The 115,343-nt window shown below is 26.1% G+C and carries 129 protein-coding genes, 1 riboswitch and 1 other annotated feature (2 of these 131 running past the window's edge); of the genes, 43 read left to right on the top strand and 86 right to left on the bottom strand.

Translation table 11 applies throughout. The features are described from left to right. Nucleotides 1–64, top strand: partial view of a hypothetical protein gene (locus tag I2H23_RS02375; protein ID WP_195580972.1) — the 3' end only. The gene continues 416 nt to the left of window position 1, outside the view; the window shows 64 of its 480 coding nt (coding positions 417–480); the start codon falls outside the window, past its left edge; its stop codon occupies nucleotides 62–64. 235 nt (nucleotides 65–299) lie between these two features. Here I2H23_RS02375 and I2H23_RS02370 read toward each other — a convergent pair whose 3' ends face one another. The 3 genes from I2H23_RS02370 to I2H23_RS02360 form a co-directional block, all read right to left on the bottom strand. After that, complete coding sequence (locus I2H23_RS02370; protein WP_195580971.1) at nucleotides 300–803, bottom strand: GNAT family N-acetyltransferase; 504 nt, start codon at nucleotides 801–803, stop codon at nucleotides 300–302. Then, nucleotides 793–1,467 carry a YczE/YyaS/YitT family protein gene (locus I2H23_RS02365; protein WP_092926496.1) on the bottom strand — a complete coding sequence of 225 codons (675 nt, stop codon included), beginning with the start codon at nucleotides 1,465–1,467 and terminating at the stop codon, nucleotides 793–795. Before I2H23_RS02365 ends, I2H23_RS02370 begins: the two co-directional genes overlap by 11 nt. A gap of 214 nt (nucleotides 1,468–1,681) precedes the next feature. Beyond that, nucleotides 1,682–1,900 (bottom strand): hypothetical protein, encoded by a 219-nt coding sequence (locus tag I2H23_RS02360; protein WP_195580970.1) that lies wholly within the window; start codon nucleotides 1,898–1,900, stop codon nucleotides 1,682–1,684. Nucleotides 1,901–2,552: 652 nt separating this feature from the next. On the opposite strand from I2H23_RS02360, the gene I2H23_RS02355 reads away from it, so the two are divergent. Together I2H23_RS02355 and I2H23_RS02350 are read left to right on the top strand one after the other, a co-directional pair. Then, the gene (locus I2H23_RS02355; RefSeq protein ID WP_195580969.1) at nucleotides 2,553–3,401 is read left to right on the top strand and encodes a CPBP family intramembrane glutamic endopeptidase; all 849 of its coding nucleotides are present in this window, start codon (nucleotides 2,553–2,555) and stop codon (nucleotides 3,399–3,401) included. Nucleotides 3,402–3,431: 30 nt separating this feature from the next. Then, nucleotides 3,432–3,710, top strand: a complete 279-nt coding sequence (locus I2H23_RS02350) for a hypothetical protein (protein ID WP_195580968.1) — start codon at nucleotides 3,432–3,434, stop codon at nucleotides 3,708–3,710. A gap of 175 nt (nucleotides 3,711–3,885) precedes the next feature. On the opposite strand, the gene I2H23_RS02345 is transcribed toward I2H23_RS02350, so the two are convergent. The 9 genes from I2H23_RS02345 to I2H23_RS02305 form a co-directional block, all read right to left on the bottom strand. Further along, nucleotides 3,886–4,098 carry a hypothetical protein gene (locus tag I2H23_RS02345; protein ID WP_092926504.1) on the bottom strand — a complete coding sequence of 71 codons (213 nt, stop codon included), beginning with the start codon at nucleotides 4,096–4,098 and terminating at the stop codon, nucleotides 3,886–3,888. A gap of 165 nt (nucleotides 4,099–4,263) precedes the next feature. Beyond that, on the bottom strand, nucleotides 4,264–4,794 hold the full coding sequence (locus tag I2H23_RS02340) for a GNAT family N-acetyltransferase (protein WP_195580967.1): 531 nt from the start codon (nucleotides 4,792–4,794) through the stop codon (nucleotides 4,264–4,266). Nucleotides 4,795–5,136: 342 nt separating this feature from the next. Then, nucleotides 5,137–5,607: a CPBP family intramembrane glutamic endopeptidase gene (locus I2H23_RS02335; protein ID WP_330615393.1), complete on the bottom strand. Its 471-nt coding sequence runs from the start codon at nucleotides 5,605–5,607 to the stop codon at nucleotides 5,137–5,139. 539 nt (nucleotides 5,608–6,146) lie between these two features. Further along, a complete protein-coding gene (locus I2H23_RS02330; protein WP_195580966.1) occupies nucleotides 6,147–6,761 on the bottom strand; it encodes a hypothetical protein in 615 nt (204 codons plus the stop codon). A 97-nt stretch (nucleotides 6,762–6,858) separates the two neighbouring features. Next, complete coding sequence (locus I2H23_RS02325; RefSeq protein WP_166505134.1) at nucleotides 6,859–7,170, bottom strand: hypothetical protein; 312 nt, start codon at nucleotides 7,168–7,170, stop codon at nucleotides 6,859–6,861. Nucleotides 7,171–7,267: 97 nt separating this feature from the next. Further along, nucleotides 7,268–7,372 carry a cold-shock protein gene (locus I2H23_RS15300; protein WP_271932777.1) on the bottom strand — a complete coding sequence of 35 codons (105 nt, stop codon included), beginning with the start codon at nucleotides 7,370–7,372 and terminating at the stop codon, nucleotides 7,268–7,270. A 33-nt stretch (nucleotides 7,373–7,405) separates the two neighbouring features. After that, nucleotides 7,406–7,609: a helix-turn-helix transcriptional regulator gene (locus I2H23_RS02315; protein ID WP_166505131.1), complete on the bottom strand. Its 204-nt coding sequence runs from the start codon at nucleotides 7,607–7,609 to the stop codon at nucleotides 7,406–7,408. 5 nt (nucleotides 7,610–7,614) lie between these two features. Further along, nucleotides 7,615–7,977, bottom strand: a complete 363-nt coding sequence (locus tag I2H23_RS02310; RefSeq protein ID WP_166505130.1) for a DUF3796 domain-containing protein — start codon at nucleotides 7,975–7,977, stop codon at nucleotides 7,615–7,617. Between the two features lie 641 nt (nucleotides 7,978–8,618). Next, nucleotides 8,619–8,900 (bottom strand): Mor transcription activator family protein, encoded by a 282-nt coding sequence (locus tag I2H23_RS02305; RefSeq protein WP_166505128.1) that lies wholly within the window; start codon nucleotides 8,898–8,900, stop codon nucleotides 8,619–8,621. A gap of 120 nt (nucleotides 8,901–9,020) precedes the next feature. Between I2H23_RS02305 and I2H23_RS02300 the strand changes: the two genes are divergently transcribed. The 3 genes from I2H23_RS02300 to I2H23_RS15680 are packed head-to-tail and all read left to right on the top strand — an operon-like array spanning nucleotide 9,021 to nucleotide 9,668. Then, entirely contained in the window at nucleotides 9,021–9,245 is a 225-nt protein-coding gene (locus tag I2H23_RS02300; protein WP_195580965.1) for a DUF1659 domain-containing protein, read from the top strand. Nucleotides 9,246–9,274: 29 nt separating this feature from the next. Continuing rightward, the gene (locus I2H23_RS02295) at nucleotides 9,275–9,502 is read left to right on the top strand and encodes a DUF2922 domain-containing protein (protein WP_092926518.1); all 228 of its coding nucleotides are present in this window, start codon (nucleotides 9,275–9,277) and stop codon (nucleotides 9,500–9,502) included. Between the two features lie 13 nt (nucleotides 9,503–9,515). Next, nucleotides 9,516–9,668, top strand: coding sequence for a YvrJ family protein (locus I2H23_RS15680; protein ID WP_092926520.1), 153 nt, complete (start codon nucleotides 9,516–9,518; stop codon nucleotides 9,666–9,668). Nucleotides 9,669–9,686: 18 nt separating this feature from the next. On the opposite strand, the gene I2H23_RS02285 is transcribed toward I2H23_RS15680, so the two are convergent. Beyond that, complete coding sequence (locus I2H23_RS02285; protein ID WP_195580964.1) at nucleotides 9,687–10,655, bottom strand: hypothetical protein; 969 nt, start codon at nucleotides 10,653–10,655, stop codon at nucleotides 9,687–9,689. 257 nt (nucleotides 10,656–10,912) lie between these two features. Here I2H23_RS02285 and I2H23_RS02280 point away from each other — a divergent pair, with 257 nt between their 5' ends. Further along, nucleotides 10,913–11,347 carry a type II toxin-antitoxin system HicB family antitoxin gene (locus tag I2H23_RS02280; RefSeq protein ID WP_195580963.1) on the top strand — a complete coding sequence of 145 codons (435 nt, stop codon included), beginning with the start codon at nucleotides 10,913–10,915 and terminating at the stop codon, nucleotides 11,345–11,347. Between the two features lie 234 nt (nucleotides 11,348–11,581). Here the strand turns inward: I2H23_RS02280 and I2H23_RS02275 are convergent, their stop codons facing one another. Both I2H23_RS02275 and I2H23_RS02270 read right to left on the bottom strand, forming a co-directional pair. Continuing rightward, on the bottom strand, nucleotides 11,582–11,737 hold the full coding sequence (locus I2H23_RS02275; protein WP_195580962.1) for a hypothetical protein: 156 nt from the start codon (nucleotides 11,735–11,737) through the stop codon (nucleotides 11,582–11,584). Between the two features lie 189 nt (nucleotides 11,738–11,926). Continuing rightward, nucleotides 11,927–12,121 carry a hypothetical protein gene (locus I2H23_RS02270; RefSeq protein ID WP_195580961.1) on the bottom strand — a complete coding sequence of 65 codons (195 nt, stop codon included), beginning with the start codon at nucleotides 12,119–12,121 and terminating at the stop codon, nucleotides 11,927–11,929. Between the two features lie 610 nt (nucleotides 12,122–12,731). On the opposite strand from I2H23_RS02270, the gene I2H23_RS02265 reads away from it, so the two are divergent. Continuing rightward, nucleotides 12,732–13,694 (top strand): arsenic resistance protein, encoded by a 963-nt coding sequence (locus tag I2H23_RS02265; protein WP_166505124.1) that lies wholly within the window; start codon nucleotides 12,732–12,734, stop codon nucleotides 13,692–13,694. A 177-nt stretch (nucleotides 13,695–13,871) separates the two neighbouring features. On the opposite strand, the gene I2H23_RS02260 is transcribed toward I2H23_RS02265, so the two are convergent. Together I2H23_RS02260 and I2H23_RS02255 are read right to left on the bottom strand one after the other, a co-directional pair. Further along, nucleotides 13,872–15,965: an FtsX-like permease family protein gene (locus I2H23_RS02260; RefSeq protein WP_243248203.1), complete on the bottom strand. Its 2,094-nt coding sequence runs from the start codon at nucleotides 15,963–15,965 to the stop codon at nucleotides 13,872–13,874. After that, nucleotides 15,958–16,713, bottom strand: coding sequence for an ABC transporter ATP-binding protein (locus I2H23_RS02255; RefSeq protein ID WP_195236967.1), 756 nt, complete (start codon nucleotides 16,711–16,713; stop codon nucleotides 15,958–15,960). The genes I2H23_RS02260 and I2H23_RS02255 overlap by 8 nt, the downstream gene beginning before the upstream one ends. 136 nt (nucleotides 16,714–16,849) lie before the next feature. Here I2H23_RS02255 and I2H23_RS02250 point away from each other — a divergent pair, with 136 nt between their 5' ends. The 3 genes from I2H23_RS02250 to I2H23_RS02240 all read left to right on the top strand — a co-directional run bounded on the left by I2H23_RS02250 (nucleotide 16,850) and on the right by I2H23_RS02240 (nucleotide 19,402). Further along, nucleotides 16,850–17,551, top strand: a complete 702-nt coding sequence (locus I2H23_RS02250; RefSeq protein ID WP_166505121.1) for a LytR/AlgR family response regulator transcription factor — start codon at nucleotides 16,850–16,852, stop codon at nucleotides 17,549–17,551. An 8-nt stretch (nucleotides 17,552–17,559) separates the two neighbouring features. Beyond that, nucleotides 17,560–18,831 (top strand): sensor histidine kinase, encoded by a 1,272-nt coding sequence (locus I2H23_RS02245; RefSeq protein WP_195580959.1) that lies wholly within the window; start codon nucleotides 17,560–17,562, stop codon nucleotides 18,829–18,831. A 139-nt stretch (nucleotides 18,832–18,970) separates the two neighbouring features. Next, nucleotides 18,971–19,402 (top strand): hypothetical protein, encoded by a 432-nt coding sequence (locus tag I2H23_RS02240; RefSeq protein WP_195580958.1) that lies wholly within the window; start codon nucleotides 18,971–18,973, stop codon nucleotides 19,400–19,402. A 22-nt stretch (nucleotides 19,403–19,424) separates the two neighbouring features. Here I2H23_RS02240 and I2H23_RS02235 read toward each other — a convergent pair whose 3' ends face one another. From I2H23_RS02235 to I2H23_RS02220, 4 genes are all read right to left on the bottom strand, one after another. Beyond that, on the bottom strand, nucleotides 19,425–19,958 hold the full coding sequence (locus I2H23_RS02235; protein ID WP_195580957.1) for a permease: 534 nt from the start codon (nucleotides 19,956–19,958) through the stop codon (nucleotides 19,425–19,427). Continuing rightward, a complete protein-coding gene (locus tag I2H23_RS02230) occupies nucleotides 19,955–20,434 on the bottom strand; it encodes a permease (protein WP_166505117.1) in 480 nt (159 codons plus the stop codon). Before I2H23_RS02230 ends, I2H23_RS02235 begins: the two co-directional genes overlap by 4 nt. Nucleotides 20,435–20,528: 94 nt before the next feature. Then, a complete protein-coding gene (locus I2H23_RS02225; protein WP_166505116.1) occupies nucleotides 20,529–21,239 on the bottom strand; it encodes a tRNA threonylcarbamoyladenosine dehydratase in 711 nt (236 codons plus the stop codon). 88 nt (nucleotides 21,240–21,327) lie between these two features. Beyond that, nucleotides 21,328–22,563: a NupC/NupG family nucleoside CNT transporter gene (locus tag I2H23_RS02220; protein ID WP_092926548.1), complete on the bottom strand. Its 1,236-nt coding sequence runs from the start codon at nucleotides 22,561–22,563 to the stop codon at nucleotides 21,328–21,330. A 412-nt stretch (nucleotides 22,564–22,975) separates the two neighbouring features. On the opposite strand from I2H23_RS02220, the gene I2H23_RS02215 reads away from it, so the two are divergent. The 5 genes from I2H23_RS02215 (at nucleotide 22,976) to I2H23_RS02195 (ending at nucleotide 26,219) form a co-directional block, all read left to right on the top strand. Continuing rightward, nucleotides 22,976–23,188 carry a hypothetical protein gene (locus I2H23_RS02215; protein WP_092926550.1) on the top strand — a complete coding sequence of 71 codons (213 nt, stop codon included), beginning with the start codon at nucleotides 22,976–22,978 and terminating at the stop codon, nucleotides 23,186–23,188. A gap of 100 nt (nucleotides 23,189–23,288) precedes the next feature. Next, nucleotides 23,289–24,038 carry a DUF6873 family GME fold protein gene (locus I2H23_RS02210; RefSeq protein WP_166505115.1) on the top strand — a complete coding sequence of 250 codons (750 nt, stop codon included), beginning with the start codon at nucleotides 23,289–23,291 and terminating at the stop codon, nucleotides 24,036–24,038. A 21-nt stretch (nucleotides 24,039–24,059) separates the two neighbouring features. Further along, nucleotides 24,060–24,272 carry a hypothetical protein gene (locus tag I2H23_RS02205; RefSeq protein ID WP_092926554.1) on the top strand — a complete coding sequence of 71 codons (213 nt, stop codon included), beginning with the start codon at nucleotides 24,060–24,062 and terminating at the stop codon, nucleotides 24,270–24,272. Between the two features lie 118 nt (nucleotides 24,273–24,390). Then, complete coding sequence (locus tag I2H23_RS02200) at nucleotides 24,391–25,110, top strand: ABC transporter ATP-binding protein (protein ID WP_092926556.1); 720 nt, start codon at nucleotides 24,391–24,393, stop codon at nucleotides 25,108–25,110. Next, nucleotides 25,107–26,219, top strand: a complete 1,113-nt coding sequence (locus I2H23_RS02195) for an ABC transporter permease (RefSeq protein ID WP_195580956.1) — start codon at nucleotides 25,107–25,109, stop codon at nucleotides 26,217–26,219. The genes I2H23_RS02200 and I2H23_RS02195 overlap by 4 nt, the downstream gene beginning before the upstream one ends. A 58-nt stretch (nucleotides 26,220–26,277) precedes the next feature. On the opposite strand, the gene I2H23_RS02190 is transcribed toward I2H23_RS02195, so the two are convergent. Both I2H23_RS02190 and I2H23_RS02185 read right to left on the bottom strand, forming a co-directional pair. Then, nucleotides 26,278–27,075 carry a hypothetical protein gene (locus I2H23_RS02190; protein WP_195580955.1) on the bottom strand — a complete coding sequence of 266 codons (798 nt, stop codon included), beginning with the start codon at nucleotides 27,073–27,075 and terminating at the stop codon, nucleotides 26,278–26,280. A gap of 136 nt (nucleotides 27,076–27,211) precedes the next feature. After that, nucleotides 27,212–28,021, bottom strand: coding sequence for a transporter associated domain-containing protein (locus I2H23_RS02185; RefSeq protein ID WP_166505108.1), 810 nt, complete (start codon nucleotides 28,019–28,021; stop codon nucleotides 27,212–27,214). 437 nt (nucleotides 28,022–28,458) lie between these two features. Here I2H23_RS02185 and I2H23_RS02180 point away from each other — a divergent pair, with 437 nt between their 5' ends. Next, nucleotides 28,459–29,601 carry an AraC family transcriptional regulator gene (locus I2H23_RS02180; protein WP_092926564.1) on the top strand — a complete coding sequence of 381 codons (1,143 nt, stop codon included), beginning with the start codon at nucleotides 28,459–28,461 and terminating at the stop codon, nucleotides 29,599–29,601. 90 nt (nucleotides 29,602–29,691) lie between these two features. Here I2H23_RS02180 and I2H23_RS02175 read toward each other — a convergent pair whose 3' ends face one another. The 9 genes from I2H23_RS02175 to I2H23_RS02135 all read right to left on the bottom strand — a co-directional run bounded on the left by I2H23_RS02175 (nucleotide 29,692) and on the right by I2H23_RS02135 (nucleotide 36,085). Then, nucleotides 29,692–29,907, bottom strand: coding sequence for a DUF3955 domain-containing protein (locus I2H23_RS02175; protein WP_195580954.1), 216 nt, complete (start codon nucleotides 29,905–29,907; stop codon nucleotides 29,692–29,694). A gap of 231 nt (nucleotides 29,908–30,138) precedes the next feature. Continuing rightward, nucleotides 30,139–31,236 (bottom strand): DUF4179 domain-containing protein, encoded by a 1,098-nt coding sequence (locus I2H23_RS02170; RefSeq protein WP_195580953.1) that lies wholly within the window; start codon nucleotides 31,234–31,236, stop codon nucleotides 30,139–30,141. 1 nt (nucleotide 31,237) lies between these two features. Next, nucleotides 31,238–31,771 carry a sigma-70 family RNA polymerase sigma factor gene (locus I2H23_RS02165; RefSeq protein WP_195580952.1) on the bottom strand — a complete coding sequence of 178 codons (534 nt, stop codon included), beginning with the start codon at nucleotides 31,769–31,771 and terminating at the stop codon, nucleotides 31,238–31,240. A gap of 491 nt (nucleotides 31,772–32,262) precedes the next feature. Then, nucleotides 32,263–32,829, bottom strand: coding sequence for a maltose acetyltransferase domain-containing protein (locus I2H23_RS02160; protein WP_195580951.1), 567 nt, complete (start codon nucleotides 32,827–32,829; stop codon nucleotides 32,263–32,265). 27 nt (nucleotides 32,830–32,856) lie between these two features. Continuing rightward, nucleotides 32,857–33,384 (bottom strand): GNAT family N-acetyltransferase, encoded by a 528-nt coding sequence (locus tag I2H23_RS02155; protein WP_195580950.1) that lies wholly within the window; start codon nucleotides 33,382–33,384, stop codon nucleotides 32,857–32,859. Nucleotides 33,385–33,440: 56 nt separating this feature from the next. Then, complete coding sequence (locus tag I2H23_RS02150) at nucleotides 33,441–34,277, bottom strand: GNAT family N-acetyltransferase (RefSeq protein ID WP_195580949.1); 837 nt, start codon at nucleotides 34,275–34,277, stop codon at nucleotides 33,441–33,443. Between the two features lie 284 nt (nucleotides 34,278–34,561). Then, a complete protein-coding gene (locus tag I2H23_RS02145) occupies nucleotides 34,562–34,834 on the bottom strand; it encodes a hypothetical protein (protein WP_195580948.1) in 273 nt (90 codons plus the stop codon). A 191-nt stretch (nucleotides 34,835–35,025) separates the two neighbouring features. Beyond that, nucleotides 35,026–35,961, bottom strand: coding sequence for a 1-phosphofructokinase (gene pfkB / locus I2H23_RS02140; protein ID WP_195580947.1), 936 nt, complete (start codon nucleotides 35,959–35,961; stop codon nucleotides 35,026–35,028). Continuing rightward, nucleotides 35,939–36,085 (bottom strand): hypothetical protein, encoded by a 147-nt coding sequence (locus I2H23_RS02135; RefSeq protein ID WP_195580946.1) that lies wholly within the window; start codon nucleotides 36,083–36,085, stop codon nucleotides 35,939–35,941. Before I2H23_RS02135 ends, pfkB begins: the two co-directional genes overlap by 23 nt. A 288-nt stretch (nucleotides 36,086–36,373) precedes the next feature. On the opposite strand from I2H23_RS02135, the gene I2H23_RS02130 reads away from it, so the two are divergent. Both I2H23_RS02130 and I2H23_RS02125 read left to right on the top strand, forming a co-directional pair. Then, nucleotides 36,374–36,763, top strand: a complete 390-nt coding sequence (locus I2H23_RS02130; RefSeq protein ID WP_195580945.1) for a 4Fe-4S binding protein — start codon at nucleotides 36,374–36,376, stop codon at nucleotides 36,761–36,763. A gap of 144 nt (nucleotides 36,764–36,907) precedes the next feature. After that, a complete protein-coding gene (locus I2H23_RS02125) occupies nucleotides 36,908–38,038 on the top strand; it encodes an anaerobic sulfatase maturase (RefSeq protein WP_195580944.1) in 1,131 nt (376 codons plus the stop codon). 157 nt (nucleotides 38,039–38,195) lie between these two features. On the opposite strand, the gene I2H23_RS02120 is transcribed toward I2H23_RS02125, so the two are convergent. Then, the gene (locus tag I2H23_RS02120; RefSeq protein WP_141664391.1) at nucleotides 38,196–38,360 is read right to left on the bottom strand and encodes a DUF4177 domain-containing protein; all 165 of its coding nucleotides are present in this window, start codon (nucleotides 38,358–38,360) and stop codon (nucleotides 38,196–38,198) included. Between the two features lie 227 nt (nucleotides 38,361–38,587). Continuing rightward, nucleotides 38,588–38,863 carry an ATP-binding cassette domain-containing protein gene (locus I2H23_RS02115; protein ID WP_195580943.1) on the bottom strand — a complete coding sequence of 92 codons (276 nt, stop codon included), beginning with the start codon at nucleotides 38,861–38,863 and terminating at the stop codon, nucleotides 38,588–38,590. Nucleotides 38,864–39,484: 621 nt separating this feature from the next. Between I2H23_RS02115 and I2H23_RS02110 the strand changes: the two genes are divergently transcribed. Next, nucleotides 39,485–40,810 (top strand): MFS transporter, encoded by a 1,326-nt coding sequence (locus tag I2H23_RS02110; RefSeq protein ID WP_195580942.1) that lies wholly within the window; start codon nucleotides 39,485–39,487, stop codon nucleotides 40,808–40,810. Nucleotides 40,811–40,970: 160 nt separating this feature from the next. Continuing rightward, nucleotides 40,971–41,564 (top strand): rubrerythrin, encoded by a 594-nt coding sequence (rbr, locus tag I2H23_RS02105; protein ID WP_195580941.1) that lies wholly within the window; start codon nucleotides 40,971–40,973, stop codon nucleotides 41,562–41,564. A gap of 31 nt (nucleotides 41,565–41,595) precedes the next feature. Here rbr and I2H23_RS02100 read toward each other — a convergent pair whose 3' ends face one another. After that, nucleotides 41,596–42,129, bottom strand: coding sequence for a hypothetical protein (locus I2H23_RS02100; RefSeq protein ID WP_195580940.1), 534 nt, complete (start codon nucleotides 42,127–42,129; stop codon nucleotides 41,596–41,598). Nucleotides 42,130–42,327: 198 nt separating this feature from the next. Between I2H23_RS02100 and I2H23_RS02095 the strand changes: the two genes are divergently transcribed. Next, the gene (locus tag I2H23_RS02095) at nucleotides 42,328–42,744 is read left to right on the top strand and encodes a hypothetical protein (RefSeq protein ID WP_195580939.1); all 417 of its coding nucleotides are present in this window, start codon (nucleotides 42,328–42,330) and stop codon (nucleotides 42,742–42,744) included. An 80-nt stretch (nucleotides 42,745–42,824) separates the two neighbouring features. Here the strand turns inward: I2H23_RS02095 and I2H23_RS02090 are convergent, their stop codons facing one another. Then, nucleotides 42,825–44,228, bottom strand: coding sequence for a YfcC family protein (locus I2H23_RS02090; RefSeq protein WP_092926600.1), 1,404 nt, complete (start codon nucleotides 44,226–44,228; stop codon nucleotides 42,825–42,827). Nucleotides 44,229–44,407: 179 nt separating this feature from the next. On the opposite strand from I2H23_RS02090, the gene I2H23_RS02085 reads away from it, so the two are divergent. The 4 genes from I2H23_RS02085 to I2H23_RS02070 all read left to right on the top strand — a co-directional run bounded on the left by I2H23_RS02085 (nucleotide 44,408) and on the right by I2H23_RS02070 (nucleotide 47,285). Next, entirely contained in the window at nucleotides 44,408–44,755 is a 348-nt protein-coding gene (locus I2H23_RS02085; RefSeq protein ID WP_195580938.1) for a DUF1622 domain-containing protein, read from the top strand. An 85-nt stretch (nucleotides 44,756–44,840) separates the two neighbouring features. Beyond that, nucleotides 44,841–45,100: a binding site (T-box leader), on the top strand. Between the two features lie 94 nt (nucleotides 45,101–45,194). Further along, nucleotides 45,195–45,986 (top strand): amino acid ABC transporter substrate-binding protein, encoded by a 792-nt coding sequence (locus I2H23_RS02080; protein WP_195580937.1) that lies wholly within the window; start codon nucleotides 45,195–45,197, stop codon nucleotides 45,984–45,986. A gap of 17 nt (nucleotides 45,987–46,003) precedes the next feature. Beyond that, nucleotides 46,004–46,615 carry an amino acid ABC transporter permease gene (locus I2H23_RS02075; RefSeq protein ID WP_195580936.1) on the top strand — a complete coding sequence of 204 codons (612 nt, stop codon included), beginning with the start codon at nucleotides 46,004–46,006 and terminating at the stop codon, nucleotides 46,613–46,615. 10 nt (nucleotides 46,616–46,625) lie between these two features. Continuing rightward, on the top strand, nucleotides 46,626–47,285 hold the full coding sequence (locus tag I2H23_RS02070) for an amino acid ABC transporter ATP-binding protein (protein WP_195580935.1): 660 nt from the start codon (nucleotides 46,626–46,628) through the stop codon (nucleotides 47,283–47,285). 130 nt (nucleotides 47,286–47,415) lie between these two features. Here the strand turns inward: I2H23_RS02070 and I2H23_RS02065 are convergent, their stop codons facing one another. Together I2H23_RS02065 and I2H23_RS02060 are read right to left on the bottom strand one after the other, a co-directional pair. Further along, nucleotides 47,416–47,826, bottom strand: coding sequence for an FxLYD domain-containing protein (locus I2H23_RS02065; RefSeq protein ID WP_092926610.1), 411 nt, complete (start codon nucleotides 47,824–47,826; stop codon nucleotides 47,416–47,418). A gap of 78 nt (nucleotides 47,827–47,904) precedes the next feature. After that, nucleotides 47,905–49,062 carry a serine/threonine-protein kinase gene (locus tag I2H23_RS02060; RefSeq protein ID WP_207645321.1) on the bottom strand — a complete coding sequence of 386 codons (1,158 nt, stop codon included), beginning with the start codon at nucleotides 49,060–49,062 and terminating at the stop codon, nucleotides 47,905–47,907. 112 nt (nucleotides 49,063–49,174) lie between these two features. Between I2H23_RS02060 and I2H23_RS02055 the strand changes: the two genes are divergently transcribed. Together I2H23_RS02055 and I2H23_RS02050 are read left to right on the top strand one after the other, a co-directional pair. Further along, nucleotides 49,175–50,470, top strand: coding sequence for an HdeD family acid-resistance protein (locus tag I2H23_RS02055; RefSeq protein WP_092926614.1), 1,296 nt, complete (start codon nucleotides 49,175–49,177; stop codon nucleotides 50,468–50,470). Between the two features lie 15 nt (nucleotides 50,471–50,485). Next, a complete protein-coding gene (locus tag I2H23_RS02050; RefSeq protein WP_092926616.1) occupies nucleotides 50,486–50,920 on the top strand; it encodes a hypothetical protein in 435 nt (144 codons plus the stop codon). Between the two features lie 78 nt (nucleotides 50,921–50,998). On the opposite strand, the gene tlp is transcribed toward I2H23_RS02050, so the two are convergent. Then, nucleotides 50,999–51,226: a small acid-soluble spore protein Tlp gene (gene tlp / locus I2H23_RS02045; protein WP_092926618.1), complete on the bottom strand. Its 228-nt coding sequence runs from the start codon at nucleotides 51,224–51,226 to the stop codon at nucleotides 50,999–51,001. A 304-nt stretch (nucleotides 51,227–51,530) separates the two neighbouring features. Continuing rightward, a riboswitch (glycine riboswitch) is annotated at nucleotides 51,531–51,618 on the top strand. 225 nt (nucleotides 51,619–51,843) lie between these two features. On the opposite strand from tlp, the gene I2H23_RS02040 reads away from it, so the two are divergent. Further along, nucleotides 51,844–53,214: an alanine/glycine:cation symporter family protein gene (locus I2H23_RS02040; protein ID WP_195580934.1), complete on the top strand. Its 1,371-nt coding sequence runs from the start codon at nucleotides 51,844–51,846 to the stop codon at nucleotides 53,212–53,214. Between the two features lie 98 nt (nucleotides 53,215–53,312). Here I2H23_RS02040 and I2H23_RS02035 read toward each other — a convergent pair whose 3' ends face one another. The 23 genes from I2H23_RS02035 to I2H23_RS01925 form a co-directional block, all read right to left on the bottom strand. Then, a complete protein-coding gene (locus tag I2H23_RS02035) occupies nucleotides 53,313–54,296 on the bottom strand; it encodes a lipoate--protein ligase (protein ID WP_195580933.1) in 984 nt (327 codons plus the stop codon). Nucleotides 54,297–54,314: 18 nt separating this feature from the next. Continuing rightward, nucleotides 54,315–55,172 (bottom strand): lipoyl synthase, encoded by an 858-nt coding sequence (lipA, locus tag I2H23_RS02030; RefSeq protein WP_092926624.1) that lies wholly within the window; start codon nucleotides 55,170–55,172, stop codon nucleotides 54,315–54,317. 179 nt (nucleotides 55,173–55,351) lie between these two features. After that, complete coding sequence (locus I2H23_RS02025) at nucleotides 55,352–57,337, bottom strand: tetratricopeptide repeat-containing diguanylate cyclase (protein ID WP_195580932.1); 1,986 nt, start codon at nucleotides 57,335–57,337, stop codon at nucleotides 55,352–55,354. 77 nt (nucleotides 57,338–57,414) lie between these two features. Further along, nucleotides 57,415–58,191, bottom strand: coding sequence for a sulfite exporter TauE/SafE family protein (locus tag I2H23_RS02020; RefSeq protein ID WP_195580931.1), 777 nt, complete (start codon nucleotides 58,189–58,191; stop codon nucleotides 57,415–57,417). Between the two features lie 761 nt (nucleotides 58,192–58,952). Then, a complete protein-coding gene (locus tag I2H23_RS02015) occupies nucleotides 58,953–61,334 on the bottom strand; it encodes a PAS domain-containing sensor histidine kinase (RefSeq protein WP_195580930.1) in 2,382 nt (793 codons plus the stop codon). Between the two features lie 149 nt (nucleotides 61,335–61,483). Continuing rightward, nucleotides 61,484–62,824: a uracil-xanthine permease family protein gene (locus tag I2H23_RS02010; protein ID WP_195580929.1), complete on the bottom strand. Its 1,341-nt coding sequence runs from the start codon at nucleotides 62,822–62,824 to the stop codon at nucleotides 61,484–61,486. Between the two features lie 195 nt (nucleotides 62,825–63,019). Continuing rightward, nucleotides 63,020–64,195 carry an MFS transporter gene (locus tag I2H23_RS02005; protein WP_195580928.1) on the bottom strand — a complete coding sequence of 392 codons (1,176 nt, stop codon included), beginning with the start codon at nucleotides 64,193–64,195 and terminating at the stop codon, nucleotides 63,020–63,022. 239 nt (nucleotides 64,196–64,434) lie between these two features. Continuing rightward, nucleotides 64,435–64,584: a hypothetical protein gene (locus tag I2H23_RS02000; RefSeq protein WP_176698697.1), complete on the bottom strand. Its 150-nt coding sequence runs from the start codon at nucleotides 64,582–64,584 to the stop codon at nucleotides 64,435–64,437. 21 nt (nucleotides 64,585–64,605) lie between these two features. Continuing rightward, nucleotides 64,606–64,782: a hypothetical protein gene (locus I2H23_RS01995; RefSeq protein ID WP_176698698.1), complete on the bottom strand. Its 177-nt coding sequence runs from the start codon at nucleotides 64,780–64,782 to the stop codon at nucleotides 64,606–64,608. A 192-nt stretch (nucleotides 64,783–64,974) separates the two neighbouring features. Next, nucleotides 64,975–65,919, bottom strand: coding sequence for an L-lactate dehydrogenase (locus I2H23_RS01990; RefSeq protein WP_092926636.1), 945 nt, complete (start codon nucleotides 65,917–65,919; stop codon nucleotides 64,975–64,977). Nucleotides 65,920–66,124: 205 nt separating this feature from the next. Further along, the gene (locus I2H23_RS01985; RefSeq protein ID WP_195580927.1) at nucleotides 66,125–66,979 is read right to left on the bottom strand and encodes a DUF4438 domain-containing protein; all 855 of its coding nucleotides are present in this window, start codon (nucleotides 66,977–66,979) and stop codon (nucleotides 66,125–66,127) included. A 225-nt stretch (nucleotides 66,980–67,204) separates the two neighbouring features. Further along, a complete protein-coding gene (gene nagE / locus I2H23_RS01980) occupies nucleotides 67,205–68,644 on the bottom strand; it encodes an N-acetylglucosamine-specific PTS transporter subunit IIBC (protein ID WP_195580926.1) in 1,440 nt (479 codons plus the stop codon). Between the two features lie 96 nt (nucleotides 68,645–68,740). Further along, nucleotides 68,741–69,229, bottom strand: a complete 489-nt coding sequence (locus I2H23_RS01975) for a PTS sugar transporter subunit IIA (protein ID WP_092926642.1) — start codon at nucleotides 69,227–69,229, stop codon at nucleotides 68,741–68,743. Between the two features lie 221 nt (nucleotides 69,230–69,450). Next, the gene (locus tag I2H23_RS01970; RefSeq protein WP_092926644.1) at nucleotides 69,451–70,047 is read right to left on the bottom strand and encodes a TIGR04100 family radical SAM protein; all 597 of its coding nucleotides are present in this window, start codon (nucleotides 70,045–70,047) and stop codon (nucleotides 69,451–69,453) included. A 16-nt stretch (nucleotides 70,048–70,063) separates the two neighbouring features. Continuing rightward, on the bottom strand, nucleotides 70,064–70,585 hold the full coding sequence (locus I2H23_RS01965) for a TIGR04002 family protein (RefSeq protein ID WP_092926646.1): 522 nt from the start codon (nucleotides 70,583–70,585) through the stop codon (nucleotides 70,064–70,066). 157 nt (nucleotides 70,586–70,742) lie between these two features. Continuing rightward, complete coding sequence (locus I2H23_RS01960) at nucleotides 70,743–70,952, bottom strand: hypothetical protein (RefSeq protein ID WP_092926648.1); 210 nt, start codon at nucleotides 70,950–70,952, stop codon at nucleotides 70,743–70,745. Nucleotides 70,953–71,246: 294 nt separating this feature from the next. Further along, nucleotides 71,247–72,515, bottom strand: coding sequence for a sensor histidine kinase (locus I2H23_RS01955; protein WP_195580925.1), 1,269 nt, complete (start codon nucleotides 72,513–72,515; stop codon nucleotides 71,247–71,249). Then, nucleotides 72,499–73,164 carry a response regulator transcription factor gene (locus I2H23_RS01950; protein ID WP_092926652.1) on the bottom strand — a complete coding sequence of 222 codons (666 nt, stop codon included), beginning with the start codon at nucleotides 73,162–73,164 and terminating at the stop codon, nucleotides 72,499–72,501. The genes I2H23_RS01955 and I2H23_RS01950 overlap by 17 nt, the downstream gene beginning before the upstream one ends. Before the next feature lie 135 nt (nucleotides 73,165–73,299). Further along, nucleotides 73,300–73,509, bottom strand: a complete 210-nt coding sequence (locus tag I2H23_RS01945; protein ID WP_092926654.1) for a cold-shock protein — start codon at nucleotides 73,507–73,509, stop codon at nucleotides 73,300–73,302. Nucleotides 73,510–73,719: 210 nt separating this feature from the next. Further along, nucleotides 73,720–76,215, bottom strand: coding sequence for a heavy metal translocating P-type ATPase (locus I2H23_RS01940; RefSeq protein WP_092926656.1), 2,496 nt, complete (start codon nucleotides 76,213–76,215; stop codon nucleotides 73,720–73,722). A gap of 276 nt (nucleotides 76,216–76,491) precedes the next feature. Then, nucleotides 76,492–77,049: a hypothetical protein gene (locus tag I2H23_RS01935; protein ID WP_166505077.1), complete on the bottom strand. Its 558-nt coding sequence runs from the start codon at nucleotides 77,047–77,049 to the stop codon at nucleotides 76,492–76,494. A gap of 80 nt (nucleotides 77,050–77,129) precedes the next feature. Next, a complete protein-coding gene (locus I2H23_RS01930) occupies nucleotides 77,130–77,804 on the bottom strand; it encodes a hypothetical protein (RefSeq protein ID WP_092926660.1) in 675 nt (224 codons plus the stop codon). Between the two features lie 124 nt (nucleotides 77,805–77,928). After that, the gene (locus I2H23_RS01925; RefSeq protein WP_092926662.1) at nucleotides 77,929–78,600 is read right to left on the bottom strand and encodes a PspA/IM30 family protein; all 672 of its coding nucleotides are present in this window, start codon (nucleotides 78,598–78,600) and stop codon (nucleotides 77,929–77,931) included. 225 nt (nucleotides 78,601–78,825) lie between these two features. Between I2H23_RS01925 and I2H23_RS01920 the strand changes: the two genes are divergently transcribed. Then, a complete protein-coding gene (locus tag I2H23_RS01920; protein WP_092926664.1) occupies nucleotides 78,826–79,350 on the top strand; it encodes a 2'-5' RNA ligase family protein in 525 nt (174 codons plus the stop codon). 51 nt (nucleotides 79,351–79,401) lie between these two features. Here I2H23_RS01920 and I2H23_RS15420 read toward each other — a convergent pair whose 3' ends face one another. Together I2H23_RS15420 and I2H23_RS01915 are read right to left on the bottom strand one after the other, a co-directional pair. Further along, entirely contained in the window at nucleotides 79,402–79,530 is a 129-nt protein-coding gene (locus I2H23_RS15420; RefSeq protein WP_271891992.1) for a hypothetical protein, read from the bottom strand. Between the two features lie 455 nt (nucleotides 79,531–79,985). Beyond that, nucleotides 79,986–80,177, bottom strand: a complete 192-nt coding sequence (locus I2H23_RS01915; protein WP_092926666.1) for a DUF1450 domain-containing protein — start codon at nucleotides 80,175–80,177, stop codon at nucleotides 79,986–79,988. 230 nt (nucleotides 80,178–80,407) lie between these two features. On the opposite strand from I2H23_RS01915, the gene I2H23_RS01910 reads away from it, so the two are divergent. After that, nucleotides 80,408–81,016 carry an acetate uptake transporter gene (locus I2H23_RS01910; protein ID WP_092926668.1) on the top strand — a complete coding sequence of 203 codons (609 nt, stop codon included), beginning with the start codon at nucleotides 80,408–80,410 and terminating at the stop codon, nucleotides 81,014–81,016. A gap of 399 nt (nucleotides 81,017–81,415) precedes the next feature. Continuing rightward, on the top strand, nucleotides 81,416–83,239 hold the full coding sequence (typA, locus tag I2H23_RS01905; protein WP_092926670.1) for a translational GTPase TypA: 1,824 nt from the start codon (nucleotides 81,416–81,418) through the stop codon (nucleotides 83,237–83,239). 79 nt (nucleotides 83,240–83,318) lie between these two features. On the opposite strand, the gene I2H23_RS01900 is transcribed toward typA, so the two are convergent. The 3 genes from I2H23_RS01900 to I2H23_RS01890 form a co-directional block, all read right to left on the bottom strand. Beyond that, nucleotides 83,319–84,626: an APC family permease gene (locus I2H23_RS01900; protein ID WP_092926672.1), complete on the bottom strand. Its 1,308-nt coding sequence runs from the start codon at nucleotides 84,624–84,626 to the stop codon at nucleotides 83,319–83,321. A gap of 31 nt (nucleotides 84,627–84,657) precedes the next feature. After that, on the bottom strand, nucleotides 84,658–85,392 hold the full coding sequence (locus tag I2H23_RS01895) for a gamma-glutamyl-gamma-aminobutyrate hydrolase family protein (RefSeq protein ID WP_092926674.1): 735 nt from the start codon (nucleotides 85,390–85,392) through the stop codon (nucleotides 84,658–84,660). Between the two features lie 382 nt (nucleotides 85,393–85,774). After that, complete coding sequence (locus I2H23_RS01890) at nucleotides 85,775–87,790, bottom strand: sigma-54 interaction domain-containing protein (protein WP_092926676.1); 2,016 nt, start codon at nucleotides 87,788–87,790, stop codon at nucleotides 85,775–85,777. Nucleotides 87,791–88,377: 587 nt separating this feature from the next. Here I2H23_RS01890 and I2H23_RS01885 point away from each other — a divergent pair. Next, nucleotides 88,378–89,433, top strand: coding sequence for an NAD(P)H-dependent flavin oxidoreductase (locus I2H23_RS01885; protein WP_166506228.1), 1,056 nt, complete (start codon nucleotides 88,378–88,380; stop codon nucleotides 89,431–89,433). A 148-nt stretch (nucleotides 89,434–89,581) separates the two neighbouring features. Here I2H23_RS01885 and I2H23_RS01880 read toward each other — a convergent pair whose 3' ends face one another. Beyond that, nucleotides 89,582–90,712: an aldo/keto reductase gene (locus I2H23_RS01880; protein ID WP_195580924.1), complete on the bottom strand. Its 1,131-nt coding sequence runs from the start codon at nucleotides 90,710–90,712 to the stop codon at nucleotides 89,582–89,584. Nucleotides 90,713–91,089: 377 nt separating this feature from the next. Here I2H23_RS01880 and I2H23_RS01875 point away from each other — a divergent pair, with 377 nt between their 5' ends. Next, nucleotides 91,090–92,025 (top strand): magnesium transporter CorA family protein, encoded by a 936-nt coding sequence (locus tag I2H23_RS01875; protein ID WP_092926682.1) that lies wholly within the window; start codon nucleotides 91,090–91,092, stop codon nucleotides 92,023–92,025. 188 nt (nucleotides 92,026–92,213) lie between these two features. Beyond that, nucleotides 92,214–93,176 (top strand): calcium/sodium antiporter, encoded by a 963-nt coding sequence (locus I2H23_RS01870; RefSeq protein ID WP_195580923.1) that lies wholly within the window; start codon nucleotides 92,214–92,216, stop codon nucleotides 93,174–93,176. Nucleotides 93,177–93,221: 45 nt separating this feature from the next. Here I2H23_RS01870 and I2H23_RS01865 read toward each other — a convergent pair whose 3' ends face one another. Further along, entirely contained in the window at nucleotides 93,222–95,081 is a 1,860-nt protein-coding gene (locus I2H23_RS01865; RefSeq protein ID WP_195580922.1) for an SEL1-like repeat protein, read from the bottom strand. A gap of 291 nt (nucleotides 95,082–95,372) precedes the next feature. On the opposite strand from I2H23_RS01865, the gene I2H23_RS01860 reads away from it, so the two are divergent. Beyond that, nucleotides 95,373–95,519, top strand: coding sequence for a hypothetical protein (locus tag I2H23_RS01860; RefSeq protein ID WP_166505074.1), 147 nt, complete (start codon nucleotides 95,373–95,375; stop codon nucleotides 95,517–95,519). Nucleotides 95,520–95,562: 43 nt separating this feature from the next. Here I2H23_RS01860 and I2H23_RS01855 read toward each other — a convergent pair whose 3' ends face one another. The 3 genes from I2H23_RS01855 to I2H23_RS01845 all read right to left on the bottom strand — a co-directional run bounded on the left by I2H23_RS01855 (nucleotide 95,563) and on the right by I2H23_RS01845 (nucleotide 97,715). After that, entirely contained in the window at nucleotides 95,563–95,790 is a 228-nt protein-coding gene (locus I2H23_RS01855; protein WP_166506227.1) for a hypothetical protein, read from the bottom strand. 107 nt (nucleotides 95,791–95,897) lie between these two features. After that, nucleotides 95,898–96,302, bottom strand: a complete 405-nt coding sequence (locus I2H23_RS01850; RefSeq protein WP_092926688.1) for a hypothetical protein — start codon at nucleotides 96,300–96,302, stop codon at nucleotides 95,898–95,900. Nucleotides 96,303–96,551: 249 nt separating this feature from the next. Then, entirely contained in the window at nucleotides 96,552–97,715 is a 1,164-nt protein-coding gene (locus I2H23_RS01845; protein ID WP_092926690.1) for an AI-2E family transporter, read from the bottom strand. A 482-nt stretch (nucleotides 97,716–98,197) separates the two neighbouring features. On the opposite strand from I2H23_RS01845, the gene I2H23_RS01840 reads away from it, so the two are divergent. The 3 genes from I2H23_RS01840 (at nucleotide 98,198) to I2H23_RS01830 (ending at nucleotide 99,286) form a co-directional block, all read left to right on the top strand. Beyond that, nucleotides 98,198–98,437 (top strand): hypothetical protein, encoded by a 240-nt coding sequence (locus tag I2H23_RS01840; RefSeq protein WP_092926692.1) that lies wholly within the window; start codon nucleotides 98,198–98,200, stop codon nucleotides 98,435–98,437. 226 nt (nucleotides 98,438–98,663) lie between these two features. Continuing rightward, nucleotides 98,664–98,879 (top strand): hypothetical protein, encoded by a 216-nt coding sequence (locus I2H23_RS01835; RefSeq protein WP_092926694.1) that lies wholly within the window; start codon nucleotides 98,664–98,666, stop codon nucleotides 98,877–98,879. 230 nt (nucleotides 98,880–99,109) lie between these two features. Continuing rightward, nucleotides 99,110–99,286, top strand: a complete 177-nt coding sequence (locus tag I2H23_RS01830; RefSeq protein WP_176698699.1) for a hypothetical protein — start codon at nucleotides 99,110–99,112, stop codon at nucleotides 99,284–99,286. A 76-nt stretch (nucleotides 99,287–99,362) separates the two neighbouring features. Here the strand turns inward: I2H23_RS01830 and I2H23_RS01825 are convergent, their stop codons facing one another. Further along, nucleotides 99,363–100,562 carry a hypothetical protein gene (locus tag I2H23_RS01825; protein WP_092926697.1) on the bottom strand — a complete coding sequence of 400 codons (1,200 nt, stop codon included), beginning with the start codon at nucleotides 100,560–100,562 and terminating at the stop codon, nucleotides 99,363–99,365. Between the two features lie 249 nt (nucleotides 100,563–100,811). Here I2H23_RS01825 and I2H23_RS15415 point away from each other — a divergent pair, with 249 nt between their 5' ends. After that, the gene (locus I2H23_RS15415) at nucleotides 100,812–101,558 is read left to right on the top strand and encodes a hypothetical protein (RefSeq protein ID WP_271932758.1); all 747 of its coding nucleotides are present in this window, start codon (nucleotides 100,812–100,814) and stop codon (nucleotides 101,556–101,558) included. Between the two features lie 27 nt (nucleotides 101,559–101,585). Here I2H23_RS15415 and I2H23_RS01815 read toward each other — a convergent pair whose 3' ends face one another. The 5 genes from I2H23_RS01815 to I2H23_RS01795 all read right to left on the bottom strand — a co-directional run bounded on the left by I2H23_RS01815 (nucleotide 101,586) and on the right by I2H23_RS01795 (nucleotide 104,935). Continuing rightward, nucleotides 101,586–101,894 (bottom strand): GIY-YIG nuclease family protein, encoded by a 309-nt coding sequence (locus I2H23_RS01815; RefSeq protein WP_092926701.1) that lies wholly within the window; start codon nucleotides 101,892–101,894, stop codon nucleotides 101,586–101,588. A 76-nt stretch (nucleotides 101,895–101,970) separates the two neighbouring features. Continuing rightward, nucleotides 101,971–102,486 carry a serine O-acetyltransferase EpsC gene (gene epsC / locus I2H23_RS01810; protein ID WP_092926703.1) on the bottom strand — a complete coding sequence of 172 codons (516 nt, stop codon included), beginning with the start codon at nucleotides 102,484–102,486 and terminating at the stop codon, nucleotides 101,971–101,973. A gap of 19 nt (nucleotides 102,487–102,505) precedes the next feature. Then, the gene (gene cysK / locus I2H23_RS01805; protein ID WP_092926705.1) at nucleotides 102,506–103,405 is read right to left on the bottom strand and encodes a cysteine synthase A; all 900 of its coding nucleotides are present in this window, start codon (nucleotides 103,403–103,405) and stop codon (nucleotides 102,506–102,508) included. A 189-nt stretch (nucleotides 103,406–103,594) separates the two neighbouring features. Then, the gene (locus I2H23_RS01800) at nucleotides 103,595–104,242 is read right to left on the bottom strand and encodes a C40 family peptidase (protein WP_166505064.1); all 648 of its coding nucleotides are present in this window, start codon (nucleotides 104,240–104,242) and stop codon (nucleotides 103,595–103,597) included. Between the two features lie 90 nt (nucleotides 104,243–104,332). After that, nucleotides 104,333–104,935, bottom strand: a complete 603-nt coding sequence (locus tag I2H23_RS01795) for an NUDIX hydrolase (RefSeq protein ID WP_092926709.1) — start codon at nucleotides 104,933–104,935, stop codon at nucleotides 104,333–104,335. 151 nt (nucleotides 104,936–105,086) lie between these two features. Here I2H23_RS01795 and I2H23_RS01790 point away from each other — a divergent pair, with 151 nt between their 5' ends. Next, the gene (locus I2H23_RS01790) at nucleotides 105,087–105,314 is read left to right on the top strand and encodes a DUF1294 domain-containing protein (RefSeq protein WP_243239965.1); all 228 of its coding nucleotides are present in this window, start codon (nucleotides 105,087–105,089) and stop codon (nucleotides 105,312–105,314) included. A gap of 46 nt (nucleotides 105,315–105,360) precedes the next feature. Here I2H23_RS01790 and I2H23_RS01785 read toward each other — a convergent pair whose 3' ends face one another. Further along, complete coding sequence (locus I2H23_RS01785; RefSeq protein ID WP_092926713.1) at nucleotides 105,361–106,308, bottom strand: polysaccharide deacetylase family protein; 948 nt, start codon at nucleotides 106,306–106,308, stop codon at nucleotides 105,361–105,363. A gap of 328 nt (nucleotides 106,309–106,636) precedes the next feature. Between I2H23_RS01785 and megL the strand changes: the two genes are divergently transcribed. After that, on the top strand, nucleotides 106,637–107,830 hold the full coding sequence (megL, locus tag I2H23_RS01780) for a methionine gamma-lyase (RefSeq protein WP_166505063.1): 1,194 nt from the start codon (nucleotides 106,637–106,639) through the stop codon (nucleotides 107,828–107,830). 62 nt (nucleotides 107,831–107,892) lie between these two features. Here megL and I2H23_RS01775 read toward each other — a convergent pair whose 3' ends face one another. After that, entirely contained in the window at nucleotides 107,893–108,807 is a 915-nt protein-coding gene (locus I2H23_RS01775; RefSeq protein WP_166505062.1) for a DNA-processing protein DprA, read from the bottom strand. A 283-nt stretch (nucleotides 108,808–109,090) separates the two neighbouring features. Between I2H23_RS01775 and nhaC the strand changes: the two genes are divergently transcribed. Then, nucleotides 109,091–110,497 (top strand): Na+/H+ antiporter NhaC, encoded by a 1,407-nt coding sequence (gene nhaC / locus I2H23_RS01770; protein ID WP_092926719.1) that lies wholly within the window; start codon nucleotides 109,091–109,093, stop codon nucleotides 110,495–110,497. Nucleotides 110,498–110,532: 35 nt separating this feature from the next. Here nhaC and I2H23_RS01765 read toward each other — a convergent pair whose 3' ends face one another. The 6 genes from I2H23_RS01765 to thiD all read right to left on the bottom strand — a co-directional run. Continuing rightward, entirely contained in the window at nucleotides 110,533–112,188 is a 1,656-nt protein-coding gene (locus I2H23_RS01765; RefSeq protein ID WP_166505061.1) for a sensor histidine kinase, read from the bottom strand. A 134-nt stretch (nucleotides 112,189–112,322) separates the two neighbouring features. Beyond that, complete coding sequence (thiE, locus tag I2H23_RS01760; protein WP_092926723.1) at nucleotides 112,323–112,937, bottom strand: thiamine phosphate synthase; 615 nt, start codon at nucleotides 112,935–112,937, stop codon at nucleotides 112,323–112,325. A 29-nt stretch (nucleotides 112,938–112,966) separates the two neighbouring features. Further along, nucleotides 112,967–113,590 carry an energy-coupled thiamine transporter ThiT gene (gene thiT / locus I2H23_RS01755; protein WP_092926725.1) on the bottom strand — a complete coding sequence of 208 codons (624 nt, stop codon included), beginning with the start codon at nucleotides 113,588–113,590 and terminating at the stop codon, nucleotides 112,967–112,969. Next, a complete protein-coding gene (tenA, locus tag I2H23_RS01750) occupies nucleotides 113,578–114,261 on the bottom strand; it encodes a thiaminase II (protein WP_166505059.1) in 684 nt (227 codons plus the stop codon). The genes thiT and tenA overlap by 13 nt, the downstream gene beginning before the upstream one ends. Then, entirely contained in the window at nucleotides 114,261–115,046 is a 786-nt protein-coding gene (thiM, locus tag I2H23_RS01745; protein ID WP_195236924.1) for a hydroxyethylthiazole kinase, read from the bottom strand. The genes tenA and thiM overlap by 1 nt, the downstream gene beginning before the upstream one ends. Nucleotides 115,047–115,062: 16 nt before the next feature. After that, nucleotides 115,063–115,343 carry the final stretch of a bifunctional hydroxymethylpyrimidine kinase/phosphomethylpyrimidine kinase gene (gene thiD, locus I2H23_RS01740; protein ID WP_092926731.1) on the bottom strand. 526 nt of this gene lie beyond the right edge of the window, so the window shows 281 of its 807 coding nt (coding positions 527–807); its start codon lies beyond the right edge, outside the window; it ends in the stop codon at nucleotides 115,063–115,065.

Below are 115,343 nucleotides of genomic sequence, written 5' to 3'. Positions count from 1 at the left end.
TCCTTTAGATGAAGTAATTGAAGAATTAAATCATTTTACGCCTTACGGAAAATATTTTAAATAATATAAAAAGTAGTTCTATTACTATAATAAATACTATAAATTTTATGCTATGTTTAAATAAGATATTAAAAAATACAATAATTAAAAGGACCATTATATGGTCCTTTTAAATTAGATTTCTTTATTATATTTATTTTCATGTACGACTTTTTAAATTACTTTATTTTATAAAATTATTATTTAAACATAAATTTAGAAACTACTAAAGAAATTGCCTAATTACCAAATAAATTAAACTACAACAATTTTTCAAAAGCTATTCTTTTACTTGAATCATCTACATATATTATTCCGCAATACTTAAATCCATTTTTCTTAAGTACCCTTTGCATAGGAATATTCTCTTCATGTGTATCAATTTTAATACTATGTACACCACTATCTATACAAAGTTGTTCTACACATTTAATAATCTCAGTTGATAGACCTAACCCTTTGTGGTTATTACTTACAGCTACTCTATGGATAGCTGCATATTTATTGTTACTTAGCCACTTTCCATCATAGATAGATTCATACGTTGGCTCTCCTTTAAATGTTACCATTGAAGTAGCAACAACCTCACCATCTTTTTCTAGTACATAGCTTTCAACATTTTTTATATCCCCAATAATTGTATCTTCGTTTGGATAACCATTTTGCCATTGGTCTATTCCTTTATTTTTAAAGAATTCTTGGGCTTGATTGATAATTTTCATTATACTTTTTACATCATTTGTTTTTGACTTTCTAAACTTCACTAATATCCTCCTTGTCAGTTACGCATTCTTTAACAAATGCAAAACACTGTTTTATATCTTTATGATTTAAATTTTTAACATCAAAATTAAATACTTTATACATCATTTGAACACAGTAACCTATCCCAAATACAGTTAATAAAGTACCTAGTCCAACAGTCCCACCTAATATCCATCCAGTTATTAGAGCCAGACCTTCTATAAAAAATCTTATTATACTTACAGGCTTTGATGTAAGTTTTACTAAGACTACCATTAATCCATCTCTCGGACCACATCCCATTTCACACCCTATATATAAATAACTTCCTATTGCATTAACAAACATACTTCCTATCATAAGTAGTACGCCGTAAAATAAATTAGCACTTGTAGGAATTATATCTATATAGATTATTAAATCTATGAAACATCCAATCATAATCATATTTGCCAATGTTCCAAATCCTATTTTTATACCTAATATACTAACTATAATTACAATTAATAGACCGACAATTATACTTGCCTGACCGATTGTAAGGCCAACTAAATTAGACAAACCTTGATGAAAAACATCCCATGGACTCAAACCCAAATTTGATTTTATTAACAGTACAGTAGAAAGTGCACATAATAAAAAGCCTGATAACATTCTTAGAAAAAGCATTAATATTTTTTTCATAATTAATCTCCTAAAAAACAATAGCTAAACTTTAACTATTATTTTTAACTATTCTCCAATACCTTTTTTAAATATATCTCTATGATATAATTATATTATAACTGTTTATATATATCATCATAATTAATTTTAATCTACTCTTTAAGTTCTTTATTTTCTTCTTCAAGTCTGTTTATTTTTCTTTTTGGCTATGTTAGCTAACTTTTTAATAATATTATGATAAAAGTAAACATACCTTAGTATTTTCAATATTTTTCACCACTTCATCTGAAGTAATTTTTTCTCCTTTTATATCATCCTCTATCATTTCAAAATACACTTGTTTTAAGCTTTTTATTTTCTTACCATCATTACCCTTCATATATACCATAACAATTCCTACTATTCCCAATAAAAAACATATACTTAAGACAATATTTCTTTTTTTGTTCATGAATCTCCCCCTAAATTTAATAATTTTACCAGCTTTTATCTTTAATTATATTGTACTATCAATAGATTAATTTTCTATAATTTTATTTAAATCAAAACACCAATAATATTAAATTATGGTACATAATTATTTTACCTATTTTTAAAATTTAACTAGTTTATCTGCACAAAAAAAGTATCTTAAAAATTAAGATACTTTTTCGAATACATAATTTGAATACATAATTAAGGGTTTAAGGATTTATTATAGTTTGGCTACTTCCTCACCAAAGTATATATATCCATTAAAGGAAACTGATTATCTTTATCAAACTCTTTAATTAAATGATAATATTTTTCAATTAATTTGTCAATATTTTTTTTAAATTTTTATCATTAAATTCTCTAATAAATCTACTAAATAAAATTTTGTTTATAATATTATAAGTATTATTAAAGAAGGCTAATTTTTGTCCTCTTTATATACAATATGCTATGCAAAAAAATACCCATTTAATTTCTTTAGCTAACTTAAATCAAGATACTTTACTTAAAGTTTAATGAAACCATTTTGTAATAGGAAAACGATTAAGTATTATGTATAATATAATTAAAGTTTGCAATTGTTATAAATTGTAAATAATATATGTGGGTAAATAATTTAAGGGGTGGAGATGTATAATTTAAATCAAATATATAAAAATGAAATAAAAATTAAACCAATATCTTTATTAAAATCACTTTTTGCTATAGCTATATATATTTTAGTTCAAAATATAATAGGTTTGTTATCAGTTTTTATTAGTGTTTTAATAAATCCAAACATGTCTTTTGGAAATAATATGATACTTGTAATGATATTAACAGTATCTATAAGTATAGCTATGGTAATATTGGCAGGGCATATATTTACCGAAAAAGGTAGTACTAAAATAAATAACAATAATTTTAAACCTAACAAGAAAGATTATTTACATATTTGTTTGATAATAATAGGGTATATTTTAATTAGAGAGGCTGTATTGTTTGAAGTATTAACACAGTTTGAAGGACCTATACCTGATGAAACTATTGATTTTATTATTGAAAATTCTAGTGGTATAGAATTTTTTGTACTAAGTTTAATGTTATTTTTACAAACACTTATAGAAGCACCTATATTTGAAGAACTGTTTTTTAGGGGAATATTATTAAATGGATTTCTAAGTAAATATAAAATAAATCATAAAAAAGCTATAATATATTCTGCGATAATATTTGCCATTGCACATTTAAATATACCTCAAGGGATAAATGCCTTTATATTAGGAGTAATACTAGGATATATTTATTATTATACAAAATCTATGAAACTATCTATTTTCGCTCATTTTATAAATAATTTAATTATATTTATACCAGTACCAAGTAATATAATAATTAAAATTGCATACATTTGTTTAGGATTATATTGTATTGTAAAAGGGCTAAACTACATAAAACAATTACAAGAAAAAAATAACAAGCTAGCTATAGATAATTAGTTATAAATTTACGTTTGGAGGTATTTTATCATGTTATTATGGATTATGGTGTTTCTTGGTACTTTACTCTTTGTTGTGGGACTTTATTTTATTGTAAAAAATTATAAAGATGGAAAATACATAAAAAAATATGGAGTAATTTCTTATATAGGGTTAGGCATAGCAGTTCTTGGAACAATATTATTAATGGAGCCTGTATTTACCAAGTTACCCCCAAATTTATCTGGAGTTGTACCAAGTTTTATATCTTTAGCTATTTTTATGATATCAGCTAAATTATTGCTAAAACCTACATTTTTAAAAAAATAATTACCAATTTATTGAGTAGATTAAATAAAGAATCTTAACATATTTAAACTAAAGTATATAAAAATGGCTAGACTTTTGATAATTCCAATAGTTCTAGCCATTTTTTTGCTTATTTATAATACAAATCCTAATAAAGTCTAAATTTAATAAAAAAGACATTTATTATACTAATAAGTTATACATTATTTTTATTATCTTTTATTGCCCGTGTTAATTTACGTAAATTATCATTTATAGAAATTAATAATATTAGAATCAAAATACCTATAATTCCTGTGCCACCTGAATTATTTATACTATTATTTACATTATCTACACTATTTTGCAAATTAGATATTTCACTAGATATATCTTTAAGTTGCTCTATTATTTGATTTTGTTCTTCCACTGTCTATCTCCCCATACCCTTTTGTTAAAAATTTTAAAAATTACTTATATAGTTTTTGATATATAGTAATTGTTGCTTTTTTATATTATATACTTTTTAGAATTTTTTTCCAATAATTAAATAAATTAAATCTAGCCATTATAAATTTAAACTAATTCAATGAATCTATTCTTGAATTAACGAAAATATTTCCACATCCAAAAAGTCGCCTTCTTTAAATATACTTTGTCTAAGCATTCCCTCTTTTTTAAATCCAAGCTTTGTTAATAAGTTAGAAGATGAATTATTCCCTATAACAACTTCAGCTTCTATCCTATGTAAATTTAAATCATAAAATGCGTATCTAATTATTTCACTAACAGCTTCCATTCCATAGCCATTGTGCCAATAAGCACTATCTATATCATATCCTAAATTACATTTTTTGTTTTTAAAATCTATGCTATTATACCCTGCTAATCCAATTAATTTATTATTTTCCTTAAGAACAATTCCCCATCTCATACCATTACCTTCTGAACTAGCTTTTAAAATTTTATCAATTAATATTTTAGCTTCATTTTCACATTTAAGTGATGTTTTTCCTAGGTATTTAGTCACTTCATCTTTTGATAGGTAGTTAAATATATCTAATGAATCATTCTTTGATATGCTTCTTAATAATAATCGATTGGTTTCTAAATTCTTAAAATTCATATTCTAATCCCCTTATTAAAATATTAAGTCTACAATATTTCTTTTTTTATTCATAAATCCCCTCCTAGATTTAATAATTTTACCAGTTTTGCTCTTTAATCAAATGGCTATATTTTAAATTAATATTGAAAATGATATTATTAAAATAAATATACAATTATTATATAATGTGAATTTAAAAGCAGGGGTTATACTCCTGCTTTTGTTGTTAAAATAATTTATAAAATCAACATTGGTTTAAAACAGAGCCAATAAAATAAATACAGTTAATCAAACTAATTAAAATAATCAGTTTTCTATATAATTTTAAGGCAACCTCTGTTTATAGTATTAGATAAAATTTTATGCACATTGTTTAAAAAACTTTTTCTTATCTAAATAAATAATGACTATTATAGCTACAATTATTACAATAGTTTCACAAATACCTCCTTCAGGTCCAAACTGTCCACCTGACAATGAGGGATTTCCAACCAGGTTTAAATCAAATAGTGTACCAACAGAAGTATTAGTTCCACTAACTTCAAACCCAAATATATTTCCCATAAAGAAATTCCAAGAACAGTGAATGCCACAAGCCCCCCAAAGGTTATTAGTTTTTAGAACATAAAGTCCAAATAAAAATCCTGTTAAAACTAAATTTATAACCGCTATGTAGCTAACATTTGGATTAAGTAAATGCATAAATCCAAAGTAAGTAGATGATACAATTAAACCAACCCATACATTGCACTTAGCACTTAAAACATTCATAAGCCATCCGCGAGTTACAATTTCTTCGGCAGAACTTTGAACTATCCATCCAATTAGTATTATACTTATATACTTTATAGCAGATCATATAGTAACATATAAAATTAGATTCCTAAGAACTAAAAATATTTTTAAAATTCAAAAATAGGAACATCTCTATGCTGAGATATTCGCTTAAATTTACACTATTGTATTAAGTTTATCTATGGGTAGAGTCAGCATTTTGAGTATTTACAATGTTAATCAAAGTACTGACTTTATATCTTTAAGTAACTATTCTAAAATTGGGAAAGTATAGGTTTTATACAACTACAAGATTATATTATATAATTAGAATGAATTGACATTAGAAACTAAAATATTATGGTATATTTTTCTATATTTAGCATTGCAAAGTAAAGTCTTTGAAAAATAAAGTTAATATAGTTTTTTAAAAAATACAAAAGAGTATATCTAATGAAATATAGTTATTTCAAATGATATACTCTTTTGTATATACAGCTATTCCGAAAATCTAAATTTCGGGATTAGTGATTAATTTTATGTATTAAGAATTATAATTAAATAAATATAGATTATCTGATTTATACTTAAACATTCTATTTTAGAGGTTTAGAATATATGTCTTTTAAATAGTTAAGCCTATCAAGCATTTTATTTAGATTTGCTTCAACATTTTTTTGATTTTTCTTTCCTTCATAACCTAATTCTTTGTTTACATCAAATTCATCATCTACTGCATCAGCATTAACTTTAATTGTTGCAGACATAACTTTCCATTTCCCATTTATTTTTGAAAGATATACTACATAATCATTTCCTGCCCCGGCTTCATTTATTTCCCTAGTATTTTCATCTTTAAAAGAGTAATATTCCTCTATATAAACATTAATTTTTACACAGTTTCCAGAGCTCACAAAGTTTCCATAATCAAATTTAAAATTTTGAGAAAGTACTTTTATATAATTTGTTTTATTATTAGTAGCTTTTACAGTATTTCTTGCTAATAGATATTTCTTTAATTGTTCATTTCCAACTGTTGAGAAATCATTCTTTCCTCCATTATAATTGTAATCATCTTTGATAAAAGTTTCCAATACTTCTGTTATAGAACTTCTTTCAAAAATAGCATGTTTATATACATATACACTAGAAATAAGAAGAATTGATAACCCTAGCAAAAGAATAAACCGTTTGTTTTTCGCCTTTATCATGTGATAACCTCCATATATATATAACTAGTCTCTAAAGTAAAATTTTAAGACTACTTACTTGAATTTCGGGGAATAGTTATTTTATTTGCTAAGTTTTTTAAACACCCGAGTTATATGCAATAACATATAGCATAGGAATTGTTATATATATGATTGCTATTAAGCAATAATGAATTACCATATTTATATTTTTATTTATTATCCAATATATTACTAATAAAAAGCAATATATTAAAAATACACCTGCTACCATTATAGGAATATTATATGGGTAATCATAAACTGTTGCCATTATAGGAACCACATATAGATTGTGGTCTATAATCCAATTAGGTACTGATACAGAGGAGAGAGCTAAAATTCCTGCTATAATCCAATCTACCATCTTCCAGTCTTTATACTTACTCATTTCTGAATTCACTCCATTCAAGTTAGCTTATTTACTAATTTTACCATAAATAAATTAAATCCACAAAAAATGACTAGCAATTTCTAATCATGAAATTCTAGTCATTTTTGTGGTTTTTATGTATATCTTCTACTGATATAAAACCAAATCCTTTTTCATTGTTAAACCATTTTACTATTCCGTTATTTATTAAAAAATACACCTGTGAACCTATTTCTACGTTTCTCTAAATTTATTAAAATTCAAAAATAAATAATTCTTCAATGGGAGTATTTAACTCCCTTGAAATTCTAACAGCTAATTCAAGTGAAGGATTGTATTTTGCATTTTCTAAACGAGCTATAGTTTCTCTTCTAACACTAACTTTATTAGCTAATTCTTCTTGAGTTAACTCATTAAATTGACGATATTTCTTTAAATTACTAATAAACTTTGCCATATTTTTTACTTCCCTAAATCAAATTTGTAAGTTAAAAATGCCCATAAATTCATTGATATTGCAAAAGTAAGTGCTACTATTAATATTTGTAGTCTATAAAGTGTTAGTACATCTACTGTATATAACTGAATTAATACACTTGATACAATTGCTATAGCAAAACATGCAGGAAATACTATAGAAGCTGCTCTATGTTTATTGTAAATTAATCTCTCATCTTCACAATCACCTAGCTTGTACCACCAATAATTAGCTAATTGACCAAAGAAGGCAAAATATATAAGTCCTAGTGGGTCACCGTTTAATTCTTTAAAACCTAAAAATCCAAAAAGTGCAAAAAAAATTGAATACTTGTTTAACTCTTTCATAAATAAATCCCCCTTCATATATGTGATATATTTATATCTCTATATTACATATATATCACATTGATTTTTATATTATGATTGAAATTAAAAAATATATTTTACATTTAAAATTATAATAATTAACTAAATTAATTTTATCTTCTAAAGTTATACTTTTTAATATAATTTAGCATACCTACACTATTTCCTTCTTTTTCTTCTTTATCTTATTCTTTTTCTTCTTCTTTTTCTTGTCCTATATTTTAATACGAGTCGTTTTAATTTTTTTCACCACTTGTTGACGATTGGTTATACGTATAGTGGTACGACTCGTTGCAAATTTTAAAACAAATAAAACTTAGTATATAAATATAAAAAGGAAGGAATCAATCTTATTTTGAATTCCCTTCCTTTATTAAATCTTAAACCTATTTTATCTAGTCACCAATAAATTTAATAAATAATTTATTATAAATTTACCTTATTAATTAAAACATCATATCCTGTGTATGCTAACGCTAGTGATGCCGTTAGTAGTCTTTCATGACCAAGTGGGGTTATTGTAGCATCTGCTAATTCTTTTTTCTTAATTTCAGTAATCCCAAGAGCTCTTAAATTTTCATTAAATAATAATTCTTTAATATAAATCCCCCTTTATTTAATTAGCTTTGTCTAATTAATTTAGCTGTTGTTATATCTTCTTTTAGTATTCTTTTTATATGAGTAACACTCATATTGTACTCTCTAGCTAAATTATTTACATTAAACCCATTGTATTTTTTTATAATCTCTCTATTTCTAGCATTTTTTATAGCGCTAGTATATGTTGGTATATAAATATTACTCCCTCCATACATTCTAGCTATTTCTAAAAACTTCTCCTTACCTACTATTTCAAGTAGCACCTCTAATCTTTCACTAACATCTTCATTTTTTATCTTCATATTCTCCTCCTAAACAAAATTTGTACACTTATGTTTTAACTACATGTGTTTAATCTTAAGTACTATCTAATTATAAGTAAGGGAAGTTACTTATAGTTTAAATTTAAAGGGGGAATGAAAATGGCAGTAACTATAACTAAAAATCCATCATATTTAAAGCTTAGATTTGATTGTGGAAAAGATGATGAAACTGGTAAAACAGTAGTAAGAACAAAGTCTTACTCAAATGTAAATCCAGATGCAACTGATCAAGATGTATATGACGTAGGGACTATATTATCATCATTTCAAAATCAAACATTACTTGAAGTGGCTAAAGTTGATAACAATACTTTATCAGCTTAGTATTAATTATAATTTTAAGGAGGTATGCTATGGAAATCAAGAAAAAATTAATTATGTCTTTTAAAACTTTATCTGGTAAAAAAATATCTATATCAGTTGATGACCCTAGAGAAAATTTAACTGAATCTGAAATAAAAACAGCTATGAATACTATATTATCTAAAAATATATTTAAGGTAAATGGTGAGGATTTAGATTCTTTAGTTGAGGCTAAAGTTGTTGAGACTGGCACTACTGAATACGATTTAGTATTATAATATAGGTGATATTATGGAATTTGATATACAAACTTTAATATCTAATATTGGATTTCCTATCACTTTGTCTATGTATTTACTTATACGAATTGAAGGAAAGCTATTAAATCTTACTGATAGTATTAATAATTTATCTAACAATATATTAAGTATAAAAAAGGGATGAATTTCATCCCTTTTTATTTTAATTCTTTTTCTTCTCTAGGCATTTTTCAGGGTAAATATAAATTAATTCCCATTTACCATCTTTACCTTTTTTATAATCAGCTATTTTTATATCAACACCATTAGTTAACTGGTAAAATAAAACATAGTATTCATTACCTTCTTTATCCTTAAAATAAACTCTCTTTTCATATCCTTCTTGCTTAACATCTATATCACCACTAACTAAAGAACACCAATCTCCATACTCAATGGCAACAAGACTCTTTGCATCATATGACCATCCATGATAAGGTGCACACAAATAGTTTTCAGCTGTATATTTTATATCTTTAATTTTATAATATCCATTTTGTTTATCTAAATAAATATATCCATAATAATATGCAAATAATCCCTTTTGCTCCTTAGAACCTTCTATTATTTCTAGTTCAACAAAGTACTTAATTTCATTAGGATTATTTTCACTTGGTGGAACTTCATTTAGCTTTATTAAATTAATGTGTAGCTTGTTTTCAAATGATTTTAAATAATCTTTATATGAATATTTTTCTTTATAAGAGTCTGATAAAAAGTTATATGAAACAGGATAAGGACCCTTTGCTTCACCTAATGTACCACATCCAGTGTTTGTACCTTTAGTAGGATTTGCTGCTTCTCTTAAAACACTAAAATAGTTTATTATAGTGTCCCTTGGAGTTTCTAAAAGCTTTTTAGGTAATTTTACATCAGAAGGTTTGCCATTATAAATATCGTAAAGTGAAGTTTCTATTCTATCGTTTAATATAGGCATATTAGATGGTCTAAAAAATCTTTCTAGGCTATAATGTTCTTCACTATTATCAACATCATGTTCATCTTCTACTTTTCTTTCTTTTATATATTTTCCACCTAGTGTTAATTTATCATGTTTTCCTTCACATATTCCTATTATAGGTGTGCTTATTAGTGCTATTGTAATTAAAAATATAACTTTGATTTTAAACATAGCTGTCCTCTTTTCATTTCTTAGTAAGTTCATTACTATGTTTAACAAATAGAATTAAATTTATTATTAAATTTATAAAAATAAATAAATCACAACTAAAAATATAATTATTTATATATTGGATTATTTTGTATTTACCTATTTACACGTATTCAAATACGTGTTATTTTATATATAAATAATAAATTAAAAAATTATCTTAAGTCTATTTTTCTTTATATTAACAAACCAATTATTATCAAAGGAGAAAATAAAAAATGAAAAAAGATTTTTATACTTATATAGCCGTAGTATCTTTAGAAAAAGATGATTCACGTCCTGATGAATATTATGCAGCATATGTCCCAAATTTCGGTGAAGTATATACAGATGGTGAAAACTTAGAAGAACTCTTAAGAAATATAACTGAATGCTTAGAATTTGGAATATATGGAAGAGAAAAAGACAATGAAGATTTACCAGATCCAATAAATCCTATTGAATATAAAGATAAGTTAAATGATAATGAGTTTTTAATGTCTGTAAATGCAATAATGCCTAGAGTGAGAAAGGCTTTTGATAATATATCTATAAAGAAAACTTTAACTATTCCACAATGGTTAAATATAGAAGCTATGAAACAAAATTTAAATTTTTCTCAAATACTACAAGATGCTTTAAAAAAAGAACTTGGAATAATAGAAAAATATTAATTTTTAAATAATTTTTAAAAATATATTCACTATTTTTATTATACTTTTTATAAGATTTATGATATAATATTAAATGCCAATTTTAATACAGATTCCTTTCTGTGTTAAGTTTGTTTTCTGTGTAAAGCTGGTAGGATTTTTTCCTACCAGCTTTTTATTTTGTGTTGATATATTATCATTTTATATTTATATAAATCACTATAAAATTAGATATAAACAGTAATACTTGCACTATTATATTTGCAATATTATATAGTTGTTCATTTTTTCACTAGCGATCCAAAGTGTTAGTGTACTTAATATTGGACACAATAATAATACAATTGCCTTAGACATAGTTTCATTTGTATTAACTTTAATTAACATATCTGGTGGCAAATTTTTAAACATAAAAATATTTAATAATACAGTCAATCCAATAAGAAGTAAGCTAACCTTTTTAAACCACTTTTCTAGCGATAACCCCCAAGTTTATCCCTCTCTCTCTTATTGTTTAAATATATAATAATTATAAACTTTAATTATATTGTACATTCGACTAAATTATTTTTCTACATACTAATCAATAATAAAATACCCCTAATTTTCTTTATTATCTAATTTACCAAGTATTAGTTGAGTACAGTAAACTATGGTAAATATTATAGTTGCAAACATCGATACATATATGCCAAGCTCTCCTAATACAGCATTTAAAATCATATTTACAACAAATAAACATACCAAAACTATACCTATAGTAATTAATAATGAATATAGTACTTTTTTATCCAAACTCTCCCCCCTTATCTCCTCTTTACTATCCATCACCATAGTAATCAGCAAAGTATAAAATTCCTTTTTTTACTCCTTTGTAATTGCTAAGTATTCCTTGGGTTGCTTTTTCTAGTGGTGGATTAGTTAACGTATAACATTTTGCTTTTTGCTTTTCTAAAAGTTCTTTGTCTATTTTGTTGTGAAATTCATCATCAACTATATCTATCGTAATGGCTTCTATAAAATACCCCCTACAATTTTTGCATACTTATATTATAGCTTAATATTAGTACCATATATTTAAAAACAAATAATTCTTTTAAACATATAAAATAAAAAAGGAATGAAATATATTCCCTTTTTATTTTATATGTTTTCATAAATCTTTATTAGCTTCCATTGTATCATCTAATATATCTTTTGTAATATTAGCAGAGCATATATCTTTAATTGCTCCAGTAATAATTACTAATTGTGATGATAATATAATTGAATATAAACTTTAGATAAAGAGGAACGAATCGTTCCTCTTTTATTTTCCCATTTTTTATATTTTAATTCTTCTTAATAAACAGTTGCAATTGATAATAAATATCTATAAAATTGTAAATATATAAGGAGGTTTAAAATGGACAATATTAATAAATTTCAAAGTTTGATTATATTATTGATGGTTTTAATAGGAATAATACTCGGGCAAATAAATATTATACAAACCTATTCTGAATATTTAATTATGCCTTCTTTGATAATAATGTTATTTTTAGTATTTATACAAATACCATTAAAAGATATTACAAAATCATTTAAAAATATAAAGTTTACATTAACAGCAATACTTATAAATTTTGTATGGACACCTATTTTAATATTCTTTTTAGGGAAATTTTTCTTACAAAATAGTCCAGAGCTTTTAATTGGATTTATAATGCTTATGGTAACACCTTGTACTGATTGGTATTTAATATTTACAGCTATAGCAAAAGGTAATGTTGCATTAGGAGCATCAATTTTACCACTAAACTTTATGCTTCAATTACTACTGCTTCCTGTGTATGTATTTTTAATTGGAGGCTCAAGTGTAAACATAGATGCATTAAGCCTTACTCAAGGAATGGTTGTAAGCTTATTTATACCTCTTTTATTAGCTACTATTTTTAGAAAAATTACAATTAATAAAAAAGGTTTAAGTTATTTTGAAGAAAATATATCTCCAAAGGCTTGTGATTACCAAGGTTATTTTTTAAATTTAGCAATAATTTCAATGTTTGCATCTCAAGGTAAAGTATTACTTAAAAATCCTCAAGTACTTTTACAGCTTTTACTACCGGTGCTACTATTTTTTATAATTAACTTAGTTATTGGACAAGTTGTTGGTAGAAAAATAAAATTAAGTAAAGAGGATAATGTTGCTTTAAACTTAACTACTTTAGCTAGAAACTCACCTATAGCACTTGCAATAGCAGTTTCAGCTTTTCCTAATGAGCCTTTAATATCATTAGCGCTTATAATAGGACCTTTAATAGAATTGCCTGTGTTATTTCTAGTGTCTAAAATATTATTAAATATTAATTATGTTAAACAAACATAATATAAAAATAACTGTACCTTATGTATTTAAACACTTTAAAATCTCAGGTACAGTTATTTATTAAATTTTATATTATAGTTTAAAATAATAAAATTTACTAATAGTTTTATATTTTCTTTAATTAATATATTAATCATTCAAATAGTTATATAGGCAAGCATAAATATACACTGCTATCTAAATTTTTGCTATCTTTTTAACTTTTTCAAGAGAAAACTTATATATTATAAACATAAATAATATTACTAGTAAAATTATTAATAATCCTACAACAAGAGCTAAAAACTCTCCTTGCGATATATTACCTCCGCTATTTCCGTAGAATATAGTAAGATATATCATATATGTAAAAATACTTCCTATTACTGTTGGATATATAAATACCTTAGCTAGCTGCTTTTTAATATTTTTTTCAATATATTTTTTGTTTGCTCCAAGCTTTTTTATATCTGAAAATAGCTGTTTATTATCAAGTCCAATAGTTACTGCTCTAGTATAGGCTATTATTGCAGTTGATGCTAAACATATTATTGCTATATAAATGAATAACATAATAAATACAGCCATATTCTTAAGTAAATCTTGTTTATCTAAAGGTTTAAACATAGGATAATACTTCCACTCATTAAAAAGTTGATTATTATCTGAAGAAAGTTCTAACTTGATATCATAATCATACTCTCCTCCATTTTTTTGTGCTAACATTTTTTCATACTCATCAAAAGAAGTTAATACTGCTACATCTTTTGAACTTCTATTTATAATTTCTTCTTTTAAAGCTTTAGCAAATTCATAAGTTTCATTAGGATTTATAACATTAAATAACACAAACTTCTCGTATTGTTCTTTTGGTAATCCTTTTGAAAGTCTTAAATAATCTTCATCTGATATTACATACTTTCCTTGATGTTCTTTCGCAAAAGGTCTAAAAGAAACTGTTCCTGCAAATTTTATTTTGTCAGATTCACCTGTTACTGGATGAGTTATTGTATCTAAATCATTAAATTTTGACCAAATACTTTCAGATTCTCCATCAGCTATAACTTTATAATACTCGCCTTCATTAACATCAATATTTTGTCCTGATACTTTATTAAAATCACTTTCTTTGAAAAACTCATTATATTGCATCTTTTCTACATACTCATTTATAAGCATATTATTTTCATCATACTCTCTATAATATCCATTTGTAATAAGTGAAATAGCATCTACTTCATAGTAATCTGTTATAGAAGCATTATTATCCTTAGAAAGAGAATATATTTCTTCTTTATTTATTTGATTTTCATTTCCTTTATAGTAAAAAGCATAATCTATAGGATTGTTTTTTATATCTACTAAAAGACCAGTCATCGCTGTAGGTGTATAAAATGCTGCAAACAATCCTCCTGCAATTAAAAATGTTATTACACACATGTTCCTAACTGTCTGTTTTCCTGAAAATCTCATCATATTTGTTGATATAATATTTTTATAATACTTTTTAGGATTTTTTCCTTTTTTACTATAGATTATTGCGTGAGTTAATACCATATAAAGGCCTAAAAATGATAATAAATACACTACATTCCATATAGATGGCATAATATATCCTATTGTTTCTACTATTATATTTGGAACACCATATCCTAAAAATAATCCACTTATAACTAATATCCAGCCAACTATCCCAGTCCAAGGTTTAATATCTTTTACAACTTCAGATTTTCTTTGTTCATAGATAATATCCATAATATTGCTTCTTTTTATAAACTTAGCGCCATTTATAAATATACATAATGTTACAAAAATACAAAATCCAACTCCAAATACAAGCCCTGTAGCTCCAAATTGATATGTCATTTCTTTTGTATCTATAATAAATATCTGAAAAACTTTCCATATTATATAAGAAACAGGAATACTAAGAACCACCCCAACTATTAAACATATAGGAATAATTAATATAAGTTCTTTTAATAAAACTTTTTTAAGCTTTGACTTTCTTTCTCCTAATGCCATTAAAATTCCAAACTCACGACTTTTATATTTATAGAATAAAGAAGATGCATAAGTTGTAAATACAGCACATCCAATAATTGCTATAGAAAATATCATATAACCTTGTTTTCTACTATCTCCTCCTGATGGTAAGATGTTCATTACTGTTGGACTAAAAAACATCAATGCATATGAAGTAACTAATAAAACTGATAAGGTTATACAAAAAGCAAGCATATAATAATTTTTTATGCTGTTTTTTCTAAGCTTTGATATAACATTATTCATTGTCACTATCATCACCTCCTAGTTTTTTAAGTGTATCTAGGAGTCTATCCATAAACTCAATTCTATTTGTAGTTTTAGTAAGCTCTGTATATACTTCACCATCTTTAAGAACTATAACTCTATCACAAAATGATGCTGCAAAACTATCGTGAGTTACCATAAATACAGTTGCACCTAATTCTTTTTTTGCTTGAACAAACGAATCTATAACAGCTCTACATGATTTACTATCTAAGTTTCCAGTTGGTTCATCTGCTAAAATAATATATGGTTTATTAATAAGAGCTCTTGCAACAGCACTACGTTGTTTTTCTCCTCCTGATATTTCTGCTGGATATTTATTTTTAATATGTGAAATACCAAAAGTAGTACAAAGCTTATTTGCTAGTACTTCCATTTTAGTAACATCTTTATCTGCTATAATTTGTGGTAAACAAATATTTTCTATTACACTTAATCCATCTAATAACATAAAGTCCTGAAAAACAAATCCTAACTTTTGATTTCTTATATCCGCTAAACTTTCTTCATTTAATCCTGATATATTTTCTCCTCCAAGTAATATTTCACCTTTTTCAAAAGGCACAAAGCAAGAAATACAATTTAAAAGTGTAGTTTTTCCACTTCCTGATGGCCCCATAACAGCTACAAACTCTCCTTTTTTCACATCAAAAGATATATTTTTTAGTACATCATAATTTACATTTCCTGTTTTATAACTTTTATATAAATTCTTAACTTTAAGCATAATCTTCCCTCCTAATATTTTATAATTTAATTGTATATTTTTAAGGCACAATTAAAAACTGTACCAAATGTAATCTTTTGCAGTGATATTGTAATTTTTGGTATGCTATAATAAAAAAGTAGGGGGGATAATTTTTATGCTAAAAATTGCAATATGTGATGATGAAAAATCTCAAATTAATTTACTAAAAAATATATTATCAATACATTTAGATTTAAAGGGGTTAGATTATAAAATCTATGAATTTGATTGTGGGGAAAGTCTTATTGATTCAATTACTAAAGAAAATTATGATATTATATTTTCAGATATAGAAATGAAAGTTCTAAATGGAATAGATACTGCCAAAAACATTAGATTACACAATAAAAAATCTATAATTATATTTGTTACATCATATCCCGATTTTGTTTTTCAAGGGTATGAAGTTAAGGCATTTAACTATATATTAAAGCCTTATAAACCAGAAAAAATAGGACAGGTTTTAAACTCTGCTCTTGAAGAATTAGATGAAATTCAAGATAAGTTTTATATTGTAGAATCCAAATCTAAAACTGAAAAGATAAACTTAAGTAATACCTATTATTTTACTAGCGATAGGCGTAAGGTAAATGCAGTTACTTTCACGGAAACTATAGATTTTTATGATAAACTAGACAATCTTGAAAAAAATCTACCTTCATTTTTCGTAAGAATTCATCAACGTTATCTTATTAATATCAATCATGTATCTTCAGTAGAATCTAGTAGTTTAGTTATAAATAAAGAAACATTACCTATAAGTCGTGGTAGATATAATTCATTTATGATTGAGTTTGCAAAAACAATGCTAAGGTAGGTACTTTTATGTATGATATAATTTACAATCTTACAACTTTAATACTTTATGCAGTAACAAGCTACTATTTTTATAAGGTTATATCAAATTTTTCATCAGTTAAAGATAATAAATATGCTAAATTTACTTCTATACTTGGTGCTTATCTTATTCCAAATGTAATTATATATACTTCAGATATTGTTAATGTTTTTTATACTATGATTGGTTTTATTTTAATAATGGTTGTTTTTTATAAATCTAGCTATATTAAAAATATTTCTGCTGTAATGATTTTTTATCCTATTGTAGTATCTATAAATTTAATGGCCAATGACTTTTGTGCTAAGGTTTATATTTATTTAGGTGAAACTTTATGGATGGATTATTTTGCTCAAACACTAGAAATGTGTATTATTTCATTTTCTTGGTTTTTAATTTACCATTTTTCTAAAGACAAGCTAAATAATATAGGTAGATATATTGATATAAAAACATGGATTATGATAGATATTATATGCTTAGCACCTTTTATTTCCATAATAACAACAATTATAAATACACCTTTAGGAAAAGAATATCAAGCATATCCCATAGCAATTGCATGTATAATTACTAGCTTGAGTATGATATTTCTTATTGAGTATATAGTTAAAAATGTTAAAAATCGCCTTGAAAATCAAAACCTAAAACTAGAATATAGCTACTATAGAGAGCTTGAAGAAAATCAAAAAAATGTAAGAAAGCTACATCACGATATGAATAACCACTTATCTGTAATATATTCATTTTTAGAATATGATAATTTAGAAGGTGCAAAAGATTATTTTAATGAACTTTCAGATAAGTTTAATGTAAGCAATAGAGTGTTTTGTAAAAATAGTATTGTAAATGCAGTTATAAATTCAAAATACAATTTAGCAATACAAAATCAAATTGATTGTTTTTTTAATATTGATATAGACGAGATTCTTCCTTTAGAAGATATTGACCTTTGTTCTATTTTTTCAAATACACTTGATAACGCTATTGAGGCTTCTTTAAAATTAAGTGATATTTCACAGAGAAAAATATCTTTGAAAGCTCGCTGCAATAAAGGTTATTTTAGTTACTCTATTTGCAATAATTACAATGGTATTATTAAATTTAACAATGGAAAGTATAACTCTACTAAGTTAGATTCAAATATGCATGGATTTGGCCTTGAAAACATAGATGATATTGTAAAAAAATATAATGGTACCCTTAATATTACTTATTCTGAATGTGAATTTAATGTATTGGCAATTATTAAAATTTAATTACTCATAAAAAAGGAGGAACCAATCGTTCCTCTTTTTTTAATATAATAATCTTTTATACACTTATTATTATCATAATTAAATTTAATATAAATTCATGTTATAATAACCAATAAATACATAATAGAAAGGATACAATATGGAAATTTACTTACCAAAAATAATAGCTAATTCACCAACTAAGCTACCAATACTTGAAAAAACAATACTTTACTATATAATTGACAAAGCATTTAAATGCAAAGATGAAAACACTAAAGATTTAAATATAGAAATTAATATAAATGAAATAATAGAAATTATTAAAAACTCAACAATAGAATGTATGGATATAGTATCTCAAACTAAACAAGCTATAAACAATCTAAAAAATATAAAATTAAGTTTAGTAGATAATTGCTTTCATATAAAGCTTAAACCAATCGAAAATATAGGTATATTTGCATCAAATATTTACGTTGATTTAAATCCTATAATTGTAGAATATTTAGACCAAGTCCAACTTGGAAATTACGTTAAATTTGACTTAATTACAAATTCTATAGTTAATAAAACTAAAACATTTATATAATATTTTAGAAGATATAATACATTTAGATATTATGTCTTCTACTAAAAGATATTTGTTTTTTATCTATAAACTCAACCAAGTATCCCATAAATATTACTCCAATTATATCAATTATAAGTCTAACTAATGTAAACTCATATCCAAGAGCATCTATTTCAAATGTCAACGTAGAAATCTTAACAACACACCAAGCATTTAAAAATATAATTATATTTGAAAACCTAACCCCTTTATCCATAAGAACTTTGGCAAAAGGAAATGCTGCATACATAGGACCTGCTGCAAAACATGCTAAAGCAAAAGATAAAAATATACCAAGTAAGCCTGATTTATTTCCCATATACTTAATAAAATACTCTCTAGGAACCCACTCATCCAAAAGAGAAAGTAAAATCATAACCCCTGGAAGTATACCTAACATCTGCAAAGTACTAGATTTTACGTTACTAAAAATATTAGTTCCCAAATTATTATTAAAAAAATATATAAATATGCAAATAATAAATCCAATAAGTACATATTTATATCTATTTAAAATAAATCTTATATTTATCATCCTAAAATTCCCCCTACAAAAGAAGCTACTACAAAAGCAAATAAAAATGCTACAACATTTCTATAAAAAGCAGCCTTCTTTCCTATAAATTTTGATTCTAGTGGAAGTGTTAGTATTCCAACCATAGTAGAAGTTGATATAAATGCTGCTACTTGTGCATATCCAGCCCCACTTTTAAGTAGAGAATCCCCTACTGAAAAAGCCACAAATGTAGGCATCATAGTAACTGCACCTATCACTGATGATATAGTTGTTCCAATAAATTTTGATTCTTCGCCAATAAGCTTTGATATAGACTCTGTGTCTAATACAGATAAGATTATAGCAATTATAATTACAATAAGAAAAAATTGAGGCATTATCGCTTCTAATGATTTCACACCTTTTACAAAAGCACTTTTTGTTTTTTTTGAATCTCTTATAAATGAAAAAATAAATAAAATAATACACATTAAATAAATAATAAAATTAATCAAACATACTCCCCCCGTAGCCATGCTATAATTAGAATTTAATTATAATATGCAATATTTATTATCATTGCCACTTAAAGAAATTATAGAAAAAATTCTATTTATTATTTAACAAATCTCTAACAACTTCAGATGCTATAATAAGACCTCCAGAAGATGACATAAAAGATATACTTCCAGGAATTATTCTATGACCATCTGATATTTTTTCTTTTAACTCTAAAGGGTTTTCACTTGAAAAAACTACTTTTAAATGATCAATATTTCTGTCCCTTAATTCTTTTCTTACTACTTTAGCTAGAGGACAAGTATGAGTTTTTGAAATATCACTTACTTCTATTTTTGTTGGATCTAATTTATTGCCCATACCCATAGAACTAATTATTGGTATATTTCTTTTTTTACACTCTTCTATTAAATGAATTTTAGATGATACCATATCTATTGCATCTACTACATAATCATAATCATCATTAATTATTTCTTTGCTAGTATCTTTATTAAATATAGTATTTATAGCTTTTATATTTAAGTTTTTATTTATATCTAAAAGCCTTTCTTTTACTACTTCTACTTTGTCTTTGCCTAATTTTGAGTTAAGCCCTGGTAGTTGCCTATTAAAATCACTTTCACAAACTTTAGCATAATCTACTATAGTTATATTTCCTATTCCAGCTCTTACTAAAGCTTCTACACAAAAGCTTCCTACTCCCCCTACTCCTATAACTAGAATATTTGAATTTTTAAGTTTCTCTAATCCATCTTCACCTATTAAAATGGCTGTTCTTTTTATAAATTTATTTTCCATTTTAACTCTCCTTTTTATTTATATCTTAATTAGTATAACAAAAAAAGAAGGAACGATTCGTTCCTCCTTAATAATCTTATTTATTTAATTATATAGCTATTATTAATCCAACTACTAATGCACTTAGTACACTAACGAAGAATCCACCTAACATTCCTTTGAATGCTAATTTAGCTAATAAACTTCTCTTTTCTGGACAGAAAACTGATATTCCTGATATACATATACCCATACTTGATATATTGGCAAATCCACAAAGAGATATTGCCATCATAAGACCAGTTCTGTAGTCTAAGTTTGGTAACATTGTACCTAATTGTCCAAAAGCAACGAATTCATTTAATACTAACTTACTTCCTAAAAGCTGAGAAGCTGTTAATATCTTGTCTGTAGGAAGACCCATTAATGCTCCTATTGGTGCAAATATATATGATAATATTTGTTCTAATGATAATCCTACAACTCCTAATATACCATTAACAAGTGCAACTAAAGCTATTATAGCTATAAGTGAAGCACCTATACCTAATGCCATTTGAAGCCCGTCATTAGCACCTTGAGATATTGCAGATATAAGGTTTGGATTATCCCCTTTATTATCTATGCTTATTTCTTCTTTAGCACCTTCATGTTCATGACCCTTAGCTACAAATTCATGTTCAACTTCTGTTTCTGGAAGTATTATCTTAGATACTATTATACTTCCAAGTGGCACTAATGCTCCACCTATAAGTAAGTATTCCATAGGTATTCCAAGACCTGCATATCCCATTAAAACAGTTGCAGACATACTACCCATACCAGATACTAAAACTAACATTATTTCACTTTTAGTCATTCCTGATAAGTATTTTGAAACTAATATTGGAGATTCAGTTTGTCCTAAGAACATATTAGCAACAGCAACGAAACTTTCTACTTTAGAAGTTCCAAGTACTTTACCTATAACCCCACCTATTGCTTTAACAACAGCTCCTATTATACCTAAGTAGTATAATGCAGCTACTAACGCTGATATAAATATTATGTTACCTAAAACTTGTATACCAAATATCATCCCTGTTGGAGCACCTGAATCTGCTAGTGGCCCAAATACAAATGATAAACCTTCAAATCCATAACTTAAAGTAGCAGTTACTACATCAGATACCTTTTGTAGTGCAGCTCTTCCAAGTGGGAATTTTACCAGTAAAAATGCTAGGATAAATTGTATTATAAATGCTTTAGCTATCATCTTTTTATTTATTGCTTTTTTATCAGATGATAATAGATACAATATTCCTAACAAAATAATTATGCCTAGTGCATTTATTAGTATTGTCATATTTTCTCGCCCTCTACTTTTGTTTAATTTCTGATAAATTTAGTTTATTTATCTAGTCTAAGTATTTATAATATGCACTTCTTAAAAATTAAATATTAGAAGCCTTGCCCCACACATATCATTTTTCAATACTTTTCGACAATTAACAAAACTTTATTTACCAATATAATTAAAATGTAAATGTTATTTTTCTTTAATATTATAACCTTTTCTTATTTATTATGACAAGACTTTTATTTTATTTATTAATTATTTATTTACATTTTTATATATATTACCCATTTGTATATATATTACCCATTTTTAATCTTTATATTATCTAAATTTATAACAATTTAATCTAAGTATTAGTATAAAATATATTAGCTTACATATACTTTTAATATATAATTTATTATCAAAGGAGTATAAAATGAAAAAAAACTCTAACAAAAAACATGATAATTTATCATTTTTAAATCATTTTGATGACCAATACAATCAAATAATAGATAATAACGACGTTTTTGAAAGTTCTGATAGTGAAACTACTGATTTAATAAATTTTAGAGTAATAAATACAAATAACTCTTATCCATCTCAAGATCCTAATATTTATGAAAGTAATAGTGAAGATAACAAATAATAAAGTTACTTAAAAGGCATGTAAAAACATGCCTTTTAATATTGTAAAATATTAAATTTTTATGATAAGCTAAAATTATTATATATTTAGGAGAAAATTTATGAAATTTATAAAAGATTCTTTTATAGTTAATGACTATGTTAAATTAGCAATAGTAGACAAAAGAATTACTCCTACTATGGAGAAAAATTTAAGAGCTAGAGGTATAGATTTAATAAAAACAATTGGATGTAAAAATTCTTATGATGCTATAAAGTTTCATCCAGATATAAGTATATTTAAATTAAATGATGAAAATATAGTTGTATCTCCTGATGTCTATGATTATTATAATGATAAATTAAAAAAGTATAACTTTAATGTCATAAAAGGAAATCTACCTATAGAAAGTAAATATCCAAACAATATACAATACAATGTTTGCTTGTTTGGAAAGTATGCTATTCATAATTTTGATTATACAGACAAAAACATTTTAAAGTACATAAAAGAAAATAATCTTACTATGATTAATGTAAATCAAGGATATACAAAATGTTCAGTATGTATTGTTGATGAAAATTCTATTATAACTTCAGATGAAGGTATATATAAAGAAGTAATAAAACACAATATTGATTGTTTACTTATATCTAAAGGAAATATTGATTTATTTAATATGAATTATGGATTTATAGGTGGATGTAGCGGACTTATATCTCATAAAGAATTAGCTTTTTACGGTAATATCAAGCTTCACCCTGATTATGATAAAATTTATGATTTTGTTAAATCTAAAAATAAAGAAATTATTTCTTTAAGTGATGAAAAATTATTAGACTTAGGCTCTTTAATACCTATTATGTACTAAATTTTGAAAGGTGTGACATATTTGAGCGTTGATAAATTAAAAATAACCTTTAATAATGGCTTTACTAAAATAGTAGAAAGAAATAACATTAAAAACTTTAATGCCCTACTTGATTGGATGGACAAATTTAATTCTAATCAATATGTAAGTTTACTTACTGTCTCTGGATTTGAACTTGGTAGTTCTATATCTTTAGATAAAAATAATATAAAATCTATAGAAATAATAGATTAATAAAAAAAGAGGACTTAAAAGTCCTCTTTTTTATTATCCTTAAGATTTTTAACTTTATTATAATTGTAGTATAATCATTAATAAGCACAGTACATACTAAAATAGAAAGGAGTATTTTATGAATATTGTTGAAGTTTCAAATATATCTAAGAAAATATCTAAATCTATAATTCTAGATAATTTAAGCTTAAATATAAAAAAAGGTGAAATAGTTGGTCTTATAGGACCTTCTGGTGCTGGTAAAACGACTTTTGTTAAAGCTATAATAGGTATGGAAAAAATAGATAGCGGATTTATAAAAGTATTTAATAAACCCATTCCTAATTTAGATGTATTACAAAACATAGGATATATGGCACAGTCAGATGCTTTATATGAAGATTTAAGTGCAAAAGAAAATTTAGATTTCTTTGGAAAAATATTTGGATTAAATAAATCTAAAATAAAAGAAAGAATAGATTATACTTCAAAATTAGTTAATCTTGAAAATCACCTTTCTAAAAAAGTTAAAAGTTTTTCAGGAGGTATGAAAAGAAGACTATCACTTGCTATATCTCTAATTCAAGACCCTGCTCTTTTAATATTAGATGAACCTACTGTAGGTATAGACCCTCGCCTTAGATTTGATATATGGAATGAGCTTTATAACTTAAAAAATGAAGGAAAATCTATAATAGTAACAACTCACGTTATGGATGAAGCAGTAAAATGTGATAGATTAGCTTTAATAAGGGACGGTAAAATAATTGCTACTGGTACTCCTAATAATTTAATAAAAGAATTTGAAGTTAATACTATAGAAGAAATATTTTTAAAATTAGGAGGTGAAACTAAATGAGAGTTAAAGCATTAGCAATTAGAATTATAAAACAAACTATAAACGATAAAAGAACCCTAGCTCTTATGATGTTTGCACCTCTTATAGTTATGTCTTTAGTATATTTTTTATTTAATTCAAGTAAAGATGTAAAACTAAATGTAGGTGTTTATAATACTAATAGTGAATTTAATGATAACTTAAAGGAAACAGATTTAAATATACTAAATTATTCAAATAAAGATAATATAAAAGATAAAATATTAAAAGATGATTTAAGCGCATTTATATATTTAGATGATAATACTTTAAATGTTACTTATGAAAATAGTTCTCCTCAAAATAGTAAACAGATAGAAGCTAAGATAAATGCTACATTAGCAAAAGACGAAATGATTAATATTAAAAATTCACTTAGCTCATATCAAAAGCAATTTGCCTTTTCTAAAAATACACCTAACTTAAGCACTAACTTAGATATTAGCAAAGTATCTGTTAAAAGTAACTATATATATGGAGATGAAAATTTATCTTACTTTGATACTTTAAACCCTATACTAATTGGATTTTTTGTATTCTTCTTTGTATTTTTAATATCAGGTATATCTCTTTTAAAGGAAAGAACTTCAGGTACATTAGACAAACTACTTTCTACTCCAATTAAAAGAAGTGAGATTATAAGAGGTTACTTACTAGGTTATGGATTATTCTCAGTTATACAAACTATAATTTTAGTACTATTTTCTGTATATATACTAAATATAAAAATAGTTGGAAGTGTATTTTTAGTAATAATTATAAATATATTAATAGCCTTTGTAGCATTAACTTTAGGTGTTTTAATGTCTACTTTTGCAAATTCAGAATTTCAGATGATGCAATTTGTACCAATTATAATAGTACCTCAAATATTTTTTACAGGAATAATTCCAGTAGAATCTATGGCTAATTGGTTACAAGTTTTATCTAGATTTACACCATTATACTATGGTTCTAATGCACTTAGTGGTGTAGTCCTAAAAGGATATACCTTTAATGATATATATATGGATATAATTATATTGCTACTCTTTGCTATAATACTTTCATTATTAAATATAGTAGGTCTAAAAAGATATAGAAAAATATAAAATTCATTTTTTAATCAAATAAAGCGTACCTTATAAAATTATAAGGTACGCTTTATTTTTAGTCTACTCTTCTAAATTTAAATCTAGTTCTTTCATCAGCATTTACTGCCCTTGCTACTAGTCTAGCATCATTTTCTCTAACTCTAACAAAGTATCCATTAGGTGCCCTTAATACATATTCTCTATCGCCTGTTCTATATATTGTAAACTCTGTAGCTCCTCTTCTATCAGTATCTGCAATTAAAAAGTCTCTATTATCTACTCTTACGAAACTTCCTCCTGCTTCTCTTATTCTTGCTTTATTACCATCTATTATAAGTCTAAATGTATCACCGCTATTAGCACTTTGAGCTGTTGCATATAAAAAAACATCTCTTCCAATTACTACAAATTTATCGTCAAATACTGACTTTATCTTTACTCTTGACCTTTCATTACCACTATCAGGCTGTGGCTTTGACTTTAGTTGTTGTTGTTGTTGCTGTGGTTGTGGTTGCGGTGGCATGCTTGGTAAACCAACTTGTCCTGGGGATCCTCCTTGAAATTGTTGATTTGTTCCTTGATTTTGGGATCCTCCTGGAAATTGTTGGTTTGTTCCTTGATTTTGAGCCCCTCCTGGAAATAATTGATTTGTTCCTTGATTTTGAGATCCTCCTGGAAACTGTTGATTTGTTCCTTGATTTTGAGATCCTCCTGGAAACTGTTGATTTGTTCCTTGATTTTGAGATCCTCCTGGAAACTGTTGATTTGTTCCTTGATTTTGAGACCCACCTGGAAATTGTTGATTTGTTCCTTGCCCTTGTAAAGATTTATTATTCATATTATTTTTATTCATATTGTCATTATTTAATTGCATGTAAAATCCCCCTAGTTGATTTTTTTATTTTGTATATGTATATGACAATATATAATTAAAAGTTACTCTATTATGTATATCAAATAGATACTATTATTTTTTATAATATTATAAAAAGGTGTAGAATAATCTACACCTATAATATACTTATTTGAATATCTTCTATTCTTCTTTTATTAATTCTTATTAATTTAAGAATTAACTTCCCTAAATTAATCTGTATGTCTTCGTTCTCATTTGGAATCTTTCCTAGCTGATTTATAATATAACCGTTTAAGGTGTCATAATCTCCTTCTTCAATGTTAACATTAAATATTTCGTTAAAGTCACTTACACTTAATACTCCTTTAACCATAAAGTTGTTGTCATCTATTTTTTTGATTTTATCATGGTGTAAATCACTTTTGTCATAAGTTATACCCTTGATCTCACAGATTAAATCTTCCATACTTACTATGCCTGAAAATGCTCCATATTCATCTATTAATATAAATAAATTATCATTTTGTGAATCTATTGAATTGAATAATTCACTTACATTTTTAGTTTCTGGTATGAAACACGGTTTATGAAGAATCTTTCTTATGTCTATATTTTTAAATCCTTCTTTTCTAGCCTCAATCATTAAATCTTTTACATGTAAGACTCCTATTATATTGTCTACATATTCTTCGTATACAGGTATTTTTGAATAATTTATTATAGATATATCATCTAATATAGTATCTATATTTTCATTTACATCTATTAAAAATGCATCTTTACTTGATACCATAATTTCTCTAGCTACTTTATCGTTTAATTCAAACTTACTATCTACAGCTAGATTATCTAATTCATTATTTTCTTTTTTACCTGTTATAATGTGAATAATATTATTTATAAAGTCCTTCACATTTTTAAAAATTGATTGTAAGATGGTCCTTTCGGGTTCAGGTTCTAACATACTCATATCTCCTTTAAATATAAATTTTTAAATAATTTTATCACAGTTAATTATATAAGTCAATTTACCTATAGTATATACTATGACTTATGTCTGTATAAGTTGTTAGACAAATATTTACTACGTCTATACTTATATCTTATAATTTTATTTTATATTAAAATTAAATATTTTAAAACCAATTTTTATAAAATTTACTTTGAACTTTTATTCATATTTTTTACTTAATAAATTCACTTTAGGATTGTTTCATCCTACAAAAATAATTCATTATACATTTTTTACTTTTATACCCTAATTTACTTAGAATAAATATTTTCCTTTACAACTTTTTTAATAAATACACTTTTATTTATCTTAATTTACATACCATATTAAATAGTATAAAATTATATTAGGGGAAAATTTTAACATATTAAACTTTTTAGGGGGTATCCATGTTCATAAAAACTACTAATCCTGCCTTTAAAAATTTTGGGGAACTAGTTTGTGAAAATTTAGATAGAGATTTTTCAAAAGATATAAATATAAAAAATAAAAGTATTAAGAAATTAAAATTAACATCTGATAACTCTACCTTTTTAAAAGTAAATAAAGGTGTTGTTATGATACTAGTTTCATTAGATGGAAAAGATATAAAATCTTTTATAATAAATAGGATAATTAACTTAAAAAAAGGAATATATTTCAATTTAATATCAATTTCAGATGAAAGTGAAATAAGCATAATATCTAAAGATGAATTTAAGTCTATAAATCTAAAAGAAGAATATACTTATACTAAAATTTCATCTTCCCTTAATATTGATCAAATTTATACTAAGTTTTATCAAGAAAAGGGGACTAACTATTCTTTTGCTGGTGAATCTCACCCTTATTGGGAGCTTACATATGTTGATAAAGGAAACCTATCTACTAATGTAGATGGTAAAGAATATAATTTAAAACAAGGCGATCTCATATTTTATGCTCCATTTCAATTTCATACTCAAGCTACTTCAGATAATATTAGCTCTTACTTAACTATTAACTTTAAAATGGACTCTAATGACTATGAAGTACTTTGTAATAAAGTATTTACTTTAGAAAGAGAATCCTACAATATTATAAGTAAACTTATAGAAGAACTTTCAAACGACGATATATACTCCAATGATTTATCTATTTGTTACTTAAAACAGCTTATTATACATACTGCCAGGCTAAAAAATACCTACTTTCAATCTAAACCAACGACTCACATGCGACAAACTTATGAAAACAGCTTATTAAATGAAATACTTTCATTTATAGATGAACATATATACGAAAAATTATCTATAAATACATTATGTAGTCATTTTTGTATAAGTCCATCTATGATACACTCATTATTTAAAAAGAATATGGATAATACTGTAAAAAATTATATAAATGAATTAAAATTATCAAAAAGTAAAGAACTTATTAAAAACACTTCTTATACTATTAGTGAAATATCTGAGATGCTTGGGTTTTCTTCTATTCACTATTTTTCTAAAAAATTTAAGACATCATTTGGTATTTCTCCAACTGAATACTCAAAGTCAATATATGATTAACCTCATTTTTATTAATTCTAAACAATTTTATACTTAATATAAATTCTATATATATGAAAAAGCTGGCTTATATGCCAGCTTTTAATTTATCTATTGATTACATTTTGATCTTTTAAAATAATTTAATCCTACTCTAACTAATACTCCTATTATTCCTATAAATAAAAATAGATATCCTATAGGTATTAAGAAAAATGGCTCTACTAAAGTACCATCTGGTGCTACTTCACTTCCTATAAAATTAAAACTTTCAAAACATCCTATACTTATAATAAATGGTATTAAATTTAAAATATATTTTTTCATATTTCCTCCATACGCGATATATAATTATTGTTTTTCGATAAATAGATTATATAATACATAAAGATATATTTCAATACTTTTTTATTGTTTTTCGATATTTTTTTATTACATATTTGCAATTATATTATCTAAAATATTTATATAACCTTATTAAAAATTCACAAAAGTTTAATAAAAATAAATAATACCAATGACTATTAATAATCATTGGTATTATTAAAAAATATTAATTTAAGGAATATCTATTTCTATTTTTTCATCTTCAAAATATTTAGTATTATTTTCCGAATAGATTACAGGAATTATGGTAATCTTCTTTTCGCTACCTTTACGTTCAAAATTATGGTATATACCATTTCCATTTGAATTACCAATTCCCCCACCAAATAATCTATTTCCACTTTCATCTTTTACAGAGACATCTGCATTATGTATTAAGGATGTTACATTGGACTGATCTCCTTCTAATTGTGTTTTAATATTCACTGAAGTAGGAGAAATTCTTACTTGATCAATTTTAAATTTAACTCCTTTACCTATATCTATAACTTTGTTAATATCGACAATTTTTAAATCACTAGATATATTAGAACTATTTATAGTTGTGTTAAACTCCCAATTGCCAAAACTTTTACTTAATAACCTTCCTTTTTCAGTCTTTGATTCCCCTATATCAAAATCTTTAAATTTAATTTTTAAATTATAATCTTTATTTTTTTCTAGATTATCAAGTATCTCAAAGTCAGTATCCACAAGTCCATCTCCGTCAGTGTCAATACTAGTTAAATTAACAGTATATAAAAACTCTTTTTTATTTTCAGCTCTTAAATCTCTTTGCATGATTCCCCCACCTTGACCAGGGAAAGACATATTTCCTATAGTTACTATTGGTATATCTGGTATAAAATCTTTTTTATTAATGCCATACTCTTTAAAATCAAAATTAGTATAATCCATACTTAAACTTATAATTAATTGTCTATCATCAAGCATTACATCTCCTAGATTAAGAACTAATCCATTATCTTCTATTGATTGATTCCCTTCAAATTTGTACTTCTCAAATTCACCATAATCTCTATCTAGGAAAGATTCAATATGATTTACTAATCTATCAATATATGCCCATGTAGTTTCATTAGTTAGAGCCACAGAGCCTAGTATAAGTGTTGCTGATATACTTGCTGCTATTAATTTTTTATTTACTTGTTTTCTTGACTTTAACTTAGATTTCATTATATTTTTCATTTTTTCGTTATCAGTTTTTACTTCATCATATCTATCAAATTGAATTTTTTCATTATTTAATACTTTATATTTATCTATCATATTATTTTCCTCCGTCATTTAATAAAGCTTTTCTTATTTTCGCCTTACCCCTAGATAATTTACTATGTATACTTGAAATAGCTAACTTTTTATCATTTGCTATATCTACTACACTTTCATCATCTAGATAATATCGTCTAAATATTTCTTTGTCTTCTTCTGATAAGAAGTTTAATGTCTCATTTAATTCCTCTTGAATTTCTACCTTTAGTAAATTTTTGTCTATATAATATGTTTGTTCATCTAAACTAGATGTCTCTATCTTATTTAGATATTTTCTTTTGCAGTCAATTGCTTTATATTTAGCTATTGCACATATCCAGTTTTTAAAAGAGTTTTTATCTTTTTCAAATCCTTCTATATTATCCCAAATGGCTAGTAAAGTATCACTAACACATTCTTCTTCGTAATTAATAAGTGTACCTAAATGATATCTAACTACTGAAGTAATAAGAGCATTATACTGGTCTATTAAAATTTCCATTCCTTTTTGATTTTTCTTTTTGATATATTTAATCATTAATTTGTCTTGCAAGTTACTTCCTCCTAACTATAAAAGCTTTTACACTAATTAATTCGTAAATAAAATTAAAAAACTTGCATGTTTAAATATTTTTTTATTTAATTATTTATTTGTTATATAATCAAAATTTTGACACTAACTAAATTACTCTAGCAAAATCAATACATTTAACAGTGCCATAAACTATTAATTTATAGATTTTATCACAAAGAACTTTATACCAAATGATTTATAGATACGCAAGTGTAAGTAAAAAACACAAGAATGTATTATTGATTTTTATACAGATAAGTCACTTAGAAAAGAAGTTAAAAATATTTTAAATAAAAAGTTGATATTTTTGGAAGGCATTTATTTGAAGGTTATAATTAATAATATATAACTAAAAATGTACATAAATTAACACCAACTAATATCAGAATAAATTCTATGATATTACTTGGTATTAATTATCTTTAATAAAGTTTTATAGTTTTTGAAAAATATTTTAGAATAGATATTTACTATAAATATTTTATAATTTTAGCAGGATTTCCACCTACTACTACATTGCCCGGAACATCTTTTACAACTACAGCTCCAGCTGCAACCACTACATTATCACCAATTGTCACTCCAGGTGCTATAACTGAATTTCCACCAAGCCAAACATTATTTCCAATAGTAACTGGCTTACCATATTCTAAGCCAGATATTCTTAATTCTGCATCTAATGGGTGAGTTGCAGTATATATGCATACTCTTGGAGCCATCATACAATTCTCTCCTATTGTTACTTTACAAACATCTAATATAATACAATCATAATTTGCAAAGAAATTTTCTCCTACATAAATATTGTATCCATAGTCACAACGAAAAGTAGGTTTTACACAAAAATTTTCACCTGTTTTTCCAAATAGAGATTTTAATATTTCACTTTTATTTATATCTGAAGAATTGTTAAATTCTCTAAGAATGCTTTGAGCTTTCTCATGTTCTTTTTCTAATTCACTATCTAAAGCACAATAGAGTTCTCCTGATAACATTTTTTCTTTTTCTGTTTTTTGATGTATTATTTTCTCCTTCATTGCAAATATCTCCCTAACTAATTTTGATTATAAATTTATCTGCTTTTCCATTCTTATATCACTATACCAATTTCCATTGTAATATACAAAGTTTTCAGATTTTCCTATTGCTCTGTATCCATTTTTCTCATAAAAATTTATAGCTTTAGTATTGTATTCAAACACTCCTAACTCTATTTTATTTTTACCTAACTTAATTACCTTATCTTCTAATAGCTTCATTACTTTTAGTCCAATACCTTTACCCCTACATTTATTATCTCCTACACATATACTAATCCAAGCAGTATCATCACTTTCATTAAGTAACATTTTAAAATTTGTATCAATAGTTACAAATCCAACCTTTTTATCATTTTCAACTATCATGTATGTATGCTTGTATTCATTTATTCTAGTTCCTTCTATTAATTCCTCTAATGTTATATCTTCTATTTCTCCTTCTTTAAAATTAGGTCTAAGTAAATACTTTATACTGTTGTCATTATTCCATTTTTGTATTAATTTAAAATCATCTATATCTTTATGTGTTATCTTTTTTAGTTCTACACCCATTAATTTTTCCCCCTTTATACAAATAAAGTATATAGATTAATCTATATACTTTATTTCTATTCTTTATAAACATAATACAAACAATCATTTTCAAAATTAGTTAATGACTCATATTTATTTTCTTTTAACTTACTTATTAATTCATCACTTGGATTATGTATATATATTTCAGCTTCATTATAGTTTTCTTTTAATAAATAATAATTTACACAGTCATTAATACCTTCAAAAGTATTATCTATACATATTATAGAAGGATTTCCTTTTACTTTAACTATACATCTATGACCATTTACCATTACTAAAGAATTACTTTCAACTAACTCATCATATATTTCTTTACATAAATTAAAATAAGTAAATCCATAGGTTATTCTACTTTTATTTTTCTTAAAATAATCTAAGTTTTTAAATTCTTCATATGATATGTCCCATTTTTCAATATTAATATCATTTATATTTTTATTATAATTATCATTTTCTTTAAATACTACCAGACAACTATCTTCTAAATAAAATTTCTTTGCCTTCATCATATTTATGCTGGCTACAGTATCTTTATGAGTGCACATTGCTATATTAGTTATCTTATTATTTCTTAAATCTTCTCTTGCTAAATTAAACAGCATATCGCAAATTGCATGTGCATATTGTCTCCCTCTATAATCAACATGTACTCTAAGCCCTTCAAGCCACCCTTGTCCATCTATTAGAATACTATATTTTCCTACTGCTACTACCTTATCATCTACAACTAGCCCTAAAAAACACTCATCTTTTTCATCTACCCATTTGTGAAATACACTAGGTAGATAATCATTGCCTTCCCAAATATTTTTTGATATATCTACTATATCATCATAGTCTTCATGTGTAAGTATTTTATAATTCATTTTTTCACCCTTTTTACTTCTTTGTTTTAATAAAATTGATTTATTTTAATTATACATCTTATTTACTTATTATTAATACATAAATATATTTTATCCTAGGAGGAACGTTTCGTTCCTCCTTCTTTAATAATGAAAATGTGTCTACTATTTTATAAATACTTATATATTATTCTAACTACTTCACAAGGCTTTATATATTCTTAAAATCAAATAAACAATAAAAAAGAGTAGTAATTTCAATCTTACTACTCTCAATATAATAATTTTATTTAAATAGATAAATATTAATCCTCAATATTTTTATATAAAGTATATCCACTCATCAATATCCCTAATCCACCTATAAAAGAAAAAACAAATCCACCTGTTCTAAAATTATCTATATTAGATTTAACAATCATTTCATATTGAGATGTTTCCATTCCTCCACCACTAGCTTGAATTGCATCATATCCCATTTTTAGCCCTATAGATGTCGATAAAAATATTAATATCATACCGATAATAAACGAAATTACCATACACTTTAATGAACCAATTAAAAATTTATTTTTCATACTTCCCCCTTAGTTTAATATTGAGCGCTAATTTAATTATAACACACAACATTTTTAACGCATATTCATTCAAACAGAGGTTTTTGTATTTATATTATTTTATAATTAAAAAAGCTATAAAATTTAGTATCTTCCTTAATTTTATAGCTTTTTAACTTATTTTATTTTTTAGTTTACATAACCTAATTATATTAGATTTTACTATACTCTAATACTTCTATCTCTTTAAATAATTTTTCAACTTCATTTACATCTATAAATCCAGTTTTAATATTCATAGCATTAGATATTCCACAAGCATTAGATAATCTTAGACAGTCCTTTAATGAATAATCATTTAATAATCCATATGCAAATCCTGCTATTGATGAATCTCCACTACCAACTGTATTTTCTATTTTTATGCTTGGTATTTTTACTTCATATATACTATCCTTATTTACAAGAATCATCCCATCTTTGCCCATAGATATACATATATTTTCTATATTATATCTTAATAATTTATAAGCTTCTTTTATAGCATCTTCTTTATTATTTATATTACACTTACATAAAGCCTCTAGTTCATCTATATTAGGTTTTATCATATATATATGGCTATTTATTGCACTTTCAAGGTATTTACCGCTAGTGTCTAATATAAATTTTATATTTTTAATCCTACATATTTCTCCTAACAATCCATAATAATCAATTGGCAATCCTTTAGGTAAACTTCCACTAGCTACTAGTATTTTAGTTTCTTCTAATATATTTTCTAGATGTCTTTCAAACTTTATCATGTCGTTTTCTTCTACTGTCGGGCCACTTTCAAGTATTTCTGTACTTACTTTATTTTTATCTATTATATTTAAACAAACTCTAGTTTCACCATCTATTTTTATAAATTCATCTCTAAGACCAATCTTTTTTATTTCATCCTTTATATAAAGACCATTGTACCCACCTACAAAACCCATACATATGGGACTATGCCCTAATTGATTTAGTACTCTAGCTACATTTAGCCCTTTTCCACCTGCACTTTTTTTAACATCACCTGCCCTTTGAACCTTTCCTATTTCAAAAGATTCTAGTTTGTAAAGTGTATCTATTGATGGATTAAATGTTATAACTGTTATCATAATCTTTATCCTCACTTTTACACATTTTAATTTTATTTATTACCACATCATACATTGCTTTCTTTGTAGTCATTCTTTTTTGTTCTCTTAGTCGCATTTTCTGTATTAAATCCACTACGTTCATTTAATATATTAATTTCTATACCTAATAAATTGCTCTTTATTTTTACCTTTTATGATTACACTAATATTATATAAATTTGATTTATTTATGTATTTGTAATTTCATTTGATTAATTTGTTATTTTCTTCTTCATATTTAATATATTTTTCATATTGTTGTTCTAAAATTTTTAAGTTCTATAAATTATTTTACTTGTCATAATTTCAAATTGATTTTTATAAGTATTTGTCCTACACTTAACTTGAATACAGTTAGCAATACAATCTAAATTTTTAGGGGGAAAAGGGAATGAAAAAATTAGTTGTTACAGACAGATCTCTATGTCAAAATTGCTTAGCTTGTGAAATGACTTGTTCAAATGCATTTTATAAGCATTATGGATTAAACACTCCATGTATAAAAATAGGATTAAAGAAAGATGATTCTTTAGACGTTAAGGCATGTAATCAATGTGGTCTATGTGCTAAAAAGTGTCCTCAAGAAGCAATAACTCAAAATTCTAAAGGTGTTTATATGATTAATAAGAAAAAATGTAATGGTTGTCTTACTTGCGTTGATGCCTGTCCTAAGGGCATAATAGCAAAAGTAGATGATAAGCCTGTACCATCTAAATGTATAGCTTGTGGACTTTGTGTTGATGCTTGTCCTATGGGAATTCTAGAGATTAAAGAAGGTTAATTTTATAATAAAATGTATTAATAACCCCTGTTTAATATTAAACAGGGGTTATTAATATATTTTATATTTAATAAATATTATTTTTTAATATATAATAGTTATTAATAACAGATATACAATTTTATCTACCTAAAGGGGGATTTTATGAATCATTTAACAATTTTAATAAAGCCTAGTTCTAGTGCTTGTAATTTAGATTGTAAATATTGTTTTTATAAAGATATATCAAAAAATAGAGATGTTTATACTAATGATTTTATGGATATTTCTACACTAGAAAATATAGTAAAAAATGCTTTAAGTAGAAATGTAGATTATGTAAACTTTGTATTTAAAGGTGGAGAGCCTACTTTAGTAGGTATTGATTTTTATAAAGAGCTTATAAACTTACAAAATAAATATAACAATAATAATATTAATATTGTAAATTCTATTCAAACTAATGGTATAAATATAGATGATAATTTGGCAATTTTCTTTAAAGAAAACGATTTTTTAGTTGAAATATCACTAGATGGTTTAAAAGAAACCCACGATTTATATAGAACATATAAAAACGGCTCTTCCTCTTTTGATGATGTTATATCAGCTATTAGTATATTAAAAAAATATAAGGTTAATTTTAATATACTATCTGTTGTAACTAAAGAAAGTGCCAAAAATATAGATGAGATTTATGAGTATTTTAAATCTAATAATTTTTCATATATACAATTTATACCTTATATAAAAAACTTCGAAATAGATAATCAAAATAAATATATAGAAAATGAGTTTAAAAATTACTTAGATACTACTAGTTTTTATGTATTTTTAGATAAATTATTTAATCTTTGGTACAAAGATATTAAAAATGGTAAGTTTGTAGAAATAAGAAACTTTATGGATTATATAACTATTCTTAAAGGATATAATCCAACTAGCTGTGGTATGGATGGATTTTGTAGTCTTAATATGGTTATTGAATCCAATGGTGATGTTTATCCTTGTGATTTTTACTGTCTTGACTATTGGAAATTAGGTAATATTAATAAAGATTCTTTGGATGAACTTATGGTTTCTCCTAAAGCGTTAGAATTTTTTAATCGTTCATTGTATATACATGATACTTGTAAAAAATGTAAGTATTTTAAGCTTTGTGGTGGTGGATGTAGGCGTAACCTAGAGCCTTTTGTTGATAATATCCCTTCTTTTAATTATCAATGTAAAGCCATAAAACAATTTTTAGATAAAAATTTAAATAAGTTAATATCTATATCTAATATGTTTGATTAAATATAGGTTTATTTAAAAATTTAAAAATTTAAATATATAAAAATGTATCCTATGTAAGTAGATAATTTAAAAACTACTCTATAGGGTACATTTTTTTAATTTACTTATACATTAATTTTTACATATTTAATTAGACTAATATATTTTATAGATTATTTTAATCTTCATCTTCTATTTTTATCTTTTTGCTAAGATAGTGCCAAGAGTTCCAAACAGATACTAACTTCCATCCATCACTTCCATATTTATTTAATATTTCAGCTGTCTTTTTAGCATTTTCATTTATTACTACACATTTATATTCATATGTTTTTTTGCTCATAAAACCCTCCCTTAAATATACTCTTATTATTGATATATTTAAAGAGGTTTTAATATATGCTATTTACTACTCTCCATAAGACTTTAACACTTCTTGTAGTGATATTTATCTTCTTCATTTTTCATACTTACTACATCTAACATTTCATCAATATTTAATGGATTTTTTCCTATACTTGAACCTATCTCAATATTTTCCTTTACTGTAAGGTTTTGAAGTAAATTATACTATTGGAATATAAATCCTAAATTATTTCTTCTAAATTTTGTAAGCTTATCTTCATTATAATCACTTATTTTTTCATCGTTATAATAGATTTCACCGCTACTTGGTGTATCTAATCCACTTATAACATTTAACATTGTACTTTTTCCACTACCACTTGGTCCTAATATAACTATAAATTCACCATCCTTAATTTCTAGATTTATATCTTTTAATGCTACTGTTTCAACTTCTCCACTTTTATAGATTTTACCTACATTAATTAATTTAATAGACATATGTATATTCCTCTCCCTAAATAATTCTTATCTGCTTAATTATATTACTTTTATATTTATATAAATAGTAATATTTCATTTTGGAATTTTCTTTACTTTGAAAAATTTATTTTTCATAAATATTAATTTTTCAAATTTTAAATAATTAGGCATTTAATTATACTTATCTTTGATTCCTTATTTCCATTGTATAATTAAAAATAAGCATCTATCTACACTAAGTATCCAAATTTTTGTATAAAATTTTTTTAATAATAATTTCTTGCATTTTTATATAAAAATTCAAATGTGTATTTTTAATATACAATTTAGAAAATTCTTTATAATTTTTTATTAAGTCAATTGTATCTTATTTCTTATATTATAAACAATCTTTCAATGTATATTTATTTTTCTATAAATTAATATTTTTACATAAGCATACAAAATACTCCATTTTCGGACAATTCAAATTTAAACTTTCATATTTTTGAATTTAATCAATTTAATCTATATTTTTACTTTTCATCTTTATATTGATTTATTTTCTAACTATTGTAAAATCTAATCAAATAGCGAAAATATTTTCCTATCTTGTAACACATCTGTAATAATCAAATTTTTATAAAGTGAGGGTATTTTATGGATCAACAAGAAGTAAAAAGATTTAACTTTAATAACTGGGCTTATATAATCAGTTATGCATTTATTGTACTTATGAGTGGAGTTGCTTTTGATGTCTTAGTCACATTTTTACAGCAAGTGGATATTTCTACCGCTAGTTCTTTCTCTACTTACATGGGTATTGCTAGTTTTGCATGTGCTGGTATATTACTTTTAGTTCCAAAACTTGGATATAAGAAAGTAATAATATCAGGACCTATAATGATAATAGCTGCACTTCTTTGCATTTCTTATGTAGATGTAAAACTTATATATCCAATTGCAACTTTAGCAATTTTAGTGGGGGTTACATTATTTGACGTTGTTCTTCCTCCATATCTTACAGCTTATACAAATGACGAAGAAAGAACTAAGGTCTTCTCTAGAGCTATGTATATAAATGTAATCGGTATGACTTTAGCAACTTGGTTTGGAGGTACTCTTTCAGTTAAAAGGTTTGCTTCTAGACTAAGTATTACTATTGACCAAGCAAGTAAATTAACTGAAAATATAAGTGGAATGACATCTGAACAACTTCATCATTTTATACTTTCTCAAAGAGATGTTTTACTTATGTTTGCAATTATAGCATTTTTATCTCTTATTCCACTATTATTTATAAAAGAAAAAAGAAAAGACTACTTTGAAGAAACTCATGAAAAAAGAGAATTTGACTGGTCTATATTTAAAAATAAATATGTTTTATTATGGTTAATATATTTTGCAATGATAAGATTTGGTGCATCTTTAATAACACCTTATTTCTCAGTATTTTTAAATAATGAACTTGGAATATCAAGAGCTACTACTTCACACTTAGTATCTTACCAATACTTTGCAATGGTTATTTTCCTATTCATATCACCTTATGTTGTAAAAAAATTAGGAAAAGTTGTTTCTCTTGGAGGCTTAGCTCTTTTATCAATACCGTTTATGCTTATAATAGCTAATGGTAGAATGTTTGGTGGTGCTATGATTTTAGCAGTTGGAGCTGGCTTATTCTTTAGATCTGGATTTATGAACTGTGCAAACCCTATTATGAACTCTCTTCCTATGGAGTTTGTACCTAAAAACCTAAGACCTGCTTACAATTCACTTATTTTTGTTGCTGGTGGTATTACTTCAATAATTGCAGGTCAATTTACTAAGCTATATTTATTTAAAATCCCTGTTGGATATTCATATGCTTACTATATAACAGGTATTATATACGCATTAGCTGCAATGCTTTTATTAGTTGTCTATACTAAAAAGTACAATAGACATCATGATGAAGATGAAAATACTGAAAATGAAGTAGCTTAATTTAAATTTAAAGCATTATATATAAAGAATTTATAAAATATATACAATAAATACTCCTTAATACACATCGACATTATGTATTTCTTAAAAATTGTATAAATTGTATTTTTTAGTAAATAATAATAATAATAATAGCAATATTTTATTAAAGGAGTATAATATGAGTTTATTAAAAGATAGTAAAACAAAAGAAAACTTAATGAGAGCTTTCGCTGGAGAAAGTCAAGCTAGAAACAGATATACATTTGGAGAAAGTTTAGCTAAAAAACAAAATTTATATGTAATTCAAAAAGTATTTAATTATACAGCAGAACAAGAGAAAGCACATGCTTGGGTTTTTTATAATCATCTAAAAGAACTTTCTGGCTCTTCTATAACTATAGATGCTGGATATCCTGTTGAAGTATATGACAATTTAATTAAGACATTAAAAGATGCTCAACATAATGAATACGAAGAATGGGATAAAGTTTACAAAGAATTTGCTAAAACAGCTCGTGAAGAAGGTTTCTTAGAGGTAGCTAATAGTTTTGAGAAAATATCTGAAATAGAAAAAATACATGGAGATAGATTCGGAAGATTTGCTAGTGACCTTGAAAACAATACTCTATTTAAAAAAGATAATGAAGAAAAATGGATTTGCTTAAACTGTGGTCACGTTCATACAGGTACTAAAGCTCCAATGGCTTGCCCAGTTTGCTCATATCCACAAGGATATTTTATATTATATTCTAATTCACCATTTGAAAATTAATAAAAATCCCTAGTTATTCTAGGGATTTTTATTATCTACAATTACATACACATTTACAATTTAAATTACATCCGCAGTTATGATCATTTGAATTACACCCACAGCTATGATTATTTGAGTTGCATCCACAGTTATGATCATTTGAGCTACATCCATCATTCTCTTCATGACAATTTTTATGACATTCATCACTTTGTTTCATAAGTCTTCGAGCTTCACACATTAACTCTTCACCCTCATTTGATAATCTTTTAGAATCATTCCATAATCTACGAGCTCTTTCACATTCTTCCATAGCTTGTCTTTTTAATTCCTCTGCTCTTCTTTCTGATTGTTGTGCTTGCTGTGCAGCTTGATTTGATCTATTTATTCTTTCATTCGCTTCATCACATTTTCTTTGAGCTAAACATTTAAGTCTTCTACATTCTGAGCAATCAATATCATGATCACATTTACATTTATGATTTTTTTCACACTCTTTTTTATTTATGTTTATGCCTTTACAACAAAAATTTTTATGACATCCACAATTATGCTTTTTATGATTTCCTTTTTTGCATACCATAATATCCACCCTTTTTTTATTAGACATGATATATTAAATATCATCTTCTTAATAATATATATGCAGTCTTCTACAAAATGTGAGTTAACTTTTATAAATACTTATATTTTTTTGTACTTAATAACTAATTATATAGAGGAAACTCTATATATTATAAAGAATACTTATATAATCTTTTAATTTGGAGGTTTTTATATTATGAGAAAGTTATTTATGGCTTTTTTATTATTTTCATTAAGTATATGTTTAATAGGTTTTAATTCTTTTGATAATAATATAGACCCTAATTTGAAATTTGAATTATTAGGTTATATGAATGATAATAATTACACAAAAATAAATATAAGATTAAAAAATGAATCGAACAATGAATTTATAAATCCAGATATTAGCTTAATATTAAGCGATAAATACGAAAAACAATATAGCTATACTATAAAATCTAAAAATATAAATAATATTACTCCAAATAGTTATGTAGATTTAGAATTTGTTTTTGAAAATAAATTAAATTTAGAAAAGTATAACCTCAAAGATAAAAATGTGATATTTAAATCTTTTATAAAAGATAAGTCTACTTCAAATTCTATTAATATGCTTTTTACTATAAATTAGGTATAAAATAAAATATGAGATAGTTATAGTATAATTTAAAACACTACTATCACTATCTCATATTTATTAAATATTTTTAATTATAATAACATCATCCCTATTGATAATATAATAGCTGATGATATATATATACAAATGATTATCTTACTTGCAAACTTAACCCATGTACTATATTCAACCTTTGCTATAGCAAGTCCCCCCATTATAACTCCAGATGTTGGTGTTATAAGATTTACAAGTCCGCATCCAGCACCAAGAGTTGATATAATTAATTCTGATGGAAATCCTAAACTTTTTGCTAATGGTCCAAATATAGGCATTGATACACTAGCTAAGCCTGATGTAGAAGGTATTAAAAATGATAAACCTATATATATTAAAAATGCTATGTTTATAAATAATATAGGTGACATTCCACTTAAGGCATGTGATGCATTATTAAGAACATAAACATCAAGTCCTGTACTACTCATTATAACAGATACGCCTCTTGATATACCTATTATAAGGGCAACTCCTACCATCTCAGATGCTCCATCTATTATAGCTGAAACTATTTCTTTTTCTTTTAATCCATATACTACACCAATTACAATAGCCATTAATGTATACCATGTAGCAAGTTCTGAAAACCACCAGTTTCCAAGTGCATTACCTGTTAAAAAGTCAGTATGCTTAAATATAGTTATTCCAAACTTTTCCCAAGGAATAACTCCACATATCATAACTACAAATGATAATCCAAATAAAGCTAATACTATTTTTCTTTTAGTTGTAAATTCTAAAGTCTCTTTTTTTGAATTTATAAATGCACTTTTAGCTGATTCTACTTCTTCTTTTGATAATAAAGTTGCATTAGGATTTTCTTTAACCTTTTTAGCATGCTTCATAACAAAATATATAGATATTAATAGTGATGATAACCAAAGTGCTGCTCCAATTCCCATAACTACCGCTTGATTAACTTCAACTCCAACACCTTTAAGAGAATCTATACTTATTGAAACCACAAATGGGTTTACAGTTGAACCTAAAACTCCACATCCAGCACCAAATAATATAGTAGCAACTGCTGTTAAAGAATCAAATCCAGCAGCTAACATAGTAGCTGTTATTAATGCATAAAAGGCTAATGTTTCTTCTGACATACCAAAGCAAGTTCCACCTAATGAAAATGTAAACATTAGTATTGGTATTAATATGAATTCTTTACCATTTAGCTTTTTTACTATTGAACCTATTCCTGCATCAAGTGCCCCTGTTTTTGCTACAACACCTAAAAATCCACCCATTAAAAGCACATATAAAGATACATCTATAGCATCTTTTAATCCTTTTATAGGAGACATTACAACGTCTGATATCCCTGCTTTATTAACCTGTGGTATAAACTGTGTAATTATACCTATTACTATAATTATAGAAAACAATATAGTATATGCAGTAGGCAGGTTAAACTTCTTTTTGTCAGTTTGTCTTCCCATAACTTCCTCCGTATATTTTTTTTCTAAAATAGTTATAGCATAATTAATAATAAATTAAAATACTTTACTTTTAAATTTATGTTATATTCAGTAGTTTTTTTAAATATTTTGTCATATCTAATCAGTAATAAGCTTTTATATTTTACACAACCTATATTTATATAATTTATTTAAAGGATATGGTTAATTTGGATTTTAAAAATATTTTAGAAAAATTAATAATTATTTTACAAGGTTTATCTACACTAGTCATAATATGGGGTATAGCAATTCAATTTGCTTTATGGTTAAAATCAGAAATTGTATCTAAGACTAGAAAGGCTGCTGTTGAAAATGTTACTATCATCAAAAACTTTTTAGGTACATACATACTATTTGGCTTAGAAATTCTAATAGGTGCAGATATTATAGAATCAATACTAGACCCTAGCCTTAATCATATATTAGGCCTTGCTGCCATAGTTATAATAAGGACAATTATCTCTTATTTCTTAAATAAAGAAATCGAATCTATTAATAAAAACTAATGTATTAATTTTTAGTATTTTAAAAAAATATTGACATAAACAAAAAATAGATTTATTATTTAAAACAACAAAGTTAATTACATAACTAAATGCAATGATAAGAAATAGTAAAAGTAAGTATCTTTAACAGAGAGTTACCGGTTGGTGAGAGGTGCAATTGATTTTACTTTGAACACATCTTTAAGCAGAGCACCGAAAAGATATCTTAGTAGGCTGTTTCCGGATTCCCTGCACCCGTTATAGTGCTAGAGTATAAACAATTTATTTGTCGTACTCAAAGAGGTTAGTGTCGTGAGGCATTAATAAATAGAGGTGGAACCACGTGAGTTAACTCCCGTCCTCTAGCAATAGCTAGAGGCGGGAGTTTTTTTAGTTTATTTCCTTATGCGCGCAAAGAAATACACTTATAAAATATAAATTTACTATAAGGAGATATTATATGAAAAATATATTAAAAAAATTTAGTTTAATGATATTAATTATAATCCCCCTAATATTAATTGGAGGTTGTGAGAAAAAATTTACTAATTATAAAAATAATAATCAAGATAATACAGTAGTTATAGGGTATGACAATACCTTTGTACCTATGGGTTTTTTAGATGAAAATAATGAAGTTGTAGGATTTGATATAGACCTTGCTAAAGAAGTTTTCTCTAGGCTTAATATGAATGTAAAGTTTCAAAATATAGATTGGAGCATGAAAGATACAGAGCTAGACTCTGGTAATATAGATGCTTTATGGAATGGTTATACACTAACAGAAGAAAGAAAGAAAAAAGTAGAGCACTCTAATCCTTATCTAACTAACAAACAAGTTATAGTTACTTTAGATAGTTCTTCTATAAAAAATAAATCTGATTTAAAAGGGAAATTGCTAGGAACTCAACAAGGTAGTGCTGGTTTTGATGTTATAGAAAAAGATACTAATATAGTTAATAACTTACAGGATAAAACACCTATACTTTATGATAGCTTTGACAATGCATTTAGAGACTTAGAGTTTGGTAGAGTTGATGCAGTTGTAGCTGATGAAGTATTAGCAAAGTATTATATAAGCAATTCAAATAAACAAAATTTTGTTATCTTAAAGGATAACTTTGGAGAGGAAAGCTTTGTTATCGGATTTAAAAAAGGAAATACTTCACTTTCCAATAAAGTAAATAAAGCTTTAACTGAAGTTAAAGAAGATAAAACTTTCGATAAAATTTATAAAAAATGGTTTAACTAGATTTAGGAGGATTTAATATGTTACAAGGATTAAAAATAGTGTTTATTGTATTTATGCTAACACTTATAATATCAATACCTCTAGGTATAATTATTTGCACATTAAGATTATCTAAAAACAATATTTTAAATGGTATTTCAAAATTTTATATATTAATCTTTAGAGGTACTCCACTTTTACTACAACTAATATTTATATTCTACGGACTTCCTCTTTTAGGAATTGTATTTGATAGATTTACAGTAGCAATACTTGCCTTTTCTCTAAACTATAGTGCATATTTTGCAGAAATATTTAGAGGAGGCATAGAGTCAATAGATAAAGGTCAATATGAAGCCTCTTTAGTACTTGGATTTGACAGATTTACAACTTATAAAAAAATAATAGTACCCCAAGTAGTAAAAAGTATTTTAGCTCCAATGTCTAATGAAGTTATAACATTAATAAAAGATACATCTTTAGTTTATATATTAGGACTTAACGATATACTAAGACTTGCTCAGATAGCTTCTAATAGAACTTTAAGTTTAATTCCCCTACTTAAGGTTGGTCTTATATATTTAGGATTAATTTTCATACTAAGTAGTGTCTTTAAAGCTTTAGAAAATAAGTATTCATATTATAGATAGGAGTTTTTATATGTTAGAAATAAAAAATTTAAATAAATCATTTGGTAAAAATAAAATATTAAATAATATATCATTTAATATAAATAAAGGTGAAATTGGAGTTTTACTTGGAAAATCAGGCGCTGGTAAAACAACTTTACTTAGATGTATATGTGGACTAGAAGATTTTGATAGTGGAAGTATTATAATAGATAAAACCACTATGAAAAGCTCTATGGATATACTAAAGTTAAAAGGTCAAATTGGAATGGTATTTCAAAATTTCAATTTATTTCCACATATGTCTGTACTTGAAAACATTACCTGTGCATTAGTTAATGTACTAGGTCAAAGTGATAAAGAAGCTTTAGAAAAAGCTACTAGTATTTTAGATTTAGTTAACTTAAAAGATAAACTAAATTCATATCCTTTTGAACTATCTGGTGGACAAAAACAAAGAGTAGCAATCGCTCGTGCAATAGCCCTATCCCCAAAGATATTATGCTTTGATGAACCTACATCTGCACTAGACCTAGAATCTATAGAGGATATAATAAATATCATGTATAAGTTAAAAGAAAATGGTATGACTATTTTAATAATTACTCATGACTTAGATTTTGCAAATAAAATTTCCGATAAAAGCATAACTATAAAAAATGGATTAGTTGATAATTTAGCCATACTTTAATAAAAAATTTCCTTCACTTGAACTACGTATAGGCAAAGTGTTTCATATCACCGACAACTACTTCCATTGCTCAAGTTTAGCGATTAATCTAAAAAAAGTATATCTTAACAATTGTTAAGATATACTTTCCTTAAAATGCAGTATTCGTAGCAGTTATTTCGTAGCTATCAAAATCATCTTTTTCACATAATATTTCAACTTTTCTTTTTTCTCCTGGTGCTATATCACTTTCATTAGTAAAAGATTTTTCTATAACAGTACCATCTTTTCCTAATAGCTTATAATCAAACTGAACATAATCTATCATTTCATTACTTGTATTTTCAAAAACTCCAACTATTTTAGTCATGTAATCTTCTTTTTTTATTTCCCAAGTAATATTTTTAGCCATCTCTTCTATTTTCTTATTTTCTTTTTCTGATTGTGATTGTGTTTCTTCTATAGCATGGTTAACACTAGATGCACCTTGTGCAAGCATTAGAGCGCAACCTCCTATTATAACTACAAATCCTATTATAACTCCTAGTAAAACTTTTTTCATAAATAACCTCCATAATAACTATTTCATTATTTATTATAAAGTTTATTTATAGCCTATTGGTATGCTCATAGCATACAACTACCCTACAATATAAGTTAATGGTATACCTAGGCTCCAAAATATTATATTAGAATATAGTACATATCCAAGTATCTTTATATGTAATTTATTACTTTTTATAATTGGTAACTTGTTTTTTATATCTAGAAAATTAGTATATAATAAAAAATACATTAAAAGCATTATTACTACTATTAAGTTTTGTATTAATTCACCAATGCTACTTCCAACAAATAGTCCTATTATTAAAAATATATAAAATACTGTAGATAGTGTCATATTGATCCTATTTCCATTTCTAAACCCTGGTATATACTTAGATTTTAACCTAGTGTTTTTATTAATTTTTTTAGTTTTAATATTTATAGGTTTACTACTATCTTCATTTATAATTTTTTCTTTTAATTTATATCCTATTTTGTTTATATTTTTTTCTTTACTGGCTTGTGTTTTATAAATTAATTTTATTAAATCACTCTTTAGTGCTGATACATCTTGATACCTATCATCTGGAGATATCTTAGTACATTTCTTTATAACATTTTCCAATAACCCTTTATTTTCAACTTCTTTTATATGCTTTCCTGTAGTTAGCACATTCATCATAATACCCAATGAGTATATATCGCTTCTACAATCACTTTGTTCAAATCCAAATTGTTCAGGAGATGCATAACCTTTAGTGCCTAGTAAAATTGTATCCATATTTTCTCCATATTTATAATTTCTAGATATATCAAAATCAATAAGCTTTAATACATTATCATTACTTATCATTATATTAGATGGCTTAATATCTCTATGTATTATTGGCGGGTTTAGATTATGTAATATATTTAATATGTCACATAAAGATATTATATAATTTATAACTTCTATTTCTTCTAAATGACCTGTTTCTTTTAATTTTTCATGAAGAGTTTTACCATTTACAAACTCCTCTATTACTACCAACTTATTATCTATTTCAAATACTTCATATATTTTAGGCATATTTTCACTTTTTATATTCTTTAAAGCATCATATACATCTTTATTACATTCTTTTAATAATCTTTTTATATATGATTTATTTTTTATATTATTATGAACAAGTATTACTTCACTTTTACTACTTTTATGTATTGTTTTTAGTTCTTCATATAAAGACAACTCTAGTTCTGCTTCTAAATTCAAATTTAATCCCTCTTTATCTACATTTTTCAGTAAAATTATATCATACATAAATACTATTTTGTTAAACTTCTAATTTAATGATAATATTATACTATCTATAAGGAGGTTTTATATGAACGTAAAAACTATATCCCCTTTTTCTATATTATCAAAATCTATAATTTTATTTATACTAGGACTTATTATGTTATTTAGTTCTGATTTTATAGGAAGTATAACAACTGATATGATACTAACTTTTTTATTACTTATAGGTGCATTATCTATGCTAACTTATATTTTTAACAAAGAAAAGCGCCATATAAGTACACTAGTTGAAGGTATTCTTTGTATTTCTCTTGGGCTTTTTATTAAATATAATCCTATTTTTTTAACGGTATCTATTATAAGAATAATAGGTCTGTATGCATTATTAAATTTTGTAGGTAGAATTACTGCAGCTATTATTTTATACAAAAACAATGTAAAAGAATGTGTAAGGGGCTTTATTTTTAGCTTAATATCATTAGGATTTGGTGTTGTTTTATTATTTTATCCACTAGATTATATATCTATAGTAGATAAAATATGCAGTATATATGTAATACTAATATCTCTTACACTTTTTTCTGATTTTTTAAGGGAGATTTTAGATATTAATACCTTTAAATCTAATTTAAAAAGGAGATTTAGGATTACACTACCAATAGTTTATGCAGCATTTATACCTCAACATCTATTAGATAAAATTAATAATTTTATCAAGGTAAATCCTAATAATAAAGTTTTAGTTGAAAATAGTGACTATGATAATTTAATAGATAGTTCTTTTTCAACAATAGATATATTTATTCATCTAGCACCTGATTGTGCTAATGGATTTGGTCATGTTGATATATCTTTTGATGGAATAACTTATTCATACGGAACTTATGATAGTAGTTCTAATAGATTATTTACACTTGTTAGCGATGGTGTTTTATTAGAAGCTGATACTAAAAAATATATTAATTTTATAAATTCTAAATGCAATCGGTCTCTAATAGGGTTTACTTTAGCATTAAATAAAATTCAACATAATGCTATTAAAGATAAAATATCATCTATTAAAAATAATTGTATTCACTGGGAATGTAATTCAAAGAAAGATCCTTTTAAAGAGTATACTGATGAAACAAATCTAATGTTTTTAGATACTAATTGTAAATTTTATAAATTCAAATCTGGGTATTTTAAAACATACTTTACTCTAACAGCAAATTGCGTAAGACTTGCAGATACTATCGTAGGTTCTATAGGTTTAGATTTAATAGCAATAAATGGTATAATAACACCTGGTACTTATTATAATTATTTAGATAATTTATTTAAAAGAAAAAATACTATAGTTGTAAAAAAACAACTTTATATGAAACAATCTTCTATATAAATTGGAGGTAATAGCTTGAATAATGAAACAATAGAGTTAATGAGTGTTTTAAAAAATATAAAAGATGAAAGTTGTTTAGATGAATATCTAGTAGATATCTATGATAAATATAAAGGCTTAGAATTCAAGACATTTTTTGAAGATATTTTAAAACATAAACAAATTACTAAAAGTGAGCTTATAAAAAATGCTCGTATAGATAGAACTTATGGTTATCAAATTTTAAATGGAAGCAAAAAGCCTAGTCGCGATAAAGTTATAAAACTTTGTATAGGAGCAAATCTAGATATTAAAGAAACTAATAAAGCCTTAAGACTTGCCGATTGCGGTGAACTATATTCTAAAAATTTAAGAGATGCTGTGATTATATTTGGTTTAAACAAAGGAATTGGTATTCTAAAATTAGATGAACTCTTATACGATAGGAATTTGGCTTGCTTAGATGATTAAGATTTAAAAAGGTAATAAGTTTATGTTGTTACATACTTATTACCTTTTTTATATTTAGGATTAAATTATATATTTTATTTATCTATACTCATTTTTATTTACATTAGCTTCTTCTTTTATTTCACTACGCATATTATTAAGAGATTCTTCTCTTCTTTTATTTTTTTCCTCTAATTTTCTTCTTTCTTCAGGATTATCTACCTTTTCAATCATTTCATTTGCTAATCTAATATTTTTTAGAGTATGATTTATATTACATTGTATTTTCTCAACATTGTCTCTTCTATCGTCTGGATTTGGTTTCATTTTATATCTCCTTTTAATTAATTTTCATTAGTTATATTGTTCAATACACATATTTTTATTCTAGTTTGATTAAGTCAAAAAATATATATTATAGAAATTATCCTAAGATTTTAAATATCTAGTTTATATAGCTAAAGTGTTTAATTTTATTTTTTTTGATTTGACATTTGATATTTTTTTTTGTACTATTATAGAAAATGCAATAACAAATCAATACCCGATTGAAGCTTTATAGAAGAGCTGTCATTTTGACACACCGAAGGAGTCGCACTCTCAGGTACTTTTATAAGTAGGACTGTAAAGCTTAGGGAACTCTGGAGAGACCTATATAGGCGCCGAAGGGGCAAGGCAATTTTGCTCAATCTCTCAGGCAAAAGGACAGGGATTATGTACTATACTTACTTTTTGTATAGTTTTATAGTTGTAGTTTATCCAGAGCTAAGTCTTAAGACTTGGCTTTTTTTATTCAAGCAATTATTATTCTTATTATTTAGAAAATTAAAAATTTCTAAATATCTTATCTTCCTGTCAATTAATTCATTTTCCTTTATTGATTTATTAAGGCATAAAATTCACTTCGCTTAAAAAATAAGCGAATATATAAGGAGTGTATTTTTATGAATTTAATTGATGTTTTATCTCAAATTAACTCATTTATATGGGGACCACCTTTACTAATACTATTAGTTGGTACTGGTATATTATTTACTTTTAAACTTGGATTTTTACAAATAACTAAATTACCTACTGCTTTAAAATTAATATTTAAATCAGAAAATAATGGTAGTGGAGATATTTCAAGCTTTAGCGCTTTATGCACTGCTCTTGCTGCTACAGTTGGTACTGGAAATATAGTTGGTGTTGCTACTGCTCTAAAAATAGGAGGTCCTGGTGCATTATTTTGGATGTGGGTTGCAGCATTTTTTGGAATGGCTACTAAATATGCTGAAGGAGTACTTGCTATAAAGTATAGAACTAAAAATGAAAAAAACGAAATTTCTGGTGGTCCTATGTACTATATAGTAAATGGTATGGGATCTAAGTATAAACCTCTTGCTATTTTCTTTGCTATAAGTGGTATTTTAGTTGCTCTTTTAGGTATAGGTACATTTACTCAAGTTAATTCTATAACTGATTCTATTAATGGAAGTTTTGGAATTAATCCTAAAATAACTGGAATTATATTAACATTAATTGTAGCCTTAGTTATATTTGGAGGTATTAAAAATATTTCAAAAGTAGCATCTACAGTAGTTCCATTTATGTCTTTTGTATATATACTAATGTGCTTTTTAATTATTTTAGGCTCATTTAATAAAATACCATCTACATTTATCTTAATACTAAAAAGTGCTTTTACACCTACATCTTCTATAGGTGGATTTATGGGAGCTAGTGTATCTATGGCTATTAGAAATGGTATTGCTCGAGGCGTATTTTCTAATGAATCTGGACTTGGTAGTGCTCCAATTGCAGCAGCTGCTGCTAAAACTAATCATCCAGCTGAGCAAGGTCTTATATCTATGACTGGGACATTTATAGATAGTTTGATAATCTGTTCTCTTACTGGATTTTCTCTTATATTATCTGGTGTATGGAAAGGAGATTTAAATGGTGCTCTTATGACTCAAAGTGCATTTGAAAGTGTTCTTCCACATATTGGACCTTTATTTTTAACTATTAGTTTAAGTTTATTTGCTTTTACTACTATACTTGGTTGGTGTTATTATGGAGAAAGATGTTTTGAGTTTTTATTTGGTATTAAGTTTATAAGCGCTTACAGGGTTGTCTTTGTTTTAATGATACTTATTGGGTCATTTTTAAAACTTGAAATGGTTTGGATAATTGCGGATATGGTTAATGCTCTTATGGCTATACCTAACCTTATAGCTCTAATTTATCTTACTCCTGTAGTTATAGCTGAAACTAATACCTATATGAATTATTTAAAATTAAAAAAAGAAGATTCTTATGCTATTAATATATAAATAAATTACATTAATAACTTATATTTTATATGTATTATTTTAAATAAAAAACCTGTATCAATATTATTGATACAGGTTTTTTATTATTATATCTAAAATTATATTATACATTCTATAAGTTCTTCTTTGTTCACTCGATAGAAATACTTATTTATATCAATATTTTCTAATATATCTAATATATCTTTTTTATTATATCTACATCCATATAGTAAATTTGATATATCCTCTATTTCGCCTTCTCCAAAAAAGTCTCCATTTATTTTACATTCTTTTATTATACCTTTATCTACATTAATCCTAAACTCTACTTTCCCACCATCTAATCTTTTTCCTTTAACAATCTCAAATTTAGGAGATTTTCCGTAGTTCCATTCCCAAGTTTCAAATTTTTCTTTAGCTATTTCTTCTACTCTCTTTATATCTTCTTTTGTTAAATTATAAACTCCACTAGATTCTTTAAGTAAACTCTCTAGCATTATATCTTTAAACTTTAAACTATCCATATCTTCCTTTAAATAGTTTTTAAGATTTGCAACCCTATCTTTAACTGATTTTATTCCTTTAGATATTATCTTATCTTCAGCTACAGTTATACTTCTTACCATTTCCTCTATGTTAGTATCAAATAGTATAGAACCATGGTGTAATTTACATCCATTTTTAACACATTGTGCATTTCCAGAGAATTTTTTGCCATCTACTAATAAATCATTCCTACTATTAAAGTATGTATCTATTCCTTGACTTTTTAATGCTTCAATAATTGGCGTTGTAAATGTTTTAAAGTCTATTCCATTTCCATTATAATTTTTAGTTATAAAGCTAAATTGCCATCCATTCATATCCGTATATATAGTTCCGCCACCTGTTATACGTCTAACTACATTTATATTATTATTTTTTACATAATCTTCATTAATTTCTTCTATTGTATTTTGGAATTTTCCTATCATAAGTGTTGGATTTGTTCTCCAAAACATAAATATAACATCATCTTTTAAGTCTTTCTCATTTATAAGATAATACTCTAGTGCAAAATTAAAGTATGGATTAGTTGAATTATTTTCTACATATATCATGGTTTTATCCCCTTTTGTCTATTTAATAGCTTCTTGTGCATTATACGAACTTCTAACTAAAGGACTACTTGCTATATACTTAAATCCTTTCTCTACTCCAACCACTCTATATTCTTCAAATTTTTCTGGTGTTACGTATTCATAAACTTCTATGTGTTTGTTTGATGGTCTTAGATATTGACCTATTGTAAATATGTCGCATCCTACCTTAAGTACATCATCCATAACCTTAAATACTTCTTCATCACTTTCACTAAGGCCAACCATTATACCAGTTTTTGTTAATATGTGAGGTGCTACTTCCTTTACATATTTTAAAACATCTATACTTCTTTCATATATTGCTTCTGGACGAACTGTATCATATAATCTTTCTACAGTTTCGACATTATGATTTATTACATCAGGATTTGCTTTTATAACTATATCTAAATTTTCTTTGATACCTTTTAAATCTGGTATTAGCACTTCTACAGTAGTATCTGGATTTAAACTCTTCACAGCTTCTATAGTTTTTGCAAAGTGACTAGCTCCACAATCCTCTAAATCATCTCTTGTTACACTTGTTATAACTGCATGAGATAATCCTAGTTCTTTTACTGCTTTTGCTACATTTTCTGGTTCATTTATATCAAGATTTTGAGGTTTACCATTAGTTACATTACAAAACCTACAATTTCTAGTGCATTGACTTCCCATTATCATAAATGTAGCTGTTCTTTTTTTATAGCATTCACCTAAATTAGGGCATTTTGCTTCTTTGCATACTGTATTTAATGATAACTGTTCCATCATAACTTCAATCTCTTTTATAGATTGACGTTCATAATTTACTCTTAGCCACTTTGGCTTTCTTCTTACTTTTGTTTTTTCCATATAATCCCCCTGATAAACGTTTGTCATATACCTTTCTTTATACAATATTAGATATTAACATATAAATTCCTTCATACTTATTCAAATTTTAAATAAAAGCCCTTAAAACATTAATATCATTTTAAGGGCTTTTATTTAAAATTTAATATAATTTTTATAATTAAAAGTTCATTACTTTTTTAATTATATATACTATATCTATTTCTTCCATTATTTTTAGACTCATACAATGCCTTGTCTGCTTTATCTATTGCTAAATATATATCTTCTTTCATATTTTTCTTTTTAGTATATATACCTATACTTGTAGTTACTATGTCATTAACTAATGAATACTTATGTTCTATTGCCTTATTTTTTATATCTTTTTGTATTTTTTCTACTATTTCTATGGCTTCATTTTCACTAGTGTCCTCTAGTATAATAACTATTTCTTCACCTCCAAATCTTATTCCTATCCCTTTCTTTCTAATATTCATAAGAACTGAATTTGATACTTCTTTTATTACTTTATCTCCTTCTATATGTCCATAATTATCATTATATTTCTTAAAGTAGTCTATATCTAGTAATACTATAGAAATTTCCTTTTCTTCTAGTTTCTTTATATTTCTCTGTTCATAATCATCTAGATATCTCCTATTATAAAGACCTGTCATACTATCTTGATAGTGTAATTTTTTTAATGCTTTCACACGAACTATTCTTGCTATTAAAATAATAATTAATATTACTACTATACATGTCATAATTAATACTTTTATTTGTTCGTTTTTCTCTTTCTCTTTTAATACTTCATTTTCATATGCCTTTATTGAATATTCAATATAATCATTTTTTATAATTTCATCTAAAGATTCTTTCTTTTCTTTTAGTATTTCATTGTATTTTTTATATGATTCTAGATCTCCTATTTTACTGTATATTTCAGCTATATCAGAATAGATATCAATTTCTATATATTTAGCACCTTCATTTTTTAGCTTTAGTATTTTATTATATATATCTAAAGCTTCTTTATAATTTCCTTCTTCTTTTAATATACTTGCATATGATAATCCTAAGAAAATATCTTTATGAATAAAATATTCTACTTTATCTTCTTTTAATAACTCTGAACCTTTTTTTATATATTTTTTAGCTTCTTCATAATTTCCTTTATGTATATTTATATTGGCTATATTATAATTTAGAAGAATTTCTACATCATCTTGTTCATTTTTATCTAGATATTTTATATATTTTTTTGTCTCATTTACTACATCACTACATTTATCGTAATCACCGATACTTAAGTATGCATGCATCTGATTTATATATGTATTTACCTTTGCTTCTGCATTGTTTAATTTATTTGGTATTTTTATATTTATTGCCATATCATACCAATCTATAGCTTCTTTATGCAGACCTAATTCATATACTATATCACCTATAAGAGTATATGCTTTAGCTTCATACACACCAGCTTTATCTATATTTGGATGTTTCTTTGCTAAATTTATAACATCTAAATAATTATATATAGCTTTGCCATACTTTCTATCCATAGTATATATTATAGCTAAATTTCCCCTTAATGCCATTTTAGTCTCTATATCTAAATTGCTAGTTTCTTCTATATATGATTTTAGTAATTTTATTGATTCATCCTTAGTTTTTGCATTATAACTTAATGGAAATATTACTTCCCAAACTACATTACTATTATTTTTATATGACTTATCTTCCTTTATATATGTAATTGCCTTCTTAGCATTAGTTATTAAATTTTCACTTTTGCCTTCTTCTAAAAGACAATTATTTAAAAGTATATAATTGTATACTTTTAAAAATGTATCCTTAGAATTTTTTATATCCTTTTTGGCTAATTCAAAATTTTTTATTGCACTTTTATAATCATGTATACTATAGTCTATATAACCTTGTATAAAGTAATATTCACTGTCTTTTACTTCACCCTTTAAATTAGCCCTAACTTTGTTTATATAGTTTTTTTCTAATTCTTTTTTATTATATGTACTCTCTATACTATCTATTATGCTATATTTACTCAAATTACTATCATTTAGTTTTTGTGCATATACACTATTATTTTTTATTGATACACAAATTATAAATAAAATAGTAAGAAGTAAAAAAATACTTTTTATATTTTTTATCATTATATTTTTTCCCCTCATTTTCTTACTTAGATATTTTTTGATATTAACAATTATTTGGTTATTAAATATATATTTAACTATTTTTTTATTAAATTGTACAAATTAAAACACATAATTAGTAACATAGTATATGTAAAAAGATTTTTTATATTGTTTTTCTTCATCTTTCCTAATAAATAACTTCCTATAAATCCTCCCATAATACCACCTACAACCATGAAAGGAAGTACCTCTAAGTTATATACACTAAATCCTTCTGATAAAAACACCGATAAAAGTTTAGACCCTTGTGAAAAAAATATTATAAATATAGAATGTATAGAGCTTTCCTTACTTCCCATACCTAATATATACATTAATGCAATTACATTTATCGGTCCTCCACCTATTCCTAAAAATGAAGAAATTATACCTAATATAATACCTATCAATGCACAAAATCCTATATTATTAACTCTAAAACCTTTAATTTTACCTTCATTAATATATAAAATTAAAACTACACCCATAAGTATAAATAATGTAGTTGATTGTATTTTTTGGCCTAGTAAATTATTGTTTAAAGCCGCTAAAAATAAGGTAAATAAATTTTTACCTAATATCCCACCTATTATAGAACCTATTGCTAGAGATATAGTTCTCTTTCCATCTAATTTAACTTTATTTTTTATGCTTTTTAATAAAGCTACTATTGACATAGAAAACACAGTAAAGCTAGATAATATACTTATCGTACTTATATCATAATTTCCTAATGTATCAAGTACTGGCTTTATTATAACTCCTCCACCAATTCCTGATATTGCACCAATAGTCGTCGCTATTATTCCTACTAAAAAATATATGATATTCATTAATTCCCCTCCCTTATGCAAAATATCTTAATTTATGGTCTATAGTCATATTTTATCATAGTATTATTTATTTTTTATGATAAGTTTATAATACCATTTCAATGAATCCTTTGATTTTAGCCAATCTGTATTATTATTTATCTTCATCTTTTTTCATATTTTTAAATTAATCTTATCTTATTAATTCTTGCAGTTTTTACAAAAAGTACATATAGCAATTCAATCGCTTTAGCTGTATCATTTATAACCCCTCTTATTATGGGCAGCGCATTCTTCTTTTTATTTAAAGGAAGTAAATTTTGTTGTTCCTATGAAAGTAGCAATTCATTTGAAAGATAGGTAAGTTAACTTTGTGTAATATGTCTAATACATTGATGTTTAAAAAATACAAACTACAAAAACTTAATAAATTAAATAATATTGCTATATAATTATAATCATGTTTATTTACTGCATCTAAAAAAGTAGATATATCAAATATTTTTTATTACTTGATATATCTACTTTTTTTAAGATTCTATACATTACTTTTTGTAAATTAAAGCATATAAGATGTATATTTTATATTCTTTAATTATTATCAGTAAACTCCATATTCCATTTATTTTCTATCTAATTTACTATAAATACATTTATAGTCTGCGTAAGCAACTATACAAAGCATCGATAATAATAATATAATTCAAAAAAGGTTTTCACTTTAGCTAGTGAAAACCTTCATGGTTTATAATTAATTATTCATTAATTTATTATATATATTTTTAAATATTATATATATCTGAAAACTCTATATTACACTTTTCTATTTGTGAATCTCTTAAATTTTTATCTAATATAGTTACTTCTTCATCTTCAATTAAAGATACAGGTATTTCAAATATAAATTCACTTCCTATATTTAATTCACTTTCTACCCTTATAGAACCTCCATGCATTTCTACTAAAGATTTAACTAAGGATAAACCAATTCCACTACCTTCTCTTCTTTTTATTAGTGCATCATTTACTTGTCCAAATCTATCAAATATAATTCCTATTTTATCCTTAGGTATTCCAGTTCCATTATCTTTTACAGATACTATTACTTTTTTACCATCTGATTTTAAACTTACTATTATTTTTCCATATTCTCCTGTATATTTTATTGCATTTGATAATAAGTTTAGCATAACCCTCTCTATTTTATCAGGGTCACATGCTAATATTTCACACTCTGTATCAGTATCAAATATTAAATTTATATTTTTACACTCTACATAATTTACAACTGATAGAGTTATATCCTCTATTATATTAACTATATTATTATTAGAAAGTTGTAATTCATAGTATCCTGTTTCTATTTTACTTATATCTATAAGATTATTTACAAGTCTTAAAAGTCTATAAGAATTTTGCTTTATTGTACTTATATGATTAATAAGTTTTTCAGTAGTTATGCTATTTTTATATATACTTTGATTTAATAACTGCATGCTCCCAAGTATTATATTAAGTGGAGTTTTAAATTCATGTGATATATTAGAGAAAAACTCATTTTTCATACTCTCTATTTCAATAGCTTTTTCTAGTTTTTTAGTTTGTTCTTCAACATACATTTCTTTTGTTATATCTCTTCCTGTAACTAAAAAATGCTTTTCTTCCTCTACATACTTGCTACCTATATGTAACCATATATATTTGCCATTTTTGTTTAAATATCTATACTTAACATTTTTTCTAAATTTAGAACCTTTTTTAAAATCTTTAACTGGTAATACCTTTTTCATATCTTCAGGATGTAGTAAATTTTTTAAATTAATGTTTAGTAATTCTTCTTCTGTCCATCCTAGTACTTCACTCCATTTTGAGTTTGCTTTTTTAAAATATCCATCTTCATCTATAACCCCTACTAAATCAACTGCTGTTTCTAAAAACAATGCCAATTCTTTTTCTGTATTGCTTCTTTTTTTATTTTCTATTTTTATTTCATTAGTAAGTTTTAAGTTTTTGATTAATATAGCCATTTGACCACATATGGCCTTTATAAAATTACTTTGGTCATATTCTGGTGGTTTATTATTATCTTTATAATATATAGTTAATATACCTATAATATCATCTCTTAATTTTATTTTATAAGTTCCTATGTATTTTACTCCATCATTTTCCATTTTTTTATATGTACTTAGATGCTTTACTTCATTTATATCCCTTAAGCCATCTGATATATTATTAAAAACTTCCCACTCTATTGTATCTTTACCTAGCTTTATTATCCCTTCATGCTGTGATATAGTAAAATAACCTCTTCTTATATATGATTTTAATTCTTTTTTATCTTTATCATACAACCATACTGATATCCCATCACTATTTAAATATTTTGAAAATTCGTCACAAGTATCTTCTAATAATCCTTTTATATCACAGCTAGTTCTATTTAAAATATTGTGTAAAGTCGATACTTGATTATGGTTATTAAATACCTGTTTTTCTATCTTTTTTCTCAAGCTTATATCTCTTGTAGCTCCTACCGTATAAATTACATCTTCATTTTCACCAAGTATAGGTGCCTTATACGATTCAAACTCTTTGCTTATTCCATTTACTATTATAGCTTCTTCAAATAGCCTTGGCTTTTTTGTATTTATTACCTCTTCATCTACCTCTTTATATAAATGTGCATATTCATCTTTAAAATTATCTATATCATAATTTCCTATCATATTTTCTTTTTCTTTGTTGGCAAGACTTGCTAGATATCTATTTGAGTATAAATATTTACCATCTATATTCTTAATCCATAATCCTATCGGTATACTATCTAGTAGATTATCTAAGTCTTCTATTGTATATGATTTGCTTATTTCTTTACATAATATAAAAATTACTTCTTTTTCTTCAAAAAAATCTATTATTATATCACAGTTAAATTTGACAATGTCTTTTGTCTTTCTATAAAACAACAAATCTATATTTTCTTCTTTTTTTATACAATCAATATCTTCTATATTATATAAAATATTATTTATATTATTTTGTATTATATCCTCTTGTTTATACCCTAATTTTTCTAATAATACTTCATTACAAAATAATATATCTCCTTTATTATTTATAATTATTATATTCTCATTTAATTTATTAAATATCCTTTTCATCGGTATATTTCCCCCTGTTATATCTTTCCCTATTATAATTATATATAACTTATACCTAAATTTAAATAAAATTTTAACACATATATATAAAGTTTTTTATAAAAAAATAGCTATTTTTACATATAAAAATAACTATCTTTTATTTTGTATTAAGATATTTGACCTTCTAATTTAACTTCTAATTCTACAGATTTTTCTTCTTTTGGAAGTACTATATTTAAAACTACTGCTATAATTGCAACTAATACAAGTCCTGAATCTCCAAATATTAATTGTATAGATTCTGGCATATTAGAAAGAACTCCTGGAACAAATGATAATCCAACGCCAACTCCTAATGAAAGTGCTACTATTGTGCTATTTCTATTATTAAGAGGCTCACTAGTTATAAGCTTTATCCCACTAACTGCAATCATTGCAAACATCATTACACTAGCTCCACCTAATACACTTGAAGGCATTAAAGATATTATTGCTCCAAATTTTGGAAATACTGCTGCTAATATTAAAAATACTGCACCTGTTGCTACTACATTTCTATTTATAACTTTAGTCATGGCTATAATCCCTACATTTTGGCCAAACGAAGTATTTGGAAGTACACTAAACATTGCCCCTATAACACTTCCTATACCATCTGCCATAACTCCACCTGCTATTTCTTTATCAGTAGCATCTCTTCCTATCCCTGAATGGGCTATTGATGTTATATCCCCTACTGTCTCAACAGCTGAAACTATAAATACACAAGCTACTGCAAATATTGCGTCTAGATGGAATTCAAACCCGAATGTAAACGGCATTGGAACAGATATCATAGACATCTGAGATAGTTGCGAAAAATCTATCTTTCCCATTGGTATTGCTACTATATATCCAACTATAAGTCCTATAAGTATTGATGCTAAACTAGTTATCCCTTTAGTATATTGATTAAAAATTAATACAGTTAGTAAAACTACTGTTCCTAATATAAGATTTGATATTGAACCAAAGTCACTAGCTCCTACTCCACCTGCAAAATAATTTATACCTGTTGGAAGTAAAGATATACCCATAGCTAAAACTACTGTTCCTGTTACCACTGACGAGAAAAATCTCCTTAATTTTTTCATACTTTGACCAAACATTACTTCTATAAGCCCACCTACTAGACATGCTCCAAGTATCGTTTCATATCCATACTTAGCACCTATTGCTGTAAGTACTGGTACAAACCCAAAACTAGTTCCCATAACTATTGGTAACCTCGCTCCAAATGGACCAACTTTATAACATTGTATTAATGTTACTATTCCAGATACAAACATAGCACATTGTATTAAAGAAGTTTTATCAGCTAATGACAAGTTAAGTATATTAGAAATTATTATAAGTGGTGTAACATTTCCAACAAACATCGCGAGTATATGCTGAAGACCTAAGGGTATAGCTTCTGTTAATTTTGGCTTACCATCTAGTTGATAAATAACCGAACTTTGATTCTTCATTTTATATTTCCTCCCCTATGAAACCGATTATTATTCCACAAATTTATTTAATAATTCGTATTTATAGGTTAATTATAGCATAACAGTATTTTTTTTCAATAATTTATGAACTTTTTTTAAATTTTATCTATTTAAGTACGATTTAATAAGTACTTTATTCTTAATATTCATATTAATTTCTATTTTTTATACTAGTTATTCTTCATTTATTTCTAATTTAAGTTTTTTTAATATTAAAAGTCCGAATGCTCCTATAAAAGAAGCCAACATAACTACTATCCACCCTATAGATATAGAGCTTGAATCTATAATTTTCCCCATTATCATAGGTCCCATTGCATATCCCATTCCAGTAATTAATGGTATTACAGAACTTATCCTTCCCCTATGAGATATAGGAGTATTGTTCGCTATAAAAGCCGAACTATTAATAGCTATTAAAACTTCGCCTATAGTTAATAATATTATTGCTAGGAAAAATAATGGCATCACTTTTGAAAAACTAACCACTAAAAAACATAACCCATATAAAATTCCTCCTATAGACATAATGTTCATAGATTTATATTTTTTAGTTTTACTAGTGAGTATAGGAGTTAATATAATTACTATAAATCCATTTAATCCTCCTAATAATCCATACAATCTTGCCCCATCCTCTCCAAATATTTCTCCCATTTGAAGAGGAAGAGAAAATCCCCATTGAGAATATGAAAATTGATATAATAGCATTATAATAGGAAATGCTATTAGTATAGGTCTTTTAATTAATACTTTTAAAGTAGAAAAATCTTTATATTCATCATCATATATCTCTTTTGACTCTATTACATTGCTTTTTTTAATTTTTGTTGGCTCTTTTACATAAAATATAAATAGTGTTAAGGCTATTAAGGTAGTTATAGCATCTCCTATAAATATTAAAAATAAATAATCTTTATATAAAAATCCACCAAGTATTGGACCTATAGAAAAACCAATATTCACTCCCATATACAATAGTGAGTATGATTCTTTTCTATTTCCTTCATTAGTTAAATCTGCATTTAACGCATCATAAGCAGGTGATGATATTGAATAAAAACATGATGATAATATCATTATCTTAGCTGTTAATACAGTAGTATCCATAAGCCCACATATAATTAACATAAGTGCACCTAAAGCTTGAAATGTTATTATAACTTTTCTTCTTCCAATCGTATCACTTAACTTTCCTCCAGTTATCATACATGGAGCCTGAAATACTGCAAGCATTGTCACAAATTGACCGGCTTCAAAAGCTGACATTCCTATTTTTTGTGTAAGTATCAATGACATAAGAGGATGTACAAAAGAACCTATACTATTTACTATTTTACCTATAAACAATATGTATATCTCTTTTGGGAGTCCTTTATATGTATTAAGTAATTTATTAATAATAATCCCCCCTAAACTCTATTACCTCATTCATTAATAATTAATATTAGTATTTCTATTTATATTTTTCAATAATTTATATATCTAAATGCGCCTACTTAAATAATTTATTCAAATAAAATAGTAGGTTATTTAATATAAATATTAATTAACCTACTATTTTATAACTATATTATTGTGTTACTAATTTAATTATCACTTACTTTTTTATTATCGTCTTCTTTTTCTAATTCATTTATATTCTCAGCTATTTCTTTTATAGAGGAACTATTTGAAAGTATATATTTTGCATACTCAATTGCGTCTTTATAATGTCCATTTGAAAATTTATTCTCCATTAGTTTCCTCCTAAATTTAATTTAACATGGTGGGAAATGATGTTTTTTAGCTAATCTTTCGCCTACTATGTCACCTATTTTTTTATTAGTACTTATTTCTTTTGCAATTTCCATTCTATTTTTATTTTCTTTTAATAACTTATCCATATGTGGATTATTATCTGACCTTCCTTCATTTACTTTAACTTCTTTTTTCATAACTTTATCCTTTCTTTTAAATTGTGCTTACTTTTAAGTTCTCCATATATTGAAGTTTTATTATTATAAGTTTTTTTATATTTTAGATAAATTTGTTTAAACTAATACTCTAAATATTTCATATACTATTACATAACTATAAATAATTAAAAGCGCTACTTAAAATTAAGTAGCGCTTTTAATTATTTATTTTTATAAGTCTAATTTTTTTATATTTTCTTTCATTATCTTTATAGAATCATTTAACTTTTCTTTTTCTGTAGCATCAAGTGGTAAATGTATCACTTCTCTTACTCCATCTTTATTTACTATACTTGGAACTGCTATATACACGTCTTCATTTCCATATTCTCCATTTAAATATGATGATACTGTAAGTACTGTATTTTCATTTTCAAGTATAGCTTTAGTTATCTTAGTTAAAGCCATTCCTATACCATAATATGTCGACTTTTTACAATCAATTATTTTATAAGCTATATTTCTAACTTCATCTTCTATTTTTTCTAAATCATCAAAATCTATATTCTTATCTTTTCTAGATGCTATTTGATATATTGGTTGTAATCCACAAAGTGCATAACTCCAAGCTACAAATTGAGAATCTCCATGTTCACCCATTACATATGCATTTATATCTTTAGGATTTACATTTAATCTTTCACCTAATGTATATCTAAGTCTAGCTGAATCTAGTGTCGTTCCTGATCCTATGACTTTCGATTTATCATAACCAGATAATTTCCATGATACATAAGTCATTATATCAACTGGATTTGTAGCTATTAATAATATTCCTTTAAAGCCTGTCTTTTTTATTTCTCCTATTATAGACTTCATTATTTTTGTATTTTTATGTAATAAGTCTAATCTTGTCTCTCCTTCATTTTGTATAGCACCTGCTGTTATGCATATTATGTAGGCATCACTACAATCGCTATAATCCCCTGCATATATCTTCATTTTTCTTGGTGCAAAGCTAAGTCCATGATTTAAATCAATAGCTTCTCCTTCAGCTCTTTTTTTATCTAAATCTATAAGTACTAATTCTTCGCATGTTCCTTGGTTCACCATTGAATAAGCATAGCTCATTCCCACCATTCCTGTTCCTACTATTACAACTTTACTTTTATTCATTTGGCCCCTCCTAGTTAGTCTTTTCATATTATATACCATTTTTTGCAAATTTTAAATCTTTAAAATTGTTTTTATAATAGATTTCACTTTTTTGGATATACATATTCTCATATATTAAAATAAAATATTTATTTTTTAGTAACTATAGATATACTTACTTTTAACTCAAAAAAAGGTCTTCTATTTAAATAGAAGACCTTTTTTTTTATTTCATATAATTTTTTATATTAGCATTTTCATCTATAATACCTTCTATAGTGTCATCTTTACAAGTCATTATAACTGTTACCCCTGGCCCATGACCTGATTTCACACAATCACTATGAACTACAACTCCTATACTTACAGCACCTTTTAAATATCCTACACCATATGTGTTATCACAATCTTGAAGTAATACTAAATCACCAAATTTTAACTTATCAAGCCCTAATCTCTTTATTTCTTCCATATCAGCTGTCATTATGTCATAATCACCATCTGTAGCAGCACTTTTAGAACCTATACCAGACCCCATTAAATATGCTGGAACTTTTCCTACAACATTAACTTTAAGCTTTCCATTTTCTTCTTTTATGTTTAATTTTTCAAATAAATTAGGATCTATATTCATTATGTGTACATTTTCATAATTATTTAACTTAAGCCCTTGTCCATATGCTTTTACCATTATTTTATCATCGATTGCTAAATCTTCTAAAGTTTCCTCATCAAAATATATTAACACATGGTCTATGCCTCCATGCATACCTGTTACATATCCCTTTTTACCTTTAGCATCCCCTGATACTATTTTAGCTTCATTTCCAATACATGCAAATGTCATTAATGCTGCATTTTCTGAACTATTTTCATTTCTTATAGATACACCTGGCTCTACATGGTCACCTGCCCAATTAAAAACACTATCACCAACAGATACATTATATGATATTCCACCTGTCGCTGGAAGTATCATAGGTTTTCCATCGTGACTTATTCTATAATTTCCACCTATTGGATGATGAATTTTACCTTGTACTGACCATTTAACTACATGTTCTTTATTAGTATTTAACATATATCCCCCTACTATTTTTAGATAATTTTTATTTTCATTTATTTTATATTATAGCTATACTTTGGTAAAAGTTGAACAACAAAAATTTGCTTTACCCATACTACTGACACTTTTTATTAGTATCCACTAAGAACAAACCTTGATTAAATCATCTAAAATTAATAAAGTTTAAAATTCATGGTATTATAAATAAGGATACCTAAGTTTAGATATCCTTATTATTTTCTATTTTCTAAGACTTTCATTTATTCCATCAGCTACGAATTCAACTTTCGTACCAACTATAACTTGAGCACTAGTCTTGCTTAATTTAACAACACCTTTTGCCCCTAATGATTTTAAACCTTTTTCATTCATTTTATCAGTATCAACTAGTTCTAATCTTAATCGAGTTGCACAGTTTTCAACCTTAATTATATTCTCATCTCCACCTAGATATTCTATATATTTTCTAGATATTTCATCTTCACTAGTTGCTGCTACTTCACTATTTTGTATTGGATTTGAACTAAGTTCATCATCATCTTCTCTACCTGGAGTTGGTAAGTCTAGCTTAACTATTAAGAAGTAAAATACTACAAAGTATAAAGCACCAATTCCAAGTCCTACTAGTAATATATATATTGGATTAGTAGCTAAGTTAAAGTTTAGTAAATAGTCTATCGCTCCTGCTGAAAATGTAAATCCATGAAGTACTCCTAGAGAATCTGTAATAAACATAGATATTGCTGTAAGTATTGCATGAGCTACTAATAATGCTGGTGATAAAAATATAAATAAAAATTCAAGTGGCTCTGTAACACCTGTTAATAAAGCTGTAAGTCCTAAAGAAAAAAGCATACCTGCTACTGCTTTTTTCTTTTCTTTCTTAGCTGCACAGTATATAGCAAATGCTATTGCTGGTAAACCAAACATCATTACTGGGAAAAATCCTGCCATAAAGTGTCCTGCTGTAGGATCTCCTGCAAAGAATCTGTTTAAATCTCCTGTTGTCCCATTAAAGTTTCCTAATTGGAACCAGAAGAATGAATTAAATACATGATGAAGTCCCATTGGTATTAATAGACGATTAAAGAATCCATATAATGCTGCTCCCATAGCTCCAAACCCTGCTATAGCTGCTGATATATCTCCTAAAAAAGCTTGAATACTAGGCCAAACTATAGCTAAAGGTATAGCTACTATAGCTGATATTAATCCAGACATTATAGGAACTGCTCTTCTTCCACCAAAGAATGCTAAAAATTCTGGCAGTTGAACTTTTCTATATCTATTATATGATAATCCACCTATTAAACCTGCTAGTATACCTCCTAAAAATGATATATTTAATGTTGATGCTATTTCTGGTGCAAAATTTATACCCCAGTATTTAGTAGTAACATTAGTTAAAGTTAAATAAGATATAACACCTGCTAGAGCTGATGCACCATTTTGATCATCAGATAAGCCAACTGCAACTCCTAGTGCAAATAATAATGGTAAATTATCAAATAATGCAGACCCTGCTGCTCCAAAAAATGGAAGTACTTGAGACATAAATGGCACTGCATACAATGCTTTTATTACATCAGGTTGTCCAATTCTTAGCATAATACCTGCTATTGGTAGTGCCGCTATAGGTAACATAAGTGATTTACCTATACGCTGTAAAAATTTAAGCATATAATTTCCTCCTGTCGATGTCATTATTTATTTTAATTTAATTTTATTACATATAAAAGGTCCTTAGATATATCTAAAGACCCCCCTATTTGTTAGTTATTTAACTATTTCTATTCTATTTTCTTCTTTAGCTTCTACAGCACCTGTTACAATTTTTACAGACTGTCCATCTTCTAAACTAGTAAATATTATAGGACTTATATCCGATGTTGCATTATTTTTTATAAAGTCAACATCCATTTTCATTATTTTATCTCCTGCTTTAACTTTATCTCCAACATTTGTGAATATCTCGAAACCTTCACCTTTTAAATTCACTGTATCTATTCCTAAATGTATAAGTAATTCTAAACCATCATCAGTTTTTAACCCCATAGCATGTTTAGTATCAAATATCATCTCAACTGTTGCATCTACTGGTGATACTATAACCCCATCATTTGACTTTATAGCAAATCCATCTCCCATAATCTTGTTGGAAAATACCTCATCTGGTACATATGATAACTCTAATATTTCACCATTTGTAGGCGATAATATAATACTGCTTTTATTTTTCTTTTTGAAGATATCAAATATTCCCATTGCTCTTTGCTCCTGTTCTTTTGTTAATTTAATTTTCTTTTTAGTTGTAGTTTACCATAAATACCGTCAAATTTTATACTTTTTTTATATTTTTTTTACTTTTTATGAAATATTCCCCATTGAATTTAAATTTATATTTTAATACTTATTTATTATTATATATACTAAAAAACTATAAAAATAAATTTATTTTTATAGTTTTTTAGTGTACTCTAAGTATTTTAATTTTTATTTCTTACTTTTAAATCTATTCCAAGCTTATTTGCTAACACTTTTGACATTTCTATTTCTTCTTGCGATATTTCATCTACAACGGAAAAAGCTACTTCACTTATATACTCTTTACATTCTTTTGCAAAATTTATCATATATTCAAATGATACTTCCCCGTATTTAGGTCTTGTAACCTTTGTATAAACCTCTTTATTTGGAGCATTTAAGCTAATTGATATAGAATCTATATTATCCTTTAATAGTATTGCTGTTTTCTTTTTATGAATCAAATCACTTAAACCATTGGTATTAACCCTAACTTTTACATTACTTTTTTCTTTTATAAACTTACTAATTTCTATTACTTCGTCTAGTCTAACTAAGGGTTCTCCATATCCACAAAATACAACTTCATTATAATCGCTTAAATTATAATTTTTAAAAGCTTCCTTTATTTCGTCAATACTTGGTTCATGTTCTAGCCATAAACTTCCACTTTTTTCAATTTCATCCTTCTCATCTCTTATACAAAATATACATCTACATGGACATTTATTAGTTAAGTTTACATAAAGACTATCACCTATTGTATATAATATATTCATATCTATCTCCTTTTTATTAAAATTTTTTCTTTATTTCTAATTTATCAAAAGTACTTCCAATTAATAAAAACACTATAAAGCTTCCTATTGGTTGTACAAAACCTACAAGAGACAATACAAATGCACCTACAAATGTACCTGATATAATTCCCCCTGCTATCATATATAAAAACCATCCTACAAATCCCGCAATAAAGCTTCCTATTATATTTCTTTTAGTTATTATTTTTTCGCTATTTGAGCTTATAAATAATACTAATATTGGCTTTATTATTATTGTTGGTATTAGCCATATAGCTGCACCACTAACTAAATCTGCCATTCCAGCTCCTATTGCTGCACAAATCATTGCGTAAGGAGTAGGAAGTATAGCTGCTGCTAAATATATAAATGAATCCCCTATATGAACATACCCTCCATTAGCTCCTACTGGAATATGTAATATATATGCTGTTGTTAAACAAACTAGTGCGGCAAATAAAGATGATGTCACTAAAAATTTTGTTTTAGTTTTACTTACTTCATTCATTCTATCCATAATTATTCCTCCACTTTTAATGAATCCTAATTAAATATTACTACCTAACTCATACAATTTCCATATATGGATCTTAAATATATAATAAATATAAAATGTAATGATACAATTTTATTTAAATATTAAAAGAGCTAAATAATTTAGCTCTTTTAGGTATTTATTTATGTTCTTTTTCCATTTGTTTTTTTAAATTTTTAGCAAATTTTTTTTCTTTATATCTTTCCATTCCATCTTCCACTTGATTTTCCATATTAGCCATAAATCCTAGTACATTTTCTTTTACATCTTCTGCTTTTTCTTTAGCTCCATCAAGTCTTTTTTCCATATCATTTTTCATATTATTCATATAATTTTTCATAGTAGTCATATATCCTCCTTTATTTATATTATTTTTTGCATTTTATTAAAAATTATTACTTTCTTTTTTTGTACAAAATCTAATTTATTATTTTATAAATTATACATTTTACTTACAATTAAAAATATCCCCTATATAAAATATAGGGGATATAAATAATGGCAACCCATAGGAGGATGTGAGGGAGTGTTGCCATTATTTTAGGGTATTATATTATGGTTTTTAAGCTAGTCTTTCTATACTTATATATTAACTTTTTAATATGAATTTAATATGAGTTTTAAGTGAATGAACTTTGAAAGTTTAATTAAACTCTATAGTAAATATTACTGAATTCTCTTTATTTTTTATGTTATGCTTAAATCCATGACTTTGAAGTATTTTACTAACTAAATATAACCCTAGCCCACTTCCTCCAGTTTTTCTAGATCTTGATTTTTCTACTCTAAAAAATGGCTTAAATATCTCATTTAGATATTTTTTATCTATAGTAATGCCTGTATTTTCGACTTCTAAATATATTTTTGAATCAGTTTTTCTTCTAGCAATTTTTACACTTTTAGTGTACAGCTTCACTATTATAGTTTCTTTATTTGGTGAATATTTTATAGCATTGTTTATTATATTACTTATTGCTTTTTTTATTCTATCTTCATCACATTTTACATACAAATCTTTTTCTATATCTATTACTGTATTTAAATTTTTATCTTCTATTAAAAATACTTGTCTTTTTATTATATTTTCAACCATATTGCTTAAATTAACAGTATCTAAAGTCAAATCAGTTTCTAATATTTCACATTTTGATACTTCTATCATCTCATTTACCAATTCTTTTAACTCTTGTGTAGTATCATATGATTTTTCTAAATATAAATCTCTATCTTTATATTTCCCTATATTATAAATCATACCTTCTAGTTGTCCACTTATTATAGTTATTGGCGTTTTTAGTTCATGAGATATAGTAGCTATAAATTCTTTTCTTTTATTTTCAGCTTCTCTTTCAGTTTCTATTATATCTATCAAAGGTTTAGTTATTACTTTTGTATATATGTATGCACCTATTATAGCTATTAATATAGCTACCCCTATAATATATGGCATAAGATTTCTTATAACCTCAGTAGCTTCATCTATAGGCTGAAGCGGCATTACTATACTTAAATTATATGGGAGTATTGAATCTTTAGTATATATAGTAATATTCTTAGGGTATTCTCTACTATTATTTATTATATATTTACTATGATTAAGTATTAATAATTCTGTTCTACCATAAATTCTTCTTCCACTTTGGTTAGTTAAAAGAACAGATAGATTTTGACTCGCTTCTAGTTGATGTAGCTTCTCTTTTAATTCATCCGTTGTATAAAATACTGATTCTTTCTTAAGTCGTGCTACACTTTTTTCGAAATTCCCTATTTTATACTCATAATAATATGTTGGTAATAAAAAATATAAGATTAGGTATATTATTATAGCTAATGCTAGTAATAACCCTGTTGTTATTGTAAATAGTTTATACTTTATATTTAATTTTTCCCATTTACTAAATATCTTTTTCAAGAGTATATCCTATACCTTTTACTGTTTTTATATATGGTAATACTATTTTTTTTCTTATATTTTTTATATGTGCATCAACTATTCTTGTATCTCCATAATAGTCATATCCCCATATACTATCTAATAAACTTTCTCTAGTTACCACTTGTGGATATTTTTCTATTAAAGTCTTAAGTATATTAAATTCCTTTAAAGTAAGTTCTATAGTTTCTTCTTTTATTTGTGCTGTATACGTATTTAAATCTAATTTTAAGTCTTCAAAGATTAAACAGTCACTACTAGTTTGTGATGTCCTTCTAAGCACTGCTTCTACTCTTTTTATAAGTAACTTAAATGAAAAAGGCTTTGTTATATAATCATCACACTCTAAATCAAACCCTTTTATCTGATCTGATTCGTCAGTTAATGCTGTTAAAAATATTATAGGTACATTTGAATTTTTTCTAATCATTTTACATACTGAATGTCCATCTAAATTTGGCATCATAATATCAAGTATTATTAAATCATATTCTTTTTCCTTAAACTTTTGTATACCTTCTACTCCATCATTAGCTGAGTCTATTTTATATCCCTTAGAACCTAAAAACTCAACTATGAGTTCTTGTATATCTGAATCATCTTCAATAACTAATATAGATTCACTCATTTTATCAACTCCATTTGATCTTTATTTATATTTAATTTTATCATAATTAATTTATAACTATATGAATTTTTTATGACGTATATAATTTTTTCCGTAATTAAAAATAAGGAACTATCAATTGATAGTTCCTTATTTTTATAATTTGTGTACATTTATAGCTGACATTCCTTTTGGAGCCTCTACCATATCAAAGCTAACTTCTTCACCTTCATGTAAATTCTTTTCATCATTTTCTTCTTTTATATTTGTAAAGTGAACAAATACGTCTTCACCAGTATCACAAGTTATAAAACCATATCCTTTTACACTATTAAACCACTTTACTACACCGTTGAACTTTGCCATTTTGTCTACTCCTTTAATATTATTAATTAATAATATTATTTCTTTACTTATATATTTTATACTATTAACTCTTTAAAGTTCATCTTGTTTTGATTTACTAATACCAAATAATAGCTTGCCTAATTTACAAACTTTATTTTCATCATTTTACACTATTTTAAATTAATTTTTTATAAACTAAAAAGAGTTACTTAAGGTAACTCTTTTTTATTATTTGTATGTTTTAAAGTTTTTTAGTCTAAGTGCATTACTTACTACTGATACTGAACTTAAACTCATAGCTGCTGCTGCAAACATTGGATTTAGTAGCGGTCCTCCGAATATATAAAGTAGCCCTGCTGCTATTGGTATTCCTATTGTATTGTATCCAAATGCCCAGAATAAGTTTTCTTTTATATTCTTAATTGTCTCATTACTTAGTTTTATTGCATTACATACATCAATTAAATCACTTTTCATTAAAACAATATCTGCAGATTCCATAGCCACATCTGTTCCATTTCCTATAGCTATACCTACGTTAGCTTGTGCTAGTGCTGGTGCATCATTTATACCATCTCCAACCATAGCAACAAACTTACCTTCATTTTGAAGATTTTTAACTACATTTGATTTATCTTGAGGTAATACTTCTGATACTACTATATCTATTCCAACCTCTCTAGCTATAGCATTGGCAGTCTTTTTATTATCTCCTGTTACCATAGCTACTTTTATTCCCATTTCATGTAATTTGTCTACTGCTTTTTTACTATTTTCTTTAACAGTATCGGCAACTGCTATTATTCCAGCTATATTATTTTCTATAGCTATATACATAGGTGTTTTTCCTTCTTGTGCTAACCTATCAGATTTTTTATGTAGAGATTCTAGACTTATATCTCTACTTTCCATTAATCTTTTATTACCAAGTAATATATTTTTATTATCTATGTTTACTTCTATACCATGTCCTGGTATAGCTTTAAAGTTTTTAACTTCTACAAATTTTATTCCTATTTCTTCACCATACTTAACTATAGCTTCCCCTAATGGGTGTTCTGATGTTTTTTCTGCACTTGCTGCTATTTGTATTATATATTTTTCATCTATATCATCACTTACTATAACATCTGTTACTTTTGGCTTACCTTCAGTTATAGTTCCTGTTTTATCAAATATTACAGTATCTACTTTATGTGCAAATTCTAAAGCTTCTCCACCTTTTATAAGTATTCCATTTTCTGCCCCTTTTCCTGTACCAACCATTATAGCTGTTGGTGTTGCAAGTCCTAATGCACATGGACAGGCTATAACTAATACAGATATAAATATTGTTAAGACAAACTCTAAATCTTTATTTCCAAATAAAGCCCAAGCTGCTGCTGACACTATAGCTATTATTATAACAACTGGTACAAAATATCCTGATACAGTATCTGCAAGTTTTGCAATAGGTGCTTTTTTGCCTTGTGCATCTTCCACTAATTTTATAATTTGAGATAAAGCTGTATCACTACCTACTTTTTCTGCTTTAAATTTTATACTTCCATGCTTATTTATACTAGCTCCAGTTACCTTATCACCAATATTTTTTTCAACAGGTATACTTTCCCCTGTAAGCATTGATTCATCTACTGATGTAGTACCATCTACTACAACACCATCTACTGGTATCTTGCTACCTGGTTTTACTATTATTATATCTCCAACTTCAACTTCATCTATTGGTACTTCAATTTCTTTATCACCTTTTAATATAAGTGCAGTTTTTGGTTGAAGTCCCATAAGTTTTTTTATTGCTTCACTAGTTTTTCCTTTTGATCTTGATTCTAAATATTTCCCAAGTAATATTAAAGCAATTATTATTCCTGCACTTTCATAGTATAACTGATGATGTCCGTGAGGCATTTGTCCATTATAATTTGCTATTTTAAATGTTGTATATACACTATATAAAAATGCTGCTGATGTACCTATTGCAACTAGAGAATCCATATTAGGACTTTTTGTTAGTAATGCTTTAAATCCATTTACATAGAATTTATACCCAGCTCCCATTACAGGTATAACAAGTAACATTTGAATTAGTGCATAATTTAAAGGGTTTGTATTAGGATTTATTATGCTTGGTACTGGTAATGGACCAAAGGGTTTTGTTATCATAGGTCCCATCGCTATATAAAATAGTGGTATAGAGAATCCTACAGCTATTATAAACTTAGTAAATAAAGTTTTCATTTCTTTTTCTTTTCTTAATTTATCTTCATCTATTTGATTTTTATCTTTATTATTCTCTAATACTTCATATCCTGACTTTTTAATAGCTTCTTCTAATTTAGATAATTTAATCTTGCTTGGATCATAACTTATTGATGCTATTTCTGTAGCTATATTCACACTTGAACTTTCTACTCCATCTAATTTCTTAGTAGCTCTTTCAACAGCTTTTGCACATGCTGCACATGTCATTCCACCAATTTTTAAATCAACCTTTTTATATGTTGTATCTTCTAATATATCATATCCTGATTTTTGTATAGCTTTTTTAAAGTCTTCAAAACCAACTTTACTATCATCGTATACTATTTCTAACTTTTCTGTCACCATGTTTATACTCTGACTTTGTACTCCATCTAGCTTTTTGACGGCTCTTTCAACAGCTTTTGCACATGCTGCACAAGTCATTCCTGTGACTTTATACGTTTTTGTAATTATATTACCCATGTCATTTGGCTCCTTTATTTTTTAATTATATTTTTTCTATACCCTGTATAGGTATATTAAAACATTTTTTATAAGTCTATAAATTTTTAAGTGTTATCACTTAACAAATAAAAAATATACTTTCCTAATATCATAATAATTTCCTCTTATACTTAAAATATCCATTTTATAACCTATTTTTTATCAATACTTTTATACTAAAAAATCCTTATCTGTAAAAAAATAACCTATGTATAGACTTATTATCTACCATAGGTTGTTTTTTCTTTACTAATATTAATCTCCGTCTCTTCTATTTTTTATAAAATCTATTGCTATATATAACACTACTACTATAGTTAATATAACTACTAGCTTTACTATCCACGAACTCATTGAAAAACTATAAAACATTCTTCCAAAAGGACTAAATCCTCCGCTATAATATCCTCCTCCAAATATAGGCCTACTTGATTTAGGCTCATCATAGTCATAATATTTTTTATTGGTATTAGAATTATTTTCATTACTTTCATTTTTAGGCTTTGTAGAAAAACTTCCTGAGTCTGGTTTTATAGTGCTATTTGATTTGCTATCTGTTTTACTGTCTATATTGCTGTTATCACTTGGCTTAGTCGTAAAGCCTCCTGAATCTGGCTTTATAGTACTTTGTGGTTTGCTACTTTTACTGCTCTTTAAGCTACTACTTGGTTTACTAGAAAAACTACCAGAACTTGGCTTTATACTCTTTGGCTTAGAGTAACTTTTACTAGAACTACTTGAATGAAAAGAGCTCCTACTTCTTGAGTAAGCTACTTCACCTAAATCTTTCCCATAGGCCTCTGATTTTATCATTGAGAGTGAATTAAATGTAACTAAAAACGTAAATAAAGCTACTAATAATAGGGGAAATAATCTTAACTTATTTTTCTTCACTATACTGTAAGCCCTAGTTCTATAAATTTATTATTAAGTCTTATAAGTTCATCTTGACTATCATCAACTATTACAGAATCATAATTTTCTTCCCCTTTAAATTTAGAGTATCTTAATAAATGTTGATTATCATAGTCTTTTGAATCAATTAAATATACATATCTAAATATATTGCTATCACTTTTTTCTATTAAGTATCCTGCTACATTAAATATTATTTCTTTATTACCATCGTATAAAGTCACAGTTTCCTTTGTTTTAGTAAATGCATCAGTTTTTTTATCACATCCATATACATATTCTTCTTCTCTACAATTTAAACAAGAATTAACCATGCAATTTGATGCACAATTTATACACTTACATTTGCTACACTTTTGTAGTTTATCTATATCCCTTTTTTTATCTATAGTTAAATAATTATTAATTTTTGATTCTATATCATCACTTTTACTGAATAATTTTTTAAAAAAGCCTTTATCTTTTTTACTTTCACTTTCTAATCTATCTAAAAAGTCCATATAATCTTTTAATGTTTCAACTTTATTTATAAATGTTCTTTTATTTAATTCATTTTCATCTAACATTTGTCTTAAGTCATCATAAGAAAACATTATATCTGAGTAAATCTTTTTATATTTGTCTTTTTCGCTTTGTATTATTTCATTTGCCATAACTTTGCACCCCTTACATTAACTAATAAAAAAAATTTGCTTCGTCTATATAACCAACTTTTATGATTTGGTATTTAAACGAAGCATTCATCTACAAATATTTAAATAGATTAATATAATCTACTTATTTTTTCATTTGTTCTTTTATTCTTTCTAATTCTTTAGCTACTTCATCATCAACTGATGGAGAACTACTTATATATTCATCTAAAAGTTCATCTTCGTCTTTAGGTTTTAAATCTTCTAATGCTTTACCATAGCTTTCCTTTTGAGCAACTTTCTTTTCTAGTTCATCTAAGTTTATACCATGATCATCATTTAAACCAGCTAATGTCTCATTTATATCATTATTTATTTCAGCAACATCAAGTCTTGTAGCTAATTCTTGCTTTTTAGATTTCATTTTAGATATTTCTATTTCTAAGTCTGATATTTTATTTTTTACAAGTTGTATTTTTTCATCTTGTTCTTTTATTCTAGCTTCTGTTTGAGTTAATTTTCCTTGAAGTTCTAATTTTTGTTTTACAAAGTTTTGCGCTTTTTCATTGTCTTCCTTTTGTATAGCAACTTTAGTGGCTTCTTCATATTTATCTATTTTTTCTTGTATATCTTTTTTCTCATTTCTAATTCCATCTACTGATGCTATAAAGTTTGCACATTGTTTTTTAGCATCTTGTAATAACTTTTCTTTTTTAGTTATAGATAGTTCTAACATTTCAATTGGATTTTCATGCTTATCTAACGCTTTGTTAGCCTTTGCATCCACTATATTTTTTAGTCTTTTAAAAAAGCTCATTTTTCATCCCATCCTTTTATTATTGTGATTATACATTGATAATCATGACCTTATAATATATTGTATATTTATATATAACATGTGTCTATACTATAATTGGTATAAATACTGTAACCTTTTAACTTAATATATAAATATATGTTATATTTCATTTTATAATATTTATATGAATTCTTTATGAAATATTTGTTAAAAATTAGTATAAATATACTTGGAGGTAAACATTTGAGATATGTAATAGTTAGTGTTTTAAAAAAAGATGCAGGCAAATTTAATAACACTTTAAGAAAGGATGTCTTTGATAAGTTTGGTGTTAAATCTTCTAAACTGCCTGCTCACTTTACTATAAAATCCCCTTTTGAAAGTGATGATATTTCGCAATTAGAAAAAACATTAAATATATTTTCTAATTCTAATGATGCTACACCTTATGAAATCCATGGATATGATCATTTTGATGATCGAGTTATATATATGAAAGTTTTTATGAGTAATGATGCTAAATTTGTTCATGATAAACTTATAGATGAACTTTCCTCTATAAATTATATAAACTTTGATAGCCATGATGGTAAGGATAAAATATTCCATGTTACAATAAGTTCTAAAAAAATAAGAAGTAAGTTTAATGAACTGTGGGATTATGTAAATAATATCCCTTGTGATTTCTATTGCAGTTTTGATAATATTTCAATATATAAGTGGATAGATAATAATTGGATACTTCACAAAGAATATATTCTCAAATAAATATATTTTTATATAAAATTCCCCTTTAAAAAATAAAGGGGAATTTTATAATTATATACAGTTTCTAATTTTTGGACCACCAACTCTATCTACTTCACTACTTTCGTATAAGTTTACTATCGTATTAAATCCTTTTGATATCTTAAAATATATATTATCTATTGATAGATTTATATTCATTCTTGCATTTTAATTTTGTAGTACTACAAATTGATCAACATTTGAAGTTTTAGTGGAGCTACATCCTACCAACATAAGTGACGAGATAAATGTAATTCCAAGAACTGTTTTTGCCTTCTTTGTTCATATTACCCACACTAATATTTCCCATGTTTTTGTTTTAATTTATATTGTATATTTATAGATAGATTTTTTTATCGATTTTCTGAATTATATATATTAATTAATTTATATATATCCCTTTCCTTTTATATATGATAAAAAATTTACTTCGCCTAAGCGACGTGTCAGAGAAACACTTCGTGTCGCCAATGACTTCATCAGTTGCTCAAAATATCTTTTTTTCGATCAACTAAACTTATTGGTATTACTTGACTACAATAATTATACACAGTTTTTAAAGTATCATAATTTCCTTAAGCATAAAAAATACCATGATTAATCATGGTATTTTTTTATTTTTTTATCATATCAAATAGCTCTTTTTCTGTTTGCTTTATAACAAGATTTCCATCAATCTTAGCTACAGCCTCTTTTGAATACATTCTACAAACACCTATACATCCTGTACTTACATTTTCTTCTCCAGCTATTTCTTTTAATTTATTAACATCAACGTTTGAGCAATATGGACACACTCTAATCATTTTCATTCTCCTTATTTAATTAATTATTTTAAATTATTATTACCCTATAAAAATATACAGTAAACATTTGTATATTTTTATAAATTTTATTCAATTTGAATTTTTTTGAATTTTCTCTTGCGTTTTTGTCAATAAAGATGTTATTATAGTTTAGTCTTTGTTATGAATAAAGTATATTGTATACAAAGATGAACTTATATAATTATAAATAAATTTTTTTGGAGGAAATCATGAACGAAACTAAAGTTAAAGTTGTAACTGCTGATCCTTCAGCATTAGGGCTTTTTGGATTAGCAATGATAACATTAGTTGCATCATCTCAAAAGTTAGGATTAACTTCTGGTGTATCTTTTGTTATCCCATGGGCAATATTTTTAGGAGCATCTGCCCAATTAATGGCAAGTATAAACGATTTTAAACATAACAATACATTTGGAGCTACTGCATTTGGTGGATATGCATTTTTCTGGTACTCAGTTGGATTAGTATGGTTAATTCAAAATGGAGTATTTGGACAAGCTTTAGCTTCTACTATAGATGTTAAGCAATTAGGTTTTGCATACTTAGGTTACCTAATATTTACTTTATATATGACTATAGGTGCAATGGAGACACATAAAGTATTATTTATAATATTTGTACTTATAGACTGCTTATTTATAGGGCTTACTTTAAGTTCATTCGGTATAATGTCAGAAGCAACTCATACATTTGCTGCATACTCAGAAATGCTTATAGCAGTATTCTCATTCTATGGTTCTGCTGCTTCAGTACTGAATGCTCATTTTGGAAGAGTATTTTTACCTGTTGGTAAGCCATTTGGAATATTCAAAAAATAATTTAATATTAACTAAGATTTTTAAATTTATATTATAATAATTTTTAGACATATTTTAGACATTAAAATCCTACCTATATAAATAGGTAGGATTTTTTCATTTAATTAATATTTTTTATTTGTATTTATTGATTTCCTCATTGTTATTTTCATTAAACTAAAAAATGCAATCTAAATTCTATTCAAAATTTTTAATACATATCTACCCTTTACCACAAACATTTTCCCTTAGATAAAAAAACTAACTTTTATTTTTTATCTTTAAAATTAACTTTAAATTATTTTTTTTACATAAAATATATTCATTGTTATACTTTTATTTTAAGTTTTAGTATCTTGTATACACAGTTATACTGTGCTATACTAAATAAGTTATTTTAATGCGAAAGGAGCATATTCAATGTCAAAAAACAAAATAATAAACATAGCGGTTATAGCCCACGTTGATGCTGGTAAGTCAACTTTAGTTGATGCTTTCTTGCATCAATCTGGAACATTTAGAGATAATGAAGTAGTTAAAGACTGTGTAATGGATAGTAATGACCTTGAAGCAGAAAGAGGTATAACAATATATTCTAAAAACTGTTCTATAAACTATAAGGACTACAAGATAAATATAGTAGATACACCAGGACATAGTGACTTCTCTTCTGAAGTTGAACGTGTTATAAAGACTGTTGATACAGTTATATTACTAGTTGATGCTAGTGAAGGACCAATGCCTCAAACAAGATTCGTTTTACAAAAATCTTTAGAAGCTGGACTTAGACCAATACTTTTCATAAACAAGATAGACAAGCAAGATCAAAGAGCTGAAGAAGTTGTTGATGAAGTATTTGACTTATTCGTTGACTTAAACGCAACTGATGAGCAATGTGAATTCCCAATAATATACGGTATAGCTAAACAAGGTATAGCTAAGAAAGAAATGGACGATGAAAGTACTAACTTAGCTCCATTATTTGAAACTGTTGTTGAACATGTTGAAGCATACCCTGATTACAGTGAAGAACCTCTTCAATTACAAATATCTGCACTTGCTTATGATGACTATGTAGGTAGACTTGGAATCGGTAGAGTTTACAAAGGAACTATAAAAAATGGTTCTCAAGTTTCTATATGTAAAGCTGATGGTTCAGTAGCTAAAGGAAGAATATCTAAGCTTACAGTTTATGAAGGATTAAACCAAGTTGAAAAAGATGAAGCTTATGCTGGAGATATAGTTGTTATAGCTGGTATAAGTGATATATCTATAGGTGAAACTATATGTGATAGTGACAATCCAATTCCAATGGAAATGATACACATAGAAGAACCTACTTTATCTATGAACTTCTTAGTTAATGACTCTCCATTCTGCGGAAAAAGTGGTAAGTTCGTAACTACAAGACACTTAAAAGATAGATTAGACAAAGAATTAGAAGTTAATGTTGGTCTTAAAGTTGAGCCATTAGACACAACTGATGGATACAGAGTATCAGGACGTGGAGAGCTTCACTTATCTATCCTTTTAGAAAACATGAGACGTGAAGGATACGAAATAGGTGTTTCTAAACCAGAAGTTTTATTTATAAAAGAAGATGGTAAGTTATTAGAGCCAATGGAAAGAGTTATAGTTAACTGTCCAGAAGTTTACTCAGGAACTGTAATAAATAAATTAAACCTAAGAAAAGCAATGATGGAAGCTATGGAAATAGAAGGTGACTATGTTAAAATAACATTCATCGCTCCAACAAGAGGATTACTTGGATACAGAAGTGAATTCATAAACGATACTCGTGGAGAAGGTTCTTTAGTTAGATCATTTGAGAGATATGAAGAACATAAAGGTGAAATACCTGGAAGAACTAACGGAGTTTTAATAGCTCAAACAGCTGGTACTACTATGGCTTATGCTCTTAATGCATTAAGCGAAAGAGCTCAAATGTTTGTTGACCCTGCTGTTGAAGTTTACGAAGGTATGATAATAGGTATGAACTCTAGAAAAGATGACATGACTGTTAACCCTTGTAAAAATAAGAAATTAACTAACGTTCGTGCTTCTGGTACTGATGAAGCAGTTAAGTTACAAGCTGCTAGAACATTCACATTAGAAGAAGCTTTAGAATTTATAGAAGATGATGAGTTAGTTGAAATAACTCCAGATGCTATAAGACTTAGAAAGAAATTCTTAAATGAGCATGATAGATTAAAATACAACAAATCTAGACAAGCTAATAAATAGTTTATAAAAAGAACACTTTAGTAATTCTCTAAAGTGTTCTTTTTTATATTTCTAAAATATTAATTCTAGATACTATTTATTATTCAACATTTTTAACTTTATACACTTTAGTCATATAGAAATAGAATGGTACAGCTATTAGTAATCCACCTAGTCCCCATACTATCTTCATAGGGTCACTAATTCCTGCTTCTATTAATAGCCATAAACTAATTAATACTGCAAATATTGGTACAAATGCTCCACCTGGTATTCTAAATCTTACTTGCTTATCTTTATATTTCTTTCTAAATACTAATACTGCTATACATGTTGGTATATATTGTATAAATCTAGATATAACACTTATTTGTAATAAAAATTTAAATGAACCTGACCAAGCTATTAAAAGAGTTCCAACAACTGTTATTATTATTGCTATATATGGAGCACCTTTTTTATTATTTTTAGCTATGCACTTTGGAACTAATCCTTGTTCAGCTAATGCAACCCCTGATCTTGGTGTTAAGAAAGATGCTGCTATATTTATACCACCAACAGATATTACTGTTCCTATTGTTATTATATAAGTTCCAATATTACCTACCATTGATTTAGCTGCATCTGCTACAGGTGTTGCTGCTCCACTTAACTTAGGACCTAATACACCAACACTTATAGCTAAAACAAACACATATACAATTGATACTATTGCCATCACTGTAATTAAAGCTTTTGGAACGTTTTCCCTAGGATTTTCCATATCCTTTGCTGCAACTGCCAAAGATTCAAATCCTGTAAATGCATAAAATAATGATATTGCAGCTGCAACAAATGCTGTTGTTGTAGCTTCACCAGATGGTACAATTACAAACGGTTTAAAGTTACCACCTTTTACAAAGAAAATTCCTACAACTATAAAGAATATTAATGGAACAAGTTTACCTATAGTTATTATATCATTTAAAACTTTTGATGCTTGTACACCCATTATGTTTACTATTCCAAGACCTATTAATACTACACCTATTATAACATTTTTAGTAAATGGATCTGCTGCTTGAGGCCAAACAGTAGAAATCGTTATTGCAAAAAAGTTTGCCATAGCTGCCCAAGCTATCATACCTATAGCCCACTTCATAAATCCAACTTCAAAACCTATAAATTGACCAAACGCTTCCTTAGCATAAAGATATGGTCCACCATTTTCATCAAACCAACTTCCTGCCTCAGCAAAACAAAGCGCTATAGATACTGCAAGTACTGTACAAAATACTAGTACAACAATACTTGCAGGTCCTATCATTTTATATGCCTCTCCTGGCAATCCAAATATACCTGAACCTATGATTGAGTTAATGCCTAGAAGTACTATACTCCAAAAACCTAATTTTTTACTACTTTCCATAGTCTTCCTCCACCAAAATATATATTTATAATTATTTAGTTGCTTCTGTTATTAATGCCTTAAATAGCTTTTGCATGATAGGATAATCCTTTGTCATCATTTCTGGATGCCATTGAATTCCTAATACAAATTCTTCTCCTTCTTTTTCTATAGCTTCAATTACTCCATCTTTAGATTCTGCACAAACTATATATCCATTAGCTAACTCATTTACAGCTAAATGGTGAAAACTATTAACATGTATCTCACTTTCTCCTAATATATTATGTAACTTCGTACCTTCTCTTATTATGGCTGTATGTGTAGCTACATTTGATAAATGACCTTGATTATGTTTTATATAACATCCATCTATTAGAGATAAGTCTTGATATAAGCTACCTCCTTCACATACATTTATAACTTGTTCTCCTCTACATATACCTAAAATTGGCTTCTTCATTTCTAAGGCATATTTTAATAATTTAAAATCATAAGCATCTCTTTTAGGTAATATTCCACCTAATTTTTGATGTGGTTCTTCTCCCCAATTTAAGGGATTTACATCATGCCCTCCAGATAAAATAAGAGCATCTATATTTTTTACTTGTTCTCTTATTATTTCATCATTATAAACCATTGGAACTATGTAAGGTACACCCCCACACATAGCGACTGATTGAACATAGTCATTATTTACATATGCTCTTTCGTATCCTGGAAACATTCCTCCTTCATCTATTATAAGGCTACCTGATATACCTACTATAGGCTTTTTGTTTGTCATAAATTAATGCACTCCAATTCTTCTATTATTTTTAGATTATAACTATAATCTTTTGTACATCAATTACTTTAAGCAAACACTATGCCAAATTTGTATTTTATTTTTTTATATTTAGATATTTTGTATAATTTTTAAGTCCATTAACTTAATATATTTTTTAATTTTATACATTTTCAGATGTTCTTCTAATAAAGGTATACACTCATTTTATGAGTTAATTTAGTCTAGTTTCATGAATATTTTCAATAGAAAAATAGCAATAATCATAAAAATTTTTTCAATATTTGTTTTAGGAAAACTTTTACTTTACTTATTAAATAATACATAATGTTAAAATATATTTATAGGTTAAATAGGCAGTTAAATCTGCCTACTTAACTGCCTATTTTAATAACTTAAGCACCTCTATTCCCTTTTGACTTAATTCGCTTCCTTTCCTACCACTTTTTGATACTACAATATTTCTTCCTTTTAATACTTCTAATATATGTCTAATTTCACCTTCACTTATTAGTATATCTTCTTTTATAAGTTCTTTAAGTATAGCACTTCTTCCTAATGATTTATTTAAGTCATTATGATTTTTGATACATTTCATTACCTTTACTGTCTTTTCTAAAGATGTTCTATTTTTTATATAATCTATATCTTTTTTATAATCCTTTTTTATATTAGTTAGATTATGAGGTAAATCATTTGTAGTAACTTCATCTTTTGATGCCATAGTATCTATATACATAGCTGTATTTCTTAACTCTCTTATATTACCTGGCCAATCATAATCATTTATTATAATTTTTACATCTTCACTTACCTTAATTTTTCTTTTTATAAAATGTTTAAGCATCATATCTATATCTTCTTTTCTCTCTCTAAGTGGAGGTATGTGTATAGGTAATACATTTATTCTATAATATAAATCTGCCCTAAACTTTTCTTCTTTTATCATTTTAAGCAAATCTCTATTTGTTGCTGCTATTACTCTAACATCAATATCTATTACGCTTTGTCCTCCAACTGGCATAATTTGATTTTCTTGAAGTACTCTAAGTAACTTTGTTTGAAGATACATAGGCATATCCCCTATTTCATCTAAAAATATAGTTCCATTATGAGCTTGTTCAAATAGTCCTTTTTTACCACCTTTTAATGCACCAGTAAATGCTCCTTCTTCGTATCCAAATAACTCACTTTCTAATAAATTTTCAGGCATAGCAGCACAGTTTATAGCTATAAAAGGTTGTTTACTTCTATTTGAATCATTATGTATAGACTGAGCTAACAACTCTTTTCCAGTTCCACTTTCACCAGTTATTAAAACTGTATAATCTGATTTAGATATCTTTCTGGCTAACTTTTTTGTATTTTCCATATTTATAGAATTAGTTTTAATATCATCAAAAGTATATCTAGCTACTTGACCTTTATCTTTAAGAACTTTACTTAAATTTTGTTCTAATTTTTTTATATAAGTTACCTCTTGTATACAAAAATATGACCCTATATTTTTACCAAAGCTATTTATTGTGTGCTTGTTTATTGTTATATACTTATCTTTATATTTAATAACATTATCATCTTTTGTCTTATCTTTATTTAATATATCTTTTAATTCTTTATCATCTAAATTTTTAATGTTTTTACCTATTATATCTTCTTTTATATCTAAAATATTTTTCACACTTTCATTAAGGACTTTTATAATACCTTCATTTGAAAGTAATATCATACCATTTTTAGATAACTTTATAATAGATTTTAGCTCATCATTTTCTACTGTAAGATTTTTATAGGTATGATTTATTCCTGAATGTATACTAATAACTTCTTCAGAGTATTTTATTAGTCTTTGTGTTACTTCTTTTTCATCGATTTTTAGTTTGGTTATTATTTGTAGAAATGTAGATATGTCTATAAATCTATGCCCTATATCAATTACTTCTTCTATATAATCAGGAACTAAGTGTGTTTCACCAGGAGTTACACAAACTTTAATATCCTTGTATTCTTTTTCTTTATCATAGGGAATTAAATTTAAGTGATTTATACCTATGTGGTATAGCATGGATATAGTTTCAAGTATTGTTTCCTTGTTATCGTTTACAACTAACACATCTATATTTTTAGGTAGTGAAAACAGTCTGTATATATCTTTTTGCTTTACACTTCTATTTATTATTATTATTTTCTTGCTATCATCTATATAATTTTTTAGTTTTATAGACCTATCTCTAAGCATGACAAGAATTATATCATCATCGATTTTTTGACCTTTTTGTAGATTATTAAAAAAATAATTGTTTATTTTTAATTTGTCTTTGAATATCATCTTTATATTGTTGTTTAAAAAGACCTCTAATGTGGATAATCCATCTGTAACTATACCTATTGTTTTCATATTAAGTCTCCCTTTTTACTTTGTATTATATATTTTTTAATTTTTGTTATCTAATTATCCACTATTATATCTAATTTATACTTAATTTGTCTTTTATAAAAAAGAAGTTTGCTATTTTTATAGCAAACTTCTTTTTTATGTTTATTCTATATCTATTTAATATTTTATTTTATGTCGTCTATTGGTTTATATCATCTAGTATGTGATTCTCGCTTAAACATGATAAGAATGTTAATCCATACATAACACAAACTATTACTGCTGTTATAAGTATTATACCCATATCTATCACTCCTTTGCTTATATTATATCTTTAATATATGAAGTATTTATGAATTTATTTTGAAATTTCATGTATATTCATTAGTTTTTCCTATTTTTTACTATGTATACATTATAGTACTTTTTTATTATTTATTTATAGTTTAAATATTGTAACCTTTTTAAATTTTTATAATATATCATTATACAATATCTTTATTTTTCTAAAAATTTACTTGTTATTTTCTTACAATTTATTATATAATATTATTGGTACCTGGTATTAATATTTGATATAATTTTTTTATATTAAGGAGGCGTTTTTTATTAAAGCATTAAAAATTGGAGATTTAATAGCTAAAGTTCCTATAATACAAGGTGGAATGGGTATAGGAGTATCTAGATCTTCCCTTGCAGCTGCTGTAAGTCGTGCTGGTGGTATAGGAGTTATATCTGGCGTACAAATTGGCTATGATGAAAAAGATTTTGAATATAACCCTCTAAGAGCTAACTTATCGGCCCTTAGAAGTCATATAATAAAAGCTAAAGAAAATTCTAATAAAGGAATAATAGGTGTTAATCTAATGGTAGCTATGAACTACTACGAAGAACATGTAAAGGAAGCTATTTCCTCTGGTGTTGACCTTATAATATCTGGGGCTGGTCTTCCTATTAAATTACCTTCTTTAATTAAAGGCTCTAAAGTAAAAATTGCACCAATAGTCTCAACTGCTAAAGCTTGTAGTGTTATCCTAAAAATGTGGGACAAAAAAGACAAAACTACAGCTGATTTAATAATAGTTGAAGGTCCAAAAGCTGGAGGTCATTTAGGTTACAAAAAAAGTGAACTAGAAAATATAGATAGCATTAATTATGATAAAGAATTTGTAGATATACTAAAAATTACCAAAGCTTATAGTGTTAAATATAATAAAGAAATACCAGTGGTAGCCGCTGGCGGCATATTCAGTGCTGATGATGTTTTAAAATATATAAATCTAGGTGCTAGTGGTGTACAAGTAGGTACAAAATTTGTTGCAACTTATGAGTGTGATGCATCTTATGAATTTAAACAAACCTATATAAATTCTACTAAAGACAATATAAATTTAGTTGTAAGTCCAGTTGGAATGCCTGGTCGTGCAATACACAATAAATTTATAGAACGTAATTCTATATCATCACCTAAAATAACTAAATGCTATAATTGTTTAATTCCTTGTAATCCTAAAACTACTCCTTATTGTATATCAGAAGCTCTTATAAATGCAGTAAAAGGAGATGTTGATAATGGATTGCTATTTTGTGGTGAAAATGCCTACAAAGTAGATAAATTATCTTCTGTTGATGAGGTTATAAGAGAATTAACTTCTAAGTTATAGATAATTAAATTTTAGCTTTAATTGTATTTAAATGCTCTTACACTCCTAAATCTAGGGCTATTTCCTAATTCTAAAGCTAAAAATTTAAAATAAAAATAGACTAACATATGTTAGTCTATTTTTATTTTCTAAAACTAATATATTTTTATCATTTAAATGTATCTTTAACTTCTTTTAACTTTTCTATTATATTTATATGTTGAGGACATTTCTCTTCACATAATCCACATTCTACACATTTTTTTGCATCATTTCCCGACCCTACTAAAAACATATTGTATTGTTCTTTATTTTTTCCTATATCATTAAACATGAATGCATTATTTAATAATTCAAAGCAGTTTGGTATTTTAACACTGTTTGGACATGGTATACAATATTTACATCCAGTACAATTTACTCTTATTTTGGATTTAAACATATCTCTAAGCTCTTTTATCGTTTCTTTTTCATATTTACTCATAGATTCTTTTATACCTTCCTTAGAAGCTATATTTATATTCTCTACAACTTGTTCTAAATTTGACATTCCACTTAAAACTACATCTATCTCTTTCTTATCATATAAAAACTTAAAAGCCCATCCTACAGCATTTCTACTAGTTAAGCTATTATTAATTATATTTGTTATATCACTAGATAAATTATTTACTAATGCTCCTCCTCGAAGCGGTTCCATTATAACTATACCTAATCCTTTTTCTCGAGCATACATAAGTCCATCTGTACCTGCCTGATAATCTTCATCTATGTAATTATACTGTATCTGGGCAAATTCCCAGTCATAGTCATCTACTATTTCTTTAAATACATCTAATGTATCATGAAATGAAAAACCAATATGTTTTACTATTCCTCTTTCTTTTATATCTTTTATAAAATCAAATAACCCATTTTCCTTTAATCTAGTATAATCTTTCTTATTTAGATTATGTATTAAATAAAAGTCTATATAGTCAGTTTGTAATTTTTCTAATTGTTCATATATATATTTATACATATCTTCTCTTTTATTTACTAGCCATGAAGGTAGCTTTGTCGCTAATTTAACCTTTTCTCTATATCCATCTTTTAATACTTCTCCTACAAATATTTCACTTTCTCCATTATGATATGGGTATGCTGTATCTATATAATTTATACCGTTATCTATTGCATATATAAGCATTTCCCTTGATTTTTTCTTGTCTATTTTATTATCCTTTAATGGAAACCTCATACACCCAAATCCTAATATAGACACTTTTTCACCAGTATTTCCGATTTCTCTATATCTCATATTACTTCCTCCCCCTCTAAAAATATTATCTACTTATATTATATTTAATAATTTTTCCTATATATTACAATTTTTTATTATTAATCAAATAAATCATGCTATATTCTTTATTTTTTTAATATATTTTTAACTGAAAACTTGATTTATGTTTGATAACAAGGTATCCTATTTAAAGGATATAAAATTTTTAATATTATTTTTAATAGGAGAGTGATGGAAAATGGATCAAAGTCCTTTGGGGGATATTGATTTAAAAAGCATCACTTATTATTATCTTTTAAATGGCTAATTTACTTATCTTCTTATATAAATCAGTCATTTAATTAATAATACTAAGTGATAAGATTTATATAAAATTGAATAAAGGATGTGTTGCCATGATAAGATACTATAAGACTATTGACAACAAATTAGAAAAGTTAAATTCATTTGAAAATGGCTGTTGGATAAATCTTGTTGAACCTAATCAAAATGAAATAAGTGAGATAGTTGATTTATTAAATATAGATGAAGATAGTGTAAGATCTGCTCTTGATGAGGAGGAACGCTCTAGAATAGATGTCGAAGATAATCATACACTTATACTTATTGATATCCCAGTTGATGAAAGTGATGTAAATTCAACTCATTATACTACTATTCCTATTGGTATAATAATGTGTGAAAATGCAATACTTACTGTATGTTCTGCTCAAACTAAAATTATAAATGATTTTATTGTAGGCCATATAAAAGAATTTTACACTTATAAAAAAACTAGGTTTATACTTCAAATTCTTCATAAAAATGCTAGTTATTATTTATATTATCTAAGAAAAATAAATAAAATAACTACCGTTATAGAAAAAGAAGTTACTAAATCTATGAAAAATAAAGAACTTATACAGCTTCTAGAACTTGAAAAATCATTAGTTTATTTTTCTACTTCTTTAAAAGCTATAGAACTAGTTTTAAATAAAATGGTTCGTACTACTAGTATAAAAAAATACTCTGACGATGAAGATTTGCTAGAAGATGTTATAGTTGAAAATAAACAGGCTTTAGAGATGGCCACTATATATGGAGATATATTAAGTAGAATTATGGATGCTTTTAGTGCTATTATTAGTAATAATCAAAATAATGTTATGCAGTTTTTAACATCTGTTACTCTTATAACTACTATACCTACTATTGTATCTGGTTTCTTTGGAATGAACGTTGGAGGTATTCCTTATGCAAATCATATTAATGGATTTTGGATTGTAATGGTTATTACTGCTTTAATTTGCTTAGTTGTTACATTCTTTATGTCTAGAAATAAGCTATTATAATATAACAATTAATTTTAATATATTCTATAATATAATTTTCATATATTATAGAACCCTTGTAAAATAACTTGATTAACAAGTTTTTTATAAATCAAGACCTTCGAGGCAGACATGCTCTACCTTGGAGGTTTTTTATTATAAAGTTGCGTGAACTTATATTTACTTATTTATTTTTGGGAGGTAATTGTATGAATTACATATTACTAATTTTCGGTTTTTTACTGCTTATAAAAGGGGCTATCTACTTTGTTGACGGTTCATCAGATATTGCCACTATACTAAAAATTCCTCCAATTTTAATTGTACTTACTATTGTAGCTTTTGGTACATCATTACCTGAAGTTTCAGTTAGTATAATAGCTTCTATAGATAATCAAAATGGTTTATCTCTAGGAAATATTATTGGCTCTAATATATTTAATATATTGATGGTTTTAGGTACAACTGCTTTTATTAAAAATTTACAGGTTAGAAAATCAATAGTAAAAAAGGAGATGCCAATACTTATAATTACCTCTATGATAGCTTTATACTTGTCAATAGACTTAACTATAAGTCGTATTGATGGTATGATACTTTTATTGTTATTTTTACTATTTTTATATGATATGATAAAAGAAGCATTAAGAAATAGAAACTTGTCACTAAAAGAAAGTTATGAATTTTTAGAAGCAAATACAAATATAGCCTCTATATCTATAGATAATTCTTTAGCTAAGTCTTTATTAATTTCAGGAGTTGGTCTTATAGCTATTATAATTGGTGGGAAAATGGTTGTAAGTTGTGCAACTAATATAGCTTATTCCTTTGGCGTAAGTGATCACTTAATTGGTATCTCAGTTGTAGCACTTGGTACTTCTTTACCAGAATTTATTACATCTGTTATTGCAGCCACTAAAGGTGAAAACGATATTGCTGTTGGGAATGTAATTGGTTCTAATATATTTAATATTTTATTTATTTTAGGTGCATCAGCATTTATCTCTCCTTTATCTCTAGAGCCTACACTAATATTGGATAGTATATTTATGATATGCGCTATAATACTTTCTTATATATTTGTTGTTCAAGATAAAGAAATAACAAAGTACGAAAGTTTATTTTTAATAACTACATATTTTATATATATGATATATTTAGTTTCAAGGTAAAAATACCTCAAAGTAATATATTTTACTTTGAGGTATTTTTTTCTATTATTTATCTATTATCATTTCTTCTAATGGTTTTTCAAATTGTAATTTTAAATTCTCATCTTTTTCTAATATATATATTGGTACATACTCTTCTTCTTCCTCATTTAAATCAATTTCTTTAAATGGCGGAGTAAGTACTTCATCAAAGTTTATGCTCAGATCTGGCATTGTCTTTAATATTTGCTTAGAATTATCATATTCTTCTTCTGCTAGACTTTTATACATATCTAAACTTTTCTTATAATATATACCAGCTAGCATGTATTCACATTTTTTATTTCCTAAATTAAAACCTTCTTTATAGTATTTTTTAGCTTCTTCATCTTCATTTAATTTTAAACTTAATTGCCCTAAGTTATATATAGATTCTTCGCACTTTTGGTTTCTAGCCTTTTCGTACCAATACTTTGAATTTGTATAGTCTTTATAGAAAATATCATATATAAGACCTAGCATGTGTTGTGAATATATATTTGAATCATTCGCTGGTGTTTCAAACATTTTCTTTGCTTCTTCATAATTTTCTTCTGCAAAGTATATTCTACCTAAATGTATTCTTGAATTTATGTGATTTTTTAATATGGCAATATTAAAATACTTCTTAGCATTTTCTATATCATTATTAGCTTCATATATACATCCTGCTTTATAGCTAGATTCTACATCTTGATTTTCACTAGCTCTTTTATACCACATTAAAGCTTTCTCAAAATCACACTTATCTTCATATATCTTCCCAAGCTTAACTTGACATGATAACTTATTTTCTATTTTTCTATAACAAGATATGGCATTGTCTATATCATTTATCTTATGATATAAATCACCCATATTTTCAATAGATTCTATTAATCCTCCTTCTATACATTCCTCATAATATTTTTTCGCTGTTTCATAATCCTCTTCTTCAAAATATAAACCTGCTAAATTATTTTTAGCTTCTATTATATCTGAATTTGATGCTATCTCATAATACTTTTTAGCATTTTCTATATCATTATTTCTATTATATAAGTTTCCTAATCTATAACTTGCTAAAGCACATCCATTTTTTATACTTTCTTCATAATATTCTATAGCATTTTTATCATCTTCATCTCTATCATATATATATGCCAATCTATATTGAGACTTTGTACAACCTTTGTCAGCACTTTTTATATAATATCTTTCGGCCTCTTCAAATTCTTCATTAATCTCCATTATAAGACCTATATTAAAGCACCCTTTTAAATTTCCTACTTTATGTAAATGTTTATATAAGCTTATTGCTGACTTATCATCACCATCTATATAGTTTATTATCGCTAAATTATACTTAGATTCTTCATTTAATAATACTGAACCCTTCTTATAATATTCAATAGATTCTTCTTTTTTTCCTAATTTATCATAAAGTATACCTAGATTAAAGCAAGCTAAACCAAAATTACCTTTAGCTGCTTCTTTTAACCACTTTTCACTTCTTATATAATCTTTAAGCTTATAATGAACAACTCCTAAATTATTTTGGGCTTGTAGATCTCCTAAAATAGCCAATTTTTCATACCAATAAAGTGAATATTCATAAGCATTAGATATAAAATATATATTGCCTAGATTAAGAGCAGCTTCGTCTTGTCCATTCCTAAATGCCATAGAATACCACTTTTCTGCTTCATTGTATTGACCTCTAGATTCAAATATATTACCTAATGCATATTGAGATTTTACATATCCTTCTTCTGCAGATTTTATATATACTTCTATAGCTTTATCTATTTTACCCATTTTCTCAAGCAAACTTGCTTTAGTATGATGTATTGCTGGGTCTTTTGGAATATTTTTTATATTTTGTATTGAAAATTTTGTACTTCTCATATTTAACTCCCTATTTAAACTTTACTTTTATTTTAGTAATCTGTTTTAATAATTATATATTATATAACAAACTTACAATTTTTAGCTAATTTTTTGTCTTTCTGTAATAATATTGTAATAGTAGATATATTTAATTAATTTTTATGTAGTGTATAGCCATGCATACTAATATCTTATATAATTTATGTATAAATTATATTTATTATGAGTTTAAGTGGCTTGTTCATTTATGTATTAGCATTATAATGTTTTTTAATAAATATTTATAATTTAGTAAATAGGAGTGATTTTATGAATATAGATTTAATTTTTAAAATAGTTATGGCTATTGTATTAATTGGTATCGCTATAAAAGCAATTAAGTTTTTAGGTGGATTAGTCTTTAAGATAGCACTTGTGCTATTTATAATACTTTTAGTTTATAGAATGTTTATCTAAAATAGAAAATACCCCACTTGATTTACTTTAAGTGGGGTATTTTCTATTTTAATGTTTTTAAATCTATATATGCTTCAATTTGAGGTATATACAACATATGATTTTCTTTTATATGTGTATTACCAAATTCCTTAAGTTCTTTTCCTTCTTTATCTTTAGTTATTTTGTATCTTACAACTTCATTACCTTCATTTATACTTGCATTAAAAAACATTCCTTCATACTGCTTAAATCTAAAATTAAAATTATCTCTTGTAAGTTTTATAGTTATTTCTGCCATAACTCTTCCTTTCTTTATATATTTTAATTTTGTCTTATTATATCATAATTATAAATCATAAAAAAGAGCCATCTAATATTAGATAGCTCTTTTTTATATTAAAAATATAGCTCTTTAATCTTCATAGCATCATTTGTCCAACCATTGTTTTTACGTATTAATTTTAAATTTTTACCTTTACTTACTAATATTGTAACTAACTCTTCTTTCCCCTTTTCTTCTACAATAAAATCCTCAACATTTTTTAAGGGTATCTTTGATAAATTGTTTACCTCGGATAATCCCCCTAATGGTACATGATATATTCCTTCTAAGTATAAATTTTTATCTGTTAATGTAACTATGTATTCATTAACGATTTCTCCTGCTGCAACTAGTGATTGACTCGCTACAAACATATTGGTTAAAAAATTTAATACTAATTCAGTATTGCTTACTTTCCTATAACACTTCATACTAGCTCTTACTATTTCGTTGTCTTCTAATTCTAACTCCCTACTCATAAGACTTTTCCTCCTAATGATGTGATTATTATGATTAATAATTTATAGCTAAGTACTCTTATATAAAATAAGCTTTTCCTCCATTATACAATGTATAATTGACTCAATCAAGTAAATTATTTTTTTATGTATATTTATATTCTTTTTGTCAATAATATAAATGTTATTACGTTACTCTCAGAATTTATAACATTTAAGAGGCTGTTGCAAAATGATTAGATTTAATCATTCTACAACAGCCTCTTTGCATTACATATATTTTTCTGTATCTTCTGGCAGCCCTTTTTTCTTTAATCTATATTCCACTATCTCTTTTACTATAGAGTATAGCCAAGCAAATAAAGGAACGCCTATTATCATTCCAACTAATCCTAATAACTTTCCTGCTACTAATAATGAGAATAATATCCAAAATGCTGATATTCCTATTGAATCTCCTAATATCTTAGGTCCTATTACATTACCATCTAATTGTTGTATAATAATTATTATTAATATAAACCATAATGCTTTAATTGGAGATACAAACATTATTATTATAACTGAAGGTATCGCTCCAAAGAACGGCCCAAAGAATGGTATTATGTTAGTTATACCTATTATTACTGATATAAGTAATGTATATGGCATTTTAAATATTGTAAGTACAATGAAAGTTAATACACCTATTATAGCTGAATCTATTATCTTTCCACTTAAAAACTTACCAAATGTATCATTAGCTCTATTTGTTAACTCAATAGCTTTGTCAGCACGTGCTTTATTAAATATCGCATAAGTTACTTTTTTGCTAAGTCCACAGAACTTTTCCTTATCTATTAACATATAAATAGATATTATTAAGCCTAATACTATATTCCAAACACCTGATGCAGTAGTTTTTAACATGCCTCCAAGTACCGGAATTAAATTAGATATTATTTTTATAGTATAGTCTATAAATTCGTTCCACTTACCTACAGCTATAGTCATATATTCATTGTTTAAATCTATATTTTTAGTTAGACTTTCTATGAATACAGTTACATTATTTACATATGTTGGTATGTCATTAACAAGTCCTACCACACTGTCTACTAACTGTGGTAACACAAATTGTATAAATAAATAAAGTATTATAAAAGCTGTTGTGTAAGTTAATAATAAACTTATAGCTCTTTTACCTTTTTGTTTCATGTTTTTAATTGAATCAAACACTAAAATTTTTTCTTCAAAAAATACTAGTATAAAGTTAAGTAAATATGCTATTACAAATCCTATAACAAAAGGTTGTAATGTTGACATAACCCAACTTAAGTTTTCAGTAAATGCTGGTAGTTTGTCTAATATATTAAAAAACAATAAACTACAGCATATAACTATAATCGCATACACCGATATAGTAGTATATTTGTTATTCCATTCAACTTTCATTTACTTTGTGATTCCTCCTAATTAAATTTACCTTCTAATAGATGATTATTTTTTACCTATCATATAATTATAACCAATATAACATATTTATTGTCAATAAATTGATATATTTAATATGAATTTATCTTCATATTAAAATTTAATCTTAACTACATAGTGTTTCATCTTTGTCTGTTTTAGTAAGACCACTTATATATTTTAATATTATTGATTTACCCACATCATTTATTCCAAGTAATGCTGTTATCTTTCCTTTTTATATATTTTCATTTTATGTTGAAATACAATAAATTCGACTTTTGCTTTTTTACTAAGCTTAATTTATATATTAGTAATTTGTTAAATACTTTTTGTATAATTTTAAATATTTTTGTCGAAATTAGTAACTTTTTCTGTATTTAGTACATATTATTTATTAGATATATGAAAATATATCTTTTGATTTAAATCTTAAATAATAAAAATATAGTGGAGGTTTTAATATGTTTGGAAACGACTTTAATGGATTTGGAAGAAATAATGGTTTTTGTGATGATAACTTTTTAATAATATTACTTTTATTACTTTGTAACGATGGATTTGGCTGCGGTCACGGTAGAGGCCATGATGGAGACAATTGTGAAGATAACAATAGAAGATGTAATAATAACGAATTCTTTATATTTATAATAATCATTTTATTCTTCTGTAATAAAAAAGGACATGGTAATTGCTTAAGATAATGTAAGTTATAATATATATTAATTAACAAAAGGCACCTATTATAGGTGCCTCATTTATATATATATTTATTTTTTATTTAAATTAATTACATAATTCATTAATTTACTCCAATCACTTTGTCGAAATTAGTAACTTTTTCTGTGTTTTATACATATTATTTATTAGATATATGAAAATATATCTTTTAATTTAAATCTTAAGTAAAAATATAATGGAGGTTTTAATATGTTTGGAAATAATATTTTTTGTAATGATAATTTTTTAATAATATTACTTTTATTACTTTGTAACGATGGATTGGACTGCGATCATCATAATGAATGTAATCACCATAATGAATGTGATCACCATGATAAATGCAACGATAGAAATGTATTCTTTATATTTATAATAATAATTCTTTTATTCTGCTGTAACAAAAAAAGACATGATCATTGTTAAGATAATATAACTTATAATATCTATTAATTAAAAAGGCTCCTATTATATCATAGGTGCCTTTTATATACAATTTTTTATATTTTTAATTGATTTAATTACATAACTAATTCACTCTATTTTTTTGTCGAAATTAGTAACTTTTCCTGTATTTAGTACATATTATTTATTAGATATAAAAAATTATATCTTTTAATTTAAATCTTAAGTAAAAATATAATGGAGGTTTTAATATGTTTGGAAAAAATAATTGTTTTTGTGATGATAACTTTTTAATAATATTACTTTTATTACTTTGTAACAATGGATTTAACTGCGACTTCGACTGCGATGATAATAATAAATGCTTTATATTTATAATAATAATCCTTTTATTCTTCTGTAACAAAAAAGGACATGATCATTGCTAAGATAATATAACTTATAATATATATTAATTAATAAAAGACACCTATAATATTATAGGTGTCTTATTTATATATGCAATTATTTTTTAGATATCTTTTTTATCATTCCCATAATTTCTTCCATAGACTTTCCTTCTACTTCTTGCTTTAGTTTATTTATATCTATGTCTTCTAATATATTACTTATATCATTATTCATATTTGGTTTGCTTTTATCATTTTGTACATTATCAAAATCTATATTTGATGCTATTTTTTTAGCCATTTCTACAATTTCTTCCATAGACTTTCCTTCTACTTCTTGCTTTAGTTTATTTATATCTGCATCTTCTAATATATCACTTACATCATTATTCACATTTGATTTATTTTCTTCATTTTGTCTATTATCGAAGTTTATACTTGATGATACTTTTTTAGCCATTTCTATAATTTCTTCCATAGATTTTCCTTCTACTTCTTGTTTTAATTCATCTATATTTACGCTTTCTAGTATTCTTTTTAAATTTTCATTTATATCTTCATTATTTTTATTACTTTTTTCATTTCCATAATCTGGTTCCATTTTTGATATTCCTCCATTCATTAGTTTTATAATTTCGCCAATTGAATTATTATTACTTTCGTTTAGTTTATAATCACTCATTAACATATTTGATAATAAACCATCTAATACATTTACACCTTCTAAATTAGATTTTGAATATATATTTTCATCTAAACTCATTATGGTTAATGGATTAATTTTATTATTATTAATATATTGTAGTAATAATTCTACCAACTTGTTTGTGTTAATTTTCTTGCCTGACTTTTTGTTGTGCTCTTCTCCTTTATGATTTTTATTACCATTAATTCTAGTATTGTTATGCAAGCCTGTTGCTTTATATCTATTGCTACTCTCGATTGACTTTTTATTGTTCTCTTTTTCTTCTTTATCATTTTGATTTACATTACTTTTAGTGTTATTATTTGATTCTATTACTTTGCATTTGTCACTACTCTCGTCTGATTTTTTGCTTTGCTCTTTTTCTTCTTTATTATTTTGATTTACATTACTTTTAGTACTGTTATTTGATTCGGTTACTTCGCAGTTATCACTACTCTCGTCTGACTTTTTATTATATTTTTCTTCTTCTTTACAATTTTTGTTGTACTTTCTTTCAACACTCTTGTTCAAATTGTAAAAAGGAGATCTTTTAGAAATGCTATCCATTAACATATAATCTTCATAGTCTTCATAACCTTCTATTCTATTATTTTTCTCTTCAGAGTTCACAAAATAAGCCTCCTTTTATTAATTAAAGTATCTATACGACACCTTACATCATTATATGTATTAAATTTCTTAAGGGTGACTTATTTAAAATGCTTGATAAAATGAATATCTCTTATATTTTCCCATCACTTATTGTATATATATTTTACTTATTTTGGTGACTTATTGTTTCCTTTTAAATGTTTTTATCATATATGTATATTATGTAGTATTACTACTAAATTAAAATATTTGACATGGGGTGTTTGTATGCATAAAGATTGTATGAATAAAACTAAGAAGTGTAAAAAGTACTATGATTTAGATGATTGCCATTGTGAAAAAGAATATAAAAAAGATAAGGGTGCAAATTTAAAAATGTCCCCTATGTTTGTATATCCTGTCGATTTGTGCAACTGTGAAATATTTCATATATTATGTAATTGTATAGGAAGGATTGTTGGATTAAAGTTAGTAGATAATAATTGTATATTAAGACTTTGTATATGTGATGTAAATAGTTGCGGAGTTGTTGGTAAAACTCCATCCGGTAAGGGACCTATATACGTAAAACTTAATGCCATTCAATATATAGATTTTGGTAAAGAAACCTATGTTAATCCTCTATGTGGTACAAATTTGAGTATAGGTGTACAAGTACCTAAGGGTGAAATGGGACCTATGGGGCCTGCTGGATCTAAAGGCGAAATGGGACCTATGGGACCTGCTGGATCTAAAGGTGAAATGGGACCTATGGGACCTACTGGTCCTAAGGGTGAAATGGGACCTATGGGACCTGCTGGTCCTAAAGGCGAAATGGGGCCTATGGGACCTGCTGGATCTAAAGGTGAAATAGGACCTATGGGACCTGCTGGTCCTAAAGGCGAAATGGGACCTACTGGGCCTAAGGGGGCTCAAGGTGAAATGGGACCTATGGGACCTAAAGGATATGAAGCTCCTGGTAAAAAAGTAAAAGAAAAATATATGCCTCCTAAAAAAATCCCTTATAAAAATTAATATAAAATATATAAAGAGGAAGCTTGATTATTTTAAAGCTTCCTCTTTATATATTTTATATTCTTCTTTATCTTCTAATTCATTTACAAACTCTTCATTATTTTCTATTAGCCAAAGCTTTTTATTTCTAGAAAGTTTTTTTATATAACTTTCTAATTTCATAGCTTTACTTTTCGTATCACTTACAAAACATACTTCTAGTTTTAAAAAACCTCTTGATCTTGTGTATTTAGAATTTATACCTTTTTCGTGTTCTTTCATACGTCTTATTACATCAGTTGTGTATCCTGTATATAAAGAATTATCTCTACATCTTATTATATATGTAAAATGCATAAAATCATCCATCCTTAATTTTTAACTTTATAATATATAATAACATGTTTTAGATATATTATGTTACTTTTTGAGATTATCTTATCTTCACAACTTTACCAGGTATTCCAACAACTGTAGCTCCATTTGGTACATCTTTTAAAACAACTGCATTTGATCCTATTTTTGAATTTGATCCTATATTGATAGGACCTAAAACTTTGGCTCCTGCCCCAATTATTACATTATCACCAACAGTTGGATGTCTTTTTCCCTTTTCTTTTCCTGTTCCACCTAAAGTTGTTCCATGATATATAGTTACTCTACTTCCAACCTCAGCAGTTTCTCCAATAACTACCCCCATACCATGATCTATAAGTATTCCTCCACCTAATTTAGCCCCAGGATGTATTTCTATACCTGTTAAAAATCTTGAGATTTGTGATACTAACCTTGCTAAAAAAAATCTCTTATGTCTATATAAAAAATGAGAAATACTATGCCCTATCCTTGCATGTATAGATGGATAAAGTAAAAATACCTCTGTTTTGCTTCTTGCTGCTGGATCATTCTCCATTATATACTCAATATCTGCTTTAATTTTCTCAAACATATAATCATCCCTCTATGATTTAATTAAATATATTCAAAGACATATATTTATCTAACCCATCTGGTGATACTGTAACTATTTTCTTATTAGGAAATCTCTTTGATAATTCTAGTGCACCATAAACATTTGCACCTGATGATATTCCTACTAATATCCCTTCTTTTTTAGCCATTAATCTTACTCCTTCATAGGCCTCTTCATCACTTACTGTAATAACCTCATCTACTATACTATCGTCATAATTTTTAGGTATAAATCCTGCTCCTATACCTTGAATTTTATGAGGTCCTTTAATATTTTTAGATATTACAGGTGAACTTTTTGGCTCTAATGCTACCACCTTAATGTCTTTATTTTTTTCTTTTAGGTATCTTCCTATTCCTGTCAATGTTCCTCCTGTCCCTACACCACAAACAAAAATGTCTATATCTTTAACATCATTTAATATTTCAACTGCTGTTGTATTGTAATGAGCATATGGATTATCTTCATTTTCAAATTGATTTAAACTTATATAGTTTTCATTATTTTCTATTAACTCTTTAGCTTTATTTATAGCACCATCCATACCTAGCTTGCCATCTGTTAATATTAATTTGGCACCATAACATTTCATAAGTGTCCTTCTTTCTTCACTCATAGTGTCTGGCATTACTATTATAACTTCGTATCCTTTTAAAGCTCCTACCATTGATAGAGCTATACCTGTATTCCCACTTGTAGCTTCTACCAATACACTTCCATTTTTTAATATATTTCTTTCTTCTAGCCCTTTTATCATATTTAAAACAGCTCTATCTTTTATACTTCCTCCTGGGTTGTATTTTTCTAGTTTTACATATATATTTTTATTACCTATATTGTTAAGTTTTATCATAGGAGTATTTCCTATTGTAGATAGTATATTTTCATTAATCATAATTTGCTCCTTATATTTTAGTATTTATTTCTATTATTTTATAATATATAAATATAAATCCCATAAATATATATATTTATACTATAAAAAAAATCACTTACTTAATCTTAAGAATATCTGCCTATAAAATAAGTTAAGCTATATCATAAACTTATGATACATATTAACTTATTTTATAGGTAATTAATTCTATGGTCTTCTGGCTCCTCTATAGTGTTTTTCGTAATAACCTGTTAGTTTAGATTTTTTAACTCCATCTTTTGGATTAGATGCATGTATAAATTCACCATTTCCTACATACATTCCCACATGACTAACTCTGCCTTTATTCATAGTATCGAAAAATATTAAATCTCCGACTTGTAAATCCTTTTTGTCAATAGCTTTGCCAAACTTACTTTGTTCATAGGATACTCGAGGTATATCTTTACCTAGTGCATTTTTATAAACATATTGAACTAGCCCAGAACAATCAAAAGATTTTGGTCCTGTTGCCCCCCATACATATGGCTTTCCTATTTGGCTTTCTAGCAATTTTATTGCATCATCCATCTTATTATTACTTTTTTGAGCATTATTTATATTACTACTATTATTAACTTTACTTACGTTAACATTACTTAAAAGTGTATCTAAACCATTAAGTTTATTTTGATTCTCATTACTACAGCTACAACTACAGCTACATGTTGGACTATCATTAAGTATACTATTAAATGTACTTTGTAATACAAAATCAAATACATTTGAATTATTGTTTGTACAAGCTTTATTTTTTGAATTAGATTTGCTTATAGCATTTAAAAGCTCTATCATAACTATTTGGTTAACATTCATACTAAATCTCCCTACTTACTTATATATAAAAAACCGTACATTAAATAATACGGTTATCATATATATATATTTAGTATTTATATAATATAATTAATGAAATAGTTTTTCACCTAAGTTTATAAACATTTGAAGTAGTAGATATGATTTTATATCTATTTTTTCTCTTCCGTTTATTATTTCTTTAGCTTCTTCCTTTGATACTAAAAATGCTTCTATATCTTCATCTTCTTCTAAAAATTCTTTACTTAAATTGCCATCACATAAACAATATACAAATGCTACTGATTCATCAGTCATTCCTGGAGATAAATATAATTTATCATTACTATTTATATTATTTATACTTATAAGTTCTAGACCTGTTTCCTCTTTTAATTCTCTTTTTACCGCTTTTTCTATACCCTCTTCATTATCCACAAGTCCTGCTGGAAGTTCATATATATAACTATTTATAGGTACTCTAAATTGTTTTATAAGTACTAACTTCTTTTCGCTTTTATGATATGCTGCTATTACTACTGCATCTATTTTATCTTCTTTATCGTTTATATATATTTCCTTTAGATTATTTTCATCTTTTCTTGATGCTACCATCCAGTGTCTTATGTCATTATTTTTATTTTCATATTCAACATCATAAAGCCCTACAAATTTAGTTTTAACTAATGTGGTTACATCTTTTATTTTAGTCATGTTTTACACTTCCTTTTTATTTATTCTATGTTAATATTATACTAATGTATAATATATTTTTATAGTATATAAGTTATTATATTCATTTACGATTATTAATATTTTAATTAAAAAGAAAGGATTATATATGGAAAATTTATTTTTATTTTATATGTTAATTATAAATATAGCTTCTTTTTATTCAATGTATATAGATAAGAAAAAGGCCATAAATCATGAATATAGAATAAGCGAAAATACTCTTATGATGCTATCATTAGTAGGTGGCAGTTTAGGTATATTAATTGGAATGTATAGATTCCACCATAAAACGCAAAAAAACAAGTTTAAAATAGGAGTTCCAATAATTTTAATTATTCAGATGCTAATTTTAACATAATAAAAAAGCCTACAAGGTAATAAATACCTGTAGGCTTTTTATAAAATTAAGATAATGTTTTAAATTCATATCCATTTGATTTGAAATATTCTATTATTTGAGGTAATGCTTTTGCAGTAGCTTCTTTTCCATATGTATCATGCATTAATACAACTACCATTTCTTTACCTTGTGCTGTCTTTTTAGCATATTCTACTAATTGAGCTGGAGTTTTTCTTCCACCTTCTGCATCTCCACTTAAAGCATTCCAGTCTATAGATGCCATTTTATTTTCGTTTAAATACTGATCTAATGGTTCCATACCTTTCCATGACATATGTCCACCTGGACATCTTATAACTCTTGTTGAGAAGTTTGGACCTAAAGTATCCTTTAATATCTTATCAGTTTTTGCAAAGTCACCTTTAAAATTATCTAAATTTAAAACTCTATTAGGATAAAGTATTTTATAATCATGGCTATAAGAGTGATTAGCTATTGCATGACCCTTATCAAATTCTTCTTTTATAAGTTCTTTAGCTTTTGATCCGCCACGTTCAATATTTTCTCCTGTTAAGAAAAATGTTGCTTTAACTCCGTACTCATCTAATATTTTTAATATTTGTGGAGTAACTGTTGTTGATGTTCCATCATCAAAAGTTAAAAATACTACTTTTTCTCCATTGTTGCTATAATCGTATTTCTTTAATTTGTCAGCCACTTTTAATGCATCATAAGTATATTTTTTACCTTCATGATTAACTCCGACCATTCTCTTTTTAGCTTCTTCTTCTTCTTTACGCTTCTTCTCAGCTGCTAATCTTTCTGCCTCAGCCTTTTTTTGCATTTCAATTTTTTCTTGCTTTTGTTCAGCTATAAATGATGCTGTCGCTCCGACTAACTTATAGCCTCCAAATATTATGACTATTGATGCTACTGAAACTAATGCTACTTTTTTAACATCAACGCGACCTTTTTTCTTAGAACCAAAGTTTATATTGTTCTTTTTCGGCATAAAAAATTCCCCCGTTCTGTCTTTTATTGTCTATAATTGTTCTACATTTAATTATATAGCACTTATTTGTAAAAAACCACATGATAAAATTTACAATTTTGTATCCAACTATTTTATACTAATGGTTTTTAATTTATCAAATAATGGTATCTAATTTCTTTAATTTTCATTATATCTAAATATTTTAAATTATAGAAATCTTACTATTTTATTCCATATTGTTTACAAGAATTTTTTTTAGTGTTATATTGATGTTGAAAACTTAACAAAACGTTTTCAAGAAAATTGTAAGACACTACTATTTAATCAAATTTAGGAGGGAATTACTATGGAAAACTTAAGAGGGAAAAAATTTGCTACAAAAGCTATTCACGGAGGACATCATAAAGATCCAGTATCTGGTGCTTTAACTACACCAATATTCCAAACATCAACTTTTGTATTTGATAGTGCTGAACAAGGTGGTAGAAGATTTGCTCTTGAAGAAGGTGGATACATATATTCTAGATTAGGAAATCCTACAAATTCTCAATTAGAAGAGAAAATGGCTTTACTTGAAAATGGAGAAGCTTGTATGTCAACAGCTTCTGGAATAGGTGCTATAAGTTCTGCTCTTTGGACTGCTTTAAAAGCAGGAGATCATGTTGTTGCTTCAAAAACATTATACGGTTGTACATTTGCATTACTAAATCATGGTATAAGTAGATATGGTGTAGATGTAACTTTCGTAGATGCATCTAATATAGATGAAGTTAAATCTGCTATGAGAGAAAATACTAGAGTTGTTTATTTAGAAACTCCAGCAAATCCAGATTTAAAGATAATGGATATTGAAACTATATCTAATATTGCACATGAAGTTAAAAATTGTATAGTCATAGTAGATAATACATTCTGTACTCCATACATACAAAGACCTCTAGAATTAGGTGCAGATGTAGTTGTTCATTCAGCTACTAAATACTTAAACGGTCACGGAGATGTTATAGCTGGTTTTGTAGTTGGTAAACAAGACTTTATAAATCAAGTAAGATTATTTGGAGTTAAAGATATGACTGGTGCTGTTTTAAGCCCATTCGATGCTTATTTAATACTTAGAGGTATGAAAACTTTACAAATTAGAATGGATAGACATACTCAAAATGCTATGAAAGTTGCAGAATTTTTAGAAACTCATGAAAATGTTATAAAAGTAAATTATCCAGGACTTAAAAGCTTCCCTCAATATGAACTAGCTAAAAAACAAATGGATATGCCTGGTGGTATGATAGCCTTTGAAGTTAAGGGTGGATTAGAAGCAGGTAAGAAATTATTAAATTCTTTAGAATTATGCACTCTTGCTGTTAGTTTAGGGGACTGTGAAACATTAATTCAACATCCAGCTTCAATGACTCATTCTCCATATACTCCAGAAGAAAGAGCTGCAGCAGGAATTTCAGATGGATTAATTAGAATATCTGTTGGATTAGAGGATTGTGATGATATAATAGCAGATTTAAAACAAGGTCTTGATAGACTATAGTAATTTTTCTTTAATATAACTAGAGAGGTAAACGCCCTCTCTAGTTTTTATTTAGATAACTTTTATAATTTAAATACTAGTTGCTTACCATTATCTATATAATTTTTATTACCATTTTCTATTTTTTCTTTAAGCTTATTTATATCACATTCATCATTTATAACTATACAATTTTTATTATCTATAATCTCTACATTTCGCTTAATATTTATACAAGATAAAATCCTATTTTGATTTATGCAAAAATTAATGGTATGATTTGTACCAGAATTTTCATTTGTCTCACATACTATTAAAGCATTGCTTAATCCACTTTGAAGTCTATTCCTTCTTATAAAATTGCTTTTATGTATATTACTTCCTAATGGATATTCGCTTACTAAGCACCCTTTATTATCTACTATATCATTTGCTAACTTTACATTACTTTTAGGATATATATTATCTAAAGGACATGGTAAAACCGCTACTGTACTTCCAAATGCATCTAAGCAACCTTTATGTGCTTGTTCATCACAACCTTTAGCTAGTCCACTTATAATACTATATCCATCTTTCCCTAGTAAATAGGCCATATTGTAAGATGACTTTAGCCCTTTTACACTAGCTTTTCTACTTCCTATTATAGCTATTGATTTATTATTTGTCATAGCACTATAATTTCCTTTATAAAAAAGTAATAATGGTCTATCATTTATATGTCTTAACTTTTCAGGATAGCTACTTTCTAGTATGCTTACAATTTTTATATTTTGTTTTATACAAGATTCTTTAATTTTATATGTTTTATTAATAGCTATTTTTATATCATCTAACGTATATATTCGTTTTGTTTTACCTTTCAAATTTGCCTCTTCCAGTAAATGTAAAATCTCTTTTTCATTATGTTTTGTACTTTTGCTAATATGTAGTATGTATTCTATTGTTTTATTTCCTATGTATTTTAAATTAAGCAGCGTAAGAATTAAATCATTCATATCTTTCTCCTGATTTATCGTTTTAATTAGTTTAACCAATCTAAATAGTAATTTTTGCTTTTCAGCAAATTTTTTTGCATAGTTGCTTATTTTTTTGCAATAACGCGTTTTATATTTTTATAATTTTTTTAATTTTTAGATAATTTTCTAATTAATTACATATATAATACTTTTTTATTTATTATCATATACATCTGGCATATTATTTGCTTTATTTAATTGTAATCATATTTTTATTTACTTCTAGTGAAAATTATAAATTTCTAAGGGGGACTTTTATTTTATGAGTAAAAGAGAAAAAAAGCAAGCTACCTTAGTTGATGCATTAATACCAATTGTATGTTTAGCTTTATTTCTAGGTATATCTATATTTAAATACGGAGCTTCTCCTCATGTTCCTTTAATCGGTGGAGCTATAGTCGCTGGCTTAGTAGCTGTTTACAGACTTGGATTTGAGTGGAGCGAATTAGAGGAAAGCATGTTTTCTTCTATAAAAATGGCCATGCAGGCTATTCTTATCATAATGATAATAGGTGTGCTTATTGGAACTTGGATAATTAGTGGTGTTGTTCCATCTATGATTTATTGGGGATTAAAAATCTTATCTCCAGGAATATTCTTAGCAGCTACTACTATTATCTGTGGTATAGTTTCTTTAGCTACTGGTTCATCATGGAGTACTATGGGAACTGTTGGAGTTGCTCTTTTAGGTATTGGGCAAGGTCTTCAAATTCCAGCACCTATAGTTGCAGGAGCAATAATATCAGGTGCTTATTTTGGAGATAAACTTTCTCCTCTATCAGATACAACAAACTTAGCTCCTGCTATGGCTGGTGCTACTTTATTTGAACATATAAATTATATGCTTTATTCAACTATACCTTCTCTTTTAATATGCCTTGTACTTTACAGTATAATAGGTATGAGATATGGAGGACAAGAATTAGACATGTCTAATATTAATTTAATAAGAGATACTTTGGCTAGTTCATTTAATACTCTATCACCTATATTATTTATACCTCCAATAGTGGTTATTGGTCTGGTAATATTTAAAGTTCCTGCTATACCTGGGCTTATATTTGGTGCTATTTTAGGATTTGTATTTGCTATAGTATTTCAAGGTGCATCAGTTGGAGATATAATAAGTGCAGCTCATACTGGTTTTGTTTCTAATACTGGTGTTGCAGAAGTTGATGAATTATTATCTAAAGGCGGATTAATGAATATGATGAGTACTGTTTCTTTAACAATATCTGCTCTAGCTTTAGGTGGAATACTTGAAAAAACTGGTATGTTAGAGGCTTTAGCTTCAGCTTTACTTAAATTTGCAAAAGGTACATTTGGAGTTGTTTTTTCAACTATGGTTACATGTGTAATGACTAATACAGTAGCTGGTGAACAGTATTTATCTATAGTTATACCTGGAAGAATGTTTAAAGATGAATACGCAAAAAGAGGTCTTCATCCTAAAATGCTATCAAGAGCGCTTGAAGATAGTGGGACTATGAGTTCTGCCTTAGTTCCTTGGAATACATGTGGAGCTTACATCTATGGTACATTAGGAGTTAGTACTTTTGCCTATCTTCCATATGCATTCTTAAACTTAATAAATCCTATTGTTTCACTATTTTTGATAGCAATTAAATTTAAAATAGCTACAATCCCTAAAAAAGAAGTAAATAAATAAAATACTAAAAAATAAAAGCATCCATATGGATGCTTTTATCTATATATATCAGAAAATTCTATATTACACATTTCAATCTTACTATTTTCTGATATAAATTTCTTTATATTTGTTTTGCTTTTTACTAACTTGCTTGGTAAATAAAATTCAAACTTACTACCTTTTCCTACCTCACTTTTTACACTTATATCTCCGCCATGAAGATTTACTAAAGATTTAACTAGTGATAAACCTATTCCACTACCTTCATAACTACTTGCTATATTACTCTTTACCTGTGTAAATCTTTCAAATATACTTTGTAATTTATTACTATCTATACCTTCTCCATTATCACAAACAGATATATACACTCTATCTCCTTTGCTTTCTACATTCACATAAATACATCCATTAATACTTGTATGTTTAATAGAATTAGATAATAAATTTAAAAGTATTCTTTCTATTTTTTCTGGATCAAATGCAAGTATCATTTCCTCACAGTTTGTATCAAATACCAAATCAATTTGTTTATTTTTAGCATAAGGAGTTACAGATAAACTTATCTCTTCTACTACATTTACTATATTATAGTTTCCAAGCTCTAATTCATAATATCCTGCATCTATTTTTGTTATATCTATGATATTATTTACCAATCTTAGTATCCTATATAGGTTTTGCTTAAATAATTTAATATAATTTTCTAAATCTATCTTATCATTAAATTTTATATTTTCTTTTACTATATTAATATCTATTAACTGTATTATTCCAAGCATAATATTAAGCGGTGTCTTAAATTCATGGGATATATTTGCGAAAAATTCATTTTTCATTGACTCTAAATATATATTTTGCTCTAATTTTTGCCTAGCTTCTACATCTTCTTTTTCTTTATCTATATCTCTTACAGAAAATGCTATGATATCTCTTTCTTTTATATATTTTAAGTGCCATCTCAGCCATTTATAGCTATTATCTTTACATATCATTTTATTTTCTATTACCTTTACATTTCCATCCTTTAAACTTAAGATATTTAAAAATTCTTCTTTATGATCATCATATATTTTATCTATTATACTAGTTGATGTTAATTCTTCTTCATTAAATCCTGTTATTTTATTACATTCTTTTGTAAAAAGTTTAATGTAAGCATTTCTATCTATAGCTCCTATTACATCTGCAGATATACTTAAGAATACCTCCAAATCCTTTTTTATAAATTCTACTTTTTTTATTTCATCTATAAAGTTAATTATAGTACCTTCTAAATCTATATTTTCTAAGATTTTATATATATCGCTGTCTTTTTTTATTTCATCTAAAATAGCACTCATATCATATATTAATTTCTCTGAATTTTTAAACTCCCTTTTTCTATTGTTATCTATATTAATTACCATATTATCTATATTATTGTCAGTTATATCTCTTACTAATATATATGTACCATTATCTTTCGTTTTAGTTATATTAGTGCTTAATTCAAATTCTCCATTTGATGTATTTAGTTTTATACCTATATCGAAGTAGTTTTTAAACTCTAATTTTTCTATTTTTACTTTACTACTTATATCTATGTTTAAGGAATTAATGTCTTTTTCATTTATATACTCTAATAACTTATTGTTACAAAATATTATATTAAAATCTTTATCTAATATAAATATACTATCACTCAAATTATTAAAAAACTCTTTCATTCTTATCTCCCCCAAATATAACCCTTAATAAGTATTCTACACTTTTAGGCAATTTCCTTGAATTGTATTACCTTTTTAGAGTTTAATTTATAATAAAAAAGAAGATACTTTTAAAAGCATCTTCTTTTTTTATATTATATAACATCCATAAATTTTTTAGTTTGACCATATATATCATCATATTTTAATATCTCTGATACTATTGCATATCCATCTATATTTTCATTTTTTAAAGCAGATATATTAGATAGATTTATACCACCAATACATACTATTGGTATATCTATATTTTCTTTTATACTTCTTAATTCTTCTATACTCACATGTTTTGCATCCAATTTAGTAGTTGTAGTAAACATTGATCCTACACCTATATAATCTGCACCATCATTTTTTGCCTTAAGTGATAATTCTAGATTTTGAGTAGATACCCCAATTATCTTATCATTCCCTATTAAATGTCTAACTTCACTACATGGTATATCACTTTGTCCTATATGAACACCGTCTGCACCTACTAACATTGCTATATCTACTCTATCATTTATTATAAAAATTGCATTATATTTTTTTGTAAGTTCTCTTAATTTATAAGCTTTTTCTAAAAATTCTTTTCCTGATGCTTTTTTCTCTCTTAATTGAACTGTTTTTACGCCTGCTTTTAATGCTTCTTCTATAGACTCATAAAAATCTCTACCTTTTAAAATATCTGAGTCTGTAACTAAATATAATTTTAATTTTTCTCTCATCTTTATCTCCTATATTAATTTTTTAGTATTTATTGGCTAATTGATATATTTAAAACCTTACTAAACCTCTTTATAGGTATAAATAATATTAATATGCTAGTTAATAATCCTTCTACACCTGCACTTGATATATTATATACACATGAATATACTATAGGATTCATTCCTTTAGGTGCATATTGTGCAAAATATAATACTCCTGATATTATATACATTAAAACACTAAGGCTAGTTGCTAATATGCATCCTGCAAATATATTAAGTTTTTTATCTCTTCCAAATATTCCTGCTAACCCTAGTACCATCATTGGAAGTATATAATCTAATAAAAACTGAGCTGGATGTATTATTGTTGGTCCACTTATTAACTTTATTAAAGCAAAAACTAAACCTGCAGTTATCCCAACTTCTTTACCGTAAAGTATAGCAAGTAGCATTGTAGGTAACATTGAAAATAAAGTTATTCCCCCGCCTTGAGGATATTTTATAAATTGAATCATAGAAAGTATATAAGACATTGCTGAAAACATACCGATTAGTACTATTTCTTTTGTGCTTAATTTTCTATTTTTCATATCTTTTAGATACAAGCAAAACCATCCTATACTAACGATTAATATAACTATTCCTAATATATTATTTAAACTAGACATAAGTCTCCCTCCTTAGTTTCTTTATAGGCCATATTCCAAAATTCTAATTCATGTAAACTTGATTTTATAAATATTTCTTTTAAGTTTTCTCTTTCTTCATTACTTATATCTCTACATAAATAGTTAACATAATCTAACCACTCCCTTAGATTCTCGTCAAATTTTCCTTCAGAGTACATATCTATCCATTCTTTGTAGTAATTTCCTTCTAATGTCTCTTTGTAATTATCTAGTAGATAGTGTCCTATATAATTATAGCTCCAGTTACAAGGCATTGTAGAGATTACAATTTCTCTTAAATTTCCTTTTAAGGCTATAGCTTGCATATAACTAGTATAATTATCTGTTGTTATTTCATATTTACATGTTTCTGCTATTTTTGGTGGTACTCCTAATTTGTTCATATAACTAACATGTACTGCTGTTTCATATTCTATCGATGCACTTATGGCTCTACTGAAAAAGTTCATTTCCTCTATAGTCTTTGACTTTATTAAGCACATTGCAAATACTTTACCAAATTCTTTAAGGTATAAATAATCTTGTACTAAATAATTTTTAAATTTCTCTTTAGGTAAAGTACCTTCTCCTAGTTCTTTTATAAATGGATGTTCTAAGTATTCTTGCCATATATTTTTAACTTCTTCAAATAAATAATCTGTAAATTTCATTATATAACCTCAACCTTTCCAAATTTATTTAGCTTTTCTTCATCTAGGTCATATATATTATTCATAAGCTCAACTTTGAAGTCTCCTATAGATATATTTTCTTTATCAGCTAGCTGTCCGCATAAACTCATCGTCATTATCCCCATAGAGATAGCCTCTAAAGTTTTATCACTACTCCCAAGATATGATCCCATTAAGCTAGCACACATACACCCTGTACCAGTTATATACTTTAACTTAGGTGTTCCATTATATATTTTAATTATTCTATTTCCATCAGTTACACTATCTACTTTTCCAGTTGCACAAACTACACATTCTAATTTGTTAGCAATCTTTTTTATAGCCTCATCAATATTTTTGTCATCATCAAAAGAGTCAACACCCTTGCCTTTAACATCAAATCCACCTATATATTTAATCTCAGCTACATTTCCTTTTATTGCAGTAAATCTTACTTCATTTAATAATCTTTTTACAAAATTTGCCCTAGTTTTTGTAGCAAATACCCCTACTGGGTCAAGTACAACAGGTTTATTGTACTTATTGGCCATTTTACCTGCTTGTAAAAATAATTCTAAGTTAGAAGATTTCATAGTACCTATATTTATAACCACTGCACTTGCTACCTGAACAATCTCTTCTACTTCTTCATATGAAAAACTCATTAAAGGACTCGCTCCTAGTGCCAATGTTATATTAGCACAATCATTTATAGTTACTTCATTAGTATAATGAAGTACTAATGGATTAATTTCTTTAACTTTATTTATTAAACTATACATATTCTCTACCCCAATACTATATTTTCTTATTTTCTATTTCATAGAAATGATGAACAGGTCCTACTCCACTTCCTATATCAAAACTATATCTTATTGCGTTTGTTATATACTCCTTACTTCTTTTTACGCTTTCACATATATCATATCCTAATGCTAAGTGTGCAGCTATTGCTGAAGATAGTGTACATCCTGTTCCATGCGTATTTTTTCTATATAGCCTTTCACTCTTATATACTTTAAATATATCTTTGCCTATAAGTATATCTACAGCATCACCGTCTAAGTGTCCCCCCTTCA

The sequence above is a fragment of the Romboutsia sp. BSD2780061687b_171204_C1 genome, assembly GCF_015560225.1.
In the GTDB taxonomy this organism is placed as follows: domain Bacteria; phylum Bacillota; class Clostridia; order Peptostreptococcales; family Peptostreptococcaceae; genus Romboutsia_C; species Romboutsia_C hominis.
Note: the sequence above shows the minus strand (reverse complement) of the source record. Positions and strands in the feature narration are given on the sequence as shown.

Bases quoted from the DNA above. Each gene is read 5' to 3' on its own strand.
- I2H23_RS02365 (WP_092926496.1), bottom strand. From the start codon at position 1,467: ATGAAAAAAATATTAATGCTTTTTCTAAGAATGTTATCAGGCTTTTTA.
- I2H23_RS02360 (WP_195580970.1), bottom strand. From the start codon at position 1,900: ATGAACAAAAAAAGAAATATTGTCTTAAGTATATGTTTTTTATTGGGA.
- I2H23_RS02355 (WP_195580969.1), top strand. From the start codon at position 2,553: ATGTATAATTTAAATCAAATATATAAAAATGAAATAAAAATTAAACCA.
- I2H23_RS02350 (WP_195580968.1), top strand. From the start codon at position 3,432: ATGTTATTATGGATTATGGTGTTTCTTGGTACTTTACTCTTTGTTGTG.
- I2H23_RS02340 (WP_195580967.1), bottom strand. From the start codon at position 4,794: ATGAATTTTAAGAATTTAGAAACCAATCGATTATTATTAAGAAGCATA.
- I2H23_RS02330 (WP_195580966.1), bottom strand. From the start codon at position 6,761: ATGATAAAGGCGAAAAACAAACGGTTTATTCTTTTGCTAGGGTTATCA.
- I2H23_RS02325 (WP_166505134.1), bottom strand. From the start codon at position 7,170: ATGAGTAAGTATAAAGACTGGAAGATGGTAGATTGGATTATAGCAGGA.
- I2H23_RS02315 (WP_166505131.1), bottom strand. From the start codon at position 7,609: ATGGCAAAGTTTATTAGTAATTTAAAGAAATATCGTCAATTTAATGAG.
- I2H23_RS02310 (WP_166505130.1), bottom strand. From the start codon at position 7,977: ATGAAAGAGTTAAACAAGTATTCAATTTTTTTTGCACTTTTTGGATTT.
- I2H23_RS02305 (WP_166505128.1), bottom strand. From the start codon at position 8,900: ATGAAGATAAAAAATGAAGATGTTAGTGAAAGATTAGAGGTGCTACTT.
- I2H23_RS02300 (WP_195580965.1), top strand. From the start codon at position 9,021: ATGGCAGTAACTATAACTAAAAATCCATCATATTTAAAGCTTAGATTT.
- I2H23_RS02295 (WP_092926518.1), top strand. From the start codon at position 9,275: ATGGAAATCAAGAAAAAATTAATTATGTCTTTTAAAACTTTATCTGGT.
- I2H23_RS15680 (WP_092926520.1), top strand. From the start codon at position 9,516: ATGGAATTTGATATACAAACTTTAATATCTAATATTGGATTTCCTATC.
- I2H23_RS02285 (WP_195580964.1), bottom strand. From the start codon at position 10,655: ATGTTTAAAATCAAAGTTATATTTTTAATTACAATAGCACTAATAAGC.
- I2H23_RS02280 (WP_195580963.1), top strand. From the start codon at position 10,913: ATGAAAAAAGATTTTTATACTTATATAGCCGTAGTATCTTTAGAAAAA.
- I2H23_RS02275 (WP_195580962.1), bottom strand. From the start codon at position 11,737: ATGTTTAAAAATTTGCCACCAGATATGTTAATTAAAGTTAATACAAAT.
- I2H23_RS02265 (WP_166505124.1), top strand. From the start codon at position 12,732: ATGGACAATATTAATAAATTTCAAAGTTTGATTATATTATTGATGGTT.
- I2H23_RS02260 (WP_243248203.1), bottom strand. From the start codon at position 15,965: ATGAATAATGTTATATCAAAGCTTAGAAAAAACAGCATAAAAAATTAT.
- I2H23_RS02255 (WP_195236967.1), bottom strand. From the start codon at position 16,713: ATGCTTAAAGTTAAGAATTTATATAAAAGTTATAAAACAGGAAATGTA.
- I2H23_RS02250 (WP_166505121.1), top strand. From the start codon at position 16,850: ATGCTAAAAATTGCAATATGTGATGATGAAAAATCTCAAATTAATTTA.
- I2H23_RS02245 (WP_195580959.1), top strand. From the start codon at position 17,560: ATGTATGATATAATTTACAATCTTACAACTTTAATACTTTATGCAGTA.
- I2H23_RS02240 (WP_195580958.1), top strand. From the start codon at position 18,971: ATGGAAATTTACTTACCAAAAATAATAGCTAATTCACCAACTAAGCTA.
- I2H23_RS02235 (WP_195580957.1), bottom strand. From the start codon at position 19,958: ATGATAAATATAAGATTTATTTTAAATAGATATAAATATGTACTTATT.
- I2H23_RS02225 (WP_166505116.1), bottom strand. From the start codon at position 21,239: ATGGAAAATAAATTTATAAAAAGAACAGCCATTTTAATAGGTGAAGAT.
- I2H23_RS02220 (WP_092926548.1), bottom strand. From the start codon at position 22,563: ATGACAATACTAATAAATGCACTAGGCATAATTATTTTGTTAGGAATA.
- I2H23_RS02215 (WP_092926550.1), top strand. From the start codon at position 22,976: ATGAAAAAAAACTCTAACAAAAAACATGATAATTTATCATTTTTAAAT.
- I2H23_RS02210 (WP_166505115.1), top strand. From the start codon at position 23,289: ATGAAATTTATAAAAGATTCTTTTATAGTTAATGACTATGTTAAATTA.
- I2H23_RS02200 (WP_092926556.1), top strand. From the start codon at position 24,391: ATGAATATTGTTGAAGTTTCAAATATATCTAAGAAAATATCTAAATCT.
- I2H23_RS02195 (WP_195580956.1), top strand. From the start codon at position 25,107: ATGAGAGTTAAAGCATTAGCAATTAGAATTATAAAACAAACTATAAAC.
- I2H23_RS02190 (WP_195580955.1), bottom strand. From the start codon at position 27,075: ATGCAATTAAATAATGACAATATGAATAAAAATAATATGAATAATAAA.
- I2H23_RS02185 (WP_166505108.1), bottom strand. From the start codon at position 28,021: ATGTTAGAACCTGAACCCGAAAGGACCATCTTACAATCAATTTTTAAA.
- I2H23_RS02180 (WP_092926564.1), top strand. From the start codon at position 28,459: ATGTTCATAAAAACTACTAATCCTGCCTTTAAAAATTTTGGGGAACTA.
- I2H23_RS02175 (WP_195580954.1), bottom strand. From the start codon at position 29,907: ATGAAAAAATATATTTTAAATTTAATACCATTTATTATAAGTATAGGA.
- I2H23_RS02170 (WP_195580953.1), bottom strand. From the start codon at position 31,236: ATGATAGATAAATATAAAGTATTAAATAATGAAAAAATTCAATTTGAT.
- I2H23_RS02160 (WP_195580951.1), bottom strand. From the start codon at position 32,829: ATGAAGGAGAAAATAATACATCAAAAAACAGAAAAAGAAAAAATGTTA.
- I2H23_RS02155 (WP_195580950.1), bottom strand. From the start codon at position 33,384: ATGGGTGTAGAACTAAAAAAGATAACACATAAAGATATAGATGATTTT.
- I2H23_RS02150 (WP_195580949.1), bottom strand. From the start codon at position 34,277: ATGAATTATAAAATACTTACACATGAAGACTATGATGATATAGTAGAT.
- I2H23_RS02145 (WP_195580948.1), bottom strand. From the start codon at position 34,834: ATGAAAAATAAATTTTTAATTGGTTCATTAAAGTGTATGGTAATTTCG.
- pfkB (WP_195580947.1), bottom strand. From the start codon at position 35,961: ATGATAACAGTTATAACATTTAATCCATCAATAGATACACTTTACAAA.
- I2H23_RS02135 (WP_195580946.1), bottom strand. From the start codon at position 36,085: ATGAACGTAGTGGATTTAATACAGAAAATGCGACTAAGAGAACAAAAA.
- I2H23_RS02130 (WP_195580945.1), top strand. From the start codon at position 36,374: ATGAAAAAATTAGTTGTTACAGACAGATCTCTATGTCAAAATTGCTTA.
- I2H23_RS02125 (WP_195580944.1), top strand. From the start codon at position 36,908: ATGAATCATTTAACAATTTTAATAAAGCCTAGTTCTAGTGCTTGTAAT.
- I2H23_RS02120 (WP_141664391.1), bottom strand. From the start codon at position 38,360: ATGAGCAAAAAAACATATGAATATAAATGTGTAGTAATAAATGAAAAT.
- I2H23_RS02115 (WP_195580943.1), bottom strand. From the start codon at position 38,863: ATGTCTATTAAATTAATTAATGTAGGTAAAATCTATAAAAGTGGAGAA.
- I2H23_RS02110 (WP_195580942.1), top strand. From the start codon at position 39,485: ATGGATCAACAAGAAGTAAAAAGATTTAACTTTAATAACTGGGCTTAT.
- rbr (WP_195580941.1), top strand. From the start codon at position 40,971: ATGAGTTTATTAAAAGATAGTAAAACAAAAGAAAACTTAATGAGAGCT.
- I2H23_RS02100 (WP_195580940.1), bottom strand. From the start codon at position 42,129: ATGGTATGCAAAAAAGGAAATCATAAAAAGCATAATTGTGGATGTCAT.
- I2H23_RS02095 (WP_195580939.1), top strand. From the start codon at position 42,328: ATGAGAAAGTTATTTATGGCTTTTTTATTATTTTCATTAAGTATATGT.
- I2H23_RS02090 (WP_092926600.1), bottom strand. From the start codon at position 44,228: ATGGGAAGACAAACTGACAAAAAGAAGTTTAACCTGCCTACTGCATAT.
- I2H23_RS02085 (WP_195580938.1), top strand. From the start codon at position 44,408: ATGGTTAATTTGGATTTTAAAAATATTTTAGAAAAATTAATAATTATT.
- I2H23_RS02080 (WP_195580937.1), top strand. From the start codon at position 45,195: ATGAAAAATATATTAAAAAAATTTAGTTTAATGATATTAATTATAATC.
- I2H23_RS02075 (WP_195580936.1), top strand. From the start codon at position 46,004: ATGTTACAAGGATTAAAAATAGTGTTTATTGTATTTATGCTAACACTT.
- I2H23_RS02070 (WP_195580935.1), top strand. From the start codon at position 46,626: ATGTTAGAAATAAAAAATTTAAATAAATCATTTGGTAAAAATAAAATA.
- I2H23_RS02065 (WP_092926610.1), bottom strand. From the start codon at position 47,826: ATGAAAAAAGTTTTACTAGGAGTTATAATAGGATTTGTAGTTATAATA.
- I2H23_RS02055 (WP_092926614.1), top strand. From the start codon at position 49,175: ATGAACGTAAAAACTATATCCCCTTTTTCTATATTATCAAAATCTATA.
- tlp (WP_092926618.1), bottom strand. From the start codon at position 51,226: ATGAAACCAAATCCAGACGATAGAAGAGACAATGTTGAGAAAATACAA.
- I2H23_RS02040 (WP_195580934.1), top strand. From the start codon at position 51,844: ATGAATTTAATTGATGTTTTATCTCAAATTAACTCATTTATATGGGGA.
- I2H23_RS02035 (WP_195580933.1), bottom strand. From the start codon at position 54,296: ATGATATATGTAGAAAATAATTCAACTAATCCATACTTTAATTTTGCA.
- lipA (WP_092926624.1), bottom strand. From the start codon at position 55,172: ATGGAAAAAACAAAAGTAAGAAGAAAGCCAAAGTGGCTAAGAGTAAAT.
- I2H23_RS02025 (WP_195580932.1), bottom strand. From the start codon at position 57,337: ATGATAAAAAATATAAAAAGTATTTTTTTACTTCTTACTATTTTATTT.
- I2H23_RS02020 (WP_195580931.1), bottom strand. From the start codon at position 58,191: ATGAATATCATATATTTTTTAGTAGGAATAATAGCGACGACTATTGGT.
- I2H23_RS02015 (WP_195580930.1), bottom strand. From the start codon at position 61,334: ATGAAAAGGATATTTAATAAATTAAATGAGAATATAATAATTATAAAT.
- I2H23_RS02010 (WP_195580929.1), bottom strand. From the start codon at position 62,824: ATGAAGAATCAAAGTTCGGTTATTTATCAACTAGATGGTAAGCCAAAA.
- I2H23_RS02000 (WP_176698697.1), bottom strand. From the start codon at position 64,584: ATGGAGAATAAATTTTCAAATGGACATTATAAAGACGCAATTGAGTAT.
- I2H23_RS01995 (WP_176698698.1), bottom strand. From the start codon at position 64,782: ATGAAAAAAGAAGTTAAAGTAAATGAAGGAAGGTCAGATAATAATCCA.
- I2H23_RS01990 (WP_092926636.1), bottom strand. From the start codon at position 65,919: ATGAATAAAAGTAAAGTTGTAATAGTAGGAACAGGAATGGTGGGAATG.
- I2H23_RS01985 (WP_195580927.1), bottom strand. From the start codon at position 66,979: ATGTTAAATACTAATAAAGAACATGTAGTTAAATGGTCAGTACAAGGT.
- nagE (WP_195580926.1), bottom strand. From the start codon at position 68,644: ATGCTTAAATTTTTACAGCGTATAGGTAAATCACTTATGTTACCTATA.
- I2H23_RS01975 (WP_092926642.1), bottom strand. From the start codon at position 69,229: ATGGGAATATTTGATATCTTCAAAAAGAAAAATAAAAGCAGTATTATA.
- I2H23_RS01970 (WP_092926644.1), bottom strand. From the start codon at position 70,047: ATGAATATATTATATACAATAGGTGATAGTCTTTATGTAAACTTAACT.
- I2H23_RS01965 (WP_092926646.1), bottom strand. From the start codon at position 70,585: ATGGATAGAATGAATGAAGTAAGTAAAACTAAAACAAAATTTTTAGTG.
- I2H23_RS01960 (WP_092926648.1), bottom strand. From the start codon at position 70,952: ATGACTACTATGAAAAATTATATGAATAATATGAAAAATGATATGGAA.
- I2H23_RS01950 (WP_092926652.1), bottom strand. From the start codon at position 73,164: ATGAGTGAATCTATATTAGTTATTGAAGATGATTCAGATATACAAGAA.
- I2H23_RS01945 (WP_092926654.1), bottom strand. From the start codon at position 73,509: ATGGCAAAGTTCAACGGTGTAGTAAAGTGGTTTAATAGTGTAAAAGGA.
- I2H23_RS01940 (WP_092926656.1), bottom strand. From the start codon at position 76,215: ATGGGTAATATAATTACAAAAACGTATAAAGTCACAGGAATGACTTGT.
- I2H23_RS01935 (WP_166505077.1), bottom strand. From the start codon at position 77,049: ATGATAAAATCAGAGGCCTATGGGAAAGATTTAGGTGAAGTAGCTTAC.
- I2H23_RS01930 (WP_092926660.1), bottom strand. From the start codon at position 77,804: ATGGCAAATGAAATAATACAAAGCGAAAAAGACAAATATAAAAAGATT.
- I2H23_RS01925 (WP_092926662.1), bottom strand. From the start codon at position 78,600: ATGAGCTTTTTTAAAAGACTAAAAAATATAGTGGATGCAAAGGCTAAC.
- I2H23_RS15420 (WP_271891992.1), bottom strand. From the start codon at position 79,530: ATGAATATAAATCTATCAATAGATAATATATATTTTAAGATATCAAAA.
- I2H23_RS01915 (WP_092926666.1), bottom strand. From the start codon at position 80,177: ATGATTAGAGTGTGTCCATATTGCTCAAACGTTGATGTTAATAAATTA.
- I2H23_RS01910 (WP_092926668.1), top strand. From the start codon at position 80,408: ATGAACGAAACTAAAGTTAAAGTTGTAACTGCTGATCCTTCAGCATTA.
- typA (WP_092926670.1), top strand. From the start codon at position 81,416: ATGTCAAAAAACAAAATAATAAACATAGCGGTTATAGCCCACGTTGAT.
- I2H23_RS01900 (WP_092926672.1), bottom strand. From the start codon at position 84,626: ATGGAAAGTAGTAAAAAATTAGGTTTTTGGAGTATAGTACTTCTAGGC.
- I2H23_RS01895 (WP_092926674.1), bottom strand. From the start codon at position 85,392: ATGACAAACAAAAAGCCTATAGTAGGTATATCAGGTAGCCTTATAATA.
- I2H23_RS01890 (WP_092926676.1), bottom strand. From the start codon at position 87,790: ATGAAAACAATAGGTATAGTTACAGATGGATTATCCACATTAGAGGTC.
- I2H23_RS01880 (WP_195580924.1), bottom strand. From the start codon at position 90,712: ATGAGATATAGAGAAATCGGAAATACTGGTGAAAAAGTGTCTATATTA.
- I2H23_RS01875 (WP_092926682.1), top strand. From the start codon at position 91,090: ATGATAAGATACTATAAGACTATTGACAACAAATTAGAAAAGTTAAAT.
- I2H23_RS01870 (WP_195580923.1), top strand. From the start codon at position 92,214: ATGAATTACATATTACTAATTTTCGGTTTTTTACTGCTTATAAAAGGG.
- I2H23_RS01865 (WP_195580922.1), bottom strand. From the start codon at position 95,081: ATGAGAAGTACAAAATTTTCAATACAAAATATAAAAAATATTCCAAAA.
- I2H23_RS01860 (WP_166505074.1), top strand. From the start codon at position 95,373: ATGAATATAGATTTAATTTTTAAAATAGTTATGGCTATTGTATTAATT.
- I2H23_RS01850 (WP_092926688.1), bottom strand. From the start codon at position 96,302: ATGAGTAGGGAGTTAGAATTAGAAGACAACGAAATAGTAAGAGCTAGT.
- I2H23_RS01845 (WP_092926690.1), bottom strand. From the start codon at position 97,715: ATGAAAGTTGAATGGAATAACAAATATACTACTATATCGGTGTATGCG.
- I2H23_RS01840 (WP_092926692.1), top strand. From the start codon at position 98,198: ATGTTTGGAAACGACTTTAATGGATTTGGAAGAAATAATGGTTTTTGT.
- I2H23_RS01835 (WP_092926694.1), top strand. From the start codon at position 98,664: ATGTTTGGAAATAATATTTTTTGTAATGATAATTTTTTAATAATATTA.
- I2H23_RS01830 (WP_176698699.1), top strand. From the start codon at position 99,110: ATGTTTGGAAAAAATAATTGTTTTTGTGATGATAACTTTTTAATAATA.
- I2H23_RS15415 (WP_271932758.1), top strand. From the start codon at position 100,812: ATGCATAAAGATTGTATGAATAAAACTAAGAAGTGTAAAAAGTACTAT.
- I2H23_RS01815 (WP_092926701.1), bottom strand. From the start codon at position 101,894: ATGCATTTTACATATATAATAAGATGTAGAGATAATTCTTTATATACA.
- epsC (WP_092926703.1), bottom strand. From the start codon at position 102,486: ATGTTTGAGAAAATTAAAGCAGATATTGAGTATATAATGGAGAATGAT.
- cysK (WP_092926705.1), bottom strand. From the start codon at position 103,405: ATGATTAATGAAAATATACTATCTACAATAGGAAATACTCCTATGATA.
- I2H23_RS01800 (WP_166505064.1), bottom strand. From the start codon at position 104,242: ATGAATGTTAACCAAATAGTTATGATAGAGCTTTTAAATGCTATAAGC.
- I2H23_RS01795 (WP_092926709.1), bottom strand. From the start codon at position 104,935: ATGACTAAAATAAAAGATGTAACCACATTAGTTAAAACTAAATTTGTA.
- I2H23_RS01790 (WP_243239965.1), top strand. From the start codon at position 105,087: ATGTTAATTATAAATATAGCTTCTTTTTATTCAATGTATATAGATAAG.
- I2H23_RS01785 (WP_092926713.1), bottom strand. From the start codon at position 106,308: ATGCCGAAAAAGAACAATATAAACTTTGGTTCTAAGAAAAAAGGTCGC.
- megL (WP_166505063.1), top strand. From the start codon at position 106,637: ATGGAAAACTTAAGAGGGAAAAAATTTGCTACAAAAGCTATTCACGGA.
- I2H23_RS01775 (WP_166505062.1), bottom strand. From the start codon at position 108,807: ATGAATGATTTAATTCTTACGCTGCTTAATTTAAAATACATAGGAAAT.
- nhaC (WP_092926719.1), top strand. From the start codon at position 109,091: ATGAGTAAAAGAGAAAAAAAGCAAGCTACCTTAGTTGATGCATTAATA.
- I2H23_RS01765 (WP_166505061.1), bottom strand. From the start codon at position 112,188: ATGAAAGAGTTTTTTAATAATTTGAGTGATAGTATATTTATATTAGAT.
- thiE (WP_092926723.1), bottom strand. From the start codon at position 112,937: ATGAGAGAAAAATTAAAATTATATTTAGTTACAGACTCAGATATTTTA.
- thiT (WP_092926725.1), bottom strand. From the start codon at position 113,590: ATGTCTAGTTTAAATAATATATTAGGAATAGTTATATTAATCGTTAGT.
- tenA (WP_166505059.1), bottom strand. From the start codon at position 114,261: ATGAAATTTACAGATTATTTATTTGAAGAAGTTAAAAATATATGGCAA.
- thiM (WP_195236924.1), bottom strand. From the start codon at position 115,046: ATGTATAGTTTAATAAATAAAGTTAAAGAAATTAATCCATTAGTACTT.